Here is a 115,343-nt window from a genome sequence, read left to right as displayed (position 1 = left end):
CCGTCGGCATCGGATGGGCTTACCTGTGCGAGGTCAGCGGACACGCACCAATGCGCGCACAAGGCGGGGGGCCAGACGGACTGTGGCCGGCAAGAAAAAAGCTGCGGCTAAGAAATAGGGCTTGGGAGTTTTTGATGCCTCCCTGTCACAGTTTGATCTCCCTTTTTGACTGTCAATTCCTTCACATGATTCAGGTTTAAGTTATGGCTCCATCCCCCAAACGTTCTGGCCCTCGCAAACAAAAGCGCAATGTCCCTAGCGGCGTGGCCCACATCCAATCCACTTTTAACAACACGATTATCTCGATTACAGACACCAACGGGGAGGTCATTTCTTGGGCCTCTGCCGGTTCCAGTGGCTTTAAGGGGGCCAAAAAAGGAACTCCCTTTGCGGCTCAAACTGCTGCCGATAGTGCGGCCCGGCGGGCGATTGATCAAGGAATGCGGCAGATTGAGGTAATGGTCAGCGGCCCAGGTTCGGGACGGGAAACCGCTATTCGCGCCCTCCAAGGTTCAGGCCTGGAAATCACCTTGATTCGGGATGTCACCCCCATTCCCCACAACGGTTGCCGGCCCCCCAAACGGCGGCGAGTTTAGAGCTAACAGCAGGAGAATTTGGCTCAATGTCTTATCAGATTGAATGTGTAGAAACTCGGGTTAATCCCGACTCCAGCCACTATGGTCGCTTTATCCTTCAACCCTTAGAACGGGGGCAGGGGATGACAGTTGGGAATGCCTTACGGCGCATCCTCTTATCGAGTTTGGTGGGAACGGCAGTAACGGCGGTACGAATTGCGGGTGTCACCCATGAATTTATGACCATTCCGGGGGTACGGGAAGATGTCATGGATATCCTCCTGCAGATGAAGCAGCTTGTTTTGCGCAGCTATACCAACGAATCTCAAATTGGTCGTCTCCATATCCAAGGGCCTGCGACCGTAACGGCCGATGATATTCAACTGTCTTCCGATGTCGAGGTGATTAATCCAGGCCACTACATTGCCACCTTAATGCCGGAAGCTACCTTGGAAATGGAATTTAAGATTGAGCGGGGGACTGGCTATCGGAGCATTGATCGCAGTCGAGACGATCGCTTAGCTCTCGACTATTTGCAACTAGATGCGGTGTTTATGCCTGTACAGAAGGTGAACTACACCGTTGATGATATTCGGGTTGGTGGGCCTGGGGAGGATGATCGACCCTTCAAGGATCGTTTGACCCTGGAAATTTGGACGAATGGCAGTATCAGCCCCCAAGAAGCATTGAGCCAATCGGCAAGCATTTTGGTGGAATTATTTAATCCCCTCAAGGAAGCTCCCCTCCATACGGCGGAACTCACCCGTGGGGATGACAATGATGAAGCCGGTCAAATCCAAATTGAAAGTTTGAATTTATCGGTGCGGGCCTACAACTGCTTGAAGCGGGCCCAAATTAATTCGGTGGCCGATCTCCTGGAATATTCCCAGGAAGACTTGCTTGAAATTAAGAACTTTGGGCAAAAGTCAGCGGAAGAAGTCATCGAAGCTTTGCAAAAGCATTTGGGGATTACTTTACCGCCCCAGAAACCAGCCCGTAATTAATGAAGTCGTGGAGGTACTGTTATGCGTCACCGTTGTCGTGTCCCCCAATTAAGTTTGCCTGCGGATCAGCGTAAGGCCCTGTTGCGGAGTTTGACCACCGAGTTAATTCGTCATGGTCGGATCACCACCACCAAAGTTCGGGCCAAGGCCGTCCAGGCTCATGCGGACAAAATGATCACCCTGGCTAAGGATGGATCACTAGCAGCGCGGCGGCAGGCCTTGGGATACATTTTTGACAAGAACTTAGTCCATTCCCTCTTTGCCCAGGCCCCTGAACGCTATGGCCAACGACCTGGTGGTTATACCCGGATTATCCGCACCGTCCGTCGGCGGGGTGATAATGCGGAAATGGCTGTGATTGAGTTAGTTTAACGAGCAACTATCATGGCAGGCCTGGTCGGAGATACACAACAGCGAATCGCCTTGGTTATTCAGTACCTGGGGACTCACTATCATGGCTGGCAATGGCAACCCCGACAACGGAGCATCCAGTCCGAAATTGAGTCGGCTATTAGTGGAGTGCTTGGTGAACCGGTTCGTTTACACGGGGCCGGTCGCACTGATACTGGGGTACACGCCGCTGCCCAAGTGGCCCATTTTGATACCAATGCTGTAATTCCTGCCCATCGCTGGCCAGCCATCCTCAATGGTCGGTTACCCAAGGACATTTTAGTTCGGGGGGCAGTGGCGGTTCCTTTGGCCTGGCACGCCCGGTTTTCCGCCATCTGGCGGCGCTATCGTTACACTCTCTATACTGATCCTTGTCCAAACCTGTTTATTGCTCCCTTAGCCTGGCATTACTACCATCACAGCTTAGATGTAGAGCAGATGCAGGCTGCCCTAGTCCCCCTCTTAGGGCAGCAGAACTTGGCCGCTTTTGAACGGGCTGGATCAAGTCGTCCCCATACTTGGGTGGAAGTTCAAGAAGTCTCCTGTCAACGGCGGGGGGCAGTGGTAGAAATTGAAGTCCAGGCCAGTGGCTTTCTTTACGGGATGATGCGGCTGTTGGTTGGCCTGCTGGTACAGGTTGGCTCTGGGCAGTGTTCTAGTTTGGACTTTACCCGGATTTGGCAGCAAAATTGTCGCAATGAAGTAAAGTATTCGGCTCCGGCCAAGGGGCTTTGCCTATTGCGGGTTGGCTATCCAGATTTTCCTCTGTCCCAGGAGGTGTGGTTTGATACCTTGCCTCGCTGGTGTCTATCCCCGGCTGATTCAGATTTGTCCATTGCTTGATCCCTTGCTTGATCACTGCCTAATCACCATGAGAATAATCCTATGACCACAACGAATCTAAATAAAACCTATTTACCCCCTGTCACGGAACTCGATCCCCAATGGTACGTCATTGATGCGGCCGATCAGCGGTTAGGGCGTTTGGCGACCGAAGCAGCCCGCGTGTTACGGGGAAAAAATAAACCCACCTATACCCCCCACATGGACGCAGGTGACTTTTTAGTGATTATCAACGCGGAGAAAGTGGCGGTTACGGGGAAAAAACGGAGCCAAAAAGTCTATCGCCGCCATTCGGGTCGGCCCGGCGGGATGAAAACGGAGACCTTTACCCAACTCCAGGCCCGGATTCCTGAGCGGATTATTGAGCAAGCGATCAAAGGGATGCTGCCCAAAAATTCCTTGGGACGGAAACTGTTCACTAAGCTGAAAGTCTATGCTGGCCCCAATCATCCCCACGCGGCCCAAAAGCCAGAAACCCTAACCATTTCTACGATCCCAGGAGTGTAATTCCATGCAAATTGCCGAATCTAAGCGCGCTGTTTATCTTGGTACGGGCCGGCGGAAGTCTTCGATTGCCAGGGTGCGTCTTGTCCCCGGTACGGGTCAACTGATCATCAATGATCGCCCTGGTGAGCAGTATCTCAATTTCAACCCTGGTTATATTGCCCTCGCCAAAGCTCCCTTAGAAACCTTGGGCCTGGAAAGTAGCTACGATATTTTGGTCAATGCCCACGGCGGTGGTTTAACCGGCCAGGCCGACTCCATTCGCTTAGGTGTTGCCCGGGCCTTATGCCAGTTGGATGGGGAAAATCGTAAACCCCTGAAAGTAGAAGGCTATCTGACTCGGGATCCACGGGCTAAGGAACGGAAAAAATATGGGTTGCGCAAAGCCCGCAAAGCCCCGCAATATTCCAAACGTTAATTTGGCAATTCGCAGCCTTTTAAAAATCAGCCAATCTTTTCTTGAAGCACATCGGAGCCTAACTATGCCCAAAGCAAATATTCATCCTGAGTGGTATCCCGAAGCCAAAGTTTACTGCAACGGCGAACTCGTCATGACCGTTGGCTCAACCAAACCGGAACTCCATGTGGATGTCTGGTCAGGGAATCATCCCTTCTTTACTGGAACTCAGAAAATTCTCGATGCTGAAGGTCGGGTCGAGCGATTCCGCCGGAAATATAGTCGGGAAGGGGCGGTCAAGGGCAATCGGCCGACCAAAGCCAAAGCGAGTAAAGACAAAAAATAAGCCTTGCCAAAAACCTAAATTCCACTGTGGCCATCTTTAGGGATGAATTTGTTCGAGAATTCCCCGGAGGCGGTCATAGTCTTCTTTGAGGAGAGTATTTAAGTTACGGCCGGCTTGGATTAACCAGGCCTGGTCATAGTTTTGCTGCTGATACATTTGCCGTAAAGTGGCCGCGATGACTGCATCCACTGGGCCGCCCCCGAAATGCAGAATTGTCCGTAAAAAGAGGGGATTTTGGGCAAACGGGCTGAGTTCCAAGCTAGTGCAGGGATAGACGGCTTGGTGGATCTGGGGGGGTTGAGGTGGGAGATGCTGATAAGTTTGTCCATTGCCTTGAAAGCCCATAATTGCCGTCCGAAATTCAGCTTTGATCATCGCAAAAATTTGGGGCTGCTCTAGGCGCAATTGCTGGAGGCTAAGTCCCAAGGCCTGGGCCCGATGAATAGAGTCCATCGGAGCAGCAGCAGCATAACAGACAATGGCATAAACCGCTTGCCCGCTCAGTTCATCAATGGTCTTAACCCAACTGCCTAGGGCTGGTAAAACCGGAAAATCTAAATTTGGACTCTCTAGACATTGGGCCGTAAACTCAGCTGTACTGGTAGCAATCACCTCCGCAAAGGGGGATATGGGTGTATCCTTTTTTTTCAAGTTCATGGATGAGTTGCCATACCAAGGTATTTAGGGAAGATCAGGGCACTGGCCATTATAGTGTTACTCAGATTTTTTCAAGAGAATATGAGGTTCAAAAGGATTGCTCATAAAATATTTCCCACCCCATCTCTGCCTAGTCCTAAATGAGCCATGTCCACTATCTAGATTAACCGTCAGTAAACCTGTTTATTGAACAAAGCCCAGGTAGCATTTCTCTTTGTTGCCTCGTCTCACATATCTAAGTTCTCAGTTAATAGTTCTATTCCTTAAGGTAATTTATGCTTGCCGCCAATCCATTCTGTTAAGCTGTGGCGGTCGGCGGAGTTAAATTTCGGACTAAACTAGAGGAAGCTGTTAAAGGTCATTGCCTATTGCATAACTGATGGGCATCCTCAGCTTTCCTAGGGTCTCTCTAGGGTTAAGGTTTAACATTACCTATGGGTTGATGGGTATGGCCCTAGGCTATAAGCATCCCGATAGTTCTTGGCAATCTTGTTAGGGCAAATGTTGTGGACAGTTATCGCCCTCTGTTCCAGTTGGCTGATGTGCGACCGTTGATTCAGTCTCTGGCGTGGGTTATGCGGGTTGGCGTGATCGGTGTGATGCTGGCCTGGGGACAGTCAATTCTTGTATTCGGGGCAGAGCGGGTTGTTGTCAGTTACTTCATTCTTGAACGCTCCATTAGCTTGTCAGAGTTAACCCACTATGCTGAAACTGGAAAGACCTCTAGACGTTTACGAGCCTATTTAGACGCTTTGGCCCCTCATCAACGGGAACAGCTACGCACAGCATTACAAGAACGATTAATCTTGGAGCCTGTGGCAGTGGCCCAGTTACTCTATTCACCCTTGGGTGAGGCAATGTTGGATCAGGTCAGTACGGTGGTTCAGTCAGAATCGCGCCAGGCCAATGCCCAAGCGTTACGCGCTGCCCTGATTCTCGCCGCTACAGATCCCCAAGGACTTTCGGCCTTGAGCTTAATTCGTCACTATCCAGCTAAAGCAATGCGGGTAGATTTAACCAAGGGCTTAGAAATTCTGAAAACCTTTCAATTGCTAGTGCGGCAGAGTCAATCTGTTTTGGCTAGCGTCCGTGAACAAAGCCGGGCTGAGGCGGCTAACCAGGCCCCGATTTCGCCCCAATCCATGCAGGCCTTAACGGAACCGGGGCCTTGGCGTGTCCAGATTCTTTCTTGGGCCGTTACTGATAATTCCTCAATCCGATTGGCGCGCACAGGCCAACCCCGCACCCTCAATGTAGAGATCTATCTACCCACGCCGCCCCCACCCACCCCGATTCCCCTGGTGGTGATTTCCCACGGTTTAGGTGCCGATCGCTATAGTTATGCCTATTTGGGGGAACATTTGGCCTCCCATGGTTTGGCGGTGGCAGCCATTGAACATCCGGGTAGCTCAATGCAACAGTTATTGTCCTTTTCAGGGGGGGACTCGGACAGTCTGCGGGCTGGGCAGGAATTTATTGATCGTCCCTTGGATATTTCATTTATTTTGAATCAGTTAAGCCAATATCCCGCCTATTTACGGCCTTGGCCAGGACGTGTCAACCCCCAAGAAGTACTAGTGATTGGGCAATCCTTTGGTGGATATACGGCCTTAAGATTGGCAGGCGCAGCCTTAAATCGAGCCAAACTGAAGCAAAACTGTCCACCCTCCCTTAGTGTCTCCCTGAATGTCTCACTCCTCCTCCAATGCCAGGCCCTGTCCCTTCCTCCAGATACGGGTACCTTGACTGACCCTCGCGTCAAGGCCGTTTTGGCCATCAACCCCATCAGTAGCAAGATTTTTGGCCCGGCTGGATTAGCGGCGGTACGCGTTCCCGTGATGATAGTTGCTGGGAGTGCCGATACCATTGCCCCAGCCCTAGCCGAACAGGTACTTCCCTTTACTTGGCTCAAGACTCCCCACCGCTATCTGGTCTTGATGGATGAGGCGACCCATTTTTCTACCATTGGCCAATCCCGATCTGATACTGCAGGGATGCCGATCCCAATAGCTCTAATTGGCCCGACTCCACGACAATCGCGATATTATTTACGGGCGTTGAGTTTAGCCTTTGTGAATACCTATCTTCACCAGGATCGATCGATGGAGGTCTATCTGAGTGCGGCGGCGGCCCAGGCCTTGAGTCAACCTCCCTTAACCATTCACATTACCCAGGCCTGGAATGCGACAGCCCTCAACTCTGCGTTGCAAAACCTAGATCAACCTGTTTCACCCCCTCCTGTTATGCTGGCCCACTAGAGCTTATGGTTTTCATGCGCACCATTGCCGAAATTAACGCCAAAATCCAAGCTGGCACAGCGACGGTTTGGACAGTCGATCAGGTGAAAGCCCAGGCCAAGGAGTTGGGGATTCCTGAAATTGCCAAACAGGTGGATGTGGTAACCACCGGCACCTTTGAAGCGATGGAAGCATCAGGGGGGATGATCAACCTGGGGCCAACGGATCCGCCGATTAAGCTTCGGCAATGCTGGTTAGATGGGGTTCCGGCCTATACGGGGTTTGGGGCTGTGGATTTGTACATTGGGGCAGCCAAGGCGGTGGAATCTCCCCTCGAAACAGACACGGAAGAACGGGGCGGGGGGCAGGTCATTGCCAATCTCATTGCCGGGAAGCCAGTCCAACTGCGGGCGACGGGACAAGTGACGGACTGTTATCCACGGGCCAGCTTTGAAACCACAATTACCAAAGACACCATCAACCAGTTTTATCTCTATAATCCCCGAAATCTTTATCAGAACTTTATTGTTGGGGTTAATGGCGGGGAACGTCTGCTCCATACCTATCTGGGTCCTTTACAACCCCAATTGGGTAATGCTGTTTATGCCCATCCGGGGGCTTCGGCTCCGTTGTTGAATGATCCCCACCTGCGTTTAATTGGGATTGGGACGCGGATTTTTTTAGGCGGTGGGATTGGCTATGTGGCCTGGGAAGGGACGCAACATTTTCCCTTACAAAAACGCCTAGAAAATCAAACTCCCATTGGCCCAGCGGCGACTCTGGCTTTAATTGGTGATGCCAAAACCATGACGCCTGAATGGGTGCGGGGCTGCTATTTTAAGCATTATGGCTCCTCTTTAATGTTAGGAGTGGGAATTCCCCTGCCAGTTTTGGATGAACGGGTTATTTATCACTGTGCGGTACAAGATGAGGATGTGGTGGCCCCGGTGGTGGATTTTTCGATTCCGCGTCGAGTCCGTCCCACCTTTGGCCTGGTCAGCTATGCACAACTCAAGTCTGGGAAGATCAAAATTGAAGGAAAAACCGTCCGTACTGCGCCGTTAAGTAGTATTTATCTCGGTCGGCAAGTTGCCAAAGAACTCCAGGCCTGGATCCAAGCGGGAAAATTTTTATTAACCGAACCCGTTGCCCCCTTGGCTATGGATCGGGCCTTTCTTCCCCAAAACCTCTGGGAAAGCTAGATAGCCAAACGGAAATTTAAGGAGCTGTTTGTGCAGACGGCTTTCCGGGGGATAATCAAAGGGAATGGCTGTTCACCGCCAAATGCCTGATGACTCAAGCCCGTGATGGTACTGTCAAGCCATAATTTCTAGAGGAGTCAAAATCTGGCCATTATTCTATTAATTGTTGTGGTTTCTGATGATTGTTCAAGAGGATTTTCGCGATTTGGGCTGTGGAGAATGTTTGCACGGGGCGGATCTGGGCTTTGACTTTACCATGGCCTTCCAACCGATTGTGAATATTCAAACCCAGAGCATTTTTGCCTACGAAGCCCTTGTGCGCGGCCTCCATCAAGAACCAGCCGGGATGATTTTAGAGAAAATTAATCAAACCAATCGCTATCGCTTCGACCAGGCCTGTCGGGTCAAGGCCATCAAGCTGGCATCAGAGTTAGAAATGCCCTGCTACTTGAGCATTAACTTTCTGCCCAATGCCGTGTATCGCCCAGAGTTATGTATTCGGACAACATTAGCCGCTGCTGATGAATATGGGTTTCCCATTGACCAAATTATTTTTGAAATTACAGAAGGGGAACGGGTTGATGACCAGGCCCATTTACGGGAAATCATTGAATACTATCAAAAACGGGGCTTTAAGACAGCCATTGATGACTTTGGGGCCGGCTATTCGGGTCTCAACTTGTTAGCAGAGTTTCAAACAGATTTTCTCAAGTTGGATATGGCCCTCATTCGCCACATTGAAACGGATCCAATTCGCCAGGCTATTGTTAAAGGAATTTTGCACGTTTGCCGGGATTTAGGAATTACCCCGATTGCCGAAGGAATTGAAACCGCCGCCGAACTAACCTCGATCCAGGAGATGGGCATTGAACTGGTGCAGGGCTATTACTTTGCCAAACCCGCCTTTGAAGCCTTAGGCCAACCAGAGTGGGGTTCTGCTCTATCTCCAAGAACGTAAAATCATTTCAAAATATATCATTCCTAAAAATTTAGATTTACAATTATTGACGGTATCCTAGTTTGATCTAGCCCGATACAGGAACAAATCCTTATACCTGATTTGAAACGGTCTTCATTCATAGTTGAGATAAAGACTCCCATAGCGGGGATAAATCAAATCATGGATAGAAATGAGATGGAAAGAGCGAATTGGAAACTGCTTCGGGAATACAAAGATGCTCAAGGAAATGTTCATCTAGAGTATCGAGATGCACAAGGAAAAGTTCGTGCTTATAAAATGGGCTATATGGATAATCAGCTGATTGAGGAAGAATGGCAAAATCATCGCGAAAAACAGGCCGATAGAAATATCTCAAAAGGAGTTTTGATGGGGATTATTGTGGCTTGTGTGGGAGGTTTGGTCGCTGGTACTGTTTACATGATGACTCGTCCCAACGTTCCTCAGCCTGCTGCTGTCATTGTTCCTAACTATGCCAAGTCTCCTCTGTCTTCTGCGCCACAAACCCAGGTTAATGAGAAGCCCAACGTTACCATTGTGAACATTCCCCAGCCCCCCGGCACACCATCAGCCACCAATAATATGAACCAGCCTGTTACCGCCCCCAAGCCAGCGACTGCTAATCCCAGTTCTGTTGCGGCTAAACCCTTGGTTGCCACTGCACCAGCTAACGAAACCGCCCTCACCCCCAGCCAAATTAATAACACTCTCAAAAATGCGGCGATCAAGCAATTACAAGCGTCTTTCCCGAATAATCAGTTAGTGGTTGAGGTCAAAGACACAAATATCACGGTCTCTGGGACGACGCAAACCGCGGCACAATTACAACAAATTCAACCCACGCTGTCGTCTATTCAGGGCATTGGCAAAATCACAGTTACTGCCACCGTTAAAGATAATTAGGCTAGCAAAGATAATTTGTAATGTGATTAAAGGCTGAAAACACCTCTGCTATCGGGATACTAATTTTTTTATCTCATAGTCGTTAATAGTTTGCGAAGTTGACTTTAGTCTTAAAAATCGGATCAAGTCGTGCCTAAGAGTACCCACCAACAGGCCCCGGCAATCAGGCCAATGCCCAACTGATGGGGCCAAAGAAGGTTCCAGGATTGACGGGCAATTTTTTGACTCAACCAGAGACTCACCCCCAGGCCAAACAGAAGCGTTACCCCTTGTAAAAAGGCAATCACCGCTGGATGCGCGACGAGGATCGGCAAATTGTAGCTATTGAAACCCATCGTTGCGGCTGTCACAGGTAAAAGTTTGCCGCCTTCTCCCAGGCCCCAAGGTAGGTAATGGGCTAAATTTCCGGCCCAGACCAAAGGTAAATAGCCATAGGCCAACTCCAACCAAGACCGGGGTTTTAGTTTTGGAGCCAAAAGCCAAGTGATGCCATAGGCGAGGAGGGGAATCAGGGCCGCAATCAGTAAAACAACCACAGAAGCCAGGCCATGAAACCAGAATTGCTCCAAATGCCAGTTAAAGCCACTCAACCGTTCTAAATCCGGTAAATGATGGAGAAAAATACCGCCCAACAGCAACAATAACAGGGCAATTTCGGCATGGCGGGGCGTATGAGTTGTCCAGAGTTCAATGCCGGGGGGGCGCAAATTTAAGGCTACAGACCGATGGGGACAGGCCTGGAGACAAGTCATACATAAAACACAATCGCGGTTATCTACTAATTGGGCTGGATGGGAATAGAGGGGACAGCCATTCGTTTCTAACCCTTCCCCCAGAGCAGGGCCGCCTTTATAGCATTGGTAGGTTGTACATTCTGCGCCACAAGTCCCCTGCTGGGCCCGGAGTTCCGTCATAGAAAGCTTGGCAAATAGGCCATTCATCCCCCCAATCGGGCAGAGATAGCGACACCAAAATCGCCGTTCAAAGCGCAAGGAGCCAATCACAGCCCCGCCCGTAATTAGGAGTAAAAGCCAACTGGACAGAGCGGCCGTATTCGGTAGATCCCAGAGTTCTTCCCATAAAAAAATGAGGGCAAACAGGCCAAATAAAAACCAAGCCCCATATTTTTCGGCGGTTTGTCTTGGCCATTTTTGTAAGGTGCGGGGAAAGAGCCAGAGAGAGAGTTTTTGGGTCAGTTCGCCATAAATCATGAATGGACAAACAGCGCACCACAGCCGCCCAACAAAGGGAAAGCCAATCAGGATCAATGGCCACCACCAACACCAAAACAAATTCAGAGCAAAATTTTGATTCCGAGTTTGCGGTCCCCAAAAGAGAATGGCTACCACGGCCGCAAACACCCAGGTTGTGATCCCATAGTTGATCCAGTTGGGCCATGCGGGACTCCTCAGGAAACTCCGTAACCAGGGATAGGCATTGAGTAAATTGACTCGAAAGCGGCGTTTTTTTCCCTCAGCGGCCCAGAATACTTCCTCGGTTAACTCCCCTTCAATGCCGCGTTGGTTGATGGCTCGCTCCACCAGGCCGGCCAGTTCTCTTAAATTTCCGGGAAAGTCATAGCTTTGTAAGCGGCGGAGGGCTTCTGGGGTGAGGGAAACTCTTTGGCAACAGCGGGCCCGACAAATCAGGCTGATGTAATAGTCCACATGGGCTTCAATATCGGCCTTGCGGACGCGTAAGGGAGGTACTTTAATCGTGGTGGAGATGACCTTTTCCAAACGAGTATCTGCTTTTTCGGCAATTAAAATAATCCGGGCCTGGTTGCGACTCAAGGCAATTTCAGGGCTAGACTCCGTTGACCCAACTGGTTGATAGGTATTCGTTTTTAAGAGATTGAGAATCGCTGGCCATAGGGGCGGAGGTAAATCTTGAATATTGTTGAGGATGATGGTTCCCGTTCCCACCCAGGCCAAGAGTCCTGGTTTTCCCCCAGATCGGCCAAAAAGTTCTGCTCCACTCAGTTGCAGTTTGTCACAGGCAATTTTGATGAGGGGTTGTCGCCGTTGCCGGGAGCCGAAGTGGATCAGTGCCGCCATGTTATCTTTTTCCAGGCCCGGTTCGCCAAAAATCAGCACATTCTCCTGGCCTTGGGCTGCGGTTTTAAGCTGTTGCCGGAGTTGGACTGCATACCGACTTTTGCCAATAATCCCGCGCTTGGCCTGGGGAACAATGTAGGGGCGGAGAATGTGTTGGCGTTCCTGCTCTAGGCTGAGTTGATTGGTGAGAGTTGTCACCGCTGCGGCTAGTTGCTGGGAGAGGGCCTGGGACAGTTCCGGGTGCTGGTTAATCAGTTCGGTTAGTTTTTCCTGTGGTAATAACCAGAGTTCAGCATCGGTTAGGGCGGTAATTGGGTTGGTAATCGGTTGCTGGAGGAGAAGTTCGGCCCAAAATAAAACTGCGCCCGGAAAGAGGATTTCAGTTTGTCCCAGGCCTGTCCCGGTTTGACTTTCTAACTCACCCGTAATTAACAAAAATAATCCCAGTGGCCTGGTGTTGGGAGGAGTAAGGCGTTGATCAGCACCCAGAAAAACTAATTCTAAGTGAGTCGCAATGGTTTCTTGCAAGGAATTACTGAGGGCAGCAAACAGTGGTTGTGATTGGAGCCAAGCCAAAGCAGTATCAGGAGTCATGGCAAATCCAGACCAAGGGTATCTCCATTATCCCAGTCCGTAAGGGTGACGTACTCTCTCCTCCCAGGGGGATCTGCTGGTTGTTTGTGGCAGGGGTTCAGATTAGAGATGCATCGTTCTTAGAACAAGGAACGTTGATTAACCAGGCCAGGATTTTCCTATGGCTGCTTTTTTGAAGATTTAGCATTCTGGCAGCCAGTTTTCGGTTAAGACCTGTTCTAAAGGGTATGGACACACCTCTGGAAATCGGGCAACCTTGATCCCAGTTTGTGCCGCAGCTTGAGACCAGGCCCGTTGATAACTCGCGGCAAGTTGTAGGGCTGGAAAACTTTTTAAGCTCGGACTGTCCTCAATCGCCAATTCAATCTGAGTCCGGGCATCCGTAATCGAGTCTAACCAACTATCGGAGCGGCACTGGTTGATATTGCCATCTAAGCAAATGGAGCAAAAGACGAGTGAGTTGACTGGCAATTCCCCGTCGTTCACTTTTCCCCAAGCTTTCAACCTCGTCAATCAAATTTGAGACATCAATTTCCTGCCAACGCTGCTCCCTTAATAACTGGACTGTTTGGTTAATCCATGGACTAAAATCTGTTAGATATTGCTCGCTCATGTTCACGCTAATTGTTATTTGAGGGTGCTAATCCAGGCCTGGACATCTGCAAGTGCATTGAAATCAAAGATAGCTTCAGCCAGGGATTCAAGCTGGGCCTGGGATAGAGATTGAATTTGGGATTCTAAAGTTGTGGGTATAGGGCCAAAACGACGTTTTAACACTCGCATCAAAATTGCTAACTCCCCTTCTTGTCGTCCTTCTTCAACTCCTTCAGCCTTGACCTCTTGATAAAAGCGGGTATTTTTCAGTTCTGTCCTGGTAAATCCAAGCATTTCTCTTACCTCATCCCGACTTAGATTTGTGAACTTATACACCATGATTGTAGTCAGTAACTCGATGATGGCGGGTTGGGCCTGGGCTTTTTGGGCAAGCTGACGGGCAAATGTTGGGGCTTTATCCGAAGATGTAATTGTCAGTTTCATCAAGTTTAAGGGCAATGAGTCCGTTTCCCCCAATTCATCTAAATAAATCCGATGAACTTTTCCACTCTGAAGTAATGCCTGATATAAACTAGTGTCCCGTTGCTCGGCCAGGCGATTGGGATAAATGACGGCGGCTTGCCAATCTTGCAGGGTGGTTCGGTAGCGATACAAGTGAATAAACAGTTCACTAAAAAAACGCTCATAAAACTGTTCATCTTTCTGAAACTGAACTTCTAAGAAATAAACGATACTTGGCTCGGAGTCTGTAGAGGGGAGCAAAATACCATCAAGTTCAAAGGCCGTTTCTTTTAGGGTTACTGAGATAAATTGATAATTTTTGGCGTGATTAGGGGCAACACCCATCAGTTCAAAAAGGCAAGTGGGAAATTGCTGAAGTATTTGGTAGTAAATAGAGTCACGGCGCATGAATGGATTGATCGAAAACTATCAATTTGAGTCATTAGGGGCTGGCAAGGGAAATTGTTCACCCGCTAAATAGGCTTCAAAGTTCTGGGCAAAATATCGCCAGGAGGTCATGTCTTCGGTATCAAGTTTCTGGGGCGGGGCCTGGGTGAACAAGGGTAATCGGGTTTGAATTTGCTCTTGAATCAGGCGCGGTAACTGATCAAATTGCATGACCTTGCGACCACTGGCACTATAAATCATCTGGCCAGGCCAGGCCCCCATCTTCATCCACGGCAACCACGGCCCAATCCGGCTCCAGGCCAAGAGCAATTTCTCAATGCAGGGCGGGTCAGGGTTCAAAATCTCAGCTGTTGGTACGGTCAGCTTAAAAAGTTCTACCGCTTGATACAGGGCCTGGGGGCTATAGTCCTGAAATTTGGGATCATCCGCTAGGGAATTGGGATAGTTAGGAAATAGATCAAAAATAAACGTCGTGGTTTCCGGTGTGACGAGAGCGGGGAAATCATGGCGAAACCGGCCTTGCACTGGACTATTAGCCACATGAACAACGGTAACTGTCTCATCTGTCCAGGGATTATGCCAACGATGCAGCAATTCACCGGATTTGGGATCAAGGTAAAAGAGTAATTCCCGTGAGGTAAAGTCCCACCCCCCCTCAGGATGTGCTAAACACCGGGCCGCACTCATGCCGACAATATCGAATAAATGCTGCTTCTTTTCCCCAGGGACAAGACTGTAGATCGCCCCTTGCCAAACAATAAACGCGGTTTCTTCCGTTAAGCTGGCCCGTACCCGGACAAAATCCCGCGCTGGAAATTCATGCCAAATCGCCTCACCTGCTGGAACTTGACTGAAATCAGGGAGACTCATTAACCCTACTGGATGAGAGGAATAACTTAACCTGAAATGACTTTAGCTGCCGCTACCACACCCGCCCCTGGAACAAAGGACTCATAGCCCAATTCCCGTAACGAAGCTTCCAGGCCAGCAATCGCCGCCAAAATATCTCGGTCACAGACAAAACCCAAATGCCCAATCCGAAACACTTGCCCCTTGAGGTGATCCTGCCCGCCCGCTAAGACAATATCAAAGCGTTTTTTCATAATCGAGCGAATTTTCTCGGCATCAATCCCTTTTGGAGCCACCGCTGTAATGGCTGGACTGGCTGAATCATCCGGGGCATAGAGGTCTAAATTCAAGGCTTTAATCGCGGCTCGCATGGCCTGGGTCAGTCGGGCATGACGGGCAAAAATATTCTCTAATCCCTCGGCTTTCATGATTTCCAGAGCTACATCTAAGGCAAAGAACAGATTGATCGCGGGTGTGTAGGGTGTGGTGTTTTTAGCCGCATCTTTGCGATATTTGCCCAAATCCAAATAAAACTTGGGTAATTTTGCGGTTGTGTAGGCTTCCCAGGCCTTGGCACTGACCGAAACAAACCCTAACCCTGGCGGCATCATGTAACCTTTTTGGGAACCCGACCCGACCACATCCAGGCCCCAGGCATCTACGGGTACTGATACGGCCCCAAGACTGGTGACAGCATCGACAATAATCAGCGCGCCATGGGCTTTGACATGGTGATTAATGGCTTCGAGATCGTTGAGCACCCCCGTAGAAGTCTCGCTGTGGGTAATGACAACAGCTTTGATGGTTTTAGCGGTATCAGCCTCGAGAGCCGCTTTGAAATCATCGGGATTGAGGGGCGTTCCCCAAGGAGATTTGACTTCCTGCACATCCAGACCATAGGCCAAGGCCACTTCTGCCCAGCGTTCCCCAAATTTCCCATTGGAGCCGACTAAGACTCGATCCCCTGGACTGAGGAAATTGATCAGCCCGGCTTCCATTGCTCCGGTACCACTGGAGGCCAAAATCAGAACATCATTTTCTGTTTGATGCAGCCACTTCAGGCCTTGGGTAACGCGGGCAAAAATCTGGCTAAATTCTCCACTGCGATGGCCCATCGGATGAGTACCTAGGGCGCGTAGAACAGATTCCGGCACCGGAGTCGGGCCTGGGATCATGAGCATGGATTTATCTTTCATTCAACTCAAACCTAAGCGCAATCGCAGTAGAGATAGATTTTGATTCTAGAACATCAACCTAAGCTGACCAATGGGCGGCTACATATTCAGCCAAATCCAGCACCCGTTGGCTATAGCCCCATTCGTTGTCATACCAGGCCACCACCTTAACCATGTTGCCACCCATGACCATCGTTAAGGAGGCATCTAAAATCGAGGAGGCCGGATGCCCACGATAATCACTAGAAACCAATTCCAAATCGCTGTAGTGGATGATCCCTTTCATGTTGGTTTCAGCGGCCTGTTTCAGAGTTTCATTCACCTGCTCAGCTAAGGTAGGAGTTTCCACTTCCGCGACAAAGTCCACCACCGAAACATTGGGAGTTGGCACCCGTAGCGCAATCCCGTTGAGTTTGCCTTGTAACTCGGGGATCACCAGGCCGACTGCTTTAGCTGCCCCAGTTGAAGTGGGGACAATGTTCATCGCTGCCGCCCGGGCCCGCCGTAAATCCCGGTGACTGGCATCCAATAACCGCTGATCCCCGGTGTAGCTGTGGGTGGTGGTCATCATCCCCTGTTTGATTTTGAACCGTTCATGGAGGACTTTCACAATCGGAGCTAAACAGTTGGTCGTGCAACTGGCATTACTGAGGATGGTTTCGTTGGGATCATAATCAGTATGATTCACGCCGACAACATACATCGGCACATTGCCTTTACCGGGAGCCGTAATTAGGACTTTTTTGGCTCCCGCGTTGACGTGCTTACTTGCCCCATCGCGGCTGACAAATACCCCAGTGGATTCAATAATCAGATCAATATCCCATTCTTTCCAGGGCAAGTTTTCGGGGTTACGATCCGAGACGCATTTCACCGTTTCGCCGTCAGCATAGATACAATTATCATCAGCACTGATCTCGACATCATTAAACGTACCCAACATTGAGTCGTAACGCAGCAAGTGAGCATTAGTCCGGGGATCAGACGTATCGTTAATGGCAACAATATTAAGTTTGCTATTCGCTTTCCGTTGTAGCCAGCAGCGCATAAAGTTACGCCCGATCCGGCCAAAACCATTAATTGCGACTCTAACCACCTGATTCCTTCCTCGTATCAAAAACTACGTCAAAAAAATTTGGTTGCAAAACCCCATTCCAGGAATGCCCTAGATCATATCCTAAGGGGGAACGGCAACTTTTGATCCGTGTCTGTAGTTTCTGTGACCAGATTAACGGCCGGCTCCAACTAATTGGGAAGAATCCACTTTTTCCTCGATGGGGGCATGAAGAGCTTGTTCCAGGGGAGCGCAACCAAATCGTGATTCCAGAATCGCCATCACCTCCCGGCCAAAGTCGTTGGGGTTCCGTTTCCAGGCCTGGAGACAGACTTCTCCAAAGACTGATCCCAAGGGTTCCGGATTCCAGAGGAGTTTTTTCGCTACCCAAGGTAAGTGAATCGCCAGGGGATCATAGCCCGGTTTGAGAATATTTTTCTTGAAGGCGTATTCTTCCAGATGGGTGTGGGGTTGCAGGCCAATGAAGAAAATCGCTGGTTCAACCTTGTCCGCACCAAAAATCTCTTCCAAAGCTCGGTGATAAGCCACAGTCTGGGCAATGGTCTCGGGCCGCTCATCAATCACATTAAAGGAGTAATTTACAGAAACCAAATCATTAAAACCGGCCGCTTTTAAGTCCCGACAGTTTTCTAGTACCGTCCGCAGGTTGTAACCCATCCGCATTTTCCGCACGAGTTCTTGGGAGCCGCTGGTAATCCCGATTTCAAAGTAATTCATCCCCGTTTGCACCATCAGCTCACAGAGACGGGGAGTGAGATTATCGGCCCGAATATAGGCCGCCCAGTGAATATCTTTCATGCCCGCCGCCAAGATTTTTTCCAGGAGTTCTTCCACATCAGGAATAAACTTGCGGGCTGGGATAAATTGCGCGTCCGTAAACCAAAAATTCCGCATTCCCTTGGCATAAAGTTGCTGCATCTCCGCCACCACTTCATCGGCCGGGTTGATTCGGACTTGTTTCCCTTCAACGACGGTATAAACGCAATAGCAACAGTTATGGGGACAGCCGCGCTTGGTTTGCACGCCTATATAGAAGTCATCTTCTTGGAAGTAATACTCAAATTCGGGCCAAATCTGGCTGATGTAGGGATAATCACAGGCGGTTTTCTCAATCGGGGTTGGCCATTCATGGATCAAGCGATCCCGTGGCGCACTTTCTCCGACTACATAACAGCGTTCTTGACGAAACTCTTTACCCTGCAATAAATTCGTTAACAGGCTTTCCCCTTCGCCGACTGAAATAATTGTGCCTTGGGGTAAACTTTTGCCCAGTTGTTGATAAAAAACACTGACCGCCCCACCACCGACAACGGTTTTGATTTCGGGATGATATTTTTTTGCCCGTTTTAGGCCTTGTTTAATCAAACTCAGATTTCGCCACAGTTCCAATAAATAGGTTGAGGCCATCCGCAAGCCCCCCCAGGCCCCGCGCAGTTTAATCAGGGGATTTTTGGCGTAGTAAAACTCAAAGGCATTTTGTAAGGGATTACCGCCACGGCCGCCCACGGGTGCATAGATTTGAATATCCCGCCAGGAAAAAACCAGTACCGTTGGCTGAAAATGATCAATACATTCATTCAATGCGACACGAAAGTCCAAGGGTGGCACTGTCCCCAAATCAAAAATCCGCTGCTCAACCCCTGGCAGTTGCTTGTGAATGTGATCCGCAAGATAAACAACACCAATGGGGAAAATGGGGTTACAGGGCAGTCGGACATACAAAACTCGGTCTGATTTGGGGTTGTCCATGACTAAAAGCCTATAGTGAGAGAAATAAAAATACTTCACACTTCTTTATTTTCTAGCACAATGCTCTCAGACTCAGGCCTGGGGATCAGGATTAGAGATGATCTGCCTAAGTTGTAGTTGACTTTACAATCAGCATTTTTTAGGAGTGTTAGCCTCTAAGGGTCGTTAGTCGCGCTCGCGTGTAGTGATCTCCTCCATGTCTCAGGTCTTTGATCCCGTCCCCAGCGAACACCCCGACCGGATTCTTTGCTGCTATGTCAATGTCAGTAGCAAAATGCAGATCGCCCGGATTACCAACATTCCCAATTGGTATTTTGAGCGGGTTGTCTTCCCAGGCCAGCGGCTAGTGTTTGAGGCTATGCAGGCGGCCCAGCTAGAAATTCATTCTGGGATGATGGCCAGTGCGATTTTATCCGACACGATCCCCTGCCAACGCCTGGTTATCCAAGAGGGGGGAGAACAGTTCTTTACTACCGATCCCTATGCCCAACAACGGATTGAAGAATTTAATGAGGGTCGTTCTCCCGTACCCAGCCTCAGTGGCGAGCGTGACAGCTAGGAAGACTTAGATATATTTTACTTGCTGTAACTAATTTGGTGATTGATTTTGGGCTGCTTTTGCCTCCGACCAGTTTTTTGCCAGAGTAATCAAGTCTGAGGGCAACATCACAATTGTCGTCGTGTTATTTTCTGCGCCAATTTCTGTTAGCATTTGTAGCCGTCTCAACTCTAAAGCCGCCGGGTTTTCCATAATGTTACGAGAGGCTTCCGATAGTTTGATGGAGGCTTCCTGTTCGGCAGTGGCTTTAATTAAACGGGCCCGTTTTTCCCGGAAAGCCTCCGCTTCTTTGGCCATAGCCCGCTGCATTCCTAGAGGAATTTCTACATCCTTCATTTCCACCCGCTCAATCTCAATTCCCCAGGGTTCTGTAATTTCATCAACAATTTCTTGAACTTTCTGATTGATCCGATCTCGATTTTGTAAAACATCATCCAAATTGTTCTGCCCGACCACATTCCGCAGGGTTGTCATAGCCACCTGATACACGGCCATTTGATAATTTTCGACCCGGTTAATGGCTTTATCCCCTCGCAAAATCCGATAATACAAAACCGCATTGACTTTGATGGTGACACTATCGGCAGTGACCGTTTCTTGAGGCTCGATATCTACCGTTTTTGTGCGGACATCTAATTGCACCTTTTGATCCATAAGTGGCACAATCCAATACAGGCCAGGCCCCCTGACCCCTTGTAATCGCCCCAACCGAAAAATGACTCCCCGTTGATATTCCCGATCCAACTTAATCCCGCTACTGGCAAAGATGAACAGGGCAATTAAAATCGTGATGACTGGGCCGCCCATAGAAACCCTACCCTAAACAATGAGAGTTACTTTTATTGTCCTCCTCTTCTCCTCGGTTTGCATAAACTCTTGATTTCTTGTCACTGAGTCTAGTTGTGGATGCTGTCAATAGTTATCTGATCGGCTGGATACAATTCAATGTAACCCCTAACCATCGTTCCCAAAGCAATGAACCCAAACCCCTTATACTCAAGGATGGCAAGCTGTTTAACCTGAACAATTTTTCCTATGGTGACTTCAACTCCCTCAACCCAAAAATCTATTCTGCGCTATGGCGTGGTTGGGGCCAGACGGTTTAGTAATTACTTTTGGGCTGTCGTTGTCGCCATTGGGGGCCTGGGCTTTTTTTTGGCGGGGCTATCGAGCTACTTACATCAAAACCTTTTACCCATCGGCAATCCGCTGGAACTAGTGTTTATTCCCCAGGGGATCGCAATTGGCTTTTATGGCGTAGCGGCATTGCTCCTTTCCACCTATCTGTGGTTAACCATTGCTTGGGATGTGGGTGGTGGTTACAACGAGTTCAATAAGGAGACGGGTCAAGTCAAGGTGTTTCGCTACGGCTTTCCGGGGAAAAATCGCATCATTGAAATTTCTTGCCGGATGAGTGATGTCCAGGCCTTGCGGATCATTATTCGGGAGGGGTTCAATCCCAAGCGGGCTTTGTATTTACGCATTAAAGGACGAGGGGAAATTCCCTTAACCCGTGTTGGCCAACCCCTACCCCTAGCGGATTTAGAAAATCAAGGGGCTGAAATTGCTAGTTTTCTCGGTGTCCCCATGGAAGGACTGTAGCTCTAAGACATAGGGGTTAGGATGGATTTCACCCGCTCGGCATCAATGAAGCTAATTGGGTGCTGGGAAACCTGTTCCAACATCATGACTAAATTCTCTGGGCGTAGTAGCGTGCCGTCATGGCGACAACTGCCTAAATAGTGAATCTTAATCTTGGCCTGGGATGCGGTCTATGACTAATTTGTGAAGCGAGAATAAGGACATTTTGCTATCGAAGGCGAGGTGTGAAGACAAAAGGTAAAATTTATTATCAAAACCAAGGGAGCAGAACCGTTACAGTATTTTAGATTTTTGGGTTCCAAAATATGTGGTACCGTCGGACAGTAACGCTTGCTAGAATTTTCAGTTAAAACTTGTTTGACTTCCTGCTTGATCAACTGCCATGAAAACTCAGATTCCTCCCCTAGAAAATGGCGACCGGATGAACCGCTATGAGTTTGAGGCGCGAGCTAATATCCCGGCAGCCCCCAAAAAACTGGAATTAATTAATGGAGTGGTATTCATGGCCGCAGCGTTACGATATCGTTCCCATGGTTTACCCCATAGCTACATTATCGGTTGGTTGGCTCTTTATGCAGCGAATACGCCCGGCATTGAATTGGCCGATAATGCCACGATTCGTTTAGATGCAGATAACGAACCCCAACCCGATGCACTGCTTCGTATTGAAACAGAGTCCGGCGGACAATCACACATTAGCAAAGACGATTATATTGAGGGCGCACCAGAGTTAATTGTTGAAATTGCGGGATCGACATTTTCCTACGATTTACATGACAAACTAGAAGTCTATCGCCGCCATGGAGTTAAGGAATATATTGTTTGGCGGGTTTATGATCACCAGATTGATTGGCTTTATTTGCAGGAAGGACGGTATGTTTCCTTGCTCCCTAATGAACGTGGACTAATTGAGAGTAAAACATTTCCAGGCCTGGTCTTGGCCCTCGCATCCATGCTTGAGCACAATTTGCTTGATGTTTTGGCAAGACAGCAGGAACAATTGAAGTGTGATCGATATGTTGAGTTTTGCCAGAAATTACAAAATCAAAAATCCTAAAGGTGTGCCATTATTTCGATTACTATTCATAAAAGTAGTGTATTAAAAACTAGTAAGAATAAAGTAATTGGCCTGGGGGCAATGCTGAATTGGGATTAAGGGGATTGTGTTTTTTATCGTTGAGCAGGAGGGGTATAAATGACTGTTGCGCTGGAGTCGAAAACCTGGACAGATGCAGAATTTATGGACTTGCCCAGTGATGGCCATCGTTATGAGTTGGTGAACGGGGAGGTGGTGGATATGGGTAATTCGGGGATGGAGCATGGCTATTTTGCTTCTATTTTGTTGGCAGAATTAACAATCTTTGTACGTAAAAATAAGTTAGGGGCAATTTGTGACTCTAGCACGGCTTTTACACTAAAAAATGGTAATAAACGATCCCCTGACATTGGCTTTATTGGTCGGGAGCGTCTAAGGGGGTTGAGTCGCCCCTTAAGGGGATTTTTTGAGGGTGCGCCGGATCTGGTTGTGGAGATTCTATCGCCTGGAAATACGGTCGAAGAAATGCACCAAAAAATCGTCGAGTATTTTGCCAATGGGACGCGTCTATTGTGGAAAGTTGATCCAAGTGAGCGATCTATTTTGGTTTATCACAGTTCTGAGCCAGATCAGTTGTTAGGCATGGGTGATTCCTTGGATGGAGAAGATATTGTTCCAGGTTTTTCCATGGCTGTAAATGAATTGTTCGAGGCCTGGGATTTTTAATCTAAACCAGAATCATTCTTACTCGCTCTGCCTTTTGTAATGAGATAGGTATTCCCGCAACAGTTTCTAACATCATCACTAAATGCTCTGGCCGTAAAAGTGTGCCATCATTGCGACAACTGCCCACATAGCGCATCTTGGCTTGAGAGTTAGTTTCTAATAATTCAATTTCAAATAATCGCTCTCGTAAATTCACCTGTTTCTTTTTACCTGATTTTGTTTTGGTTTCATGGGGAAACTCAGGTGCATTCAGAATTTCCTCAACCCAGTCTTTCCAGGCCCCGCTTTCTTCCCCTTCACAATTCACGGTTAAAACATATTCAGCTTGATCTAAAATTTGCGTGGCAGAGGGAGCAGATAGGGGAATTTCCTGCACATCATAAAGTGGTAAATCGGTTGGGAGTTGGGCCGCTAATCGGGCCTGAAATTCAACCGAATCACAAGTTTGCCACAATTCAAAATCCACAATTTCACCCGTACTTGTCATTCCCAACGGTAAGGCATTGGCCGGGGCAATTCGGGGCGAAGGATGAAACCCATTGGTAAAGGAAATCGGTAAGCTGGCCCGGCGTAAGGCCCGATCAAATAAGCGCAACAAATCCAAATGACTGATGAGGGCTAAATCCCCCAATTTGCCAAACCACACCCGTAAACGTTGAATCCGCTCACCGTGGGCCTGGGGCTGTCCTTGGAATTCGGGAATCGGTAACGGTGGCACAACGACATTATGGCCAAACTCAGAGCCACACACGCCGCAACTGTAACAGGCATCAAAGGAGCAATCCGGCACAACTACGGCTTCGAGAGCTTTTTTCAAGTCAGTTTTTAACCAGCGTTTGCTCACCCCCGTATCAATGTGATCCCAAGGCAAGGGCGCATTGAGATTCCAATCAGCCAGGATTTCTTTGGTCGTCTTGGCCTGGGATTCATCGGGTTGTGATTCAAAAATATTCCATTCTCCGGCAGCCACTTTCCGGTATTCCCAACTTAATCCGGCTTGATCAATCGCATCTGTCCAGGCCCCGTAAGCTCGCTCCACACTTTCCCACCAGGAATCTTCCCGTGCCCCCAATTCCCAGGCCTTGGCAATCACCTGACCCAATCGCCGATCGCCGCGCCCGACAAAATCCTCCATCGCCGAGATTCTGACATCGGTAAAGTTCACTTTCAAGCCCCGGATCGTCCGCAATTCGGCCCGGAGTAACTCCTGTTTGCGCGTAAATTCTTCCGTTGAAACCGAATGCCATTGAAAAGGAGTGTGAGGTTTGGGTGTGAAGTTAGAAATCGTGACATTAAAACTCATCGCTTTGCGGCCCTTTTGCCAACATTCTGACTTCAGCCAGCGAATCATCTCAGCAATGCCCAAGACATCGGCATCAAGTTCCCCCGGCAGGCCAATCATGAAATAAAGTTTGACCTTATCCCAACCCTGTTCATAGGCTGTTTTTACACCGCGCAGGAGTTCCTCATTGGTCAGGCCCTTGTTGATAATGTCCCGCAAACGCTGGGTTCCGGCCTCTGGGGCAAAGGTAATGCTGCCTTGACGGGTTCCGCCGAGAATATGGGCAATGTTTTCATCGAAGCGATCCACCCGCTGACTGGGTAATGAGAGGGAAATATTTTCATCCTTGAGCCGGTTTTTAATTTCCAGGCCCACCGCTGGCAAGGCTAAATAATCAGAACAACTCAGAGACAGTAAGGAAAACTCGTTATAGCCCGTAGCCCGCATCCCTTTTTCAATCGTTTCAATCACCTGATCCGGATCCACATCACGGGCCGGTCGCGTTAACATTCCCGGCTGGCAAAACCGACATCCCCGCGTACAACCTCGGCGAATTTCCACCGTCAACCGATCATGCACCGTCTCAACAAAAGGGACTAAACCAATGGAAAACTCCGGCCTGGGGGTGGCCACACGGCGAAGAATTTTTTCGGGGACATCCTCACGGCATCGAACAACCGCACCAGACTCAGTTCGCTGATAAAACCGTGGGACATAGACCCCTGGCACTTGGGCTAGGTTCAGGAGTAATTCCACCCGATTTAACCCCGCTGCTTTGCCTTGAGCCACCACCTCGCCAATTTCCGGCAAAACCTCTTCCCCATCCCCCAGGGCAAAAAAGTCAAAAAAGTCGGCATAGGGTTCGGGGTTCGATGTGGCGGTTTGTCCCCCGGCAAAAATCAAGGGAATTTCGGTAATGGAAGCCGTTTGACGTTCCGCCCATGTCAAGGGAATCTGGGCTAAATCCAGCATTTCCAGGATGTTAGTCGCGCCCAATTCATAGCTGAGGCTAAACCCCAAAATGTCAAATTCCCCTAAAAATCGCCGCGATTCCACTGCAAATAAGGGCGTATCTGTTTCCCGTAACTTGGCGGCTAAATCTCCCCCCGGTAAATAGGCCCGATCACAGAGTTGTTGGGCTTGAGCATTGAGGATGTTGTAGAGAATAATATGGCCCAGGTTCGAGGCTCCGACTTCATAGACTTCTGGATAGGTCAAGGCCCAGCGCACCGTGGCCGAGTTCCATGCTTTATGAACCGCTCCTAATTCTTTGCCTAAATACCGGCCTGGTTTGGCAATGTCTGCGGTTAATAAGGATTCGACTGCTACGGCCATAGTTTTTTGATCCAAATTTCAAGGACGGCTGCGTACGATCTCGCAATCTCCACTCTAGCCCAGGCCCCGCTGGCAAATCAGTAATATCCAGCCGATGATTAAGCATGAAGCCTTTCGGTTATGACCCATGGAGCTAAAAATTTGCCCCGAACAGCCTGCGGATATTCCCCAAGTGCAGAGAGTCAATGAATTAGCCTTTGGTCGCGGGTCTGAAGCAGAACTAGTTAACAAACTCCGGGGCCTGGTTGGGACGTACTCATTTGTGGCGGTGGTTCAGGGGCAAGTGGTGGGCCATGTCTTTTTCAGTCCCGTCAGAATTTTAGGGCAGTCTCCAGAGCATCTCTCCCTGCTTGGCCTGGCTCCAGTGGCGGTTCTCCCCGATTGGCAACGGAAGGGTATTGGCCAGCGTTTAATTTCTCAAAGTTTAGAGTCGCTCAAGTTAGCAGGAGTTGCGGCTATTGTTGTCCTCGGTGATCCGAACTACTACCAACGTTTTGGATTTGTCACAAGTCAGTTCCATCGCCTGGCCTGTGAGTTCGATGTGCCTGATGAGTACTTTATGGTATTAGAGTTAAATTTAGGCTGTCTCAGAGATTCTCAAGGCACGATTCAATATCTCCCTGCATTTCAAGAGCTTGAATGACACATCAGTGCATAATTGGCTTTTGAGACCTAGACTTAATGATCAGGTTGCTCGGTCTTGTTGGTGAACCCCTGCATCTTGAAGAATTTTCCGGTGTTCATCCAAATCGAATAAAGTAAGAGAAGCACAAAAGTAAAAAGAGACAACCCAGAAATGACAAAACTGGAAAAAGTGATCCCCCTAGATGGGCGGGATCTGCATTTGACAATTGGCTGTTTTGCACCCCAGGCCGATGGTGCTGTCTTAGTTCGTTCCGGGAATACCGCTGTCTTAGTCACCGCAACCCAGGCCGGAACACGAGATGGCATTGATTTCTTACCCTTAACGGTCGATTACGAAGAACGCCTCTATGCAGCCGGTCGGATTCCGGGAGGTTTTTTACGGCGAGAAGGCCGGCCTCCGGAAAAGGCTATTTTGACAGGTCGGTTAATTGATCGCCCCATGCGGCCCCTATTTCCCAGTTGGCTCCGGACGGATATTCAAATTGTTGCCACCACGGTTTCGATGGATGAACAGGTTCCCCCCGATGTTTTGGCTGTAACAGGAGCTTCCATTGCTGTTCTTTTAGGGCAAATTCCCTTTAATGGGCCGATGGCGGCGGTGCGGGTTGGCCTGGTCGGCGATGACTTTATTATTAATCCGACTTACGCCGAAATTGAAGCGGGTGATCTGGACTTAGTCGTGGCTGGCACCGATGCGGGTGTGGTCATGGTGGAAGCTGGAGCGAATCAACTGCCGGAACAAGATGTCATCGAAGCCATTGACTTTGGCTATGAAGTGGTTCGCGACCTCATCCAGGCCCAGCGAGATTTATTGGCCGAGCTAGGAATTCCCCTGATTGAAGTGGCAGCCCCAACCCTCGACCCCACCCTGCAAGATTTCATCTACCAAAAAGCCGCAGGCCCCATTCAAGAAGTTCTCCAACGCTTTGAACCCAAAACAATCCGGGATGCTGCCCTCGATGAAGTCCAGGCCGCGATTGGACAAGATATTAACGCCCTCGATGAAACCGATCCAGTCTATACCGCTGCTACTGCCTCACCCAAAGCCCTGCCCACCCTGTTTAAGAGTGTCACCAAAAAACTGATGCGCCAACAGATTATCGAAAAAGGCGTGCGGGTTGATGGTCGCAAACTGGATGAAGTTCGCCCGATTAGTTGTGATGTCGGGGTTTTGCCGACTCGGGTTCATGGCACCGGCCTGTTTAATCGGGGTCTGACTCAAGTCATGTCGGTGGTGACCTTGGGGACTCCCGGTGATGCCCAGGAAATGGACGATCTCCACCCTGATGAAGAAAAACGGTATCTCCACCACTACAATTTTCCGCCCTACTCAGTCGGTGAAGCTCGCCCAATGCGCTCTCCAGGCCGGCGGGAGATTGGGCACGGAGCCTTGGCGGAGCGGGCCTTAATTCCTGTTTTACCCCCCCAACAAGAATTTCCCTATGTAATCCGGGTGGTCTCAGAAGTGCTTTCGTCTGATGGTTCGACTTCGATGGGGTCTGTCTGTGGTTCAACCTTAGCCTTGATGGATGCAGGCGTTCCCATTCTCAAACCCGTCAGTGGCGCGGCGATGGGACTGATTAAAGAAGGGGAAGAAGTCCGCATTCTCACGGATATTCAGGGAATTGAAGATTTCCTTGGGGATATGGACTTCAAAGTAGCTGGAACGGAAACCGGGATTACGGCCCTGCAAATGGACATGAAAATTACGGGTTTACCCCTCGATGTGATTACCCAGGCCATCCAACAAGCCCGCCCAGCCCGTCTCCACATCTTGGAAAAAATGCTGGCCTGTTTACCTACTAGCCGCAGTCATCTCTCTCCTTTTGCCCCGCGCCTGATCTCCTTCAAAATTGAACCGGAGTTGATTGGTCTCGTCATCGGGCCGGGCGGAAAGATGATCAAAAGCATCACCGAGGAAACCGGAGCCAAGGTGGATATTCAGGATGATGGCACGGTCACGGTTTCCGCCATTGATGAAGACAAAGCCAAACGGGCCCGCAGCATCATCCAAGGCCTAACCCGCAAAATCAACACGGGCGATGTCTTCCTCGGCAAAGTCACTCGCGTCATTCCGATTGGGGCCTTTGTTGAATTTCTGCCCAATAAAGAAGGGATGATTCATATTTCCCAATTGGCCGAATACCGAGTTGGCAAAGTGGAAGATGAAGTGAACGTTGGGGATGAAGTCATCGTCAAAATTCGCGAAATTGATCCACGCGGTCGGGTTAACCTAACGCGCTTAGGCATCCATCCCGATGAAGCGGTGGCGGCCCGAACAGTGGTTGCTGAATAAAACTCAAGGGAGAATACTCTAAATAGTCGAGTGGGCCATCAGGGAGAGCCGCAGTCCGTTGGTAACAAATCTATCCCTGCTGCACTAAGCTGCCTGGAACTCTAGATTGCCCCCTCGCTGACAGCATCTTTACAGTCAATCTCTACAGGCTTACGCAGATTGTTCTGAATCATGATGATTTTGGCACTCTGCCAGCAAGCGGCCTGTGAACGAACCCCAATCTATCGCGTTATGCAGACTGTTCTGAGAGAGTAGAAATCTTAAAAAGACTGCCCATAAAGCATTTTCTGACTTGTCCCAATAAGCGCCCTAAATAGTAACGCCATAGGTAAAAACGCCGCTCTATGAAATCTTCCAATGGGTAACCCTAGATTCAGCACATTCATATTCACCCGATCTACTTTTCCCAGGCCATAGGGGTAGAATTTAAGCTCTCCGTGTAGGTTGCAAAGATTTACTAAGAAAAAGGTTACAAATCGCCAGCATTTGTGTAGTTTTCTATACTAAGCTTAGGCAAACAGGTCTGATTAGGGGGCAGGTTTAGATGGGGATCACGGATCTCTCTCAGAATCTTTTTCCTCTATTGCTAAGCTTTGTTTTCCTCGGCTTTGGTGCATCATTTTTCGGCAAGAATATAGCTTCTTCTTCAGAGGGCTTATTGTACCGTGAAGGTGTGGCCATCGCTATCTCCGTATTCTCGATTGACAGGCAATGCTTCTATGACAATTACGGTCAGTTCTGTGCGTCCTACGTGGGCCCCTGAGACTCAAAATCGTTACGCTTGGCCGGTTCGTAAATATGATCCCCAGTCCCTCAATCGTTACTACGGATTCCGTCCTTGGCTAACCTTTGGTCGCCTCTTCCGCATCATTGCCTTGTTCACCCTTTTTTGGTGCAAACTTCGCTGGGATGAGTGGTTTAATCAAACGGAAGAAAATTTGCCAATCCGGGCGATGCAATTGCGGCAACTCTTAATTAAGCTCGGGCCCACTTTTATTAAGGTTGGTCAGGCCCTCTCCACCCGCCCAGATCTGATTAACCGGAATTATCTAGACGAATTAACTTTACTCCAAGACAAACTTCCGCCATTCTCCAACGACATGGCTCGAGCCATCATTGAGCGGGAGCTCAGTTTGTCCTTAGCCGAAGCCTATGCCGAATTTTCCATCGACCCAGTGGCCGCCGCCAGTTTAGGGCAGGTGTATCGGGCCAAGCTCCATACCGGGGAAGATGTTGCGGTCAAAGTCCAACGCCCCAACCTCCTGCCTGTCCTCACCAAAGATTTATACCTACTCCGACTATTGGTGAACTGGTTTGGGCCGTTTCTACCCCTGAATTTAGGCCATGACCTCCGGGACATTGTCGATGAATTTGGCCGCAAGCTTTTTGAAGAAATTGACTACATTAACGAAGGCCATAATGCCGAAACTTTTGCCCGGAATTTCCGTGATGACCCAACGGTGAAAGTCCCCAAAATTTACTGGCGCTACACAACCCAACGAGTGTTAACCCTGGAGTGGATCAATGGCCTGAAGCTCTCTCAAACTCAATGTATTGTTGATGCCGGAGCAGACCCAGATCAACTCATTCGGGTTGGGGTTATTTCAGGTTTACGGCAACTGCTAGAATTTGGTTTTTTCCATGCGGATCCCCATCCTGGAAACCTGTTTGCCCTGGCCGATGGCCGGATGGCCTACATTGACTTTGGCATGATGGATCAACTGGAGGAGGCGACCAAGGAAAGTCTTGTGGACGCGGTGGTGCATCTAGTCAATAAAGATTATGCTCAGTTAGCCCAGGATTTTATTAAACTCGGATTTCTCAGTCCAGAAACAGACATTAATCCGATTATTCCCGCCTTAGAAGATGTTTTAGGCAGTATAGTCGGCTCCAGTGTGAGTGATTTTAATTTCAAAACTATTACGGATCGCTTTTCCGAGCTGATGTTTGAGTATCCGTTCCGAGTGCCGGCCAAGTTTGCCTTGATTATTCGCTCACTAGTGACTCAGGAAGGGATTGCCCTCTGCTTAAATTCTGATTTTCGGATTGTGGATGTGAGCTATCCCTACATTGCCCGGCGATTGTTACGGGGTGAGTCTCCTCAGTTGCGGCGGCGATTGTTGGATGTTTTATTTAAGGATGGCAGACTCCAATGGCAACGCTTAGAAAACCTGATCACCATTGCCCGCACAGATACCCATTTTGATATGGTCCCCACTGCCACGATGGGGCTGCAATTTCTAATGTCAGAAGAGGGTAAATATCTCCGGCGGCAAATTGTGTTGGCTCTGACGGAAGATGATCGGCTCCATACCGAGGAAGTTCAGCGACTCTGGAACTTAGTCAAAGCTGATTTACCGCCTTTTTCCTTGATGGATGTGGCCTTGGGAGCTTTAACCGGGGCAATGGCTGGAAACCGGCTTGAATCAGGTGTACCTGTGGCTAGTTAGGACGTTTGAATCGGATGCTTCAGTTTTCCAAGGCGATCCTGGTTGGACTCGGCCTGGTAAGTGGGGTACTGATGCTCAGTCCAGTGGTGATGGCCGATAATGAGGTCAGGGGATTAATTGAGTCTGTTGATCGGCATAGCTAATCTTTCGTTTCTCAAGGTATTAAATTTTTTGTTACTTCTGTAAGTGACTATGACGATGGGTTGCAGAGTTTTGCGCATCTCCGGCCTGGCTTGCGGGTTGAGGTTCAATTCGACTAGCGGAACTCAAACCATGAGGTGATTGAAGTAGAAGGGGAGGATAAGTAAAAAGACAGAGAGGTAAGGCTCTAAAATGGCTGTGGCAGAAACAGTTTTCGGTATATTGAGATCATCATTGCATCCACTCCAGATTAGAGAGGAAGTCAGTCGGGTAATGAGTCAATCCCTTGGTTAGTAACTCTCTGATTAACTTAATTGTGCCACCGATTGCGGGGGGGGTAATTGGCTACTTCACCAACGATTTAGCCATTTCCATGTTGTTTAAGCCCTATCGGCCAGTTAAAATTGGGGACTATCAACTTCCCTTTACCCCAGGCCTGATTCCGCGTAATCAAGAACGTCTGGCCCGCCGGATTGCTGATGCTATTTTAGGCTCTTTGTTAACCCCAGAGGAATTAGAGAATCTGGCCCGGCGGCTCCTGCAAACTGAACGGGTTAAAGCGGCAATTTTTTGGTTATTAGAACTGACCTTAGAGCAAGTCAAAAGCCAAACCGAACAGCGTTCAGCCCAAGTTTTAGCTAATATTCTCCGAGACTTATTTGGACAAAGTTTACCCCGTTTAGTCAAGGCCTGGGCCCGGCGCAATGATTTTTTAGAGACTCAATTAAACCAAATTTTTGACCAAGTTCTAGTGGAGTTGCAATTTAGTGAGGACCAGGCCGGGAAGTTAGCCGATTGGCTCTTGCAAGTGGTCTTACCCCCAGATCGATTACGGATTGCCCTGATTGATTTTTTAACGGATCGCAACATCGAAATTTTAGATGAACGGTTACGGGAAAAAACCAGTGGCACCTATTGGATATTAGCTAATCTCTTTGGGGCCAGGAATACACTGGTTCGCTTGCGGGACTATTGTGTTCATGAACGAGAGGAATGTAACCAGCGGTTAGGGGATCTAATTATTGCCTTGGGAATTCGAGAACGCTTGTTGGAATCGCTACAAAACATTACTTTACAGAGTTTACCGATTGCGACAACCCGCCAATTACGAGTCTTGTTCCAACACAGTGTGCGGGACTATATCCAACGGCAAGGCTTGCAATTTGTGCAGGGATTTAGTCAAACCGTGGATTGGGATCACATGGCATTAACGATTCTCAATCGCCTCAAAAGTTCAACAACCTTGACCCAATCTTTGGCTGTCGTTAGCGAAGATTTAGCCTTGGTTTTGGAACGCTATTTAGAACGGGATTTAGAAATGATCGTAGAAAAAGCCATCCCGATTTTGGATTTAGACACGGTGATTATGGAACGGGTGAAGGCCACCTCGCCGGAAAACTTAGAAGCCGCCATTCAAGGCATTGTTAAAACCGAACTCCAGGCTATTGTCAACTTAGGAGGCGTGTTAGGCTTTCTGATTGGGTTGGGGCAAACACTATTTCTGGCCTGGCAGGGTTAATCAGGTATTGAGTCCCCTCAAATTCGCCAGGCCTCTAGGAGTCGCGAGAAGTAAAATTGAGTCTTCGTCATGGCATTCCGCTCAATCCGCCAACCTAGACTGGTGAGTATCTTGACAATTTCTGACTCCCGATGGAGGTAGGCGCGAGTGGCTTTGCTAGGGCCGGGAAAAAACTCACCAATTTTTTTGAGAATGGTATAGGCGGTGGTTTTTGGGGCAAAGCTGAGGATTAAACGATGGCTGGCGAGACTAGTAAGATGGGCAATCATGGCCTGGGCCTTATCTTCGGGATAGTGGATCAACACATCCAGGCAGATCACCGTGTGGTACTCACCCCGCAAGGTTTCTAAATCTGAAACTGAGAAAATTAAATTATCGGTGCGCTCTAGAGTAGCCGCCGCCCGTTCTTTGGCTTCCGTGACCATTTTTTCGGATAGATCACTGGCATAGATTCTCGCTCCGGTAGCTGCTAAGGGAATGGTTAAACTGCCAACACCACAGCCCGCATCACAGATTAACTTGCCAGCCATATTGGTATCGGCCTTCATCCAGCTAATCACGGTGTCAATGGTTTGTTGATGGCCGGTACGAATATCCGCCTGGACTTTGTTGACTTCCCCATCACCATAGATCCGCCGCCAGCGATCAAAGCCAACGGTGTTAAAGTAATTCTGCACAATGGTCTTGTCGTCAGTCTGTTCAGGGGTTGGAGGCTTGATAGGGGTCATAGGGGCCTGGGCTAGGGAAAAATTAGCAATCGTCCGCACTTTATTTTAAGGGCCTGGGGAGAAAGAGGGGCAGGGGTGACATGGCCGATTCCCGTCAACATTTTTTTGTTTATGGCACATTAAAGCCTGGTTATCGGGGCTTTCATCAGTTTTGCCAGGCCCATAATCCCCACATCCAACCGGCTCAAACCTCTGGACGGATTTATCATCTCCCCCAGGCTGGCTATCCTGCCATGACGAAGGAGTCCGGCCGGGTAAGGGGTATCCTCCTAATTTTTGAAAATGTTCCGGGCCTGATGGCAACCCTTGATGATTATGAAGGCTATAATCCCCAAGCCGCCCCAGACCAAAATCATTATCAACGGATCTGGCAACGGGTATGGAGCTTGAGTGGGGCAGATTTAGGCGGGGCCTGGGTCTATGTCATGGGACTCGAACGGGTCAAACGAGAGCATGGGCAGTGGTTACCCAATGGAGAATGGCCGAAGATCTAGCCCGTTGGGGGTAATGAGTGGAGTTGGGCCGCAGCCAATTATGACCACAGGCAACTTATAATCAAACTCTTAAATAAATCTCTAGTGCTTATGATCAATATTCCCGATCCGGCCTGGGTAGCGGTTGGGGCTGTCCCTGGGGCTTTATGCCGTTATTACCTCAGTCTTTGGGCGTTGAAACAGTGGGGGGGAAACTTTCCCTGGGGAACCTTGATGGTTAATGTTTCTGGCGCGTTTTTAATTGGATTCGTAGCGATGTGGCCTTGGGCATCCTCCTTACCCCCTGGGATGAAGTTGATGATCCTAACGGGATTTTTGGGAGCCTATACCACCTTCTCCACCTATGCCTTAGATACGGTTAACTTGGGACGAAATCGGGTGGGACAGAAAAATTGGCTCTATGGCATTGGGAGTCCTTTGGCTGGCCTGGGGGCTGGGGAATTGGGAGTCCTGCTGGGGCAGCATTGGTTTTGACTCGGGCCAATCACAACACTGCGGGACAATCCTTAACTCCCTCTAGGCCAAAATTGTATCCTCAGATTCTCAGGTAGGGCCTGGAGTACACTAGAACTGTAACAACGGTAAAGAATCCGTTACCATAGCCGTATTCTCTACTTTGCCGGACGAGAGGTTTCAGCAATACATGGGCAAAATTGTTGGCATTGACTTAGGGACAACAAACTCCGTGGTTGCGGTCATGGAAGGGGGAAAGCCCATCGTCATTGCTAATGCTGAAGGGTCTCGGACAACCCCATCTGTAGTCGGTTTTGGCAAAGAGGGAGAGCAGTTGGTGGGGCAATTAGCTCGCCGCCAGGCCGTGTTAAATCCCCAAAATACCTTCTATGCGGTGAAGCGGTTTATCGGCCGCCAGTATAGTGAACTCAACGAAGATTCTAAGCGCGTCCCCTACACGATTCGCCGTGATGAAAATGGCAACATTCGCTGTAAATGCCCACGGCTTCAAAAAGAATTTGCGGCCGAAGAAATCTCAGCCATTGTCCTCCGAAAGTTGGTGGAAGATGCCAGCCGCTATCTGGGGCAAGCCGTCACCGATGCGGTGATTACAGTCCCCGCCTATTTTAATGACTCCCAACGTCAGGCCACCCGCGATGCTGGGCGAATTGCTGGCTTAAATGTGCGGCGGATTATTAATGAACCGACAGCGGCATCTTTAGCCTATGGCCTGGATCGGCAACAGGAACAAACAGTTTTAGTCTTCGACTTGGGCGGTGGTACCTTTGATGTCTCGATTTTGGATGTCGGGGACGGGGTGTTTGAAGTTAAGGCCACCAGTGGCGATACCCAACTCGGCGGGAATGACTTTGATCAGTTAATTGTGGACTGGTTAGCCAAAGCATTCCTGAAAGAAGAAAACATTGATTTACGCCGCGACCGCCAGGCCCTGCAACGGCTAACCGAAGCTGCTGAAAAAGCCAAAATGGAGCTTTCTGGACTGTTAGAAACGAACATCAGCCTCCCCTTTGTCACGGCCACCGCCGACGGCCCCAAACATATTGAAGTCAACCTCAGCCGCAGTGAATTTGAGAATCTGAGCCAAGAGCTTTTAGAACGGTTGCGCTATCCGGTGGAACAGGCCCTCAGAGATGCCCGCTTACGTCCGAACCAAATTGATGAAGTGGTTTTGGTGGGGGGCGCGACCCGGATGCCCATGGTGCAAAATCTGGTGCGGCAGTTAATTGATCTCGAACCCAATCAAAACGTGAACCCGGATGAAGTTGTTGCCGTTGGGGCCGCCATCCAGGCCGGGATATTAGCCGGAGAAACCAAGGATATTTTGCTCTTAGATGTGACACCACTATCCCTGGGCCTGGAAACCATCGGCGGCGTGATGAAAAAGCTGATTCCCCGCAACACCACCATCCCCGTCCGCCGTTCGGATATTTTTTCCACTGCTGAAAATAACCAAAGCCAAGTGGAAATTCATGTCCTCCAAGGGGAACGGGACTTAGCCGAAAATAATAAATCTCTGGGCCGGTTTAAGCTCACTGGGATTCCCCCCGCCCCCCGCGGTATTCCCCAAATCCAAGTCTCCTTTGATCTGGATGCCAATGGCCTGCTCCAAGTCACGGCTCTAGATCGCTATTCTGGCCGAGAGCAAAGTATTTCCATTCAAGGTGCTTCGACCCTTTCAGAAGATGAAATTGACCGAATGCTCAAAGATGCCGAGAGCCAGGCCGAAGCTGACCGCAACCGCCGGGAACAAATTGAAAAACGGAACCGGACTCAAGACTTAATCACCAAAGCGGAACGCCAACTCCGGGAAGCCTCCCAACTGTTAGGATTTCAGTTTGCGGCTGCCCAACGCCGTCAGGTAGAGGCCTTAATCCGGGAACTGCAAGCCAGCGTCCAGGCCAGTGATGAGCGACAAATAGACCTGAAATTTGCAGCCCTCCAAGAAGCCCTCTACGAATTTGCCCAAGCCGTCCGCCAGGCCCAGGAAGACATAGACGAGGAAGATGATCTCTTCAAAATGCCGAATATTGGAGAAGCGGTCTCGAAAGGGATGGATGTGGTGCGGGGCAGGGTTCCAGCCAATTCCGGTAGTCGCGGCTATAACGATGAGTGGGAAACAACCCCCAGCAGTGGCACCAGACGGCGGAATGGTCGCACCACAGAGGCTCCGGCCTGGGATTCCTGGGATGATGACGATGATTGGTAGAACCTAACACCATGCAAAACTTTCGTGATTACTACCAACTCTTAGGCGTAGATCGGGCTGCTTCGGGGGATGAAATCAAAAAAGCCTATCGCCGCCAGGCCCGGCTCTACCATCCTGATCTGAATCCGGGAGATCTTAACGCCGAGGAAATGTTCAAAGCCATTGGGGAAGCCTATCAAGTCCTCAGTGATCCAGCCAAACGGGATCAGTATGACCGCTATGGGGCCCACTGGCAACAACCGGGATTTAATAGCCGCCAACGGGAGCGCAATCGCAGCGCCACAGTCCGCAGTAATGGGGTTGGCCGGGCGGCGGTGGCTGAAGGGATTGAGATTGAAGACTTTGATGATTTTCAAGACTTTTTAGACCAACTCCTAGGCCGGCGCGGCAAAACCACCTATACCACTCGCCGGAGTCCTACTGCCGCAGAACGCAGAACAGGTCCAGAGGATCCTTTTCGGCCGGGAGTGACGAAAAATACCTATAGTCCCAGGCCCCTGCGCCGTGATGCCGAAGCCTCTTTGGAAGTGCCCCTCGAAAAAGCCTACCAAGGGGGGCGGGAGCGAATTCGTCTCGGAGATGGCCGCTCCTTAGAAGTCACCTTACCGCCGGGGATGATCACGGGGCAACGGATTCGACTCCGCAATCAAGGTACAGGGGGTGGAGATCTCTACCTCAGAATTGAAATTCTCCCCCACAATCTCTTTCGTCTTGACGGAATTGATGTCATTTGCCAGTTACCCGTGACTCCCAGTGAAGCGGTTTTAGGGGGGCAAATCGAAGCTCCAACCTTAGATGGCTGGGTCAAGCTTTCCGTACCTCCAGGAGTTCGCTCTGGCCAACGGCTCCGTTTAGCCGGCAAAGGCTATCTCACCGAAGCGGGAGAACGGGGCGATCAGTTGGTGGAAATACGGATTGAAGTCCCACGGGATATTTCCCAGGCCGAGCTAGACCTCTATCGCCAACTGCGCCAAATGGAAACCTACAACCCCCGCGACCAATTGTTATAGGACTGGGGCCAACTCAAAACCGATGGGAAGGGGCTGTGACTGGGCTAGGATTTGAGAAAGGCCGATTGAAGCAATCTTGCGGGAGGGGCTAATGCCGAAATTGGTGCTGTTTTGTTGCTTTCCTTAGCTCATGTATGGAATTATCTTTAACCCAGGCCGGGCGCACAACCCTCAATGACAAACTCTCCCAACGGTTTATTAAGTTAGACCCTGGTGGCTACTTCATTATTTACGTTGATGCTGAAAATGCCCTGATTGTGGCCAAACATTACACCAACATCGTTAATGACAAGGGCCTAGCCTTAGATCCGGATACAGGCTTACCGATTCCCACCCGTGGCAAAAATGTCCGGGAACCCGCCCATGTGTTTCAAGGTCGGACTGCCAAGGAACTCTGTATTGAGATTTTTGAAACCCCCGATCCTTGCTTAGTCACTTGCTTAGATCACGCAGCCTACTTGGGGCGAGAGTTTCAACGGGCTGAGCATTGTCTGGATTTAGGTCTTTCCTATGTGCAGGATTAACGGATGAAGCAACGATGGCAACGGCGATGGCTCTGGGGACTGGGCCTGCTACTGAGTGTTTGTAGTGTCTTGGGCTGGGGGCTGGGGGCCTGGAGTCAAGGGGCAGATCCAGCCCAACCAAGCTTAGGTAGGTTGCGTTTGGGGGCTGAGTTATACGTCCAACGGTGCGGCAGTTGTCATTTACCAGTTCCAGCCCAAACCCTATCGACCGATACTTGGCGTGTCCTGATTCAAGACATCAACCACTACGGCATTCAACTCCAACCCCTGCCTAAATTAGACTTCAATTTAATTTGGCCCTATTTACGCACCTATTCCCGCCCGATTCGGACTGGGGAAACAGTTCCCTATCGCCTGAGACAATCTCGCTTCTTTCGCGTCTTGCACCCAGGGGTAGAGTTGAGTCAGCCCATTGGCCTGGGTAGCTGTAAAAGCTGCCATCCCGCCGCCCAGCAGTTGGACTACATCACCTTAGTGCCCAATTGGCAGCAATTTTCAACACCCACTGCGCCATAATTTCCAGAGAAGCCCAATGTCGGGGATATCCGTTCAACCGGCCCTCATCTGCCCAGGCCAGCCCGACTTTTGTAAACTAAGAGCAACTAACTCTCTTTTGCCTATGTCCGCTGGCACGGTTGAGACCCAACTGCAACAAGTCCGTCATCTTTTGGTTTTGGAAGATGCTCAGGGGCGGCGGCCAATTCTCCTCGAAGCGGCAACCTACACCATCGGCCGAGATCCGACTAATTCAATTGTTGTTGCCTCCAAACTGGTCTCCCGCCAACACGCCATCTTACTGCGGGTCACAGCCCCCGATTCGGCTAACTATTTGTTTCGGATGGTAGATGGGGACTTACAAGGTAAACGGAGTACCAATGGGATTTTAATCAATGGTCAGCGGCAATTTTCCCACGACTTGCAAGATGGAGATATGATTTCTTTCGCTGGAGATGTGAAAGCCCGCTACTTTGCCTTCCAAAATATGACCGATGAGGAGTTTAATGGCTTTTGGGAAAACTCGGATATTTTGGGATTTATTTCTAAAGCAAGTAACCCCTATTCAACCTTGGTACCCTCGGCAACAGCGGCGGAGTTGGCTGAGTTTAGTGAGGCGGCCTTAGTCCGTTTAGCCTCCTATCCTGAACTGACTCCTAATCCAATTGTTGAAATTGATCTAAAGGGGAGCATTACCTATGCCAACCCCGCAGCGGTGATGGAATTTAAGAATATCCAGGCCTTAGGAATGCAACACCCGATTTTAATTGGTTTACAGGAGTTAGCCACCCGAGTCGGCAAGCACCGGGAAAAGGTCAATATCCGTGAAGTGGAAATTGGCGATCGCATCTATGAACAGTCCATTCATTACATCTATGAAAGTGAGTTGATTCGTACCTATGTGACGGATATTACTGATCGCAAACGGGCCGAAGAACAACTCCGGCAGCAGGCCCAACGGGAAGCGGTGATTAACCGGATTATCCAGGCCATGCGGACAACGATGGTCGTGACAGAAGTATTACAAATCACCGCAGATTTACTCTTAGAAGCTCTCGGGGCCAGCTATTGCTTAATCAGCCCCCACCAGACGGAAACATTCATCATCGCCCAGGCCAGGCATTTGACAGCAACCCCGCCCCCAGAGTTGAGGAGATTAAATCAGGATAGTTATCAGCAGTTTCTTGAGCCATTACAGTTGGGGCAACAGGTGCTACTTTGGTCAGATCAACCAGAAATTTCTACAGATTTCAGGCCTTATTTTGATTCCCTCTGTTTACATACGCTGTTGATTACACCACTCATTTATCTCAATCGCTACCTTGGTAATATTACCCTGATTCAAACCCAAGCTAATTCTCGGCTGTCTCAATGTTTAGTCCCTGAGAAATTTGCCCAAGATGATCGCCCCAGTTGGACAACAGAAGATCTGAGCTTGGTTAAAATCATTGCGGATCAATGTGCCTTGGCCATTCATCAAGCCCTGTTATATCAGCAGGTACAGGAACTCAATGCCGATTTGGAGCAGCAGGTGACGGAACGGACGGCGGAACTGTTACAAAAAATGCAGGAATTGGAGCAACTGAATGCCCTCAAGGATGACTTTTTAAGTACGGTTTCCCATGAATTGCGCACGCCGATGGCCAATATCAAAATGGCTATTCATATGCTGCGGCAATTTCCCCTAGAGAAACGACAAGCCCGCTATTTAGAGATTCTGGCGAATGAATGTACTCGGGAAACAGATTTAATTAACGACCTGCTCGATTTACAACGCCTAGAAGCCCGGCCCGGCCCGGTGAGTCAGGAGCGTATTGACTTAAAAGAATGGCTCCCCCTTGTCATCGAACCCTTTCGGAGTCGAATGCAGCAACGCCAGCAACAGCTAATGTTTTCTTGTCCTCCCAATTTACCTCCCCTCGTCACAAATCGTCATGGCTTGGAGCGGGTTTTAGCAGAGTTGTTAAATAATGCCTGCAAATATACGCCGGATCAGGGTGAAATTGGCCTGGGAGTGGCCGTTCAGGATTTAGTTTTAGAGCCGCAATCCGGCCCCGCAAGTCTCAAACTGTGGGTCACCAATCAATCGGAAATTCCCACAAGCGAGTTACCGCGAATCTTTGATAAGTTTTATCGAGTACCGAACGCCGATCCTTGGAAACAAGGTGGGACTGGCCTGGGGTTAGCCTTGGTGAAAAAGTTAGTCGAGCAACTCAATGGTCAGATTACCGTAACCAGTGAACAGGGCATCACAACATTTTCAATTGAGCTACCCTGCCAACCTTAAATTGCCTCCCAGGCCCCTGGCTTTCCGATTTAATTACTCATCATCATGGGCAAAGCGATTATAGAGAAAGTCCAGAGCATAATTTCGGAGGCGATAAAATTCTGGATCCTCCATAATCCGTTCTCGTTGCCGAGGTCTGGGAAAAGGAATGGTTAAAATTTCACCAATTTGGGCTGCTGGGCCGTTAGTCATCATCACGAGGCGATCCGCCAAGAACAACGCTTCATCAATGTCGTGGGTAATCATCAACACCGTACAGCGATGATCATTCCAAATTTTCAGCAATTCTTCTTGCAGTTCTTCTTTGGTAATCGCATCCAACGCCCCAAAGGGTTCATCCAAAATCAACACTTCCGGCCGAATCGCCAAAGCCCGAGCAATGGAAACCCGTTGTTTCATCCCTCCAGAGAGTTGGGGTGGACATTTATCGGCGGCATCGGTTAAGCCAACCAGGGCCAAGTGTTCCCGCGCAATGGCCATTTTTTCCGGCCGGGATTTACGGGGATAGACGGAATCAACAGCCAAATAGATATTCTCTAGAGCACTTAACCAAGGTAAGAGGGCATAGTTCTGAAACACCACCATTCGATCCGGGCCAGGCCCCGTGATAGGGGTATTCCGTAAACTGACATAGCCACTACTGGGGGTCGCAAATCCAGACACCATATTCAAGAGGGTTGTTTTCCCACAGCCGGAATGGCCAATTAGGCAAATAAATTCTCCCGCCGCAACGGTCAAGTTCACATCTTGCAAAACTGGATAGGGGCCTTTGGGGGTGGGATAGACCTTGGCAACGTTTTCTAGAACTAAGAACTCATCAGGGGCCTGGGTGGGCAGTCGCAACGACGCAGAGTTGGGAGATTGAGTATTCAGCATTATAAATTTTCCTATAGCAAATAATATCACTAAGCAGCCAGTGCTTGAGGGGCATTTAGGGGAACTTCGGCAATATAAATCTCATGCTTAATGTCCACGCCATTCAGGTAGCCAATTGGGTCATCGGCATTAAAGACTGTGCCATCAAAGAGTTGAATCGGGCCGGTGCGGTATTTAATATCCATCAAGCCGAGTTCTCGGGCCGCTGTACTAAAGACACTCACCCGACAGACCCGCTCCAGAATTTCTACCCAATTGCGCGGAAACGGCACATCCCCCCAGCGGGCCATTTGGGCCATCATCCACAGGTGTTCCGTCCGACTGGGCCGGTTGACCCCATCGCCATAGAACAGATGATGCACGGCCTGGTCAGAATCATCCATTCCTAACTCTAGGTACTCAGGATCAGTTCCGACATATTGCTTCTGGCTGAGGATTTGGCGAATTTCCTCGCTGTGGTTGGGGTCGGCACAATATTGACAGGCATCCAGCAGGGCTTTGACCAAGGCAATGTGGGTATTGGGATAGGCCATGGCCCAGTCTTCTCGCACGCCTAAAACTTTCCCCGGATGGCCTGGATAGATATCTAAATCTCCGGCAACCGTAAACCCAATGCCCTCTAACTCGGCCCGGCGATTCCAGGGATCCCCCACGCAATAACCATCGATGGTTTTAGACCGCAGACTCGCTACCATCTGGGCCGGGGGAATGGTTTGCAAAGTGACATCGTGATCCGGATGAATGCCTTCGGCCGCCAACCAATAGCGCAACAGCAAATTGTGCATCGAAGAGGGGTGAACCATGCCCAAGGTGTGCCGTTGATCTGCCGATTGGAGCAGGTATTGATGGAAATCCTTCAGGGTTTTAATCCCCTGTTCGGCAAACCGTTTACACAGCGTAATGCCATTACCATTGCGGGTTAAGGTCAAAGCACTAACAACCGGCAGGGGTTGATTATTTTCCCCACCCACTGTTAACCAAACTGGCATTCCCCCCGGCATTTGGGCCGCATCAAGATAGCCCCGACTCATGCCATCCGTAATCCCTCGCCAACTGGTTTCCCGCACCAAGGACACTTCATCCAGGCCATGTTTAGCAAAAAAGCCTTTTTCTTGGGCCACAGCAATGGGAGCACAGGCCGTTAACGGCAAGAAACCTAGTTCAAGATTGATTTTTTCCAATCCATGCCGGGCAATGGCGGGTTTGCGGCGGGCCTGGAGTTGTTTGACCCGTTTTTGTTGATTGAGAAAATAGATCACCTCACTGCGGAGGCTGTAATAACTGGGATGATCCACCACCTCCAGCCGCTTGCGGGGCCTGGGAATATCTACTTCCAGAATGCCGCCGATCTTGGAACCCGGCCCATTGGTGAGCATAACAATCCGATCTGAGAGCAACACCGCCTCATCGACATCATGGGTGACCATAACGGCCGTGACTTGGCTTTCTTCACAAATCCGCATTAATTGCTCTTGCAAATTCCCCCTTGTCAAGGCATCCAATGCGCCAAAGGGTTCATCCAGGAGTAATAATTTCGGGCGAATCGCTAAGGCTCGGGCAATGGCCACCCGTTGTTTCATGCCACCGGATAACTGGCCTGGGGGTTTATCGGCCGCATGACGTAAGCCCACCAAGTCAATATGTTGCTCGACAATCTGTTTACGCTCACCTTTGGGGATGTGGGGTAAGACTTCCTCAACAGCCAACGCAATGTTTTCCCGCACTGTTAACCAAGGCAGTAGCGAATAATTTTGAAACACCACCATCCGGTCGGGGCCGGGTTGATTGATTCGCTGACCTTCTAAGGTGACGATCCCATCGCTGGGCAAATCCAGGCCAGCAATCATATTCAGCAACGTTGATTTACCACAACCAGAGTGACCAATCAGGGAAATAAACTCACCCTTTTTAATCTGCAGATCAATTCCTTTGAGCGCAAGGTATTGCCCGCCATTCGTGAGATTAAACACCTTTTCGACTTGATCAACTGCAACAAAAACACCCATAACTTCACCTCATCCTGTTAGAAATTATTCAAGAATTGCTGGTTATCGTCATTTTGCTGAGGAATCAAACACCAAAGTAGTTAAAACGAGTTTGAGTAGACGTTTTGAATGTCTCAGTTTTGACAGAAATGACGATAGGTTCCCTTAGTTCCCAGGCGCAATTTTGGTTTGAATGAAGGCGACTAAGCGATCCAAGGCCAACCCCACCGCACCGATATAGACCACTGCCACAATGATTTCAGTAACGTAGTTTTGTTGATAGGCATCCCAAATAAAGAAACCAATTCCGGCTACACCGGACATAACAATTTCAGCGGCAATAATTGCCAACCAGGCCAGGCCAATGGCAATCCGTAAGCCCGTGAAAATATAGGGCAAGGCTGAGGGGATAAGAATCTTGAGAAAGAATTTTTGTTTGGAAATCTTGAGGACACGAGCCACATTTTTATAATCTTGGGGAATTTCGCGGACACCCACGGCTGTGTTAATTAAAATTGGCCAAATCGAGGTAATGAAAATCACGAAGATCGCTGCTGGTTCATTTTGACGTAACGCGGCTAAGGCAATCGGAACCCACGCTAAAGGCGCAACCATCCGTAAAAACTGGAAAATTGGATCAAGAGCTTTGTTAACATTTGGACTTGTGCCAACAACAATACCCAAGGTAATGCCAACAATCGCGGCCAAGAAATAGCCTTGGGCCACCCGGGTCAGACTAATAAAGGTTTGCCGCGCCAGGCCTTGATCCAAATCACTGTTGTAGTAAAAAGGATGAAAAATTAAATACCGACTGCGCTCATTGGCCAACACCTCAATGGGGCCGGGCAAAGCCAGTATCTTTGTCCAAGAGAGAATTTGCCAGGCGGCTAAAAACCCGAATAGACCAATCAACGGTAAACCAATATTTCCACCCTGCTTTTGCCAGAACTTGGCTAACCCCTTCGGTAATCCGGATGAATTCTTGGAACGATCTAGACTAACTGCCATAAATACATACCTTTTATTCTAGGTTGAGTCATAAAATCAAGAAATAACGTGAGGAGTGATGAGCAAACAGTTGTAGTTGGGAGACATCTAAAAGAATTGAAAAGAGGGGTTAAGCCGCCTTAATCTTGAGGCTGTCAAGATATTTTTGCGGATTCGCAGGATCAAACTCTACCCCGTCAAAGAATTTCTCCACCCCACGAGAATCGGTTGTTGGAATATCACTGGCTGGCAGACCCAACTCTTTTGCAGCTTCTCGCCATAGATCCGAACGATTCACCTGATCAATCAGGGCTTGGGCCGTGGCTAAGTCTTTAATCGTCTCTTTATGGAAACCCCAGCGAATGCTTTCAGTTAGGAACCAAAGATCATGACTCTTATAGGGGAAAGAAATACTGTTGCCATTGGGGTCTTTCCAGTACATCACCGCCATTTTGGGATCATTGATTTTCGGCTGGCCATCGCCCATGTCGTACTGCCCTTTATAAGGAGCCAACAACACATCCACAGGCGCATTAAAGTATTGCCGCTGAGAAACAATTTTGACCAATTCATCCCGATTGGCAAAATCATCACACCACTGTTGAGCTTCCATGACCGCTTTTAAAAGGGCTTTGGTGGCATTAGGATTTTTCTCCACCCAGTCAGATCGAATCGCCAGATATTCTTCCGGGTGATAGGGCCAAACCTGCGCCGTTAAGGCCCCAATAAAGCCAATATCTTCCTTAACAATCCGGTAGGGCCAGGGATCCCCGGTACTAAAGGCATCCATTGTCCCATTCTGCATCCCCTTGACAGTCTCAGCTGGGGGAACCGTTAGCAATTCAATATCTTTGTCGGGATCAATCCCATTGGCTGCCAACCAGTAACGAATCCAGAAATCCTGATTGGCCTTGGGAAAGGTGAACGCTGCCTTAAATTTCCGCCCCAGGCCAGTTTTAATGTAGTTCGGGTCTTTAATGTTGAGGTGAACTCCTTTTCCTTTTTGGGCACCAGAAATTGCAATCCCATTCCCCTGAGTATTGAGCTTGAGCAGCAGCGCCATCGGCACTTTTTGATTGTTGGTGGTAATCGCCCCTTCATTGAGCAAGTAAGGCATCGGCATTTGCCATTGACCGCCATCTGTTCCCCCGGCCGCTGCCCCAATCACGACATTATCCCGAGCACTAGCCCAGTTGGCTTGCTTGGAGACCTCGGCATTGGGTAAGCCATGTTTGGCAAAAAAGCCTTTTTCCTTGGCAATGATGAGCGGGGCCGACTCGACAATTGGTAAATAACCGAGTTTAATGGTGTCCACTTCAACTCCCGCCGCAGTTGGAGTCGCTGGACTTGGAGAAGCACTCGGAGTTTCTGGGGCGGTGGCACATCCCTTCAAAACCAAGGCTCCAACGGCTGTAGAAGTAGCAGTCAATAAAAAATTGCGACGCGAGACTCTATTCATAAGTCACCCTTATAAAAGAAAGAAGATAAGTTGCTCTATCCCAAGCCATGAAGATGACCCAGGCAACATTTGTTAACTGTGCTTAGACAAAATCCGCGCTGGCTCGATTAAGGTCTAAACAGTGAACGGAAAACCCATAGTATTGTTTATAGATTACTTCAGTTACAAAGACAATACTAAATGAGATAGGCCATCAATAGATCTATTAATCAAATTCATATGCTCGACTTATGCCTCCATTTAGATGCCTAGATAATTTTTTTCTTATGTTTTAAATCAGAAACTCCGAACGAGAAGATCGTGATAGTCCCTAGGGCGTGTCATTTACCGGCTCTTTTTTTTAGCTCCAGCACTATGTTGATGAGTCCGCACAATCGTGGCATCAATCCTCGCATACTCATTATCCGCCTCGTCAGCTAACAGCTTAAAGATTCGTTCCCCAACCGCTGAACGAGACCATCGAGTAAAGCGGGTATGAACCACACGAATCTCAGAGCGTAGCGTCTCATTCCAGTATTACCTTGATACAGTAACGTCTTGACTCAATCATCCACTTTTTGATGCTTTTGTTAATTCTGCTAATTGGTGACACGCCCTATGAGTCTCGGCGATTCAGGGGATTTAAGGTTTCCCCCAGGCCCTCCCCCAGTAACGATAAGCCCACCACTAACAACGTCATGGCCAGGCCTGGAAACAAGGTTGTCCACCAAATACCGACCGATAACCCATCCAAGGCCTGGCGTAAATCCTGCCCCCATTCTGGCACTTGCGGCGGTAAACCTAATCCCAAAAATCCCAGGCCAGCTAAGGTTAAGATCGCATCGGCGGCATTGAGGGTAAACAACACGGGAATACTGGGCAACACATTGAGAAATAAATACCGACTCAGAATCCGGCTGGTGCTGGCTCCCATGGCCTGGGCCGCTTCGATAAAGACTTCAGTTTTGAGGCTAATGGTTTGATTTCTGACCACTCGATAATACTGGGGAATATAGGCCACACTTAAGGCCACCGCCGCATTCACTACGCCTTTTCCGACCACAAAGGCAACAGTAACTGCCAATAACAGGCCTGGGAGGGTATAAATCGTATCCATAACAAACAACAACGCCGTATCAAGTCGCCCACCCAAATAACCACTCACCAGGCCAAGGGGAACCCCAATCACTAAGCTAAATAGGGTGGCCACAACAACAACTTGTAACGCGGCCTGGGTGCCAAAGAGAGTGCGCGAAAAAACATCATAGCCCTGGCGATTCGTTCCCCACCAATGTTGACTCGAAGGCGGTTGATGGACTGGGAAATCTAAAAATTCTTGCGGGTTGGCGATCCATCCCCAGGCCTGGAAGAGGGGGCAGAACAGGGCAATCAAAATATACAAAATCGTAATCCCCAGGCCCAGGGCAAATAAAACCTGACTTAAATTGCAGGATTGACGTAATTTCACAATCTAAACATCTCCCCCAAAGTGGTTGATCATTTCCGATCCAGCGCGGTGATTAGCTTTTGTGATTATGAGCCACAGTGATCACCACAGTTCCTTTCTTGTGGCCTTGTTCCACATATCGCTGAGCTGCGGCAATCTCTGCCAATGGATAACACCGATCGATGACTGCTTTTAATTTCCCGGACTCAATTAACTCCTTCAGAAAAATCAGGTCTGCTTGACGCTCAATTGCCACTCCACCAATGACTTTTTTACTACTTGTCATGGAAACCCATAGCCCTCGCAGGATTGAGACCGGATCAAAATGAACTGCCCTGAGATAAATTCCATTGGGTTTCAGTGAATCAAGACAGCCTGAAAATGGGCTTTTACCCACCGTATCAAAGACAATATCGTAGGTATTTTTGTTCTGAGTAAAGTCTTCTTGGCTATAGTCAATCACCTGATCCGCGCCTAGGGCTTTGACTAATTCTAAATTCGCTGTACTACAAACCCCAGTCACATTTGCACCAAAGGCTTTTGCCAGTTGGACAGCCGCCGTCCCCAAAGCTCCCGAGGCCCCATAGATTAAAACGTTTTGCCCACTCTGGATATTTCCCTTATCTCTCAAGAACGTCAAGGAAGTTGTGGCCCCAAACGGAATAGATGCTGCTTCTTCATCGGTCATATTGTTGGGTTTGATTGCAATCGCTCCAGCCTCATCCATACAAATATATTCAGCATTAGCCCCAAGCGTTATTCCGGCTCCCGCAAAAACCCGATCCCCCTTTTTAAACCGCGTCACATTTTTACCGATGGCTTCAATTTCTCCCGCTAACTCAGACCCCAAAATCGTATTATGTTTAGGCTTTCTCAGACCATAGAAAAATCGAACAGGGAATGGGTCAGCTTTGCGGATACGCACGTCAGCGGAGGTTACTGTTGTCGCAGAAATTTTGATTAGGACTTGTTTTTCCCTAGGAGTCGGCTTTTCTATTTCCTGGAGCTGCATCCCCTCTGCCCCGCCGTATTCTGTGCATACAATCGCTTTCATCAAGGTTCCTCAAAAGATTGTCTTAATCCGGCTCACAAGAATATTTTATTGAAGAATTATAAAAATTCAACATGGTCTTAACGACCTCAGCCGCCTTCGTATCTAAGCGATTCCAATCTACTTCTCCATCATCGTCAAATAACGTCCGATCCACCGCCACATCCCCCAACTGAAAATCCTGAATTGTCGGGCGATCCAAAACTGGGGTGTAAGATTCAAAACAAATTTGATAACACAGTTCCCAGAGGTTAATCTGGATAGGTTGAGTTTCACTAGGTGCATCTTTGGGGTTAAGGTACAGCCAATAGAGAATTTGCGGTTCAGTCTCGGCCGGGTCTTGATGGCCGGGGGGATTTTCGGGCCAAACTTCCACCGTTTCATAACTGCTTTTCCAGGCCGTGTCGGTTAGTTGTTGCCGCAGTTGATCCACCAAACGAATCAGGGCCGGTTGCACCAGTTGGGCTGCCAAATACCAGGGGTTATCGGTAATCGAGTCGGCCGCCGTCATAAATCCCCAACAGAGCTAGCCCTAACAGATTACACCAGGCCTGGGGATGATTGAGCTTATAAGGTAAAGCAATCTAATGACTTTTGATAGAGTTTCCAGCATCCTCATTGGTCATTCTCTGGTGAAAAGCTCAAACAGTAATGAACCAACTCATTCTTCTGGATGGCTTGCTAATGGGGCAGGCTGTTTAGTTGCAGTGTTAATTTTCCCATTTTCGTTTATACCTGCTGTCTGGTTAGCCTTTGCGATGGGGCCGATGGGCTGTGCCTTGCCTAATAATTGTTCTCAAGGAGAAAAGGCCCTGAAAGGAGTTGTTTCACTCGTTATTTTTGTTGGGGGTGGTTTGGGTGTGCCACTGGCAGCCGGAGCTTTAGCTAAGGGGGGAATAAAAACTATTCAAGTGAACGCTGTCAATCGTTTCAAATCCCAAGAAGATCAGGACAATTCTGATGACAAAAGCCCGAAGTTGTAAACCCAGTCTTCAGGAACGCTGATCAACAATTTAAGGCTTGGGTTGCCAGGTTTGCCCATAAAACGGAATGACAGTTTGCCAATGAGGACGTTGACCCGCAGAGTATTGGGCTTGAGCCAGTCCAGCAATTCCTGGGAGTAATCTAAGAATATCTGGCAGAGGAACCCGTTTGGGATGATAGGGTGAGTGACTCAGTAATTCCTCCCAGGCCCCGGTCGTGATTAACATATCTTCTTGCACAGTTTTGATCTTTGGACTGTTGGGATCAACCTGAAAAATTGCGCCATAAACATGATCCCGTTGGGCTGGAAAATCAATGGCTAAGGTTAATGGCTCCGTTAAGGTTTGCCCCACACTCCAGGCCCCGGCCGCTAGGGTAGAAATCCCGAATAAAGGTAATTGCAACTGTTGGGCTAAGGTTCTCGCCGTGACAACGCCTAAGCGCGTTCCGGTAAAACTGCCTGGCCCTCGACAGACCGCAATAAAGTCTAGATCCCGCCAGGCCTGGGTCGGAAAAAACTCTGCTAAACGGGAATGCAAATACACAGCCATTTCCCGGCCCAAGTCCCAACTTTGCCACCGCGACCCCCCTTGAGTGCCAATCAGTCCCAAACCCAACTCCGGCCCGGCCGTACACAAAATTAAGCCCTGTCCAGTTTCATTCATCAAAGTTGTCAGATTAAAACGCCGCTTTCCCAGGTTATGCCTGTCTAACTTCCATCTTCTCAGAGTTTAACAATTCCCAGATATCCCCAGGCACAAGTTATCCGCCACCAATATAGCGTTACTCATTTAGGGCTCTTATTGGGACAAGTCAGAAAATGCTTGATGGGCAGTCTTTTTAAGACTTCTACTCTCTCGGAACAGTCTGCGTAACGCTATAGACCTCGATTAAACATCCAATAGATTTCTAGCCATCAACCAGGGAAACAACAGTTGTATGATTGGGAAAAATCACCTTAGTGAATCTTGCGGAGACTGACATGGCTACTAAAACGACCAAAACCGCTAAACCTACCTATACATTTCGCGCCAGTTGGGCGGTACTGTTATTGATTATTAATTTTGTTGTGGCTGGCTACTACTTTGGTGTAATCAAATAATTCTCTTGACCCAGAAGATATCTCCAGGCCAAGCAGCGGTTTTTTACCCCCAAATCCATTGCTACGACACATGAAAAATAGGGCATTGGCTAGCCTGGGGATATCTGAGGCCGCAGGTCTAGGGAAATCAGTCGTTTTATTGATCAAAAAGTAAATCCTTGAGCACCGATCAGAGCCAGCTAATCACCTGTTTGTCAGGCATCAGTCATTATTAATCAGGTGAATTTACAGCAGGGATTTGGCCGGTTCACTTACCCACACTATAGGTTCTCTTAGCTGGGGCCTGGAAAGACGGATTAATCTCCAGTGGGCTTCATCCGTTCTTGGCCCTGAATTTACTCAAACCTGTCAGCGCCCCTTCAACTAACCCCAGGGATCCTCTATAGCGTTACTCATTTAAGACCCTTATTTGGGGCAAGTCAGGAAATGCTCTATGGGCAGTCCTTTTAAGATTTCTACTCTCTCAGAACAGTCTGCGTAACGCTATGGTCAGACATTGCTCCCCAGCGAAGACCCCCTGCATCCCCTCATCGGTAATGAGATTAGCCCCCCAGGAATAGACAAAGGTTTCTATACTGGCCATGTGCATAGGATGATTTTGGATTGTGAAGCTAGCTAAACCCCATTACCCTCTCTAAACGTCTTCTGGAGGCCGTTCCATGCCCGATCCCCAGTATCCTCCCATCCCATCTCCCCCGCCCCGGATGCCCGCCCCACCCCCCCCTGCCCGGCCGCCAATGCCAGCAATGCCAAATCAAACCTTACCCTTACCCGCCCCCCCGCCAAGGATGCCTGCTGCTGCGGCCGCCCCACCTGTTTCCACGCCCCAGTCCAGAGTTCAAGGCCCAGGCGCACTCCCACCCAATGCCACTCGCCGAATTAACGGCCCCACAATGGAGCAACTGGTGCGGGAAGCCTATGAAAATGGCTATTCAGATGTGCATTTGGGGGTCGGCGAGTCACCACGGTTTCGGGAGCGGGGTCGGATGATCACCACGAATCACCCCGTTACGGATAAGGAGATATTTAACTACTGGCTGAACGAGATTCTCACCCCGCCCCAAATTGAGCAGTTTTGGAGTCGCCTGGAATACGATGGGGCTTACCAATATGAAGGCATGGCTCGGGTGCGGATTAATGTTTTCATTGCCCTGAAAGGCCCGGCGATGGTTTTGCGACTGATTCCTCTGAAAATTTTGACCATGGAACAGTTGGGGTTGCCGACGGTTTTCCAAGACCTCTGTCACTATCACAAGGGCTTGATTTTAGTCACGGGGCCGACGGGGTCTGGGAAATCGACAACTTTGGCCGCGATGGTGGACTACATCAACTCGGAAATGCCGAAGCATATTATCTCCATTGAAGACCCGATTGAGTTTGTCCACCAAAGTAAACGTTCTTTGATTCGTCAGCGGGAAGTGGGGATTCATACCCTGGAGTTTGATAATGCTCTCAAGGCTTCGTTACGGGAAGACCCCGATATCATCCTGATTGGGGAAATGCGGGATCGGGAAACGGTGAATACGGCCCTCAAGGCTGCCCAAACGGGTCACTTAGTTTTTGGCACGTTGCACACGAACAGCGCGGTGAAAACCATTGAACGGATTCTTAACCTTTACAAACCAGAAGAACAGGGGCCAATGCGGATGCAGGTTGCCGAATCCTTGGTGGGGGTCATTGCCCAAGGCCTGGTGCGAACGACCGATGGAAAGCGGGCGGCGATCCATGAAATTATGATCAACACCGATGCCATCAAGGACTATATTCTACGGGGAGACGTAGAAGAAATTGAGGCGATTATTCCCCAGTGTGCCTATGACGGGATGTGTACTTTTAATATGTGTCTTTACGACCTCTATGAAGCGGGTCGAATTGATGAGGAAACAGCCCTAGAAAATTCCCCGAAACCCAACGAAATGGCCCAAATTCTGCGGGGTCGAATCTGATCGATGGGGGGGGGGCACCAACAAACACAATCCTGGTTATTCAAGGGCGTTGCGCTATTCACCCCAGCCTTTGATCTGGTCTATGGCCTAGCTGTGAGCAAGCAGGGGCGCTGGCATCATCATCTCTGCTCAGTTCTCCAAGGGCTACTAGACTTACCTGAGCCACCCCTTTTCTTGTGTCCAGCTTATACAGCGACTGTTGATTTCTGGGTGGATTTACCCACTCAACAATTATCCGTCGTCGCTGAGGCTCATCCCCTTGTTTGGTCGCAGCGATTCCTCTTGGATGTGTTGTTTGAGCATCCAGCGATGATCCAACTGCCGTGGCAGCGGTTAGCCAGCTCTAGCCTCAGTCATGATCTGCGTTCGATTGAGAGCTATCGTCCCCGCTTTCCACAACTTTGGCAGCATCATAATTTAGTCCATGGCCTGGAGTCCCCTAGCATTACGGTCAGTTCGCCGCCAATCTTGTTTGAGAATCCAGTCAGTTATACCTTACGCCTCTATGTATCTGGGCACTCTATAGCCACGGCCCAAACTCTGAAAACACTGCACGGACTATTACCTCAGTGTCTAGCGGCTCCCTATACCTTAAAAATTGTGGATGTGACCCGACAACCAGAATTAGCGGAGAGCGATCAAGTCACCGCAACACCAACGTTAGTGCGTGTCTCCCCACCCCCTTTACGCCGCTTAGTTGGTAAGTTAGATGACTTAGCGACATTACAATGGCTACTTGAGGATCCGCCCCTACTCTATTGAGTGTCATCTATCGCCATTGATCTGGACTAACCACACTAATGCACTTTCACCTAAGCTCTGGGTCATTTCTGCAGAGATAAAGAGAGGTTAAAAGTTTAGCCCTAAACCCCACTAGAGGAGCCATGTTGGCTGACCTGTGGAGTATATAGGCTGGGAAAACGTTTTTGGAAGCGATCAATTTTCGGGATTTCCACCGCAACAACATAGAAGTTGGTGGGGTGATGGGCGACAAAGTCTTGATGATAATCTTCGGCTGGATAGAAATCATTCAAGGGCTGGACATCTGTGACAACAGGTTGATAGAACACCTTGGCTTGATTAAGTTGATCAATGTAGGCCTGGGCGATTTTTTGCTGTTCCGCATTGGTAAAGAAAACTGCCGAGCGGTACTGTGTGCCAACATCAAAACCCTGCTGATTTAATTGAGTTGGATCGTGGGCAACCGTGAAAAATATCTTCAGTAATTCCCCGTAGGACACCTGGGATGGATCGTAGGTGATTTGGATTGATTCAGCGTGTCCTGTTCCCCCATGACTGACCTGTTTATAAGTGGCGGTTTCTGCGCTCCCACCGGCGTAACCCGAAACAACATTGGAAACCCCTTTAACGTGCTCAAATAAAGCTTCCATCCCCCAAAAACAACCACCGGCAAACACAGCTGTCTGCTGACTGGGCATCGCTGCGGGGGAAAGCATAGAGGCATCAATGACGGGATCGGGGACTGTGGAGCGGATGTCAGCTAGTTTAGGAGGGGAAAGGCGGACAATGACAAATCCGACTAAGACCACAGCCGTAACGCTCAAGGTTGCAATCAATGCGCGATAGATGGGGGTGGGGAGGGAGCGAAGCTTAAGAGTGAGCATCAGATTTTGCCAGGTGTAGCACTAGGAACATCATAACGATTCGTTCCATGGATCAGGGCTATCCCCATGGAAAACAGCGTCCTCCAGGCCGGGGCAGAATAATATAAACATGACAAACAAGAATGTAGCTAAGTTATTAATTTCCCTAGGGATGACCCTCAATGAGAACAAGAAGATTTATTTAGCGTCTGGCGGTCGTGGAAACTTAGCTCCCTGTAATTGTGCCCCATCTAAATTTGCTCGCGAGATGTCGGCTCCACTTAAATCGGCCTGGGTAAAGTTGACATCAATTAAGTTTGCGCCAGAGAGGTTAGCTTGGTTTAATTTGGCCCTAGTAAAGTTGGCATTGACACCGTTGACTAAAACCATGCGGGCATTTTGCAGTCGGGCTGCGGTTAAGTTGGCATTAACGAGGGTGGCTAAATAGAGGTTCGCTCGCTGAAGATTAGCGTTTTCGAGATTGGCAGCAAAAAAGTTAACCCCTGCCAAATAGGCATTTTCGAGATTAGCCTGGCTCAGGTTAGCCCGAAATAAATTAACCCCCATCAAATTAGCCCCATTTAGATTGGCCTGGGAAAGATCAGCCCGATCCAGATTGCTATGGCGCAGGTCAGCCCCACTGAGATCACAACGGGGACATTGACGAGTTTCCAAGAGTTGGCGAACATGGGCCGGATTTTCACCCCAGGCCGGAGTGAGTCCCCCCATCAGCCAGAATCCGAGTCCCAAAAGGGTGGTTCTAAGCACGCGCTGCCCCTAAAAACGGGACATCCACCACTTGCCCCATGGTAGTTCCGGCCTCAACCTGTAACCCGACTCCCCCAGCTTTGGTTTTGATGTAGCCCAGGCCAAAGGCTTTTGACTGATGATCAAGAGGATGATCCAAGGAGGTACAACTGGTTAAAACTCCCACTTTGGTTCCTTCCAGCCGCAATGGAGTGCCCGGTTCAACATCATCCGTCAAGGCCAGGCCCCACAACTGTTGCTTTACCCCTTGATAGGTATTCAGGCGGGCAATGGTTTCCTGGCCAATGTAGCAACCCTTATCCAAGGAAATGGTGTAGTCTAAACGAGCCTCCAAGGGATTGTAGTCCTCCGTCAATTCTGCATCCACCGCTGGCCGTCCCTGTAAAATTCGCAGATGTTCCCAATCTGTTTCGGAGAGTTCCATTAATTCAGGTTGGGCCAGCTTGATTTGGGCCATGACAGGGAGACGATATTCAATGGGTACTGTTAGGGTCAGGCCTGGAAGAGCTAAACCAGAGCCAAAACTAATCTCAACTGGACAGTCAGCAATATGATATTGACGATGATCCCCTAGTTGTTGTAGGTCAGATAAATCCAGGCCTAGGTTCCTAAAAATCTGCTCACAGTCCGTGCCCAGGAATCGCCAGCAGGAGGTTGTCGGGGTGATGTCTTGAAGTTCAACCTGATCTCCAAAGAAAATATACTTGTCTAGCCATTTTTGCAAAGGTTCCCGCCGTTGGGGTGAGACTAAGAGCAAAATATCATCAGACCGTACCCAGGCCGTGACCAAATCTAAGGTTCGAGCTGTTGAGGTCAAAATGACGGTATCACATCCCTGGCCGGGTTTGAGCAGATTCAGGTGATTGGAACTTTGATTATGGAGAAAACGCAACCGATCTGCACCACGCAGCAAAATTCGCCCCCAATGAGAACAGTCATAGCAAGCTGATGCTAGAGAATCGGTCTTCATCAATCATTAATTACAGTAGGATTGCTGATCTCAGTCAATTACATCATTGTAGGCGATGGACGTGTTAATTAAGAACGGAATATAGGCCGTATTTCTCAATTTCAGGACAATCAAACATTTAGTGCTCTAATCGTGCTCCAAGCGGAACTTAATGAGAAGCTGGCGAAACAATTCAAGTCAATGGGATAAATCAGAGGATCATGAGTGACGTTATGGGATTAACGTAGTTCCCTATGTCCCCCAACAAAACCCAATGGTAATTTGCATCGTTGCTCAGTAATTCGATTGCCACAAGGTTAACTGATATTATCTGACTAACCAAAGGCCTTCACAATCCGTGCTAGGGCAGTTTCAACATTTTCCCGACTATTAAAGGCCGAAATTCGGAAATAGCCTTCACCCGCAGCCCCAAAACCAGAACCCGGTGTTCCCACCACATGGCAGGTCGTTAACAATTGATCAAAAAACTCCCAACTCGATAGATCATTTGGGGTTTTCAGCCAGACGTAGGGGGCGTTTTCACCGCCATAGACCGCAAATCCTGCCAGGCCAAGTTTTTCTCGAATCAGACAGGCATTTTCCATGTAGAAATTCACCAGGCCCCGCGTTTGGGATTGTCCTTCTGGGGAGTAAACCGCCTCAGCCCCCCGCTGAATGATGTAGGACACCCCATTAAATTTTGTCGATTGCCGCCGTGACCAGAGACTCCAGAGTTGAACCGTTTCCCCAGTGGATGTCGTCACTTCTAAAGTTTTGGGGACAACGCTGAGAGCGCAACGGGTGCCGGTAAAGCCTGCATTTTTAGAAAACGAGCGAAACTCAATGGCACAGGTGCGGGCCCCCGGAATTTCATAGATCGAATGGGGAATGGTCGGATCCGTAATAAAGGATTCATAAGCGGCATCAAAAAAGATGATCGATCCATGTTTGTTGGCATAGTTTACCCAGGCCTGGAGATGAGCTTTGCTGGCAACGGCTCCGGTGGGGTTATTGGGAAAACAGAGATAGATTAAATCCACTTTTTGACTCGGAATCGTAGCCGTAAAGTCGTTCTCGGCTGTAATCGGTAAATAGACCAGACCTTCATATTCCCCTTTTTCATTGGCGGCTCCCGTATGCCCGGCCATGACATTGGTATCCACATAGACGGGATAGACCGGATCCGTGACCGCAATCCTGTTGGTATTCCCAAAAATATCGAGAATATTCCCGTTATCGCATTTGGAGCCATCGGAAATAAAAATCTCACTAGCCTCAATATCACAACCGCGGGCCTGGAAATCATGGGTAGCAATTTTTTCTCTTAGCCACGCATAACCCTGTTCTGGGCCATAGCCGCGAAAACTCTCCCGTTGCCCCATTTCTTCAGTGGCTTTAATAATGGCGGTGCGACAGGCTTCGGGGAGGGGTTCGGTGACATCACCAATGCCTAAGCGGATGATTGGGGCATCGGGGTTTAGCTGGCTAAAGGCATTCACCCGGCGGGCAATTTCCGGGAATAAGTAACCCGCTTTCAGTTTGAGGTAGTTTTCGTTAATGGCAACCATTGAGCCTTGTCACCCTGGAAAAATTGATGTATTTGCTCAGTCTAACCTGTCATTCAGGCCGGGTGAACGCTAATCTTTGCGATTGGACACCTTCTAATTCTTGGTTTCCAGGTTCGTTAAAATGAAGAAAATGAGTCCTGAATGCTGAGAAAACTTGCCCGAATTATTGTGATATGAATGAGTCAGAAAATTGGCCAGATTGGTGAACAGGTCTTATCCCAGTGGCTAATAGCCCAGGCCTGGCAAATCCTGGCTCAAAATTGGCATTGTTCCTGGGGGGAATTGGATCTCATTGCTCAAACACCAGCGGGAGTAGTCGCATTTATTGAAGTCAAAACACGCCAGAGCCAAAGCCTTGATCAGGGTGGACTCATGGCCATTACGCCCGCTAAGCAACGTAAAATTATTCATACAGCCCAACTATTTTTAGAACAGTATCCTGACTACGCTGCATTACCCTGTCGTTTTGATGTGGCATTAGTTCAATATCAATCCATAACAAACGCTCAAAATTTTTATCTGCCATTACCCACACCCGGCCTGGAATTCCTCGGACAACGAGGGCCCTATCGCTTTTTTCTCTTAGATTACTTAACGGATGCCTTCACCCCTTAGAATGGATGCACCCTTTCTTTTGACTCGGATATGAATGGTCAAACCCATGCCGAATTATTAGATTTAGATCAAGTTCAAGGGATACTGAATCGCTCTCGGGCCTCTATTTATCGCTACATTAATACCGATAGTCAGTTGTTAAATTGCCCGTTTGATCCCCAACGGCTTAACCCAGAAATCCGCCGCAGTCGTCGCCAACCCTTATTGTTCCATCCCAATGAAGTCGCTCGTTTTGCTAAAGAAGTTCTCAAGTACAAAACAGTCAATGTGGAATTTAAGGCTGTGCCTCCAGATCAGACTCAGGCACTCTTGACGGCAATCTTGACAGAACTCCAGGCCATTCGCCAACTATTAGAAACCCAATCCCCACCTTAAAACTTTCAAAACGTTGACCCCGGCAAAACAGATCCCGCTAGAATTACGGCTAACCCAGCATCTGCGAAATCACCGCCATGTCAATTTAGATGGAGGTGGACTAGACATACACCAACTGCGTCACACTTCATCCAGCAAAAATCTAGAGTCAGGGACAAGGAGCGAGTGCATATAGACAAACCATCCAAGACTCATTAACCTTTCAAGCTGCTTATTTGCCGACCATTTTTTGATCACTGATGTCCTTTATAAAATGCCTAACGACCAGAACATCCATCATTTCAAAATAGTTGCCCCACTGAAACCGTAAAGGCCAATGTGGCTGGCTGCCTTTTTGACGAATTTCCCGCTTTTTACTAGGGTAGGGGGGTGTGATGTGGGGATGGTGTGGCGGAGTCCCTTGCGGATGTCTAATTCTTCTCAACCGGGTGAAAACAATTCCCCGAACCTCAGGCGGCGATCCAGACTTGTGGCCTGGCGGCGGCCCATTTTCGTGGGCCTAGGGTTAACGGTAGTCACACTGGGGGGATTAGGTTGGCGGGCCTGGATTTACATCAATACCGAACTCTCACCCCAAATCGCGCATCGGATGACATCCATTTTGCAGCGGCCGGTCGAACTCGGGGCTGTGGAGCGGGTGAGTTTAACCAGTATTCGCTTTGGCCCCTCAGCAATTCCGGCCCAACCAGGTACAGCTACAAAGGGCGGGGATCGAGATAATGCTACGGTGACAGGGATTGAAGTTGGTTTTAATCTCTGGGAAGTCTTGATCAGCCGCGACCTGAACCTTGACTTGACCCTGGAACGCCCTCTCCTCCAAGTGTTCCAAGAAGCTGATGGCAGTTGGATTGATACTAAAATTGCCCCCATTGAAACCCCCAAGCTCTTTCGCACCCAAACCATTACGGTACGAGTGACAGATGCCCAGGCCATTGCCATTCCCTATCAGCAAGCTCCCATTCGCATCACTCAAATCGCTGGAGCCATCCATGCTACTCAACTGGAGGCAGAACCGAACATTAATCTGTCCCTCAAGGGGAATTTAGCCAACCAAGGTCAATGGCGACTCCGGGGCAACTGGGATCAAGCCAGTCAGCAGGGGGATGCGAATCTCCAGGCCACAGATATTGCCCTGGCGGGTTTTAATCCCTTTCTGCCCCCCAGGTTTCGCATTCAACAGGGACAGTTCAGTGCCAATCTCGCTACTAGTCTTCCTCTGTTGGAAAATGCTTGGCCCAAGGTAAATGGCTGGGTACGGGTGAAGGGCCTGGCAGTTAAGGGAAAAAATCTCCCCCAAGATCTCAAAAACCTGGATGGAGATCTGCAGTTCCAAGGGCAAACCCTAACGGTTAAAAGCCTCAGTGGTACGGTTGGTCGGATCAATTGGCAAGCCCAGGGAACAGTCAACCCCCAGGCCGGTTGGAATCTCCAGGCCAAGGTGGCCCCCTTAGATTTAGGGCAAACGGCCCAAGATTGGCAGTTCAACTTACCCGTGGCAGTGCGTGGCCAGGTGGCCATTCCTCAAATTCAGATTAGGGGTTCTCTGAATAATCCCCAAATTCGCGGTGAACTTCGCAACCAAGGAACAATTCAGGTTGATCAGGTGGGAATCCGCCAAATCCAGGCCCCCTTTCAGGCTAATTTGCGGCAATTTCAAGTCCGTAATCTGCGGATTATCCCCCAAGCTGGCGGTGAATTACGGGGGGATGCCACGCTCCGAGCCAATGGCCAACTGCAAGCTAATCTTCGCCTCAATCAAGTTCCTGCTGATGACCTTTTCCAGGCCTATGGTGGGCAATCTCAAATTGAACTGGGGCGAGTGTCGGCACGATTAGCGGCAACTGGAACCTTGGCCGATTTCAACTCCCTCCAGGCCAAGCTCGATTTCCAAGCCCCCGAAGCCACCTATCCCACCTATGGCACCGCCTTTATTCCCCCCCAAGGTGCGGTCATGCCAATTTTGACCACTCAACTGATAGGCGGGGTTGTCACAGGTCGCGGCCAGATTCGAGATAATCGCTGGCAGTTAGCCCTCAATAGCCAGGGCATTCCCATCCGGCCCTTTTTCCCAGATTTCTCTGGCACTGTCCGGGGTGAGGTGGAGTTGGCCGGGCAATTGGATGCGCTCAACCCGCAAAAGACCCTAGTCATCGCCGCCCTGGAAGTTTTAGATAGTCCATTGGGAGACCGAGCTACGGCAAACTTGGCCTGGGATGGTCAACGGATTCGAGTCAACCAGGCCACCGCCGCTGGAATCAATGCCCAAGGAATTATCAACGCTCAAATTCAACCCCAACTCAACCTCACGGGCCTAGACCTCCAAATTGCCGGCCGAAACCTGGGTCTGAGAGAACTAGCCAACTTGGGCCTGGTACAGCAGCAACTTCAGGGACTCCCTCTCGCCTTTTCCTTAGGGGGCCAGGCCAACATTCAAGGACGACTCACCGGAACCTTAGAGAACCTCCAACTCCAGGCCAACCTGGGTACCCATAACCTAGCTGTTAATCAAATTAAACTGGCTCCCCAACTCTCTGGACACCTGGCCTATCAGACCCAATCTGGCCTGCGCTTTAACCTTGCGGGCGGATCGGATCGAATTGACCTCAACCTGGCTCCTAATTTTTGGCCCAATAGCTTCCTGATTCAACGGGGCCAGGCCAAGGCTACGGGACAACGGCAAGGCAATACTCTTAATGTCAACCTAGCCGAATTTCCCCTCGAACTCCTGAACATTAATCTCCTCCCAGCACCCCGCCCAAGTTTAATATCTGGCCAGGTGGGTGGAAAATTTGCCCTTAATTTGCAGAATTACAGCCTAGTCGGACAAGTGAATGTCGCCCGGCCTGGCCTGGCCAACTGGCGGGGGGATCAACTCACCGCAAATCTGAATTACAGCAATGGCACGGCCCGGCTTCAACAGGGGCAACTGCGCAAAGGCAATAGTCTCTACACGCTCCAGGCCCAAATCAGCCAACTTTGGCAGCAACCAGAACTCAGGGGGCAATTGAGTGTCACCAATGGAGAACTCGCCGACCTAGTGGATCTCAACAACATCCTGGGCCTGGGCCATCTCACTCCTCCCACCTTTGCCACTGCTGCCGCTGTTCAACCTGCCCCTGTAGGCGATATCGAGGCCCCCCTCTTAGTCCAAATCCGCCGCCTCACGGAAATCCAAACCCTCCAAGCCCAAGCTGCGGCAACTCCGCCCCCCCCTCTTCCTCAACTCAGTGAACTCAAGGGCCAATTTAATGCCCAACTAAACCTGACCGCCTCGGCCCGCAAGGGGATAGATTTAGGATTTGCTGTGGAAGGGGAAGATTGGCAATGGGGGCAATATCCGATCAGTCGCTTTACTACCAGTGGGCGGTTACTGAATCAAGATATTCTGCTCCAGAACCTAGAACTCCAATCCCAGGGGGGTATCATCACCGCCCGTGGACAACTGGGAGCCAACAGCAACTCCGCCAGTTTGCGGATTCAAAACTTTCCCATCACGACCCTCCGCAGCCTCGTCGCCTTCCCAAACCTAGATCTCACGGGCAATCTCAATGCCACCGCGACCCTCGCGGGTTCTCCTCGGCAGCCCCAAGTGCGCGGCCAACTCACCCTCGACCAGGCCCAACTGAATGAGACCCCGATTACCGCCGCGGCCATGACCTTCAACTACAGCCAAGGACGAGCCAACTTCAACGGACAAGCCCAGATTGATAGCCCCGAGCCAATGATTATCAGCGGCAGTATTCCCTATCGGCTGCCATTTGTCACGGCTCATTCAGGAGGAGATGAGGAAATTAATGTCACCGTCAAGGTCAAGGATGCGGGCCTGGGATTCATCAACGCCCTTACGGATCAGGTTAACTGGGGTGGGGGTGGCGGTGAAGTTAATGTGCTTGTCCGAGGCACCCTTGCCCAACCCATTGTCCGGGGGCAAATTAATCTAGAGGATGCCACCTTCACAAGCCCTGCCCTCAAAGGGCCCTTAACCAACGTGACTGGGGAAATTCGTTTCAATGATGACCGTCTCCGGGTTGTGGGCTTACAAGGCCTGTTCAACGCTGGCCAAATTCAACTCTCTGGTTCTCTCCCCCTCGTGAGACCCTTCGCCGGTACAGACACCGATCGAGCCAATCCCCTAACCTTAGAACTCCGCAAAATTCAAGTCCGGGCCGCTGATATTTTTGCTGGTGAAGTGAGTGGCGATTTAATTGTCACAGATACTCTTCGTAGCCCTGATATTGGTGGCTTTCTCCAGCTAAGTCAGGGGCAATTCTATTTAACGGATGCCCTGGCCAGCGGTAATGGAGCCACCAACTTACAAGCTAATTTACCGCCGGGTTTTGACCCAGTTGTTTTTAATGATCTCCAACTCCAACTTGGGGAGAATTTCCAGATCTTGCGATCCCCAGTTCTCAACTTCATCGGGCAGGGTGAACTGAGCTTAAGCGGCCCGGTCAACAACCTGCAACCCCAGGGCCAAATTCAACTTGTCCAGGGACGTTTGAACTTATTTACAAGCCTATTCCGCCTGACCCCAGGCCAACCCAATCTTGTGACATTTAATCCAGGGGATGGGTTAGACCCCTCCTTAGATTTGAACCTACAAACCACTGTTCAAGAAGTTTCCAATCCTGGCATCATTAACTTCGGCCAACTGGGCGGCGGCAATGTCACGACTCTCGGTAGCTTAACTCCAGTGCGGATTCGGGCTCAGATTTCCGGGCGAGCTAGTCAACTGGCCACTAACTTCCGGGGTGTTGTCCAACTCTCCAGTACCCCTGGCCGCTCGGATACGGAAATTCTCTCCCTCTTGGGGGGTGGTTTTAATCCCAATAACCAGGCCGCAAATCAACTCGCCTTGGTCAATATTGCTAGTGCGGCGGTTTTGAATAATATCCAGGCCAATATTGATGACTTTTTAAGTAATCGAACCACCTTCCGCCTATTTCCAGCCCTGGTGCCTCCGTCTAATAATCGGGACAGTCGCAACAACTCAGCAGTGTTAGCCTTAGGGGCCGAAGTGGGCTATCAAGTCACGGATAATGTCACGATCTCGGCGGTGCAACTCCTGACAGTTCCCCAGGATCCGACTCGGCTCAATATCGGCTATCAGCTCACGGATCGGATTCGCTTGAGCACCCAAATTGGCCTGGATGGGAACTCGGTTGGCCTGATTGAGTTTCGGACTCGCTTCTAGGGCTGAGGTGAAGGACTAAGTAGGGGTGTGGGCTGGAGGGCTGGGGTCGTTGGTGGGGACTGGGGCATAGGGGTGATGGCGGGTTCTGGGGGAATAGTGGGCGCAGGTTCAGGATTGGGGGTCGCTAAACTTGGGGTGGGACTCGGAACTGGACTGGCCACAGGGGTTGGGGTCGGCTTGGGTGCTCCTCCTCCGAGGCCCAAGAGTTCAGGAATAGTGACAAAGCTGTAGCCCTTAGCCTTGAGTTTGCTGATAATTGTTGGCAAGGCTTTAATGGTGGCCTGGCGATCTCCACCCCCATCATGGAGCAAAATGATCCCGCCGGGCTTGGCCTGGGACAGGACGCGCTTAATAATGTCTTCGGAAGTAATTTTAGCCGCAGAATCATGGGGATCCACAGACCACATCAAAGTGGTGTAGTTTTTTTTGGCTGCATAGGCAACCAGGCCATTATTTAAGATGCCACCGGGGGGGCGAAACAGGCGGGTTTGGGCTTTTGTAGTTTTAGCAATTAAAAAAGAGGTATTTTCAATCTCCTTAATTGCAACCTCTTCAGTGACAGGCTTGTAGGTGTGATTCCAAGTGTGATTCCCAACTGCGTGACCAGTCTTCACCACTTGCTTAGCGACCTCAGGATAGCGTTGGAGGTGGGCCCCAATCCAGAAAAATGTAGCCTTAACATCATGCTTAGCTAAAATCTCTAAAACATCTGTAGTACTTTTACCCCAGGGGCCATCATCAAAGGTTAAGGCAATTACTTTTTGTCCTGCTGGTACCTTAACCTGAGCCACAGTTTTCCCCCGAAATTGACTTGGCCCTAAGAATGAGAGAGTAGCGGCAGGGGTTTGACCGGCTTGTACCAGGCCTGGCAGAGGTTGGGGTGATTGGATTGAAGGGAATATTGGCCAGCCCAGGCTACTCCCCAACACTAGGCAGAAACCGAGAACGCCAATGAGCCAAAACCGCAAATGTCGGGGCATAAGGACACAATCCTGGTAAACAAGATGGAATGATATTTTGGTGATGTTAACCCAATCGTTTTGAAAACCCAACCTGCTAACTGATCCCAAGTCGTCAACTACCCTAACCGAAAACAGTGGTCTCGTAGATCTCCCCGGCCGGTTGCAAGTCCATTCAATTAGCTATCAGGTTTGTATCCGAGTTTGTATCATTATGGCTTAGTTGATATATCCCGGTTTTCTTCTTGTTATGCTGATCTCAGCCCGATGACCCGGGCCCATTTTTCCCCGTTCTTGCCCCCTCAATGCACTTAATTATTTTTCACGATTAATGATTTCTTTAGGATTACGGAATGGAGACCCGCCAGGCTGATTACATCCACTTTTTACACGTTGCCATTCATGTTACGGATTTAACAAAGGCAAGTGAATTTTATGGGGGAATCTTACAACTGCCCCTAGCTCCCCGCAACCTGAGTTTCCCCGGCCTCTGGTATCAAGTTGGCCCAAATCAGATTCATGTAATTGTCAGCGAAAGTCGAGACCCCCCCCCCTCAGATCACCGTTGGGGGCGGAATCCTCATTTAGCCTTAGGAGTCCAGGATTTAGAGGCAATCAAAGAGAGGCTCCAAGCTGCTGGCTATCGGTTCCAGGCCAGTAATTCCGGGCGAGCGGCCATTTTTGTCCAAGATGCAGATCAAAACATTATTGAACTTAGTCAGATGGGATAGGCGGAAGGATGGCAGATCAAACCGAGCTATATGGACGCATCGCTGAGTTAGAGGCCCAAGTTGCTCGTCACCAGAGCCAAATTCAGGAACTCCAAAGTCTCTTAAATCTTCGTAAAACTGCGGCTAACTCGTCCAAACCGGCAGCACCTGTGCCTGAGACACTGCCACCCATTCTCCCCCCAACAGGAACCCGCCCCCGTCCCCCAAGGAAGCCCTTACCTCAACCCGCATCTAAAGCTGGAGGAGACTGGCTGCAAAACTGGGAATTTTGGTTGAATCGGTTTGGGATTGGCCTCTTATTACTGGGGATTATTTTTCTCTTCAAGTACGCGCTGGATCAAGGCTGGCTGACGGCTTATTTACTGGTCGCGGTTGGCTTCCTGATTGGGGCAGGACTTTTGGGCCTGGGTTGGCGACTCCGGCCGCAGCGACGCGCCTTTAGTCAAATTTTGGCGGGCGGAGGATTAGCCACATTTTACATCACCAGTTTTGCGGCATTTCAGGTTCTCAAGGTGTTTTCCTATCCCGTTGCCTTTGGGATCATGTTGGCGGTGACAGTTGCGGCGTTTTGGCTCTCTCTGGGGGAACAACAAGCGGTTTTTTCCGTACTCGGAGCCACTGGGGGCCTGGCAACACCCTTTCTGCTCTTCCAGGACAGTGGCAGCGTCATTGGCTTAAGTGTTTATACGTTGCTGATATTGGCGGGGAGTCTAGCGGTCTATCGCCGCCAGGCCTGGCTATCTCTCTACGGTACGACCTTTTTCCTCGGTAGCTTGGTGTTTCTGATCGCCATTTTTGGGGCGGCTCGGATGGGAGATGATGGGGATACCAATTTAGAAAAGGTAGTCGTCCAGGTCGGCATTTTGGGCTTGAGCTTGGGCTATGGCTTAGTCCCCTTCACCTTGGCAAATTTGACAAAACCGGGCCCCTGCCTAGAAATTATTGGGGTAATCAATCCGTTTATTGGCCTGGGCTTAACGGCTGGTCTCTGGAATTGGTCGGAGGGCTTAACAGGCTGGGTCGCTTTGGGATTAGCAATCATTTATGGCCTGGGGGGTCTTCAAGGGGCTGGCTGGCGGGGGACTCTCTGGCTAACAGCGGCTTTGCTGGCCGTAACGGCGATTTTGGTGCACCTTGTTGTGCGGGAAATTGTCTTCATTCCCCTTACGGGTGAGGCGATCCTGTTGCTGTGGTTAGGACGAAAATATCAATCGCAGCCACTCACCATTCTCGGGCATATTTTCTGGGGGATTTTGGGAGCAGCTTTGTTAGGGCGACTGTTGATCTTGCCAGCCCAGGCCCCGCCCTTTCTCAATACCCGCGCCCTTGTTGATGAGACTATCCTCGCTGCTGGTATTGGGGTGGCCTGGCAGTTACCCAAATCAGGACGTTGGCCCTATGGGGTAGTTGCCTATAGTGGACTGTTGATCTTGATTCAGCGAGAGGTATCCGGCATTGCTCCAGGCCTGGTGACGGTCTGTTGGGGACTTTGTGGGATTGGCTTACTTGTTTTGGGACTGCGCCGAGATAGTCATCTGGCCCGAATTATTGGCCTTCTTACCCTTGGCTTAACAATCCTGAAGCTATTTTTCTTTGATTTAATTGGCGTTGAAGCCATTTGGCGGGTGCTGCTGTTTATGGGCTTTGGTGTTATGTTTTTACTCTTGAGCTATTATTTTCGCAGTCTTTGGCGACCATTACCCCCCTCAGGGGATCAGTCAGAAGACTCATAGGGCCATGATTTGGCATCGGGCTGATTGAGCGTCCACTATGGCGTAAGTTCCTAGCCCACCACACCTTAATATTTTTAATTAATATTTAATTTCCGTAGGATGGCTGGGGGGGATGCCTTCAATCGTGATCAACCCCTCCAAAACGGCCTTAACCACCGGAACTGCCACCGTTGACCCGTAAGCATCATCCCCTTTGGGATCATCCACAACCGTAAGTACAACATAGCGGGGGGCATTTAAGGGAAAAACGCCGATGAAGCTGGTGATCCGCTGGTTCGTATAAGTCCCATTGATTGCTTTTTGGGCCGTGCCCGTCTTTCCGCCAATCCGGTAGCCTGGAATCTTCACCCCTTTCCCCGTGCCACTGTTCACCACTTCCCCCAGCATGGCCAAAACTGCTTGGGCCGTACTGGGCGCAAACACTTGTCGAGGGGGGGGGATATTCGGCTTTTGCAGCAGTTGGCGATCCTGGCGGTAAATCCCAGAAATCACATGGGGCGTGACTAAGTTTCCGCCGTTGGCAATGGCTGCGGTAAGTTGGGCCAGTTTAAGAGGGGTGAGGGAAAATCCTTGGCCAAAGGCAGTGGTGGCGGGTTCAATGGGGTAGCTGACAAACTGTTCCCGAGGCTTAAGCTGGCCTGGGGTTTCAAAGGGTAAATCACTCCCCATCTTGGCTTCCAGGCCCAGACGTTGCAAATAATCATAGTAATCACGGGCCCGAATTCGGTTCATCATGTGTACCATGGCGACATTACTGGAGTAGCTGAGGATTTGGCTAATCGCTAAAGCCCCCCGGCCACCATTGGTCGTAAAGTCATTGTTTTGAATTGGCCACCCGCCCACCTGAATTCGCCCTTCATCGGGGAGTACAGTTGTGGGGGTAATCGCCTTAAGCTGTAAAGCGATCGCAACATTAATCGGCTTGAAGGTCGAACCCGGCTCATAGAGGTCTGCTACCGCCCAGTTGCGGAAAAACGCTGGATTGGCCTGGTAATACTGGGTGGGATTAAAGGCCGGTTCCGTGGCTAACGCTAACAAGCTCCCATCCTGGACGGACATGACAATCACGGTTCCCCGCTGGGCATTAAACTTCCGCATTTGTTGGCGCAGGGCATTACGGGCCACCCGTTGCAACCGTGAGTCTATGGTTAAACCTAAATGCTGCTCTTGGTTTAGGGTTTGGGGATCGCTGGGGGCTAAATCAGGGAGCCATAGGCCTGAACCGTCCATCGAAAGCAGACGTTGGCTGGGAGGCGGTTGCAAGAGCTTATTTTGACTAAATTCAATTCCCGCTTGTCCCTGATGTTCCCGATCCACATAGCCAATCACGCCAGAAAGTAGCTCCTGCTGGGGATAATGTCGCTCCCAAGTCAGATTCAATTCCAGGCCATCTAAACCTAGATCCCGAATTTGGCTGGCTACGGTTTCTGAAAGTTCATAGGCAACCGGAATACCACTGTCATCGGATTGAAGGGTTTTGGTTAAGGCCTCCGGTGGAACGTTCAGAATTGGGGCCAGGCCATCCACAACTTCTGGTAGGGGAACTTTGAACAAAAATGGGTGAGCAAAGAGAGTAAAGGTCTGCTGATCCATCGCCACAATATTGCCGTTGCGGTCTTGAATTGGCAAACGGGCATGGGTTGGGGGCGATTGGGTTCGTTGGCGTTTCCAGGCCACATTACGCAAGTTATCCCCTTCCAAGACCTGTAAATAAACTAAGCGGGCTATTACCCCCAGACCAGCCAAAAATAGGGCCATGACCACTAGGGTTAACCGCCAACGGGAAGGGGTAGGAGTTGAGGGCAAGAAATTAGCCATAGGTTCAATCCTAAGCCCTGGGACGATGACTGAGGCCAAGCATTGGGTTAATAGCTCACCGTCCGCTGAGAAGGTTCTGAGGCTGGGAGAGTCGCTTGGATTGGGGTTGGGACATCGGCCTGGGTTGGGCGGGGGATAAATAAAACTTGTTTGGGAGACTGGGGCACAAATCCGGCCGGTTGACGTTCAATCCGTTCCGCAACTTGGTAGCGTTGGGCCTGGTGGGCAATTTGGAGTTGGCGTTCTTGTTGCTCAAGCTCAGTCAGATTTTTGTAGGCTTGCCCCCATTGATGTTGATGAAAAGCAGCCAGGCCATAGATGGGTAACAAACTTGCCAAAACTAAGACCGCAGCCCCCCCTGTCCCCCACTGCAGAACCAACAAGGACTTTAACCACAATGGCCAGGCCGGGCTGGGAAAGAGCCGAATTTCAGTCAGGTGTTGCTGCCGCTGGCTAGGTCTTGGGCTGGAAAGGGATCCTAACTGGGATTGGCCAGATCGTGAAGGCAGTTGGGGGGGGGGAGCAAGGGCAGCAGACATAGATTCGACAAACTCCTCAATAAGCTCCAGTCAAGGACTAGAGGTTAAAACCAAATTCTAGAGTGTCATCCAGACTACCCCAGAGCAACAGACATCTTTAGCAACAACGGCTACCAAGTTTTTCTGGTTAACTCATGTTTAGGCTACGGATGGATCACACTCCCTAGGCTTAGAGATCGGAGGTAAGAGGGGTCAAGGTTGCCAAAGCCAGCCTCAAAAACCCAGGTTCTCTCTTCCCCGCCCCTAAACATATTGGCGAAAGCTAAATAATTAGGCTAAATGCCAAGATAACCAGTAAATTAGTTGCGATGCTACTCTTCATGCACAAAAGATGCAACCTTTCTGGCTGGGACTTTTTTCTTAATCGCCAAGACCTCGGAAACAGCGAAAGAGTCCCACTGCAAACTATAGCCTCACCCATTTAGGACTCTTATTGGGGCAAGTCAGGAAATACTTGATGGATAGTCTTTTTAAGATTTGTACTCTCTCAGAACAGTCTGCGTAACGCTATAGTCAAGGATGCTAAAACTTGCCCAGTGAACTTCTGGAGATGCCCATATTTATTTATTGGCGACCACAACATCAGCCAGCCAGCCCTGTTTAACCCGTGTAGCTCCAGCCCCCCATGGGTAACCGTTAATATCCATGCCGATCCATCCCTAGAATGGCCCACTCCCATCAGTCCAATCCATCCCAAGGCTTAGTTCTGGGAATCAGAGGCGAACTGATTTTACGGATGGCTAAACGTCTAGAACTCGACCCAGAGTTTACTAGTCCAGAAAGCCCATGAGTTGGGGAGAGTCATCAATGATATTGGAGGCAATCGGCCGGACACCCGCAGAAGTGTAGGTTTCTGAAATGTGGAGATCACTGGTGGTAATTGGGCGCATTCCCCACCAATTCATTACTTCCAGAATTTGGAAATCATCCACCGCAATTGGACGGATCCCCATAATGTTGATGGACTCAGCCACCCGTAAATTACTGGAGCCTATCGGCCGTAAGCCTGAGGAGTTAATCGTATCGACCACTTGCAGCTCACTACTAAAAATTGGGCGTGTCCCAGAAGACTGCATCGTATCTACCACTTGAAGGGGGCTGCTTTGAATTGGACGTAACCCCGCCACATTGACTGTTTGCCACACCGCAAAATCAGCAGATTCGGGCGCCGCGGCTAATGTCCCAGATTCGGTTGTGGTCAGAGAAACAAGTTGTCCAGAGGCTTCCGGCTTGGTGGTCGTTGCCCGACTGGTACGAGTTGTTTTCCGCACTGGGGTTTCGTCTTGGGGGATATCTTGGGGTGTTTCTGGGGTACTCATGGGGTTGCTCTTCAGAGGGATGCAGATCAGTGACTTTTAATAAGGTCATTATAAGGGTTGTGGTTCCCTCTCCCAGGCCCATTGATCCCACCCAGAATCAGGTCAGCCATGAGAATTTGTTATCAAGGGTATGGAAAAGTCTATAGAGCTTTTTCTGGGATAGTGCTTAGAAAACCCTGCGGTTAGTCACATCTCTTAACGCTTAAGTAACATTCTTTGAAGTTTGCGCTTGGGAATAAAGACAGGTTATGGCGCTGGGGTACACTAAGTTTCGGTTACTGGGCTTTGTCAGAGGTGGCCTCGATCGCAAGTCTGGCCTGGCGCAATCCCAACCGTTGATAATAAACTACCGATCTTGATCGTTTAGGAGCAGTTGCATCCATGGCTCATACCGTGAAGATTTATGACACCTGCATTGGCTGTACCCAATGTGTACGGGCCTGTCCCACCGATGTTTTGGAAATGGTTCCGTGGGATGGTTGCAAAGCAGGCCAAATTGCCTCTTCCCCTCGGACAGAAGACTGTGTTGGCTGCAAACGTTGTGAAACCGCTTGTCCGACTGATTTCTTAAGTATCCGGGTTTACTTAGGCGCAGAAACCACTCGCAGCATGGGCCTGGCCTACTAGTATTTTATTGCCAATATAAAAATGTGGGGTAGAGGGTCAGCCAATGTTGTTTCTCTACCTTTTTGGTGTGTTGATCTTCAATCTTCGGAGCTGTTCACCTCATCCTTAGCGAGTAAATTGTGCTGACGGGTGAGGAAATAGGCACTGATGGTTTTAGCATCGGCAATTTCCCCAGCATAAATGGCATCTTCCAAGGCCTCTGGGGACATCAACACCACTTCAATGTCTTCATCTTCATCCTGAGGTGGCGGTGTGGTTAGCTTTTCTAGCTTTTGGGCCAAAAATGCATAAATAATTTCATCAGAATATCCAGGGGCCACATAAAACTGTCCCAGGGTTTCCCAGGCCAAGGCTCTGTACCCGGTTTCTTCCTCTAGCTCGCGTTTAATGGTCACATCCGCAGGTTCATTGGGTTCAAGGGTTCCCGCTGGAAATTCCAAAAGCCGGCCTTGGGCTGCAAAGCGATACTGCCGGACAAGGACAAACTCTCCTGTATTCGTCACCGGAACGGCCACTGCTCCCCCTGGATGGGCAATATAACCCAGGTCTGCCACAACCCCATTGGGTAAACGATAGCGATTCACGGCAAAGGAAAACTTACGCGAGCGGCAGAAAAACTGGGGTTGGATGATTTCAGCGGGTTCGGGGGTGGGTCGGGTCATAAACGGCTCATGTCACCAGCAAAGGGGCATTGATTTCCCAAGCTTTTTTAGGAAATAAGCCCACTATAGGGGAAAGAGAGTCTTGCAAAGGATTAAGAACGTGTTAAGAAACTCTACAATAGCTTCTAGATATTAGAGATTAAACCGTAGATTCTAAGTTAGGGGTGTAGCTGATGGTTACAGATTGAAATGAGCTAATCTGTTTAGAGTCTTTTGTCCCAGACCAAAAACATCCCGCCAGTCGCCAAAGCTTAATTCCTTTGGTTTCTGCAAATGTGGTGTGGATCACAGCATGGCCAATTTCTGTGGGGGATACTCATAGTGGTTTGTTAGGGAAATACGCTGAGATTTATGATTCATCACTTTGGTAGTTGTTCCCATGTCCCTAGATACTTCCCTTGATTCAACTGCGGCCCTGATTAAAGCCTTTCAAGAAAATGGTTGCCCAAAGACACGCAATTCCCTCGTTCAACTCAACATGGGCCTGGTACGGAAAGAAGCTCACCGTTGGGTTCATTATTCCCAAGAAACCTTTGAAGACCTTGTCCAAGTTGGCACACTCGGCTTAATTCGGGCTGTGGAACGATTTGACCCCAATCATGGCTCTGCTTTTAGCACCTTTGCTATGGTTTATATCCGAGGTGAAATCCAACATTACCTACGGGATAAAAGCACCCATATTCGCGTCCCCCGCCGCTGGCAAACCCTCTATCGTCAAGGCAGTCGGCTGACTTCGGAATTACGGCAATACCTCGATCGGCAACCCACTAATCAAGAAATTGCCACGGGCCTCCAGATTGGTGTTGAAGAGTGGGAACAAATTAAGTTTGCCTATGTGAACTGCTTACCCTTGAGCTTGGATGCCCCTGTTAGTGAGGCAACGGAAGATAGTACCTCCTTGGGGGAAACCTTACCAGACCAGCATTACCGGAGTTTTCAACTGGCTCAAGAAGACCAAATCCGTCTCCAGCAATGTTTACAAAAGTTAGAAGCCCGTACCTGCGAGATTTTAGAATTTGTTTTTCTCCATGACCTCAGCCAAAAGGAAACCGCCGAATTATTGGGGATCAGTGCGGTCACGGTGTCGCGGCAAGTGAAAAAGGGCCTGGAGCATTTACGGCGGTTGATGGTTCATGAGAATGAGGCGGGTAATTAACGGGTGCGAATTATTTTCTTCGGAACACCAGATTTTGCTGTACCGACTTTAGCGGCCCTTTTGACTTCAAAACATCAGGTGCTTGGGGTCGTGACACAACCGGATAAACGGCGGGGGCGGGGCAGTGATTTAATCCCTTCACCAATTAAACAGTTGGCCTTAGACGCAAACCTCCCAATTTGGCAGCCCACCCGCATTAAGCAAGATAAAGAGGTGATTGAGGCAATCCAGGCCTGTGGGGCTGAGGTCTTTGTCGTGGTGGCCTATGGCCAGATTTTATCCCAGGAGATCCTCGATATTCCCAAATTAGGCTGTATCAACAACCATGCCTCCTTATTACCGCGCTATCGAGGAGCCGCCCCCATTCAATGGGCCTTGTATCACGGGGAACCGGAAACGGGGATTACGACTATGCTGATGGATGCTGGGATGGATACGGGGGCGATGCTGTTAACGGTTAAAGCACCGATCACCTTGGGGGATAATGCGGCAACGTTGGGGGAACGCCTGGCCGGCCTGGGGGCAGACTTACTTTTAGAAACCCTAGCCCAAGTCCCCAGTCTGACTCCGATTCCCCAGGATCCAACCCAGGCCACCTATGCCCCTCTGATTAAAAAGCCCGATTATGAACTGGCCTGGAACCGATCTGCCTTAGACCTTCACAATCAAGTGCGTGGCTTTTATCCTAACTGTCAAACCCAACTATTGAACCAGGCCATTAAAATTACTCGAACCCTACCCCTCATACCGGATGTGATGGCAGAGTTACCGGAGCAACTCCAGGCCTGGGTGAATCAATCTAAATCTGATCCGCAAGCCGTAGGAAATACAGGGGCGATTCTCAAGGGCCTGGGGCCGGTGGTTCAAACCGGGCAGGGACAATTACTGATCCAAGAGGTTCAACCCGCCGGAAAAAAACGCCAATCGGGGTGGGATTTTGCCAACGGACTCCGGTTAACAGTCGGCCAGGCCTGGGGCTGATGATGGCTGAAGATTTTTGGAGGTGAATTTCAACTTGCCCTGGTCACAGTCCACGACAATTTGCTCCCCAGGCCCGTAGGTTTCCGCCAAGATTTCCACGGCAATGGAGTTTTCCACTTCCCGCTGAATGGCACGTTTCAGGGGCCTGGCTCCATAGACTGGATCAAATCCCGCATCCACCAGGTGATCTAAGGCAGCATCGGTAAAACTGAGAGTAATTTTTTGTTCAGCTAGGAGTTTATGCACTCGTTTCAGTTGAATTTGGATGATTTGCCGTAATTCTTGGCGGTTGAGGGCATGGAACAAAATTAAATCATCTACCCGATTGAGAAACTCGGGCCGGAAATGTTTTTGCAGCACCCCCATCACCCGCCCCCGCATTTCCTCATAGCGAGTATCATCTCCGCCAATATCCAAAATGTGATCGCTGCCAATGTTGCTGGTCATGACAATCACAGTGTTGCAGAAATCAATCGTCCGCCCTTGGGAATCCGTAATTCGCCCGTCATCCAACACTTGCAACAGGACATTAAACACTTCGGGATGGGCTTTTTCCACCTCATCAAACAACACCACGGAATAGGGCCGCCGCCGGACAGCCTCAGTTAACTGCCCACCAGAGTCAAACCCGACATAGCCTGGGGGCGCACCAATCATCCGGGAAACGGCGTGTTTTTCCATGTACTCGGACATATCCAACCGCACCAAGGCCCCATCATCGTCAAAGAGACAATCAGCTAAGGCGCGGGCGAGTTCCGTTTTCCCCACCCCGGTTGGGCCCATGAATAGGAACGAACCAATCGGTCGGCCAGGATCCTTCATACCTGCACGGGCCCGGCGAATTGCTGCTGCCACTGCCGCCACGGCTTCTTCTTGTCCAATCACCCGCTGATGGAGAACCGACTCTAAATGGAGGAGTTTTTGACGTTCTGTTTCCAAGAGCTTTTGGAGGGGGATGCCTGTCCACTTGGCCACAATCGCAGCAATATCTGCATCAGTGACTTGATCTCGCAAAAAAGTACTGCTCTCGGCCTGGATGGCCTCTAACTTGGCTTCGACTTCCGCTAAGTCTCGTTGTACTTCAGCCAGTTTCCCATGTTGAAGTTGGGCCACCCTATTTAAGTCATATTTGCGCTCGGCCTGTTCAATTTGGAGCTTAATCTGATCCTGTTCTTCTTTAAGGGTATTGAGTCGCTCCAGTAATTGCTTTTCCCCCTGCCATTGGGCTTCCATCGCTTCTTTTTTCGGGGTGAGTTCAGCAATTTCCGCCGTAATTTTTTGCAGCCGTTCCCGTTCTGGGGCATAGGTTCCGGTGCGACTGCGAGGTTCTTCCTGCTCCAGAGAAAGCTTTTCGATTTCTAACTGCATCAGTCGCCGTTCAATGGTTTCCAACTCCCCCGGTTTGGAAGTAATTTCCATCTTTAACTTGGCAGCGGCTTCATCGACTAAATCAATGGCTTTATCTGGCAAAAATCGATCCGCAATATATCGATCCGACAGCGTAGCAGCAGCAACTAAAGCTGAGTCGGTAATTTGGACATTGTGGTGAATTTCATAACGCTGCTTAATACCGCGCAAAATGGAAATCGTATTTTCAACCGTAGGCTGCCCAATATAAACCTGTTGAAATCGCCGCTCGAGGGCTGGATCTTTTTCAATGGATTTGCGGTATTCATCCAGAGTCGAGGCCCCAATACAGCGCAACTCTCCGCGGGCTAGCATTGGTTTGAGTAAATTCCCGGCATCCATGTTGGAGTTTTGATTGGCCCCGGCCCCGACAACGGTATGAAGTTCATCAATAAAGAGGACAATTTGCCCATCAGAATGGGTAACTTCATGGAGCACTGCTTTCAGGCGATCTTCAAAATCCCCGCGAAACTTGGCCCCAGCCACCAAACTGCCCATATCGAGGGAAATTAACTGCCGATTTTTCAACGATTCTGGAACATCGCCGTTAATGATTCGTTGGGCCAGGCCCTCCGCAATGGCAGTTTTTCCCACCCCTGGCTCGCCAATCAAAACCGGATTATTTTTCATCCGCCGTGAAAGAACCTGGATCACCCGCCGAATTTCTTCATCCCGGCCAATGACTGGATCTAATTTGCCTTGGCGGGCCTGTTCCGTTAAATCGCGCCCATATTTACTCAGGGCTTCGTAGCGGTTTTCTGGGTTTTGATCGGAAACTTTTTGATTCCCGCGCACGGAGGTAATGGCCTGTTCCAGTTGATCCCGCTCAATCTTGGCCATCCGAAATAAGCTTTTGCCAATCCGCCGGTCTTCACTCAGGCCCAGGAGAATGTGCTCCACGGAGATAAAAGCATCATCCCGCGCATCCCGTTCCCGCTCTGCCAAATCCAAGAGGGCATCTAAGTGGCGGCCTAAGTAGAGTTCAGTGCCATTGGGGACGCGGGGTTGTTGTTTGGCAAAATCCACCAATCGCTGCAAAATAGCGGTTTCATCGGCCCCCGCTTTGGTCAAAATTGTATTGGCTAACCCAGCCTGTTCGACTAAGGCAATGGCCAGATGTTCAACTTCTAAATATTGATTGCGAAATTGCTTGGCGACATCCTGAGATTTGACAATGGCTTCCCAGGCCTTATCGGTAAATTTGGCTGGGTCAGTGGGTTGCATGGGAATGAGTCAAGGTCAAAAAGGTAAATAGGTGGCAAAATTATCTTGCAGGGATGATCCTAACGCAATTGCGTCCCCCCAGGCCGAGACAGGGCAATGAAGACCGACATCTTGGGAACAGGGAACAAATTTTCCAATCCTTCATCTATCGGGTTGGAGTGGTAGCCATTGAGAACCGCTGGTTATCCTAAAAACTGCTGCATGGAGAAGGTCAGTGAAGCAACTTTACGCGGTTGGGTGTTCCATCGCTTGCTTGTTCCTCTGGGGATTGAGCAGTTGTGCCTCGGAAAGTTCCCCACCCCCCCAGACCAGGAGCCAACCAACCGCGAATGTCTTGCTGAGTCCTGCAGATGTACCCGTGGTTACTGATGTGGAACGGGTGACGGTGGTGGAAGGCTTGGAACATCCCTGGGGCCTGGCCTGGTTACCCAATGGTGATGTTTTAATTACCGAGCGTCCAGGGCGTTTACGGTTGGTCAAACAGGGTCAATTAGTCCCTCAGCCAGTGGCCGGCCTGCCGGAAATTTTTGCCCAAGGTCAGGGGGGCCTGTTAGATGTGGCGGTGCATCCGGAATTTGCCCAGAATCGCTTGATCTACCTCACCTATGCCAGTGGTCAAAGGGAAGGGAATCAAACTCAAGTCTTACGGGCTGTTTTAGATGGTGACAAACTTGAAAATATCCAAGTGATTTTCCAGGCCAAACCAGCTAAACCCGGCACACAACATTTTGGCTCCCGCTTACTCTGGCTAACCGATGGAACCTTACTCGTCGCGATTGGAGATGGGGGAAATCCGCCTCTGAGCTTAAATGGAGAATTAATTCGGAACCAGGCCCAAAAGCTGAACAGTAGCCTCGGCAAAATCCATCGGATTCAGGATGATGGTGCGATCCTCCCCGATAACCCCTTTCGGAGTGACCCCCAGGCCCAACCCAGCTTGTGGAGTATTGGCCATCGCAATATCCAGGGGTTAGCCAAGGATCCGCTTACGGGGGCAATTTGGTCAACAGAACATGGCTCACGGGGTGGGGATGAACTGAACCTGATTCAACCTGGGAAAAATTATGGTTGGCCACTTGTGACCTGGAGTGAAGAATATACGGGCGGCGAAATTTCACCTTTACGGACAAAGCTTGGCCTGGTAGATCCAAAACTAGTCTGGACTCCGGCGATTGCGCCTTCTGGATTAGCTATTTATCGGGGTAGGAAGATTCCGGCCTGGGAGGGGCTGATTTTTGCTGGGGGCCTGGTTTCCCAAGATGTCCGCAAAATTGAGGTGGATCAACAGGGTCAGGTGATTGCTCAAGGCAGAATTTCGATCGGGGCCAGGGTGCGTGATGTCCGCCAAGGGCCAGATCAATTCCTCTATGTTTTGACGGATGAATCTCGGACAGGGCGGTTAATTCGGCTCCAACCACGTCAACCCTAAAATCAATCCGTCTGGCCCCTGGCACCCTGGCATAATAAGGTTGATTTCATAACGAATTTCTAAATTAAAGGTAGATGGCTATGTCTAGAGTGAGAGCTTGGATGATGGTGATGATTGGCCTGGTCGCAGCCCTCTTAGTCAGTTGTAGCGGCCCGACAACCACCGTGAAAATCCCCACCACCTACAGCAATACTCAGCTTGATCTGATCAGCAATTATTTAACTACGATTGAAGACAATTCGGTACGCCTGGGACAGCTTGAGGCAGGTATTACGGCTGGGGATTGGCAAACGGTGCGGACGGTGATGCGTGGCCCCCTGGGACAGATGATCTTGGATATGCGGAACCTGAATCGGAATTTGCTCACCAAAGATCAAAAGCCAGCCATTGAGACCACGCGAGGGATCGTGACGCATCTCCTAGCTCTAGACCAAGCTGCTATTGATGAGGATATTCCTGCTGCCCAAAAAGCCTTCAAAGCAGTCAAACAGGACTATGAAGACTATCTCAAGTTGGTTCCCCAGGTCTAAGGAGTGGTGCGTGTTGCGATTATTGGGGCGGGAATTGTTGGCTCGGCCATTGCCTATGAGTTAAGTCGGGTGCGGGGCCTGGAGGTAATTGTTCTCGAAAAAAATCCGGCGCATGAATGGGGGGCTACGGGCGCGGCTTTGGGGGTGTTACTAGGGGGATTGAGTCAAAAACGTTCTGGAAAACATCTGCAACTGCGCCAGGCCAGCCTCAAACGCTGGGATAGTCTCGTCTCAGAACTAGAAGCGATCACTGGACAACCCCTGCCCTACAATCGTCACGGAATTCTCGAGCTTTGTTTTGATCCCCAGGCCTGGACTAAGTGGCAAGGGATTCAACCGGATCGCCAAGCCCAAGGATTTCCCCTCGTGTTGTGGTCGGTGGCAGAAGTCCAAGCCCGTTATCCAGAGGTGGCAATAGAGGGCCTGGTAAGAGGAGTTTTTTCGGCTCAGGATCGGCAAATAGCCCCAATTCCGGTCACTCAAGAGCTCCGTCAGGCTGCTCAACAACAAGGCGCACAGTTCTATTTCCAGGCCCAACTAGATCCCCTTGTTGCAACATCTGGTCGGGTTATGCAATTGAGTTGGCAAAACCAGGTCGATCAACAGAGTCAAGAGATTGATGTATTGGTCATTGCGGCAGGCCTGGGTTCAACTTCCTTAACAGCGGCACTCTCGGAAAAGATCCAGTTACAACCTGTCCTTGGCCAGGCCATTCATTATCGTTGTATAACTCCGATCACCCAAAATTGGCCGGTGATCCAAGGTCAGGACATTCACTTAGTACCGGTTTTGAGTAGTTTTCAGGCCAGCCCGGAGTTTTGGGTCGGGGCAACAGTCGAGTTCCCTGCGGATACCTTAGCTCCCGAACAGCTCGATCCGACTCGACTATTACACTTGCAAGCCCAGGCCCTAGAGATGTTTCCCTTTTTAGCTCAGGCAGAAGTGATTACCACTTGGTCAGGAATGCGGCCGCGACCCGTCAATCGTCCCGCCCCAATTATTGAACCTCTAGCTAACTATGAAAATGTTTATCTAGCAACAGGTCATTACCGCAATGGAATTTTATTAGCACCCATTACCGCTCAACTTATTGCTACTGAAATAACCCAAATTCTTCAACCGTAAGGATGATTCTCAAGGGAAATGACTATACCCTAGAGTCCATGATGGCTTGATACTGCTATGAATTCATCAATTGTTTCAAGATGCAAAAGTATTGATCGTGACAGTAATTAGTATGGACGAAGAATTTTTTACGGATACAAATACCTCTATCAAACAGATTATTTTTGCCCAGCATGGTATGACTGATCACAATAAATTAACGGGACATTTGGCCCGTCGTGTTGCCCCGCCTCAGTCATTAATTATTGCGCCAAATCTTGGTTACTTCTCTACCCTGTTTGCTATTGCCCCGTTGATTAATCGAGTTGAGACAAACGCAAAGGACGTTCTGGGACGCTTTCCCCATGTTCCTGTCCGGCTAATAGCAGTTTCCTTGGGTGGGATCATTTGGACTGAAGTCTTATCTCGACATCCAGAATGGTGGCCCCGTTTTGAGTCAATCATATTTTTAGGGGTTCCTGTTGGTGGAGCAGACCTCGCTAGAATTTTTGATCCCTTTAGTTGGGGACTTGGTATTGCCAAAGAACTCGGTAAAAATCGGCGGCCGCTTGCCGAAAAAATAACAGATCAGATTCCTACTCTAGCCGTGATCGGAAATACAACCGGCGGCGGGGATGGCACAATTCCGATTGAATCTGCGAAGTTAAAGTATGCTCATGTTGTTTGCTTAGAGGGCGTTAGTCACCCCAATTTAAGAACGAATCCATCGGTTGCAAATTGTATCCGAGACTTTTGGGCCCAACCACGCCAAGTCCTACCTGCTCCACCCAGAACACTAATCACTGATCTTATTGACCATTTTCGAGCCGTACCAGGAATTACAGATGCCGATGCACGAGATTTTCCCAGAGCAACCACTGTGCATACATTTTCTGATGGCACAACAATCCGTACTTGGGTTAATGTCGTGGGTGTGCATCATGTGTTTATTGCTAACCCTGCTGGGGCCTGTGAATATTCAGGATTTGTAGGTTGGGTTCATACCAATGATTTGAAACACGCAATCACTAGCATCATAGAAACTAGGTGATGCATTAACCTTATCTACTACCCCCCCCAGAAAAATTAAATAGCTACTCCTACCTTGGCCTGGCGACTAAACTCCAATCGCTCTGTATCCCCAACTGTCACCTGAATTGTATCGCCATCGTGATAGTCACCCCGCAAGATTCCCTTAGCAATTTGAGTTTCCAATTGTTGTTGAATGGCTCTCTTGAGGGGACGCGCTCCGTACACTGGGTCATAGCCAACTTCAGCTAGGAAATCAAGAGCCTCAGGGGTTAGGTTAAGAGACATTTTCCGGTCTTGGAGGCGAGTTTCTAAACGCTGGACTTGAATTTTGATAATCTCCCGTAACTGTGCTTTCTTGAGGCTGTGGAAAATAATAAATTCATCCACCCGATTGAGGAACTCCGGCCGGAAATGAGTTCGCATCGCCTCCATCACCCGTTCCCGCATTTCCCCATAGCGTGAGTCATCGCCAGCCACATCCAAAATATATTGGGAGCCGATATTACTGGTCATGATCAGGATAGTATTTTTAAAGTCAACTGTCCGGCCTTGAGCATCCGTGACGCGACCATCATCCAGGATTTGCAGGAACACGTTAAAGACATCCGGGTGGGCTTTTTCAATCTCATCAAATAGGACTACGGCATAGGGGCGGCGGCGAATTGCTTCTGTTAACTGGCCTCCTTCGTCATAGCCGACATAACCAGGGGGTGCACCAATCAACCGAGAAACGGCGTGTTTTTCCATGTACTCGGACATGTCAATCCGCACCATTGCTTCTTCCGTATCAAACAGATAGGCAGCAAGGGCTTTGGCCAGTTCCGTTTTACCCACACCGGTTGGCCCAAGGAAAATAAAGCTGGCAATGGGCCGATTCGGATCCGACAGACCGGCCCGCGACCGTTGAATTGCATCGGCAACTGCTGTCACGGCTTCATCTTGGCCCACGACCCGTTGATGGAGTTCTGCTTCTAAATTCAGGAGCTTTTGCATTTCCGATTCAACGAGTTTGCTGATCGGAATCCCTGTCCACTTGGAGATAATTTCAGCAATATCGCTCTCGGTCACTTCATCCCGTAATAAAGATTGACCACCAGTTTGGGATTGACTCAGCTTCCCTTCCGTTTCATCTAATTTCTTGTGGAGTTCTGTCATTTTGCCATATTTCAGTTCGGCCGCCCGGTTGAGATCATAATTGCGCTCGGCCTGTTGAATTTCGATGTTGAGTTTATCAATTTCCTCTTTGATGGATTGAAGTTGATCAATCACCTGCTTCTCGCCTTGCCATTGGGCATTGAGCCGGGCCTGGTCTTCCTTGAGATTGGCAAGTTCTTTTTCTAGCCGTTCCAAGCGTTCCCGTGAGGCCGCTGAAGCTTCTTTTTGCAAGGATAACCGCTCCATTTCCATTTGGAGAATTTTGCGATCAATTTCATCCAGTTCTTCCGGTTTGGAGGTAATTTCCATTTTTAGCTTGGCGGCGGCTTCATCCACCAAATCAATCGCTTTATCGGGTAAAAACCGATCGGAAATATAGCGCGTTGAGAGAGTCGCAGCAGCAACTAAGGCACTATCGGAAATTGTCACCCCGTGGTGGACTTCATAGCGTTCTTTCAGCCCCCGCAAAATCGAAATGGTGTCTTCAATGCTCGGTTGATCGACATAAACCTGTTGAAACCGCCGTTCGAGAGCGGCATCTTTTTCAATATATTTGCGGTATTCATCGAGGGTTGTGGCGCCAATACAGCGCAATTCACCGCGGGCCAACATCGGTTTGAGTAGATTGCCAGCATCCATGGATCCCTGGGTTGCCCCGGCCCCAACGACGGTGTGGATTTCGTCAATAAAGAGAATAATTTGCCCGTTGGATTCCGTCACTTCTTTGAGGACGGCTTTTAATCGCTCTTCAAATTCGCCCCGATACTTAGCTCCGGCAATCAGCGCGCCTAAATCCAAGGTAATGAGTTGACGATCTCGTAAGGATTCCGGCACATCACGGGCAATAATCCGCTGAGCCAGGCCCTCAGCAATGGCCGTTTTACCCACCCCTGGTTCCCCAATTAAGACAGGATTATTTTTGGTGCGGCGGGATAGAATTTGGATCGTGCGGCGAATTTCATCATCCCGGCCAATCACGGGGTCTAGTTTGCCTTGGCGAGCCAAAAGCGTTAAATCACGGCCATATTTTTCCAGAGAGGCGTATTTTCCTTCTGGGTTTTGATCGGTGACTTTTTGACTACCCCGAATTTGCTGGATCGTGTCTTTCAGTTTTTTCTCATCCAGGCCCACCTCTTGCAACAAGGCCTTGCCAAAGCGAGTATCTTGGGCATAAGCGAGAACTAAATGCTCAATGGAAATAAATTCATCGCCAAATTGTTTCCGGAAATTATCGGCTTGATCCAGTAATTTATCTAAACTGCTGCCGAGATAGACGGAACTGGCGGGGGTGCTGAGCTTGGCCTGGCGATTGATAAATTCTTCGGTGCGGTCGCGCAGGCGTTGGACATTGGCTCCGGCTTTGGAAAAAATGCTACTGGCCAGGCCATCTTCTTCTAAAAGAGCGGCCATCAAATGTTCAGATTCGATTTGTTGATGCTGGGCCTGTTTAACAAGGTCGGGAGTGCGGGCGAGGGCTTGCCAGGCCTTTTCGGTAAATTGATTGGGATTGTTGGGCTGCATAGGTGGTTAGCTCGTAATGGCGTGAGGAATTGAATATGAGGTTTCAATAGTTTTTCTGTCTAATGTCATTGTAAAAAAAGCGGGGCCTGGGGCTTAATACGGTCTTTACCCAATTTCAGACGGGATTCCCCAAAACTCAGGCTTCCCGGTGGTGGGTATTTCCTGGACTATTTTGGCCAAGCTCCTGCCCAATCATGATGGATCCTGACAAAAAAGGGCCAGCCAGTACAAGACCGACTAACCCCAATTAAACTGTTTTAAAAAACTAGAAAGCTAGTAATTGACTAACCTTAGTAGCTCCGAGAATAGTTATTCCGGCGATTTCCACCACCGCCGCCACCAAAGGAACCACCCCGCTCTTCCCGAGGCCGAGCTTTGTTAACTTTCAGACTACGACCCATCCACTCAGCACCGTCTAAAGCAGAAATAGCAGCATCTTCTTCGGCATCGGCATTCATTTCCACAAAGCCAAAACCACGCATCCGGCCAGTTTCACGATCGGTCGGCAGTTGTACCCGTTTGACACCACCATATTCAGCAAAGACAGAGGTTAAGTCAGATTCTGTAACATCGTAGGAAAGATTTCCAACGTAAATAGACATAATTTTCTCCAAAATTTAGGAAGTTGATTGAGAGAATTTGAAATTTCGGAGAGAAGTCTGCCCGTGCAAACGCAAAAACCAGCGGTACTGAAAACAAACACTGCAACCGAATACTTTAATCTCGATTTATAGTCTAACACTATCCTCATATTGAGCAACCACTTTCCGGTAAAAATGCTTGATTTATGTACATTTATGAAGTAACAGCTTGCTGGTTGTGTATTAAGGAGAAGTGGGGTAATAAATGCGCAAAAACAAGTCGGTATAAGCAAATTTAGATACCTAAAAATATGCCAGAAAGCCTGAAAACCCGTTAGTTCATCCCACAACTCACTTAACTTTTGTTTATAATAGAGTTAGCGACAAAAAATATTGCATTTGCGCTGAACGTTAAATTGTCCTAGGGATCGTCTAAATTATCCATAGGTTTTTTGGAAGTGCATTGTCAAGGATTGCCTGTGTTAAGTTCTCCCGCTCCGGCCACCTCTGAACCAATCCGCTCCCTTGATGGGGCCATTGAACGCTGCCAGGCCCTAGGAATGCGCTTAAGTCGGCAACGGCGGGCGATTTTAGAACTGCTCTGGGACTGTCAAGAACATCTTTCGGCCCGGCAAATCTATGATCGGCTCAATCGGCAGGGGAAGGATATTGGCCACACCTCGGTTTATCAAAATCTCGAAGCACTCTCCGAGCAGGGCATTATTGAGTGTGTAGAGCGGGCTGATGGGCGATTGTACGGCAATATTAGCGATACCCACAGCCATGTCAATTGCCTAGATACGGACAAAATCCTTGATGTTCATGTGCAACTCCCACCAGACCTCCTCGCTACTATTGAGGCCGAAACGGGAGTTAAAATCACCAATTACCGGATTGATTTTTACGGTTACGAGTTAGCCAGTTAGATCACAGTTGCCTCTCTCAAGGCTTAATTAATTCAACGGCATCACGATCATCGGTAGCTTGGAGCCAAACTTTGACCGCTTCTTCCCGTGCTGTGGGTAAGGTTTTGCCGATAAAGTCTGGGTGGATGGGTAATTCCCGATGGCCCCGATCCACCAACACCAGCAGCCAAGTTAACTGGGGTCGCCCATAATCGTGAACGGCATTTAAGGCAGCCCGAATCGTCCGGCCACTAAAAATCACATCATCAACCAGGATGACTAATTTACCGGATAAATCTACAGGAATTTGGGTGCGTTGGGGGGTGCGGGGGCCAATCCGATCTAAATCATCTCGGTAAAAGGTAATATCCAGTTCTCCCACGGGCAGGGTTATGCTTTCTAATTGGGCGATTTGACGGGCTAACTGGTGGGCTAAGGGAATTCCGCGAGTATGAATCCCCAAGAGCACGACATCCCCCAAGCGTCCCTTGGCTTTCTCAATTATTTGGCAGGCCAAGCGGGTTAATGTGCGGCGGAGATCATCAGCACCAAGGATTTCAATCGTTTCGGTTGCCATTGGAGAGGGCCTGGAGAAGGGGTCTTAATTTGTTTTAGGTGATTTTAGGCTAGTTTGGTTAGCGAATTATCCTTTTTGATACAGGGTGATCTCGCCAACATCTACAGCGGCAGAAAGGCTGAGAATCCAAGCAATGGCCGAGATTAGATCTGCAATGGGAATGGGAACTTGAGCCTGAAATCTTCCGGCGGCAATATCTTCTAGGACTTCTGGGGTGGCGATGTTGCCTGGATTAATAACTGTGATGCCAATGTTCTCGGACGCTAAAGCAATTCGTAGGGCCTGGGCCGCTCCCCTTAAGCCAAACTTGGAGGCGGTGTTAGCAACTTCAATCGTGGCACAGTGATCCAGGCCCGATAAGGCACCCATAAAGATGGCCCTGGGGTGATGGGACTGCCTAAGATTGGGGATAAGCTGCTTCGTTAACTCAATGGGGGCAATGGTATTGACTGCAATAACATAACGGGTTTCGGCATCAGGGCTATGGATGAAATCGTATTGAGTCGTAAAGGCCTGTTGCTCCCAGGTGCCCCCCATAAATAACAGTGCATCAACGGGGGTATTACCGATCTCCGCAACAACGGATGTGATCCCTGTAGCTGTGGAGATATCCCCTTGAATCCATCGGCCAAGAGTGGACTGACTTCTGGAGATGCAAACAACATCATCTCCCTGCTGGACAAAATATTCTGCCACGGCTGCACCAATGCCCCGACTGGCTCCAACCACAAGAATTTTTCGCTTTGCCGAAGATGCATCCATAGAGTCTTATATCCCTGACTAAACAAGTGTGCTGAAGATGTTTATTTCCCTCAATGAGTTGATTTCAAAACTCTTGCATTTGTTTATGTAAATTTACAATTGAAGATACTAAAGCCAGACTGGGTAACGATTTGTATGATTCCGTAATTGTACGGATGTTGTTTAGATTGTAGCCACCAATACTAGAAGTTAATGAGGGGATCGTTGATCGAGATCACAAGTTTTTCTGATACTGATCACCTTTGGATAACGATTTTGCTTTACTCTGGCCTCCCTGTTGTGAGTAATGTTGATTTAATAACCATCAAGGTATTTAAGAAGTATTTCTCCTTGGTAACTATCTTTTCGGTCTTGGCCAATGTTAGGAAGGTTCACTACTCATGAAAAAGTTAGCCCCTGTTACGGTGTACTACATTCGGAAGCTTTTGCGGAAAGAACAAGGCAACTTGAAATGTATCGTTGTGGATGGGGCTTGTTTGGCGGCTAATCCGGAGGCTGATCTTAATGCAGTTCTGGAAAGCTTATACCTGGATGCAGAAGAGATTGCGGAGGAAGTGCTCCATCTAGAAACACTGGTAATGTCCCATCAGATGATTGGCGAAAACGGGCCTGCTGGACAGTTACAAAAAGTTGAAGCAGAAATCTTTTGGATTTTGGGACTTAAGAGAATTGCCCTGAGTTCTGAGCAATCCGGGCCTGGGACAAGGGTGGGTCTAGGTATGGCGGCCTTTAGCTATTAAGAGTCTTTGGGGGATAATGCAGAGGTTGTTTGGTTATTGGTTGACTCCATGGCCGTTTCACCCCCAACTGCTGAAGAACTCTATCACCAGGCCCAGACTGCCTTTGAACGGGGGCTTTATCGGGAATCTATTCAAACCTTGACCCAGGCCATGGCCTTAGTAGAACCCAATACAGCTTTGGAGGGAGAAATTAAAACTTGGCTGGTGACGGCCTATGAAGCAGCGGGTGAGAATCAACGGGCCCGAGAACTTTGTCAGCAACTTCAGCAACATCCCCATCGGGAAACCCGTAAACAAAACCGCAGACTCATGGGGATTTTATCGGCCCCCCGCCTGAGACGACATTCGGAGTGGCTAACAGAAATCCCGGATTTGACCCAAGTGAGTGAAAAACGGGAAAAGACCTATGCCCGCTATGAATCTAGCTCAAAGGTAGCCCCGCCGAAACCCGTTGATTTGAGTCCCGATCCCTATCAAGATGTTCAGCCAGATTTGGGATTTGTCTGGGTTGTGTTGGGGGGATTGCTGTTAGGAATTGGAGCCTGGGCCTGGTGGGGGTGATTGGAGATTAGCAAACTTTAGAAGGAAACACAGGTTTGTTGATCAACTCGGATGACGGATTCTTGTTGAAACTTGATTTTGTAGGTGGTGCGGATAGCCTCAATGGCCTGGTGGTTAAGGTCATTAACGGGGTGGAAAATGATCAGAATTTGAGCTTCTTCTTGAATAACGTCAGTTCGGGATAAGCAACTTAGAGAGCAATAGCTGGTTTCTTGGGTTGATGAGCATAGGCAATCAGTCCACAGATGAGATTCACACAGAAATTAAGGGGGCTTCGATGTCGAGAGTGCTCTATCTGTGAGATGTTTTTAAGCTGGTCAATAATCGATTCAATAATGGCTCGTTTTCGGGCTAGAAGTTTATCCATCAGAGCCATCAGATAGTTTTCCTACGGACGAGCAAAGCTCTACATATTGCGTCGAGGCTTGGCAAAAAATTGAATGTTAAACCGCTCGAATAGCTCTTGGGCTAACGGTTTTGAAACATACCCTCTATCCGCAAACACCTTACCATAGACCAAAGGTCGTGCGTAGCACACGGAACGGAGTAGCTCTGGGACTGGTTGACGGTCATCGGTATTTCCTGGTGTAACGTGGATATTTAACAATTCACCTTGGTCATTGACTACTAGGTGAAGCTTAAAGCCATAAAACCAATCCACGGAGGTTTTGCCTCTAGCTGCGATTCCCTGGAAAACTCGATGGCTCGGGATACGGCGATTATGGCAGACTCTCAAACTGGTGGCATCGATAAAGCTAATCCCCGTGCAGGCTCCAAACAAGGTTTTGAGGTACACACACAGTGGAATGATTAACCCTGGCATCCATTCCACAAAACGGTGGTAGCTCGGACGTTTTGGAAATGCATCTGCCCAATAAACACAAACATAGTCGAGATAAAAATGCTTGAAACTACGGTAATGACTTTGATGGAAAGCAATCACAATCGTCATCTGTTCGCTCAATGTCAAGCTACGGAGACGGTTTCGCTGTTTTATTTGACCCGGAAGTTGCTGATTGCGCCAGGTAAGAATAAAGACTTTACAAAAATCATCCACAGAGCAAAATAGGGCTTCTAGGCTAGACATATCGAGAGATGGGGTATGGTTTTTGCTTAGTTTACCTGTCTCTCTTTCTTCTAATGCCCTGCTTGCCTACTTTACAGCCACTTCCTTATCCCGAACTCAGGTTAATTAGGTATCATATCTCCTGAAACAGTTATGAGATAAGCCTTTTAAGGCACATTTTTTCCCTTTTGAGCACCATATACGTCATAAATGCTCAGTTTTGATGGCTAAGCCATCAACAATGGAGTCATAAATCTTCAAAATCCTAAGTTTTAAACTCAGATAGGAGTCAGGTAGTCCATCTGAGAGCAACTTTGCTTACTTTAGTGAACCTTTTTACAGCCTTCCGGTTGAAAAAATTCTCTGAGGTCTAAACTTTTTGGAATTTTCGTGGGCTAGAATCGTTTACAGACAGGCATTTCAGGAGATGTGATACCTAATTACTAGGATTGTTGCCATACCCCAATCATGTGAGGTGAGGGGCTGTAAGTAAATAAAATCATTGTTTTATGAATTGGAGCTGGCAAGACTTAATGCTGAACCCCTTACTCTAAAGTAATTACTTTAACGTCATATAACGCTTGAGACATAAAATTCTTACAAGATTTACTCGCTACTCTCTTGACGGCCCATTACCCAAGATATACCTGTCGTTTTTACTTCTGAAAGTTGAATTGGACTAAGCCCTGCTGATACCAAAAACTCCTTCAGCTCAGACGAAGTGCGATAGTATGGAGACCACTCCAAAATATGTTTAATCAGTAATCGGTCAGGATGCTCAGGACTGATATTGGTTAGTAGTACGGTTCCTTGCTCTGCCAGTTGTGTGGCGATCCATTGCAAGATCAAAATCAATTGCTCATCAGTCAAATAGTCAAGCAAGCCGAAACTATAGATAAATTTTTGCGGTGGCAAGGTTAATTTTTCTTGTCCTTTTGCTAATAGTAATACGTCATTTTGGATCAGAGTTATACTACCTGCACAGCCCAGCTTTTCTGCTACTTGCCTAGTTTTATGCAGAGCGACCAAGTCTTGATCAATCAGGGTTACATGAAGCGAAGGTATTTTGGGCAGCACGTCGAGCAACTCAAATGCAGTACCACTGCCCAGACTAAGGATTGATGTAGAAGGTTGTTGGCTATAGTGTTGTAAGAGTTGGGCAAGGTGTTGCCGCCCCTGCTGTCGGCTTTGGCAAAAGTGTGTTGACAGAAACCAACCGTCAATAAATGGACCAAGCCAACCATCCCCTTCTGCTTCATTGGCATAGATGAGTTGGTTGGTTTCGTAGCCATCGATCAAGCCACGGGGACGAGTATGGCAATAGGCGATAGATGCGCTCTGCATCATCACAGGAAACAGTTCCCTGAACACATAGTCGCCGATGCCTGATTCTAGTTGGTCTAAGTCTCGAAAGGCTAACAAATTACTCCAAGCCGAATCGATTAAAGCCTCTCCTTGACTATGATGGCTGAGAGCGTTCATGAGCTGGTTACAGGCATCATTAGTCTGAGTTTGCGCTTGAATGCTCGTGACCTGCCGTTGCTTAATTTGCTGCTCAAGCTGGGTCATGGTTTGCTTAAATTGTTCTACTGCATCAACAAGGATGAGTGGAATCTGTCGTTCGCTGATGTTTCCAATGCGCGTTGGGCGCTGGCTTTGGTCATGTCTCTGAGAAAGCTGCTCTGAGACATTGCGTAACCGTTGGGACAGTGTTACGGCTAAGGATTGATAAAAGCGAGATGAAAAGCCAGGTAGAGAATTGAGCAAAGAACGCAGAGACAATTCTTCAATGACGTCCACTTCCACCTCAGAGGCGGCGGTGACAGAGGCACTCGCTCCAGTTTGCTCCAGCAAGGACATCTCACCAAAAACAGCACCCGCACCCAATTGGCTAAGAGCAATACCCTGTCCTTGATATTCACGTTCTACTTGAACATAACCCCGACGTAGGATAAAAAGATTGCGGACAGAATGTCCTTCCACAATAATATTTTCTCCAGTGGCAAACAATTTTCTTATCGCGATTGACTCAAGGGCTTGCCAATCGCCGCTCGTGAGGTACGCTAAGGTTTCGCTTTTCATGACGAAGTATGGGTAGAGGACTTGATAGGCTCAGAGCGCGTAGTAAGGGCACTTTCCATCGTCTCCCAAGTTTTTGTTCCTACAGAGGTCGCTAAATTTGCCATACCTGGTACATAACGCTGCGCTTCTGAAAAAATGGAAAAGATCGGACGCATTAAGGGAACAACCCAAGTCCATTCTGATGCAGGGATTTCGAGGGAATCTGCAAACTGATCTCCCAACAAAGAACGAGATAAGGTTGCCGCAACGTCGTCAAACCAAGGAGCACCTGCTAACTCCGTCGGAAGAGGCATCGTCCGTAGAGCTTGTACAAGCAACCGTGAGTCTTCATTAGGAAAACCTTCTTGGGTCAGTAATAATTGTAAGAGACTCTCAGCTTGGGTTTCTGATGTACACAAAAATTCTGGATCCACGCCAGAGATGTAGCCGGAATAGGCCCAAAGGAGCAAAACACCTTCTACTTCCGTTTGGGTAAAGATCACGCCTAGATCCCTTAATCCTTTAATAACTCCCAAAGAGAGTAAAATAAGCGTAACCGCCATATGGCATTGGTTAACGGGTATTCCCATCTCTTCACGATGCCACTGTCCCGAACTCTGCAACAGACGGCGTACCTGAGCATGCATTAATCGAACCTTCACATTCAGCTTGAAGCCCTCACTAAACCTACGTAATCCACCTGATTGGCAGGTCAGCCGTACAAAGCGACTGGTCTCTGCCAATCGTCGAGGAGCGCGATCCACAAAGTTGCCTGTAAAGACTAAGGGTTTTGTTCCTGCCGGAGAAGCATACATAAGAGGAAGAGAATATAAGCTTAGTACTGGAGCAACGAGCAAGGAAAGTCTTTGAATAGTTTGGCTACCTATCTCAATTCGCTCCCAGTCTACCCATAGCGGGAGGCTCTCCAACTGATCAAAGAGTGCTTTTAGTGCATCTGGGGCATCTGGTGTGGAATCTCTGCCGTCGTTCAATAAGCTATTGAGCGTTCTAACTGCTTTACCAGAAGAAAGCTTTGCTAAAGCTAAAACCGCTTCATCGGCAAGAGGATCTCCTCTAAAAAGAAACTCTTTACATCGTATCGCCTGCGAACCATATTCTTCTAAGGCCTCATCAAAGCGGTAGTAAGGATGCTTGGACGTCATAGGGAGGCAAATAAAATAAGGTCAATAATATCAGAACTCGTGTCTGTCACTACGGGGTGTAATTAAAAAATGAAAGTCAAGGCTCAGAAACTTTTGGTTTTTCCGATCAATCTTCCTAATTTAACGTCAGTTCGGGTTAAGCAAAATGCATGAAAATTAGACCAGATAAGGAGTTAGAGCGATTCAAGCTAGGCAGAACTACGCAGATTTCACACGAAAATAGCCCAAATCAGTGGTACGCCCGAAAAGAAAGCTCATTTTTAATTTTTTGACTCGGCTCAGATTTGAGAAAAGTCAGAATTGATAAAGCTTTTGAGGAATTCCTTATCCCGAACTCAGGTTGAATAATATTGCCCGTTGAGTCTTGATACTGTCCAGCCGCCGGAATCACAGTAAAGCCACTTTTGAAGCGGGGCGCAACCTCAGTGTCTAAAAAACCTTTGAACTTGGCTGGGGTAATCAGACTACCATTGGGGCGAGAGAGGCCAAAAAATAGCTCGGTGCGTTGCCAGGCCAGGCCTGGGTGCTGTTGAAGACATCCAAAACAGTTCTGATTTGTTTCTGATCGGGTTAGGGGAGTTTCCCCGGCCTGGGTGGGAGCAATAAAACTCAAAATAATCAAATAAATGGTGGTGACGCTCAGGTGTTTGTAATTCATAACAGGATGAACGCTTAAGCATAATGTCCTTGTAAATGTTCCAGCCAAAAGTCAAGTAATCGCTCAATGCAAAACAAACATAATCCCAAATCTGACTCACTAATAGTTGCAGGACGACGACAGGCCTGGTCTTGATGATGGGCTGATTCATTGCCAAGAACGCGGAGAACGTGCATATAACTGGTCATCCACTCCGCAACGCCAATATCTTTTAAGTAGCCAATTTTGCGATATAAGCTAACTCTTAGGAGGTCATATTCCAATTCTTGGAGGAGATCATCCACCATCAGTTCTGTAAACCGTCTAGCAGCAACACCTAATTCAAAGGACTTACTGTTTTCATTCAATACAAAGCGTTTGAGTGTGATCAGGGTCTCATGGGCTGAAGGATGGGCCAGGGGCAGTGCTTGCTCAATTTTGCCTTGAATATCTTGACGAATCCCGATCATCAGTTGCCCTTTGGGAATGATGATATTGACCCAATTTAAGGTTTTATTGATTGCCTCATCCAGTCGGTGCGCTGATCTGGCTCCATAGGCAATAAAAAGAATCCGCTGTAAATGTTCAGAATGCTCTAAAAATTTGATCGCACATTTGAGTAAACAGTTGGTGACTTGTTCATGATTGATCTGTTGATGACCTGTGCCCAACATCGGTAAAGCTAGGCTTCTGATCTTAACGTTCCGTAATTCTAAGATGGCAAGAACTGTGAATAGATTTTCAAATACCTCCGAGATGGAAAAGCCTGTGCCAATAAATTCCAAACATAAAATTCCCGCGAAAATTGGATGACTCAGGGCCTGGGATACCCAACAGCCAAAGGCCTGTTTTAATTGCATGTAGGGGGTGCGAGCCAAGTTATCAACGTTGATATTCAGCTTGTCATAAAGCGCACCAATGACACTCCCGCTTGTCGGAGCATAACTGTTAGCAAAGGCTGAGACAACCAGTAAATCAATCGGCTCCCTTAAGGCGGTAATATCTCCTCGATATAGCTCGAAACTGCGATAGCTCCACTTGGTTTCAACTTCAACAATATTGAGTCGCTCTAAGGACATTTGTTTAGGAAAGCATTCCTTAGAAATTATAAGGGCTAACTTTTTTGGTTGGAGATTGATCCCTTCAGAGTAGTTTCTCGTTAGTTGGATTTAAAGGGCTTTAGACCTTAGCGGAACATACTACTGACTGAGCTATCTTCATGAACTCGCCAAATGGTTTCCCCGACAATACTAGCGACAGACAGAACTCGTAATTGTTCAAAATAGCTAGATTCGGCGACAGGAATGGTATTGGTGACAATCACCTCTTCAAAAACACCGCTGGAGAGACGCTCAATGGCCGGCGGTGAAAAAATGGCATGGGTGGCACAGGCATAGACAGCTTTGGCCCCAACCTTTCGCAGTAGGCGCGCCCCCTCGACAATCGTCCCGGCCGTATCAATCATGTCATCCACCAAGACCGCTGTTTTCCCTGCCACATCCCCGACTACATTCATCACTTCCGCAACATTGTGGGCCTGGCGGCGTTTATCAATAATGGCGAGGGGGGCATCATCGAGTTTGTTCGCAAAGGCGCGGGCTCGGGCGACACCGCCAACATCTGGGGACACCACGACCAAATCCGAAAAGTCTTTACTACGCAGATAATTCAACAGAATGGGAGAGCCATAGACATGATCCACAGGAATATCAAAGTAGCCTTGAATTTGGGCTGAGTGGAGATCCATGGCCAAAACCCGGCTGGCCCCGGCCTGGGTAATCAAGTTTGCGACTAACTTGGCTGTAATGGATTCCCGGCCTGCGGTTTTGCGATCGGCTCGGGCATAGCCATAGTAGGGAATCACCGCCGTCACTTGCCGCGCTGAGGCCCGCCGACAGGCATCAATCATGATCAAGAGTTCCATCAAGTGATCATTAACGGGTTGGCAGGTGGGTTGAATCAGATAAACATCACAGCCCCGGATAGATTCTTGGATTTGGATGTAAAGCTCTCCATCCGCAAACCGCTTGCGTACCATTGGCCCTAGGTCAATACCAAGGTAATGGGCAATTTCTTGGGCAAGGGGGGGATTAGCAGAACCAGAGAAAAGCTTAAGACGACTGTGATCAGTTAGATAGGTGGTTGGGGCCGGCAAGGGCAGGGGAAGGGTTGCTGGGCGTATCACCACAAGTCCTCAAGAAAATGCCTTACCAGCTATCCTAGCATCCTCTTTTCGGCCTGGGAACGGCGATCATTCGTTGACTCTAGGATTTGGGCTAATGCCGTTAGGAGTTGTTGATTTTCGGCATGAGTGCGGACAGCTACACGAAAATACCCATTCCCTAATTCTGGAAAACTCAGGCAATCCCGAATTAAAATTCGCGCCCTTTCTAACAGTTGGGTTTGCAGTGTCAGGACGGAGCCGGAGTAATGCACCAAGATAAAATTCGCCGCGCTGGGATAGGGAACCAGGCCTGGTATCCTGATTAATCCTTGATAAAGACTCTCTCGGGCATCCGGTAACCAGGCCCAGGTTTGTCTTTGAAACTGCCGATCCTCTAGACCCACTTCTGCGGCGACCAGGGCCAAGCTATTGACAGTCCAGGGATCTCGCCACCGTTGCCATTGGCTTAATCGGGATGGTTGGCCAACAGCATAGCCAATCCGCAGGCCGGGTAAGGCATAGAACTTAGTCAAAGAGCGCAAAACGACCAAATTGGGGAATTCTTGTACCCAAGGAATCAGGCTTTGAGTTGTCTGCGGAGAGCAGAAATCCATGAAAGCTTCATCCACAACCACCAGGCCCCAGGTTCGCCCTCGTAACAGTGCTAACAAATCTGATTGCTGCCAAAGTTGCCCTGTGGGATTATGGGGGTTGTTCAGAATTAGCCCGGTCAGTTCTGGGGGAAATAAGGATGATAAAGATAGTTTTGGTGGCTGCCAACGTTGCCAAGGAATTGGATAAGATGCCACGCCAAAAGCCTCTAAGGCCCGGTAATAGTCCGCGAATGCTGGTGTTAGCAGGCCCACGGGTTGAAACGGCTCTAAATCTCGGGCCGCCCAAGTGAGCAGTTCCGCCGCCCCATTCCCGACTAATAGCCAATCTGGATCAAGTTGATGAACACGACTAAGGGCCTGGCGCAGTCTCAAGCAATCTGGGTCGGGATAGTGCTGAATTAGATCGAATGACTCTTTCAGGGCGGGCCGCACCGACTCCGGCATCCCCAACGGATTGATACTGGCTGAAAAATCAAGAATCTCCGCTGAATCACAACCGGCTAAAGTTGCTGCCCAACGGAGATTTCCACCATGGCGCGGTGGTAAGTTCAAGGGGAAATTTATTTCTTTTTACCAGGGGTTGGGGCCGGGGGCGCAGGGGGAGAGACTTTTTCTTTGAACAATTTGCCAGCCGAAAAAGCTGGAACTTTAGTGGCCGGAATTTCCATTTTTTCACCCGTTTTGGGATTGCGTCCTTCCCGTGCTTTGCGCTCCCGGGGTTCAAAGGCCCCAAAGCCAACCAGGGTTACTTTATCGCCATCGGCTACGGCATCCATAATCACATCAACGGCGGCCGAGATGACAACTTCCGCCTGTTTTTTTGTGACATTTGCCTTATCTGCAACTGCATCAACTAACTCGGCCTTGTTCATAGACTTCTCCAATTAAATGTTAAGGGGGTCTGAAGCAACTCTGGTCAGCCGTGGAACATTTTCGGGGCTGAATAATCCAATGCCTCATTCTAGAACAGAAAAATAGCATCTGGATCGGGAAAACCATTAACTTATATGGATTTCAGCCCTTTTTTATCCAGATTTTGCCCCCAAACCCGCATTCTTTCGTTACAAAGCCGCTTTAACGCCTATCAACTAAGGATTCTGGCAGGACAGAGAATATTCAAATTCCCCTATGTTCCCTGGATATAGATGGGTTTTACTGTTACCTGCTGGTGGATATTAATCAGGACGGAAACTTATTGATAGTAGAGAATATTTCCCCCTATACTCTTAAAAAGTGAGCCGGGGCCTGGAAAATCATTAAACTTTTTTCAGGATTACGGAGCATGAAATTATTTAAGATAAGTTATAAAGATCGAATCAGTTATTTTTGAAAGTCTAGTCTGGGAGAACGTTGCGCCAATGTTTAACTCGAGTGCGGTTACTGGAAATACAGGTTTCGGCAACCGGATATTCCGTTACGAAGTTGTCGGCCTCCGCCAAAGCAGTGAAAGCGATAAATCCGATTATGCAATTCGGCGCAGTGGCAGTGTTTTTTATAACGTCCCCTATGCCCGCATGAATCAGTTCATGCAAGAAATCTCCCGCTTAGGGGGCAAGATCATCAGTATTCTGCCCATCACTGCGGAAACTGCTGCCCAGGCCACTGTCTCTCCCGTCACCCCCATCGTTGAAGCCGCCACACCTGCCCCAGAACCTACCGCCAAAAAAGCAAAAGCGGATGTTCCCGTCAACACCTATCGCCCCAATAATCCGCTCATCAGCAAGGTCATCTCAAGCGAAGAACTGGTGCGGGAAGGGGGAGAAGGGACGGTCAAGCACATTATGTTTGATCTCGAAGGCAGTGAACTCACCTATGTGGAAGGCCAAAGCATTGGGATTATCCCGGCCGGTACGGATGATAAAGGCAAACCCCACAAACTCCGCCTTTACTCCATTGCCTCCACTCGTCACGGGGATCGGGTTGATGATAAAACCATTTCCCTCTGTGTTCGCCAATTAGAGTACAAGAATAAGGAAACAGGCGAGAAGGTTTATGGAGTCTGTTCCTCCTACCTGAATAAACTCCAACCCGGAGATGAGGTGAAAGTCACGGGGCCTGTGGGCAAAGAAATGCTCCTGCCTGATGATCCGACTGCGACGATCATCATGATGGGAACTGGGACGGGGATTGCCCCATTCCGAGCTTATCTTTGGCGGATGTTTAAAGAAAATAACCCAGATTATCAATTCAAGGGCTTGGCCTGGTTATTCTTTGGTGTAGCCTATACTCCCAACATCCTCTACAAAGAAGAGTTAGAGGAAATTCAAGCGAAATACCCCGATAATTTCCGCCTCACCTATGCCATCAGCCGAGAACAGAAAACAGCAGACGGGGGTAAAATGTACATCCAAGGCCGGATTGCCGAACACGCGGACGAACTCTGGAATCTGATTCAACAGAAAAATACCCACGTCTATATGTGTGGTCTCAAGGGGATGGAACCAGGAATTGATGAAGCCATGACCCAAGCCGCAGCTAAAAATGGGGTGGATTGGACTGACTTCCTAAAAGGTACCCTCAAAAAAGAAGGACGTTGGCACGTTGAAACCTACTAGGGCCTGGGACTCAAACTCAAGCTCGTCTAATTACTAACCCCGCAGTAATGGTGGGAGATTCTGAGATGTCATGATCTCAGGGCTTTCCTACCATTTTTCTTGAAATCACAACCTAAAAACCTAAAAATATTGTTTTACAGATGATGAAGACCAGCCAAAATCTGCCATTTACCCCTAAGATAGAGCGTTATTAGGGCGGTGTTTATCTTGACACTGGGACAATTTTAAGTTTAAGTAACGGTGAATTTGTTTACAGATCAAAGTTATACGCCACAACCAATCAGCAATGACGGTGGTAGGGAGCTAGGAATAATTCGTGGAAAATGCAGCCAAAATCAAAGTAATTGGAGTCGGTGGTGGTGGTGGAAATGCCGTAAACCGGATGATTAGTAGCCAGGTTGCCGGTGTCGAATTTTGGTCTGTTAATACCGATGCCCAGGCCCTGTCCCAATCCTTAGCCCATCAATGTTTACAACTGGGCAATAAGCTGACCCGTGGCCTGGGAGCCGGGGGGAATCCTTCCATTGGACAAAAAGCAGCTGAAGAATCTCGAGAAGACCTAGCCAATGCCCTCAAAGATGCCGATCTAATCTTTATTACCTGTGGCATGGGAGGGGGAACTGGGACTGGAGCAGCGCCTGTAGTGGCCGAAGTGGCCAAAGAGCAGGGAGCCTTAACCGTAGCAGTGGTGACACGTCCTTTTACGTTTGAGGGTCGCCGCCGGGGTCAACAGGCTGAAGAAGGAATCGAAGCTCTCCAAAGTCGCGTTGATACTTTAATTGTCATTCCCAACGATAAGATTCTCTCGGTGATCTCGGAGCAAACCACCGTCCAAGAAGCATTTCAAGTGGCCGATGATGTTTTACGGCAAGGGGTACAGGGTATTTCAGACATTATTAACCTGCCCGGCCTGATTAATGTGGACTTTGCCGATGTCCGAGCGGTGATGGCCGATGCGGGTTCCGCCATGATGGGTATTGGGGTTGCCTCGGGTAAGTCTCGGGCCAGGGAAGCTGCCATTACGGCCATTTCCTCGCCGCTCTTGGAATCCTCTATCGAAGGAGCCAGAGGAATTGTCCTCAACGTCCGGGGTGGGGTTGACTTGACACTCCATGAGGTCAATGCCGCTGCTGAAGTAATCTATGAAGTGGTGGATGTAGATGCCAATATTATCTTTGGGGCAGTTGTCGATGATTCCCTCCAAGGGGAAATTAAGGTAACGGTGATTGCGACGGGGTTTTCGGGGGGGATTGAGCCCAAAACTATCAATAAGCAAAAAAATATCCGTCCCATTTCCGCAACGGTGACTAACCCATCTCCCCCCAATATTTCCCTGTCAGCTACAGATACCAACAAGCCTAAGCTAGACATTCCTGATTTCCTCCAAAAACGCCGTTCCCAGCCCTGAGGGCATAAATCCGGTAGTCTAGGAAATACCATGGAAAAATCCATGGCAACCGCTTGAGTTCACTACTGTTTGATTGGGTCAGATCACCCATGCCTCTTTCTACATCTGTGTTGCAGGAACTCCTCCAGGCCCAGCCCCACTTGCGGCCGCAGATGTACTTCAAGTCCTCCTTGACGGCCCTCTCCCACGCGATGGAAGACCAGGTGTTAGCGGGGCAGGACGCGCCAGTAATCATTGCTAGCTTTCAGCGAGAACGATTCTATCGCCAAGAAGCTCATCGGTATTTGCGCATTGCCAGTAAATCGGATCAAGTTTATGTCCTAGCCGCTCCGGAAACCGAGTTTACTAATTGTTCTGATCATTATGAAACTGTTGCCTTTGATCCTGCTGATGCCCTTAGTCAAGAATGGCATTTGGTGGCTCTTAGTCGGGATTATGCCGCTTGTTTAATCTGTCGGGAAATCCCTCTCTCGCCCCAGGCCCTCGCGGATACCCAGCAACTCCACCTCGACCAGGCCCGCCGCTTTGAAGGGATTTGGACTTTTGAGCGTCAAACGACTGCTGTTGCGGCCCAAATTCTCTTAGAGCGGATCCAGCACTATTGCCCCCATCTGAAAAAGAAGCTGAAACAAGGGTTAGCGCGGGTGGGGGATCATCTGACCCAGAGCAGTCATGGCAGCGATCCAGCTCCCTTTGCGGATCGTCTAGTCACCTATCTCCAGGCCGGCCAGTACAAGCAGAATAAGGCCTATAAACAAATTTCGATTCAAGAACGCAAAGAACGCCTGATTAACTCCATTACGGCTGCGATTCGCTGTTCTCTGGATCCAGAGCAGATCCTCGCAGTTGCAGTGACGGAATTGGGCCGGGCCGTGGGCTGTCAACGCTGCTTAATTTACCGCTGTAAAGCCAGTGATTTAAGTACCCGTTTGTACCACGAATATATCCTCTCCTCCGCTAGCTCCCTGCGTGCCCATACCTGGCCCCTACAACAAAATCCCCTGTTTCAAACGTTAGTCAGTAGCCAGCGTCCTGTGACCGTGGAGTCCGTTCCTAGCGATCCCCGTCTGCTAGAGCGTAGCCAATACCATGACCTGCTCCAATCCCATCAGATTCAAGCCCTACTCTTAGCTCCAGTCCTGTACCAAGGGCGGTTGTTGGGGGTGGTGGAATTACATCGGCAGGAGAGCAGGGCCTGGGCGGAAACAGATGTCGATTTGGTGGAAGCCATCGCAACTCAGGTGGGTGTGGCTCTGATTCAAGCGGAATCCTACGCCGACTTGGAAGACCTCAACAGCCAATTAGAAGCCCTTGACCGAACCCGCAGTAATTTAATTGCCATTACCGGCCATGAACTGCGAACCCCTCTATCTACCATTCAAGTGTGCCTAGAAAGTTTGGCCAGTGAGCCGGATATGCCCCTAGAATTGCGCCAGGTCATGCTCTCTACCGCCTTGAACGATGCGGAACGGATGCGGAAACTCATCCAGGATTTTCTCACCCTCTCCCAATTGGAAAGTGGCCGCGTTCAGTGGCATCCTGAGCCGATTCCGATGCAGGAAATTGTTGATTTGGCGTTGACCAGTTTGCGCACCCCCAAAGAAGAACTCCCAGAGATTGTCACGGTCTTGCCGGAGGAGTTGCCCCTTGTCCGAGCCGATGGGGAATGGTTGGTGGAGGTGCTCTCGAAGCTTTTAGATAATGCCTGTAAGTTTACAGAACAAACGGGGGAAATTCGGATTGCTGCCCAGCCCCAGGCCCCAGGAATGTTGGAAATTACGGTCACGGATACGGGGCGTGGGATTGAACCGGATCGCTTGGAGGCAGTTTTTGATCGCTTTTATCAGGAGGAGGGAGCTTTAAGACGTTCAGCCGGGGGAACAGGCCTGGGTCTCGCTATTTGTCGGCAAGTGATTACGAACCTCGGCGGGACAATTTGGGCGGAATCAGCCGGACGGGATCAAGGGAGTTCCTTTCATTTCACGATTCCGATTGCTGACTTTACCAACACTTCCACGGCCTCTTAGGGTAGGTGCTTGTTTAAACCTCGACTAGACAGGGACTCCTCAGGATTGCCGGGAGGTCGCGAATCAGTCAATATGCCCGGAATCAAGCTGACTCAGTGGGTTGGGTAGCGTGGTGATGATCAACGTCAAATGTCCGAATTGAGGCTAAAACTCGGCACTACCTGGAAAGCGAGGAAAGGGAATCACATCCCGAATATTATCCATCCCGGTCATAAACTGCACCAATCGCTCAAAGCCCAGGCCAAAGCCCGCGTGCGGCACAGTTCCATAGCGGCGTAAATCTAAGTACCACCAATAGGTTTGTGGGTCTAACCCCTGGGCCTGGATGCGTTGGGTGAGAATGTCGAGGCGTTCTTCCCGTTGAGAACCACCAATAATCTCTCCAATCTTGGGCGCAAGAATATCCATCGCCCGCACGGTTTGTCCATCCTCACTAAGGCGCATATAAAAGGCTTTAATCTTAGCGGGATAGTCCGTGACAATGACTGGCTTTTTGAAATAGTCCTCGGCTAAATATCGCTCATGTTCCGATTGCAAATCCAGGCCCCACTCGACCGGAAACTCAAACACCCGCCCACATTTCTCTAAGAGTGCCACCGCTTCCGTATAGGTAATCCGGGCAAATTCATTGTTGATAATTTGGTCAGCCGTCTCTAACACGGTCTTGTCAATCCGGTCTTGGAAAAACTGCATATCCTCTGGGCAATGGTCAAGCACATAGCGAAAAATAAACTTGAGAAAATCCTCTGCTAAGTCCATATCCCCGTCCAGATCACAAAAGGCCATCTCCGGCTCCACCATCCAAAATTCGGCTAAATGGCGGGAGGTATTGGAGTTTTCAGCCCGAAAGGTTGGCCCAAAGGTATAGACATTACTAAAGGCCATCGCCATAATTTCGGCTTCCAACTGCCCACTAACGGTGAGATAGGCTGGCCGTTCAAAAAAATCTTGACTAAAATCTATATTTCCACTGGGGAGCTTGGGCAGGTTTTGTAAATTGAGGCTGGTGACCGCAAACATTTCCCCGGCCCCTTCACAATCACTGGCGGTAATGATCGGTGTATGGACCCAGAGAAACCCCCGCGCTTGGAAAAACTGATGAATCGCCGTTGCACAGGCATTTCTAACCCGAAACATGGCCCCCAAGGTATTGGTGCGTCCGCGTAAATGCCCCAAGGTGCGAAGAAACTCAAAGCTGTGGCGTTTTTTCTGGAGGGGATAGGTAGTCGGATCTGCTTCACCCCACAGTGTCAGGGCCTGGGCCTGGAGTTCAATGCGTTGGTTCTTCCCTTGAGATGCGACTAGTACCCCTTCACAGGACACCGCAGCCCCGGTATTAACTTGTTTGATGAGAGCTTCATAGTTCGGAAGGGTCGGGGTTAGCACCACTTGTAGGCCAGATAAAGAAGAGCCATCGTTAACTTCCAGAAAGGCAAAGTCTTTTAACTCTCGCTTCGTCCGCACCCAGCCCTCTACGCAGACAGCATCTCCAGGTTGGCCAATGGCTAAAAGGGATTTAATCCGAGACATAGGGTGTTCATATTCCAAGGGCTACTCTTCAATTTTAGGGCATCAGAACAATATTTTCTGGACAAGAGATTCTGCCAATGGTTAAACAAGTAGCTGCCTATGAACAATGAGCATCGTCACGAGCCTTATGAAGGGGGTGTGAATAAAACCGGCCAGAGATTTGAACTTATGGGGCTTGGGTAGGTGAGTTTTCCAGGCCGGGCTGCGGTTGCTGAGAATGGATATAGAGTCCTATCCCTGTCACTAGGGCTAACACAACCACAACAGCCGCCACAGTTCGCTGTAAACCTAGCCGTTGGGCCGGATCCAAGCCATGTTCGTGAACCGTTGCCTTCAAGGTGTTGCTCTCTGGGGCAGCTTTTTCTGTCACCAACTGTCCCGTAGTTTCCCCAACCAGACTACCCGGCTCAGAATTTTTGATCGGGCCTGCCACCAAAGGCTGAAACTCAACATCCTTGGTGCGTTTATTTAATTCCTGAGCCAGTTGTTCCCCGGAAAACTCTGTACCAACCAAGGTTTCTTTCGGACTAAGGGTTTGGGATTTGATGCTTTGGTAGGCGATGGATTCCAAATAGCTACTAAACTCATTTTCAGCCATGGCCACAGTCAAATAAGCTGCCTTAATTTTCCGCCCAAATAGAATCGTATCCCCATGATTTAATTGCTCACTCAGACAGCGCTTACCATTAATGAATGTGCCATTGGTGCTAGGTTTACCATCGGCATTGCCATCTACTAGGCGATAACGGTATTGATTCGTGCCAGGAACTGGAACCCGGAGCAAGATGGCATGTTGTCGGGATACGGTGTCAAAGTCTAAAACAATGGCGTTGGTTAAATCTCGACCCACGGAATAGGCAGCCGCTTCTAGGGCAATGGCCTGGCGACCTTGCAAACCATTAATAATCAGAACATGGCGTTCGTCTTGATCTTTATTCATTGATGCTTCTTCCCCGCAATGTCCAGGCCAGAATCTATAAAGTCCCCTGGCAGCTAACCTCATTACCCCTACTCTCGGCTATGAAAATAGGGCATGGCGGTGATCTTGATCACTGAGTTAATAATTGTTACCAGGTTGAGGGAGAAATTGCCCCCCTAGACCGAACATAAGGAACGTGAATAAGCACAAAGAATTGCTATCAAGCAGGGTACTTCAGGGTAGGATAACATTCAATAGTTTTCTATTTGGCTGACTAGCCCCTGCCCTCCTAAGCCGACCTTGATGTTGCCAGTGGTCTGGCTCGATTCACCCTGTTAATTCCAGACTCATCAGGATGATCACTTTATCATCTCTGGTTGTGAAAACAGTCCTGGCTTCAGTCATCACAAAATAGCCCAGTGAGCTACCACAATGTTTGGTAATGAACAACGAGCCTTTGCCCAACTCTCGCCACGGGATCAGGCTGTTTTCAAGAAAATTAAATCCTATTCTCAATTAACTCTCAAGACAGAGCAGTTAGAGTTTTTTCTTGAGTTACTGCAAGTCGATCCCCATCAAGTTATTCTCAAATATCTCGCTCGGGAAGTAGATGCCCAAACTGCGTTTAATCTCACTCTTTGGATGATTGATCAGGAGATTGTTACCCTAGACTGGCTCTATGACATGATCTATCAAATTTCCACTCACCCAATTCAAATTAATTTGGATATTCGAGATCTCTACCCCAGCGGGAAAAGAATGGAATTGATGGATTTTTCCATGATTTTGGGACAAACAGAACTGTTCCTAAAGTCTATTCGATTTGAGGAGTTAAATCTTAAAAAATTCATCCAAGGCCTGGAACCCTCCGTGGCAGTTAGTTTACAGACTTGGTTACTAAGTTATGGCAAAATTACGGCTGTTGAACTGACCTACTTGGAAGATATTCTCAGCCGGATGAAGCAAAAGCAAACAGAAACGCCAGCACCAGAGCCAGAACCCCTCATCGCGGCCGAAGCAGCAGTTCAGTCTGCCTTGGAGCCGACTAATCCATTTCAAGAAAAAACCTTAGAGGATGTTTTTATTGAGTTAAACCTGCAACAAGGGGGCAGTGAAACGGAAATTGTTCCCCGTGTGCTTGACCGAATTATTTTCCGGAAAATTCGAGATGCTGAAACGGGTAAAGATCGGGTCATTTATCGGCCAACCTTTCAAGTCATTCGCTATGTTTCTGATGGCACTCATCATCAAGAGCTACCGATGCCTGTCAAAAGCGCCAAGGCCTGGCCACCAGGAATATATCTCATCCAGAACGATAAAGACTACATTCAACTCATGCGCTTACCGGGCAATGATTTTTATGAAGTTTTTCCTGAAGGACCAGATCCCTTCCTACGGGCCATGACCATTGAGCGGATGGTGAAGGAGGGACAGGGAAAGTAGGCCACCCCAGTTATATCTGCCGGAATGGACGATTTCAAGCCCTAGAATAGGAAAGGATTAATTTTTGTCACGACACTGAACTAAGACAGGTCTTTTTTTACATTTTGGAGATTGATGTGACTACTAATTTGCCCGAGGATCAGTCCCCCGACAGCCTAGAGCCTGCTGTGGATAGTCCCGCTCCCCAACCTCCCCCCCCAGATAGTTATGTGAAGTTGGCCATGCGGAATATGGTGAAAAAATCTGGAACATCCCTGAAGCACTTTGCCCTAACAACCATTGGCTTATTGGGTGTTTTGATTGGCCTGGCCTATTTGACGCGCTAATGAATATCCGTTCAATTTCGCCGCGGGTAGAACTCTGTCTGCAAGTTGGGGACACCCTCAATGTTGAGCCAGAAATTATTAACTCAGACCAATGGCAGGCCTGGTTTCAGCGATGGTCAGAGTTGTTGATGCCTGAGTCTGGAGACTATGAGTTAACCCTGCGGCTGACGGATGATGCTGAAATTCAGGCCTTAAATACCCAGTATCGCAAGATTGATCGACCAACTGATGTATTAGCTTTTGCTGCTTCAGAGGTAGAATTCCCTGTCTTTGATGAGCCAACCGAACCGGTCTATCTCGGGGATATTGTTATTTCTCTGACAACCGCAACCCAGCAAGCCCAGGCCCAGGGCCATGAATTATTAACCGAACTGGCCTGGTTAGCCTCCCACGGCTTTTTACACCTTCTGGGCTGGGATCATCCTGATGCAGACAGTTTGACCACCATGATTAGCGAACAAAAAAAGTGTCTTGAGGGTATCGGCTTAGGGTTGGGGCCTGGTTCAGAGTTTTGAAATTTAACCCATAAAAAATAGCCACTCCCGTAAGAATGACTATTGCCAAGATAATTTAGTTCAGCTTGCCTGTAACCCGAACCTGACTTAAGGAACCCAGGCCCTGGAGTTAAACCCTCTTACTTTTTGGTAATCCGCGGGGGTTCCCGGAAGAAAATTGCAAAGAAGAATAAGCCAATGATGCAGGCAAAAATAAAGACGTAAGCAATGCTTTCCATAGTTAAACTCGCTGGTGAGGATTAAATAGGTTCTTTGCGGCGGGTGCTGACATCTCCCAGTTTTTGGTAGAAGCCCCATTCCACTTGTTCGGCAGAAAGTTCTGGATCAATCCCGGAGAAGACATCCCGGAACAGTGTCCGTGCTCCATGCCAAATGTGACCAAAGAAAAAGAGCAACGCAAAGACCGCATGACCGAAGGTAAACCAACCCCGCGGACTGGTGCGGAAAATCCCATCAGAGTTGAGGGTTTCTTGGTCAAATTCAAAGGCCTCACCCAACTGGGCCCGGCGAGCGGCTTTTTTCACCGTGTTGGCATCACTGAAGGTTTGTCCACTCAATGCACCACCGTAGTAGCTAACCGTGACACCTTGCTGCTCAAAGCTATATTTTGACTCAGCCCGTCGGAAAGGAATGTCAGCTTTAACCACGCCATCTTTATCGGTCAAAATCACCGGGAAGTTTTCAAAGAAGTTCGGCATCCGGCGGACATAGAGTTCTTCACCCGCTTTGTTACGGAAGACAGGATGACCATCCCAACCCCGCGCAATGCCATCGCCACTATTCATGGCTCCAACCCGGAACAGACCCCCTTTGGCAGGGTTATTCCCGATGTAGTCATAGAAGGCTAACTTTTCGGGAATGGCAGACCAGGCCTGGGCTTCCGTTGCCCCATTGGCCAAAGAGGTTTGCACCCGGCGGTTAATTTCCTGTTGGAAGTAAGAGCTATCCCACTGGTAGCGAGTCGGCCCAAACAGTTCAATCGGCGTTGCGGCACTGCCATACCACATGGTTCCCGCGACGACAAAGGCCGCAAAGAAGACGGCGGCAATACTACTCGAGAGAACGGTTTCAATATTCCCCATCCGCAAGGCTTTGTAGAGGCGTTGGGGCGGGCGGACAATCAAGTGGAATAACCCAGCAATAATCCCAACAATCCCGGCGGCAATGTGGTGGGCAACAATTCCCCCTGGATTAAAGGGGTTAAAGCCTTCAGGCCCCCAGGCCGGGGCAACGGGTTGAATACTTCCGGTCAAACCGTAGGGATCCGAAACCCACATCCCAGGCCCGAACAATCCTGTTAAGTGAAAAGCACCAAAGCTGAAACAGAGTAAACCAGACAAAAACAAGTGAATCCCAAACATTTTTGGCAAGTCGAGGGCTGGCTCTCCCGTGCGAGGGTCGCGGAAGAGTTCCAAATCCCAATAGACCCAGTGCCAACAAGCCGCCAGGAACAGCAAGCCCGAAAGGACAATATGGGCAATAGCAACCCCTTCATAGCTCCAGAAACCAGGGTTAAGGCCGGTTTCGCCCGTAATACTCCAACCTGCCCAAGATCCAGACACACCCAAACGAGTCATGAAGGGCAGAACAAACATCCCTTGCCGCCACATGGGGTTGAGGATAGGATCACTTGGATCAAAAATGGCTAATTCGTATAAAGCCATCGAGCCGGCCCAACCTGCAACGAGGGCTGTATGCATCAGGTGGGTGGCAATTAACCGGCCTGGATCATTGATCAGCACCGTATGAACGCGATACCAGGGTAGTCCCATTGACTACAGGCCTCCTATACAAAACTTAAGGGTTTGCATGATGAATTTTTATTATCTACCAGCAATTTTCAGCAATCAAGACTCATTCGGGACTGCTATCACAGGTCAGACGCAACAGGCCGGGCCGGAGCTATCCAATCCACTCATCGCTCTTGAAACAAGAGGTACGGGGAACTGTGCATTTGCTCTAACGCTGAGTTAGCTGTCAACCTAACCGCAATATAGCCAATACCCAAGGAGTTTTCTGCCAGAATGAGAATGTATAAAGAAGTGTAACTAGCATTAGACCCTATGGCAAGTACGATTGAGGATGTCCGTGTGACCAATATTACGTTTGTTAAAGAAGGCAAAGAAGTTGTCGCCGCTACTGGGGCAAATCTGCGTTTACGAGCCTTAGAAGCGGGGATCGATCTTTACACTTTGAAAGGTAAGTTAATGAATTGTAATGGTTATGGACAATGTGGGACTTGCATTGTGGAAATTGTCGAGGGCATGGAAAATCTCTCGGAGCGTACCCCGGTGGAAAACCGCAAGCTCAAGAAAAAACCAGAGTCCTTTCGTCTTGCTTGTCAAACCAAAGTGAATGGCCCGGTGACTGTCAAAACCAAGCCCTAGAAGTGTTACCGTATTTAGCAGGTCTGGGTTGATGCCTAGTATTTTGTGGAAATTAAAGTTACTCAGGGAGGTTTTTGGCAATGGAAGTTAATGATTTAGGCCTGGTTGCGACTGCCTTGTTCGTCCTCGTACCGACAGTGTTTTTGATTATTCTCTTTGTGCAAACCGAGGCCCAGCAAAAAAACTAGGGATTTTCAGAGTCCTAACCTGAGTCCTCTAGGTATGATCATGCTTGGAAAATCTGGTTTAACCCTCTGGGTATCTCATAAAAATAAATTTAGGTTAAATTCCCTTTGCTTTGGAGTTGATTCACTCTTACTTCACTGAGGCTAAGGGATATTTTTAGGCCCGTTCTCCGCAAGGGCTGGATATTAAACCTCTAATTATTTATTGGGTTTGGGGCGGGTAAATTCGGACATTGGCGCAAAGGATTTTACTGGAATATCTTTGAGGGCCTGGGACATAAACTCCCGCCAAATCGGAGCCATCATCCCCCCACCTGTCGCTCCCTTGCCCAGTGGCGCATAGTTATCGTTTCCGGCCCAAACAGCGGTTGCTAATTGCGGTACATACCCGACAAACCAAATATCCCGTTCCGAGGAGGTTGTGCCAGTTTTGCCGGCCGCAGGTCGTCCAATCGCCGCCCCTGTCCCTGTTCCGCTAGTAATGACGCTTTGCATGGCATTGTTGAGGGCAGCGGCGGCCCAAGGGTCAAGGACTAATTTGGGACGGGGGGTATTGTCAAGGAGGAGATGGCCGGTATTGTCAGTAATTTGGACAATAGATGTCGTTTCCGACTGCCAGCCGTTATTGGCAAATGTGGCATAGGCACTGGTAATTTCTAGGGGGGTTAAGTCCACCGCCCCAAGGGGTAAGGAAATCACGGGGAGCATGGGGCTTCTAATTCCCAGAATTCGACAGGTTTCAATGACTTTATTGATCCCCACCTGTTGCCCTAAAACAACCGCGGGAATGTTGCGCGAAGAAGCCAGAGCGGCACGAATAGACATGGAACCAGAGAAGCTCCGATCATAATTTTGGGGGCTGTAAACTTCACCGCCATCCCGATAGGTGACTGGAGAATCGGTAATGGAAGAGTCTGGGGTATAACGGCCACTGGCAAAGGCCTGGTAATAGACAAAGGGCTTAAAGGCAGAACCCGGTTGGCGCATGGCCTGGGTGGCACGATTAAACTGACTTTTCTGATAATCTACCCCACCAACAACTGCCTTAATGTAGTGGGTGCGGGGATCGACCGCCACTAAAGCCATTTGCTCGGCCCGAACTCCGGCTAGGCGTTTAGCTGCATTTTTAACCACTTTTTCGGCGATTTCTTGGGTTTTGAGGTCAAAAGTTGTTTGGACGCGCATTCCTCCCTTAATCACCGCTTCTCGCCCAAACCGCTGGCTGAGTTCCTGCATCACAGTGTCGGTAATGTAGGGGCTGCGGCTACCGCTAAAGGAGGTGATTTCTCCAAGCTGAATGTTTTGGTTCCGGGCTACGGCTGCCTCTTGAGGGGTAATCCAGCCCAACTCCTGCATCCGCTCTAAGACCAATCCCTGACGCTGTTTGGCGGTTTTAAAATCTATAAAGGGACTAAAAGCTTCTGGGGCCTGGATAATGCCCGCCATCATGGCCGCTTCAGCAAGGGTTAAGTCAGCCGCAGGTTTGTTGAAATAGCTACGGGCGGCTGTTTGTACCCCGTAAGTATTATGCCCCCAATAGACTTGGTTCAGGTACATCTCCAGAATCTGTTGCTTATCAAATATTTGCTCAAGGCGCAGAGCTAAAACGGCTTCGGAAACCTTCCGCCCCAGGGCCCGTTCTGGGGTTAAGAAGAGGTTTTTAACGAGCTGCATCGTTAGGGTTGATCCCCCTTCCATGGTTCGCCCAGCGGTTAAGTTCGTCACTAACGCCCGCCCAATCCCAACCGGGTTAATGCCATGATGTTGATAAAAATGACTATCCTCAAAGGCAATCACAGCCCGAATCAGATGTGGAGAAATTTCATTGAGGGGGACGACTTCCCGATTCTCTTCATCATGCAGGCTCAGGAGTAATGTCCCGTTAACATCGTAAATGTGGGTTGTTTCGCTGGGAATATAGCCGCGCAGACTCCGGACATCGGGTAAGTTCCGAAAGCTAATGGCCAGGCCGAGTAAACCTCCAGCTACCACTGCGCTACCGACCATGGCCACCAGTAATGCGGTTTGTCCTGCCACCTGGAGAACCGATTTAGAAAACCCGCTCAGGGCAGGCCTGGTTTGGCTTTTGGGACTAATGGTATTGGTTGGCACGTCGACTGACCCAATCAAAGATAATCTAGAAGGTCGGGATAAGGAATAGCTGGGGTGTTCCAGGCCGGTCGGAGCCTGTCACTTTATCCGGTTGGTGATTCCGCCTACTCTGGTAGCATAACATTTGCGATTTATCCCCTTAATTGCCCCTAATGTACTTAAATTATTACGCTCGCAATATAATAACTCCTTGTCCTGTTGCTATTGTATTTCCTACTTGTGTGATGACTCATGCTTAATCTAGCCAGGCCTGATGTGTTAAGTCGCTTACAACGGGGAGTGAGTGAGGTTTTCCCCCATAATCCAGATTCTCAAAAATCCGCTGAAAACCTTTGGCAATGGATACAGGAGATTAATCGTCCTCTCCGGGTTAAGTTGGGGATTGATCCGACTGGGGCAGAGGTGCATTTGGGCCACAGTATTGTTTTGCGTAAACTGCGGGCGTTTCAGGATGCGGGTCACACGGCGGTCTTGATTATGGGAAATTTTACGGCCCAGATTGGGGATCCAACGGGTAAGTCGGAGGTGCGTCCCCAGTTGTCAGCAGGGCAAGTTGCCGCTAATGTAGCCAGTTACTTGGATCAAGTTCGGCCCATTTTGGATTTTGCCACCCCCGGTCGTTTGGAGATTTGCTACAACGCCACTTGGCTCGAATCCCTCAACCTGAGCAAAATTGGTCAGCTTTTAGCCACAATGACGGTTGGACAGATGTTAGCGAAGGAAGGATTTGCCGAACGGTATCACCAAGGGCAACCTGTCTATCTCCATGAGTTTCTTTATCCATTGATGCAGGGCTATGACTCGGTGGCGATTCAAAGTGATCTGGAACTGGGGGGGACGGATCAAAAGTTTAATATTGCCGTGGGGCGAGATCTCCAACGACATTTTCACTTGCCGCCACAGTTTGGCCTGTTGATGCCGATTTTGCCGGGTACAGATGGGGTGCAGAAAATGTCAAAGTCCCTGGGAAACTATGTTGGCCTGGGGGAAGATGCTGTTTCGATGTATTCCAAGCTAGAAAAAGTTCCGGATGCAGTCATTGATCAATATTTTGAGCTATTGACCAATTTGCCCCTAGAGCAACTCCCCAATGATCCACGCCAAAAACAAAAATTATTGGCCAAAGAAATCGTGACTCAGTACCATGGAGCAGAGATTGCCAATCAAACCCAGGCCGAGCTAGAGGCCATTGTCCTCTCTGGAGTGAGTCAAAATCGTGAGTTAATTCCTGAGTTTTCCTTAGGAGCGATTAGCTTACCGGCCAAGTTCTTCTATATCTTGGGCTTAATTCCAATCTGTGGGAGTAGCAGTGAAGCTCGCCGTCAAATTCAAGGGGGAGGCGTTCGCTTAGACGGAGAGAAGATCACCAATGTGGATTGGCAGATCCAGGCCATTGAGGACCTACTGGGCAAAGTTGTGCAAGTGGGCAAGAAAAAGTTTATCCGGTTTACCCCTTAATCTCCCAGACTTTTACAAACCCGGCCCCATTGGCCATTGTCCAGTTGCAGTAAATGCGGTCTCAACCTTGCCAACGCCTCAGTTCCATGTTTGACGAATTGCCAAAACCACGGTAACTTGATGTGGAAAGTCGGATTTAAGGGCTAAGCATTGGAGTCATGGGCATTCAAATTGAAAACGTCTCCAAGCAGTTTGGGAGTTTCCAGGCTGTGCAGCAGGTGGACTTAACCATTGGCAGTGGCTCACTCGTAGCGCTGTTGGGGCCGTCGGGGTCTGGCAAATCCACTCTGTTGCGCTTGATTGCGGGCCTAGAAACTCCTGATACGGGCCGAATTTTACTGACGGGTAAGGATGCGACTCATCAAAGTGTGCAGGATCGCAATATTGGTTTTGTCTTCCAGCATTACGCTCTCTTTAAGCACATGAATGTCCGTAAAAATATTGCTTTTGGCCTGGAACTACGCAAAACCCCCAAGGCAAAGATTGATGCCCGTGTGGATGAATTATTGGAATTAGTCCAACTGGGAGGCCTGGGTAATCGCTATCCGTCCCAACTTTCCGGCGGGCAACGGCAGCGGGTCGCTTTGGCTAGGGCATTGGCCGTGGAGCCAGAAGTCTTACTCTTGGATGAACCCTTTGGAGCCTTGGATGCCAAGGTGCGGAAAGATCTCCGGGCCTGGTTGCGGCGGTTACACGATGAAGTCCATGTCACCACTGTATTTGTCACCCACGACCAAGAAGAAGCGATGGAAGTGGCGGATGAAATTGTGGTGATGAATCAGGGCAAAGTGGAGCAAGTCGGTTCTCCGGCGGAAATTTACGATCACCCAGCCAGTCCGTTTGTGATGAGTTTTATTGGCCCGGTCAATGTCTTACCCAGTTCCTCAGGAATATTTAAGCACCAGGCCGAGGCTCCTCAATGTGATATTTTCCTCCGTCCCCATGACATTCTCATTTCAACATCCCCCAATGGGATAACGGCTCCAGCACGGGTTAGTCGAATTATTCATTTGGGATGGGAAATTCAGGTGGAGTTAACGTTGGATGATGGCCAGGTGTTAACGGCTCATTTATCTCGGGAAAACTATGATCAACTGCAACTGAAACCCCAGCAAAAGGTTCATGTTTCGCCGAAAGAGTCTAAGGCATTTCCCCTCTATTACTCAATTTAGAGTTTGATACACCTAGGATCGATCCTGGGTTGATCAGCCAGAATCATAGCAGCCGTAAACATATCTAAAAATGCTCGGCAATAGTGAAAATAGAGGACATTTCAAGCGGACTTAGCTGCTCCCGATCCCGACACACCCAAAGTGCTCCCAGAATGGAGGATAACCCCGCTCAGTTTGCTGACGATTCACCCCAGGCCCCAAACCATCAGCCTGATCATCAGAGTTGTTCGCTCAAAAGAGTTAAATACAACTGGGCGGCTGATGCACTGCTCCAATAACTGCTGGATCGGTTCTCTTTATTCATCTCGCCATTAAAAAATTAGGCAGCAGGAAACTCGGCCTGGAGTGCATCGTCATAATCATCAGCCAGGTTAGCCACAATGGTAATTCCCCGCGCAATTTCTCCCGGCCCAATTTCAGCCAACGTCCGACTGGTGAGAATCATCACTTGGTGCTCGAAAATGGCAAAGCGGGCCTCTAGGGTCGTTAACCAGTTGAGTTCTAAGAGTTTTTCGTACAGGCCAGGAGGATTTGCGACTGGTAAATTCAGTACAGGTGACCAAGTGGTGATTGTACTATCGGCCCCAATCCCCGTGAGTTGAACAAAAACAGTCGCGCTGCCGTAGGTAAATTTCCAAATCGAACTGTCGTCTGAGTGATTGACGAGGGGATTGCCCGATTGATCCAGGCCAGAAATAACGGCTTCAATAATTTCAATCGGATTTAAGCCCAACTCTAGACTAGCCTCAGAGTCAGGAGCTAAAGTCGGGGCTATGGGGTCTAAGGTCATAGGAGAGCGTTATCCAAAGTCATCATTCACTAGCTTATCGGGGCCTGGAGAATCCCCTCTCAAGATTTTGAAAAAGTTCAGATTTGCTGAGAGATATCCGCGCCGTTGAATTTAGCCAAATGGAAAAATAAGCACTAGAGTAGAGGTCGGGAGAAGCGATCAGAATCATAAATTCCAGTTGAAACCCTAGATAAATACTTATGTTGGCCTGTGTTTGGAGTGCGTCACTGTTGGGAATTGAAGCCTTGCGGGTCGGGGTCGAGGTGGATGTTTCCGGGGGATTACCGGGCATTGTGGTGGTGGGTTTACCGGATGCGGCCGTGCAGGAAGCTAGAGAACGGGTCAAGGCGGCAATTCGGAATGCTGGGTTTGCTTTTCCGATGCGGCGAATTGTTGTTAACTTAAGTCCAGCAGATTTAAAAAAAGAAGGGCCCAGTTTTGATTTGCCGATTAGTATTGGCATTTTGGCAGCGGCGCAACAGGTGAGTGGGGAGTTATTGGGGGATCATCTGTTTCTGGGAGAGCTATCTCTGGATGGGGCATTACGGCCAGTTGCCGGGGTTTTACCCATTGCGGCCACGGCACAAGAGTTAGGGATTACCGGCCTGGTTTTACCAGCGGCGAATGTCAACGAGGCTGCAGTCGTTGCGGGCTTAAAAGTCTATGGCTTTAATCATCTGAGTGAAGTTGCCAATTTTCTCAATGATCCGAGTCAATACCAGGCCCCGTTGTTCACCCATCCAGCCGAAGCTCCCAGCCAACTAATTCCCACCAGTCATTTAGATTTACAGGATGTCAAAGGTCAGAGCCATGCCCGCAGAGCCTTAGAAATTGCCGCTGCTGGAGGTCATAATTTGGTTTTTGTTGGCCCGCCAGGGAGTGGGAAAACCATGTTGGCGAGACGTTTACCGGGAATTTTACCCCCCTTGAGTTTTGACGAAGCCCTAGAAGTGACTAAAATTCACTCGGTCGCGGGCTTAATTAAAGAACGGGGCACATTGATTAAAGATCGGCCCTTTCGCAGTCCCCATCATTCCGCCTCTGGCCCAGCCCTAGTGGGGGGAGGGAGCTATCCCAGGCC

The 115,343-nt window shown here is 49.2% G+C and carries 104 protein-coding genes and 3 pseudogenes (2 of these 107 cut by a window edge); 58 read left to right on the top strand and 49 right to left on the bottom strand.

The window, feature by feature from the left end:
• From rpsM to rpmE, 8 genes are all read left to right on the top strand, one after another.
• Positions 1-118 carry the 3' end of a 30S ribosomal protein S13 gene (gene rpsM, locus SYN6312_RS15055; RefSeq protein ID WP_015125758.1) on the top strand. It extends 263 nt beyond the left edge of the window, so only the last 118 of its 381 coding nucleotides appear in the window; its start codon lies off the left edge, out of view; the stop codon is at positions 116-118.
• A gap of 85 nt (positions 119-203) precedes the next feature.
• Positions 204-596, top strand: coding sequence for a 30S ribosomal protein S11 (gene rpsK / locus SYN6312_RS15050; protein ID WP_015125757.1), 393 nt, complete (start codon positions 204-206; stop codon positions 594-596).
• 26 nt (positions 597-622) lie between these two features.
• Positions 623-1,579, top strand: coding sequence for a DNA-directed RNA polymerase subunit alpha (locus SYN6312_RS15045; RefSeq protein WP_015125756.1), 957 nt, complete (start codon positions 623-625; stop codon positions 1,577-1,579).
• Between the two features lie 21 nt (positions 1,580-1,600).
• A complete protein-coding gene (gene rplQ, locus SYN6312_RS15040; RefSeq protein WP_015125755.1) occupies positions 1,601-1,951 on the top strand; it encodes a 50S ribosomal protein L17 in 351 nt (116 codons plus the stop codon).
• Positions 1,952-1,963: 12 nt separating this feature from the next.
• The gene (gene truA, locus SYN6312_RS15035; RefSeq protein ID WP_015125754.1) at positions 1,964-2,812 is read left to right on the top strand and encodes a tRNA pseudouridine(38-40) synthase TruA; all 849 of its coding nucleotides are present in this window, start codon (positions 1,964-1,966) and stop codon (positions 2,810-2,812) included.
• A gap of 42 nt (positions 2,813-2,854) precedes the next feature.
• Complete coding sequence (gene rplM, locus SYN6312_RS15030) at positions 2,855-3,319, top strand: 50S ribosomal protein L13 (protein WP_015125753.1); 465 nt, start codon at positions 2,855-2,857, stop codon at positions 3,317-3,319.
• Between the two features lie 4 nt (positions 3,320-3,323).
• Positions 3,324-3,734 carry a 30S ribosomal protein S9 gene (gene rpsI / locus SYN6312_RS15025; protein WP_015125752.1) on the top strand — a complete coding sequence of 137 codons (411 nt, stop codon included), beginning with the start codon at positions 3,324-3,326 and terminating at the stop codon, positions 3,732-3,734.
• 64 nt (positions 3,735-3,798) lie between these two features.
• Positions 3,799-4,059 carry a 50S ribosomal protein L31 gene (gene rpmE, locus SYN6312_RS15020; RefSeq protein ID WP_015125751.1) on the top strand — a complete coding sequence of 87 codons (261 nt, stop codon included), beginning with the start codon at positions 3,799-3,801 and terminating at the stop codon, positions 4,057-4,059.
• A 36-nt stretch (positions 4,060-4,095) separates the two neighbouring features.
• On the opposite strand, the gene SYN6312_RS15015 is transcribed toward rpmE, so the two are convergent.
• Positions 4,096-4,716, bottom strand: coding sequence for a hypothetical protein (locus tag SYN6312_RS15015; RefSeq protein ID WP_015125750.1), 621 nt, complete (start codon positions 4,714-4,716; stop codon positions 4,096-4,098).
• 506 nt (positions 4,717-5,222) lie between these two features.
• On the opposite strand from SYN6312_RS15015, the gene SYN6312_RS15010 reads away from it, so the two are divergent.
• From SYN6312_RS15010 to SYN6312_RS14995, 4 genes are all read left to right on the top strand, one after another.
• Positions 5,223-6,974 (top strand): alpha/beta hydrolase, encoded by a 1,752-nt coding sequence (locus tag SYN6312_RS15010; RefSeq protein WP_015125749.1) that lies wholly within the window; start codon positions 5,223-5,225, stop codon positions 6,972-6,974.
• A gap of 14 nt (positions 6,975-6,988) precedes the next feature.
• Positions 6,989-8,155 (top strand): homocysteine biosynthesis protein, encoded by a 1,167-nt coding sequence (locus SYN6312_RS15005; RefSeq protein ID WP_015125748.1) that lies wholly within the window; start codon positions 6,989-6,991, stop codon positions 8,153-8,155.
• Between the two features lie 178 nt (positions 8,156-8,333).
• A complete protein-coding gene (locus SYN6312_RS15000; protein WP_015125747.1) occupies positions 8,334-9,113 on the top strand; it encodes an EAL domain-containing protein in 780 nt (259 codons plus the stop codon).
• A 177-nt stretch (positions 9,114-9,290) separates the two neighbouring features.
• Positions 9,291-10,016: a hypothetical protein gene (locus tag SYN6312_RS14995; RefSeq protein ID WP_015125746.1), complete on the top strand. Its 726-nt coding sequence runs from the start codon at positions 9,291-9,293 to the stop codon at positions 10,014-10,016.
• 122 nt (positions 10,017-10,138) lie between these two features.
• Here SYN6312_RS14995 and SYN6312_RS14990 read toward each other — a convergent pair whose 3' ends face one another.
• The 7 genes and pseudogenes from SYN6312_RS14990 to SYN6312_RS14960 all read right to left on the bottom strand — a co-directional run bounded on the left by SYN6312_RS14990 (position 10,139) and on the right by SYN6312_RS14960 (position 18,979).
• Positions 10,139-12,667 carry a sigma 54-interacting transcriptional regulator gene (locus SYN6312_RS14990; RefSeq protein ID WP_015125745.1) on the bottom strand — a complete coding sequence of 843 codons (2,529 nt, stop codon included), beginning with the start codon at positions 12,665-12,667 and terminating at the stop codon, positions 10,139-10,141.
• A 180-nt stretch (positions 12,668-12,847) separates the two neighbouring features.
• Positions 12,848-13,280 (bottom strand): annotated as a pseudogene (locus tag SYN6312_RS14985) (DUF29 domain-containing protein).
• A gap of 14 nt (positions 13,281-13,294) precedes the next feature.
• Positions 13,295-14,131: an Rpn family recombination-promoting nuclease/putative transposase gene (locus SYN6312_RS14980; RefSeq protein WP_015125744.1), complete on the bottom strand. Its 837-nt coding sequence runs from the start codon at positions 14,129-14,131 to the stop codon at positions 13,295-13,297.
• 21 nt (positions 14,132-14,152) lie between these two features.
• Positions 14,153-15,001, bottom strand: coding sequence for a DUF1838 domain-containing protein (locus SYN6312_RS14975; RefSeq protein ID WP_015125743.1), 849 nt, complete (start codon positions 14,999-15,001; stop codon positions 14,153-14,155).
• Positions 15,002-15,027: 26 nt separating this feature from the next.
• Complete coding sequence (locus SYN6312_RS14970; RefSeq protein ID WP_015125742.1) at positions 15,028-16,176, bottom strand: alanine--glyoxylate aminotransferase family protein; 1,149 nt, start codon at positions 16,174-16,176, stop codon at positions 15,028-15,030.
• Positions 16,177-16,234: 58 nt separating this feature from the next.
• On the bottom strand, positions 16,235-17,251 hold the full coding sequence (locus SYN6312_RS14965; RefSeq protein ID WP_015125741.1) for a type I glyceraldehyde-3-phosphate dehydrogenase: 1,017 nt from the start codon (positions 17,249-17,251) through the stop codon (positions 16,235-16,237).
• Between the two features lie 132 nt (positions 17,252-17,383).
• On the bottom strand, positions 17,384-18,979 hold the full coding sequence (locus SYN6312_RS14960) for a photosystem II high light acclimation radical SAM protein (RefSeq protein WP_015125740.1): 1,596 nt from the start codon (positions 18,977-18,979) through the stop codon (positions 17,384-17,386).
• 196 nt (positions 18,980-19,175) lie between these two features.
• Between SYN6312_RS14960 and SYN6312_RS14955 the strand changes: the two genes are divergently transcribed.
• Positions 19,176-19,538, top strand: a complete 363-nt coding sequence (locus SYN6312_RS14955; protein WP_015125739.1) for a DUF1830 domain-containing protein — start codon at positions 19,176-19,178, stop codon at positions 19,536-19,538.
• Positions 19,539-19,568: 30 nt separating this feature from the next.
• Here SYN6312_RS14955 and SYN6312_RS14950 read toward each other — a convergent pair whose 3' ends face one another.
• Entirely contained in the window at positions 19,569-20,345 is a 777-nt protein-coding gene (locus SYN6312_RS14950; protein ID WP_015125738.1) for a slipin family protein, read from the bottom strand.
• Between the two features lie 228 nt (positions 20,346-20,573).
• Here SYN6312_RS14950 and SYN6312_RS14945 point away from each other — a divergent pair, with 228 nt between their 5' ends.
• The 3 genes from SYN6312_RS14945 to SYN6312_RS14935 all read left to right on the top strand — a co-directional run bounded on the left by SYN6312_RS14945 (position 20,574) and on the right by SYN6312_RS14935 (position 22,902).
• Positions 20,574-21,140, top strand: coding sequence for a photosystem I assembly protein Ycf4 (locus SYN6312_RS14945; protein WP_015125737.1), 567 nt, complete (start codon positions 20,574-20,576; stop codon positions 21,138-21,140).
• Positions 21,141-21,522: 382 nt separating this feature from the next.
• Positions 21,523-22,197 (top strand): Uma2 family endonuclease, encoded by a 675-nt coding sequence (locus tag SYN6312_RS14940; RefSeq protein ID WP_015125736.1) that lies wholly within the window; start codon positions 21,523-21,525, stop codon positions 22,195-22,197.
• Between the two features lie 138 nt (positions 22,198-22,335).
• Positions 22,336-22,902 (top strand): Uma2 family endonuclease, encoded by a 567-nt coding sequence (locus SYN6312_RS14935; protein WP_015125735.1) that lies wholly within the window; start codon positions 22,336-22,338, stop codon positions 22,900-22,902.
• A 1-nt stretch (position 22,903) separates the two neighbouring features.
• On the opposite strand, the gene SYN6312_RS14930 is transcribed toward SYN6312_RS14935, so the two are convergent.
• Positions 22,904-25,519: a TIGR03960 family B12-binding radical SAM protein gene (locus tag SYN6312_RS14930; RefSeq protein WP_015125734.1), complete on the bottom strand. Its 2,616-nt coding sequence runs from the start codon at positions 25,517-25,519 to the stop codon at positions 22,904-22,906.
• 127 nt (positions 25,520-25,646) lie between these two features.
• Between SYN6312_RS14930 and SYN6312_RS14925 the strand changes: the two genes are divergently transcribed.
• The 5 genes from SYN6312_RS14925 (at position 25,647) to SYN6312_RS14910 (ending at position 32,570) form a co-directional block, all read left to right on the top strand.
• The gene (locus SYN6312_RS14925) at positions 25,647-26,162 is read left to right on the top strand and encodes a GNAT family N-acetyltransferase (protein WP_015125733.1); all 516 of its coding nucleotides are present in this window, start codon (positions 25,647-25,649) and stop codon (positions 26,160-26,162) included.
• A 153-nt stretch (positions 26,163-26,315) separates the two neighbouring features.
• Positions 26,316-28,460, top strand: a complete 2,145-nt coding sequence (locus tag SYN6312_RS14920; protein ID WP_015125732.1) for a polyribonucleotide nucleotidyltransferase — start codon at positions 26,316-26,318, stop codon at positions 28,458-28,460.
• 719 nt (positions 28,461-29,179) lie between these two features.
• On the top strand, positions 29,180-30,910 hold the full coding sequence (locus tag SYN6312_RS14915; RefSeq protein ID WP_015125731.1) for an AarF/ABC1/UbiB kinase family protein: 1,731 nt from the start codon (positions 29,180-29,182) through the stop codon (positions 30,908-30,910).
• A 14-nt stretch (positions 30,911-30,924) separates the two neighbouring features.
• Positions 30,925-31,053: a hypothetical protein gene (locus tag SYN6312_RS20790; protein WP_256377480.1), complete on the top strand. Its 129-nt coding sequence runs from the start codon at positions 30,925-30,927 to the stop codon at positions 31,051-31,053.
• A 284-nt stretch (positions 31,054-31,337) separates the two neighbouring features.
• Positions 31,338-32,570 (top strand): DUF445 domain-containing protein, encoded by a 1,233-nt coding sequence (locus tag SYN6312_RS14910; protein WP_015125730.1) that lies wholly within the window; start codon positions 31,338-31,340, stop codon positions 32,568-32,570.
• Positions 32,571-32,587: 17 nt separating this feature from the next.
• Here SYN6312_RS14910 and bchM read toward each other — a convergent pair whose 3' ends face one another.
• Positions 32,588-33,298, bottom strand: a complete 711-nt coding sequence (gene bchM, locus SYN6312_RS14905; RefSeq protein WP_015125729.1) for a magnesium protoporphyrin IX methyltransferase — start codon at positions 33,296-33,298, stop codon at positions 32,588-32,590.
• 80 nt (positions 33,299-33,378) lie between these two features.
• On the opposite strand from bchM, the gene SYN6312_RS14900 reads away from it, so the two are divergent.
• From SYN6312_RS14900 to SYN6312_RS14870, 7 genes are all read left to right on the top strand, one after another.
• Positions 33,379-33,792, top strand: coding sequence for a gamma-glutamylcyclotransferase (locus tag SYN6312_RS14900; protein ID WP_015125728.1), 414 nt, complete (start codon positions 33,379-33,381; stop codon positions 33,790-33,792).
• Between the two features lie 90 nt (positions 33,793-33,882).
• A complete protein-coding gene (gene crcB / locus SYN6312_RS14895; protein ID WP_015125727.1) occupies positions 33,883-34,266 on the top strand; it encodes a fluoride efflux transporter CrcB in 384 nt (127 codons plus the stop codon).
• A 169-nt stretch (positions 34,267-34,435) separates the two neighbouring features.
• Positions 34,436-36,472, top strand: a complete 2,037-nt coding sequence (gene dnaK, locus SYN6312_RS14890) for a molecular chaperone DnaK (RefSeq protein WP_015125726.1) — start codon at positions 34,436-34,438, stop codon at positions 36,470-36,472.
• Between the two features lie 11 nt (positions 36,473-36,483).
• Positions 36,484-37,482, top strand: a complete 999-nt coding sequence (locus SYN6312_RS14885) for a DnaJ C-terminal domain-containing protein (RefSeq protein WP_015125725.1) — start codon at positions 36,484-36,486, stop codon at positions 37,480-37,482.
• A 134-nt stretch (positions 37,483-37,616) separates the two neighbouring features.
• On the top strand, positions 37,617-38,006 hold the full coding sequence (locus tag SYN6312_RS14880) for a DUF4346 domain-containing protein (protein WP_015125724.1): 390 nt from the start codon (positions 37,617-37,619) through the stop codon (positions 38,004-38,006).
• A gap of 3 nt (positions 38,007-38,009) precedes the next feature.
• Complete coding sequence (locus SYN6312_RS14875) at positions 38,010-38,522, top strand: diheme cytochrome C (RefSeq protein ID WP_015125723.1); 513 nt, start codon at positions 38,010-38,012, stop codon at positions 38,520-38,522.
• Positions 38,523-38,625: 103 nt separating this feature from the next.
• The gene (locus SYN6312_RS14870; protein WP_015125722.1) at positions 38,626-40,788 is read left to right on the top strand and encodes an ATP-binding protein; all 2,163 of its coding nucleotides are present in this window, start codon (positions 38,626-38,628) and stop codon (positions 40,786-40,788) included.
• Positions 40,789-40,821: 33 nt separating this feature from the next.
• Here the strand turns inward: SYN6312_RS14870 and SYN6312_RS14865 are convergent, their stop codons facing one another.
• From SYN6312_RS14865 to SYN6312_RS14835, 8 genes and pseudogenes are all read right to left on the bottom strand, one after another.
• A complete protein-coding gene (locus tag SYN6312_RS14865) occupies positions 40,822-41,664 on the bottom strand; it encodes a nitrate ABC transporter ATP-binding protein (protein WP_015125721.1) in 843 nt (280 codons plus the stop codon).
• A gap of 29 nt (positions 41,665-41,693) precedes the next feature.
• The gene (locus SYN6312_RS14860) at positions 41,694-43,670 is read right to left on the bottom strand and encodes a nitrate ABC transporter ATP-binding protein (RefSeq protein ID WP_015125720.1); all 1,977 of its coding nucleotides are present in this window, start codon (positions 43,668-43,670) and stop codon (positions 41,694-41,696) included.
• 144 nt (positions 43,671-43,814) lie between these two features.
• Positions 43,815-44,657 carry a nitrate ABC transporter permease gene (gene ntrB / locus SYN6312_RS14855; protein WP_015125719.1) on the bottom strand — a complete coding sequence of 281 codons (843 nt, stop codon included), beginning with the start codon at positions 44,655-44,657 and terminating at the stop codon, positions 43,815-43,817.
• Between the two features lie 109 nt (positions 44,658-44,766).
• A complete protein-coding gene (locus tag SYN6312_RS14850; protein WP_015125718.1) occupies positions 44,767-46,095 on the bottom strand; it encodes a CmpA/NrtA family ABC transporter substrate-binding protein in 1,329 nt (442 codons plus the stop codon).
• 333 nt (positions 46,096-46,428) lie between these two features.
• Positions 46,429-46,572: pseudogene (locus SYN6312_RS20235) on the bottom strand (transposase); the annotation flags it as partial.
• 118 nt (positions 46,573-46,690) lie between these two features.
• Positions 46,691-47,542, bottom strand: coding sequence for an ABC transporter permease (locus SYN6312_RS14845; protein WP_015125717.1), 852 nt, complete (start codon positions 47,540-47,542; stop codon positions 46,691-46,693).
• 52 nt (positions 47,543-47,594) lie between these two features.
• Positions 47,595-48,575 carry an NAD(P)-dependent alcohol dehydrogenase gene (locus SYN6312_RS14840; RefSeq protein WP_015125716.1) on the bottom strand — a complete coding sequence of 327 codons (981 nt, stop codon included), beginning with the start codon at positions 48,573-48,575 and terminating at the stop codon, positions 47,595-47,597.
• Positions 48,576-48,597: 22 nt separating this feature from the next.
• The gene (locus tag SYN6312_RS14835) at positions 48,598-49,083 is read right to left on the bottom strand and encodes a hypothetical protein (protein ID WP_015125715.1); all 486 of its coding nucleotides are present in this window, start codon (positions 49,081-49,083) and stop codon (positions 48,598-48,600) included.
• A 76-nt stretch (positions 49,084-49,159) separates the two neighbouring features.
• Here SYN6312_RS14835 and SYN6312_RS18470 point away from each other — a divergent pair, with 76 nt between their 5' ends.
• Positions 49,160-49,555 carry a hypothetical protein gene (locus tag SYN6312_RS18470; protein WP_015125714.1) on the top strand — a complete coding sequence of 132 codons (396 nt, stop codon included), beginning with the start codon at positions 49,160-49,162 and terminating at the stop codon, positions 49,553-49,555.
• Positions 49,556-49,585: 30 nt separating this feature from the next.
• Here SYN6312_RS18470 and tsaB read toward each other — a convergent pair whose 3' ends face one another.
• Positions 49,586-50,221: a tRNA (adenosine(37)-N6)-threonylcarbamoyltransferase complex dimerization subunit type 1 TsaB gene (gene tsaB / locus SYN6312_RS14825; protein ID WP_015125713.1), complete on the bottom strand. Its 636-nt coding sequence runs from the start codon at positions 50,219-50,221 to the stop codon at positions 49,586-49,588.
• 317 nt (positions 50,222-50,538) lie between these two features.
• Here tsaB and psaX point away from each other — a divergent pair, with 317 nt between their 5' ends.
• The 3 genes from psaX to SYN6312_RS14810 all read left to right on the top strand — a co-directional run bounded on the left by psaX (position 50,539) and on the right by SYN6312_RS14810 (position 53,366).
• The gene (gene psaX, locus SYN6312_RS14820) at positions 50,539-50,658 is read left to right on the top strand and encodes a photosystem I protein PsaX (RefSeq protein ID WP_015125712.1); all 120 of its coding nucleotides are present in this window, start codon (positions 50,539-50,541) and stop codon (positions 50,656-50,658) included.
• A gap of 659 nt (positions 50,659-51,317) precedes the next feature.
• Positions 51,318-52,604 (top strand): type IV pilus twitching motility protein PilT, encoded by a 1,287-nt coding sequence (locus SYN6312_RS14815; protein WP_015125711.1) that lies wholly within the window; start codon positions 51,318-51,320, stop codon positions 52,602-52,604.
• Between the two features lie 93 nt (positions 52,605-52,697).
• The gene (locus SYN6312_RS14810; RefSeq protein ID WP_253276370.1) at positions 52,698-53,366 is read left to right on the top strand and encodes a circadian clock KaiB family protein; all 669 of its coding nucleotides are present in this window, start codon (positions 52,698-52,700) and stop codon (positions 53,364-53,366) included.
• Between the two features lie 101 nt (positions 53,367-53,467).
• On the opposite strand, the gene msrA is transcribed toward SYN6312_RS14810, so the two are convergent.
• The 4 genes from msrA to SYN6312_RS14790 form a co-directional block, all read right to left on the bottom strand.
• Positions 53,468-54,229 carry a peptide-methionine (S)-S-oxide reductase MsrA gene (gene msrA / locus SYN6312_RS14805; protein ID WP_015125709.1) on the bottom strand — a complete coding sequence of 254 codons (762 nt, stop codon included), beginning with the start codon at positions 54,227-54,229 and terminating at the stop codon, positions 53,468-53,470.
• A gap of 177 nt (positions 54,230-54,406) precedes the next feature.
• Positions 54,407-54,976, bottom strand: a complete 570-nt coding sequence (locus SYN6312_RS14800) for a pentapeptide repeat-containing protein (RefSeq protein ID WP_253276369.1) — start codon at positions 54,974-54,976, stop codon at positions 54,407-54,409.
• On the bottom strand, positions 54,969-55,946 hold the full coding sequence (locus tag SYN6312_RS14795) for a folate-binding protein YgfZ (protein WP_015125707.1): 978 nt from the start codon (positions 55,944-55,946) through the stop codon (positions 54,969-54,971). The genes SYN6312_RS14800 and SYN6312_RS14795 overlap by 8 nt, the downstream gene beginning before the upstream one ends.
• 314 nt (positions 55,947-56,260) lie before the next feature.
• Positions 56,261-57,493, bottom strand: coding sequence for an LL-diaminopimelate aminotransferase (locus SYN6312_RS14790; RefSeq protein WP_015125706.1), 1,233 nt, complete (start codon positions 57,491-57,493; stop codon positions 56,261-56,263).
• Between the two features lie 177 nt (positions 57,494-57,670).
• Between SYN6312_RS14790 and SYN6312_RS14785 the strand changes: the two genes are divergently transcribed.
• From SYN6312_RS14785 to SYN6312_RS14775, 3 genes are all read left to right on the top strand, one after another.
• Positions 57,671-58,108 carry a YraN family protein gene (locus tag SYN6312_RS14785; protein WP_015125705.1) on the top strand — a complete coding sequence of 146 codons (438 nt, stop codon included), beginning with the start codon at positions 57,671-57,673 and terminating at the stop codon, positions 58,106-58,108.
• A 30-nt stretch (positions 58,109-58,138) separates the two neighbouring features.
• On the top strand, positions 58,139-58,483 hold the full coding sequence (locus SYN6312_RS14780) for a hypothetical protein (RefSeq protein ID WP_015125704.1): 345 nt from the start codon (positions 58,139-58,141) through the stop codon (positions 58,481-58,483).
• A 406-nt stretch (positions 58,484-58,889) separates the two neighbouring features.
• Positions 58,890-63,677 (top strand): translocation/assembly module TamB domain-containing protein, encoded by a 4,788-nt coding sequence (locus tag SYN6312_RS14775; RefSeq protein WP_172636061.1) that lies wholly within the window; start codon positions 58,890-58,892, stop codon positions 63,675-63,677.
• Here SYN6312_RS14775 and SYN6312_RS20840 read toward each other — a convergent pair.
• The gene (locus SYN6312_RS20840; protein WP_015125702.1) at positions 63,674-64,657 is read right to left on the bottom strand and encodes a polysaccharide deacetylase family protein; all 984 of its coding nucleotides are present in this window, start codon (positions 64,655-64,657) and stop codon (positions 63,674-63,676) included. The genes SYN6312_RS14775 and SYN6312_RS20840 overlap by 4 nt on opposite strands.
• A 332-nt stretch (positions 64,658-64,989) precedes the next feature.
• Here SYN6312_RS20840 and SYN6312_RS14765 point away from each other — a divergent pair, with 332 nt between their 5' ends.
• Positions 64,990-65,367, top strand: coding sequence for a VOC family protein (locus tag SYN6312_RS14765; protein ID WP_015125701.1), 378 nt, complete (start codon positions 64,990-64,992; stop codon positions 65,365-65,367).
• 8 nt (positions 65,368-65,375) lie between these two features.
• A complete protein-coding gene (locus SYN6312_RS14760; protein WP_015125700.1) occupies positions 65,376-67,100 on the top strand; it encodes a DUF2339 domain-containing protein in 1,725 nt (574 codons plus the stop codon).
• 78 nt (positions 67,101-67,178) lie between these two features.
• Here the strand turns inward: SYN6312_RS14760 and SYN6312_RS14755 are convergent, their stop codons facing one another.
• The 3 genes from SYN6312_RS14755 to SYN6312_RS18460 form a co-directional block, all read right to left on the bottom strand.
• On the bottom strand, positions 67,179-68,918 hold the full coding sequence (locus SYN6312_RS14755; RefSeq protein WP_015125699.1) for a penicillin-binding protein 2: 1,740 nt from the start codon (positions 68,916-68,918) through the stop codon (positions 67,179-67,181).
• 47 nt (positions 68,919-68,965) lie between these two features.
• Positions 68,966-69,457, bottom strand: a complete 492-nt coding sequence (locus SYN6312_RS18465; RefSeq protein ID WP_015125698.1) for a hypothetical protein — start codon at positions 69,455-69,457, stop codon at positions 68,966-68,968.
• Between the two features lie 770 nt (positions 69,458-70,227).
• The gene (locus SYN6312_RS18460) at positions 70,228-70,776 is read right to left on the bottom strand and encodes a hypothetical protein (RefSeq protein WP_015125697.1); all 549 of its coding nucleotides are present in this window, start codon (positions 70,774-70,776) and stop codon (positions 70,228-70,230) included.
• A 381-nt stretch (positions 70,777-71,157) separates the two neighbouring features.
• On the opposite strand from SYN6312_RS18460, the gene psaC reads away from it, so the two are divergent.
• Positions 71,158-71,403 carry a photosystem I iron-sulfur center protein PsaC gene (gene psaC / locus SYN6312_RS14740; RefSeq protein ID WP_011056855.1) on the top strand — a complete coding sequence of 82 codons (246 nt, stop codon included), beginning with the start codon at positions 71,158-71,160 and terminating at the stop codon, positions 71,401-71,403.
• Between the two features lie 77 nt (positions 71,404-71,480).
• Here the strand turns inward: psaC and SYN6312_RS14735 are convergent, their stop codons facing one another.
• Entirely contained in the window at positions 71,481-72,065 is a 585-nt protein-coding gene (locus tag SYN6312_RS14735) for an NUDIX hydrolase (RefSeq protein ID WP_015125696.1), read from the bottom strand.
• A gap of 379 nt (positions 72,066-72,444) precedes the next feature.
• Between SYN6312_RS14735 and SYN6312_RS14730 the strand changes: the two genes are divergently transcribed.
• Positions 72,445-73,221 carry an RNA polymerase sigma factor SigF gene (locus SYN6312_RS14730; protein WP_015125695.1) on the top strand — a complete coding sequence of 259 codons (777 nt, stop codon included), beginning with the start codon at positions 72,445-72,447 and terminating at the stop codon, positions 73,219-73,221.
• A gap of 3 nt (positions 73,222-73,224) precedes the next feature.
• The gene (fmt, locus tag SYN6312_RS14725) at positions 73,225-74,202 is read left to right on the top strand and encodes a methionyl-tRNA formyltransferase (protein WP_015125694.1); all 978 of its coding nucleotides are present in this window, start codon (positions 73,225-73,227) and stop codon (positions 74,200-74,202) included.
• On the opposite strand, the gene clpB (SYN6312_RS14720) is transcribed toward fmt, so the two are convergent.
• Positions 74,176-76,833, bottom strand: a complete 2,658-nt coding sequence (gene clpB / locus SYN6312_RS14720) for an ATP-dependent chaperone ClpB (protein ID WP_015125693.1) — start codon at positions 76,831-76,833, stop codon at positions 74,176-74,178. The two genes, fmt and clpB (SYN6312_RS14720), sit on opposite strands and share 27 nt — an antisense overlap.
• A 214-nt stretch (positions 76,834-77,047) precedes the next feature.
• Here clpB (SYN6312_RS14720) and SYN6312_RS14715 point away from each other — a divergent pair, with 214 nt between their 5' ends.
• The 4 genes from SYN6312_RS14715 to SYN6312_RS14700 all read left to right on the top strand — a co-directional run bounded on the left by SYN6312_RS14715 (position 77,048) and on the right by SYN6312_RS14700 (position 80,947).
• Positions 77,048-78,262: a PQQ-dependent sugar dehydrogenase gene (locus tag SYN6312_RS14715; RefSeq protein ID WP_015125692.1), complete on the top strand. Its 1,215-nt coding sequence runs from the start codon at positions 77,048-77,050 to the stop codon at positions 78,260-78,262.
• 80 nt (positions 78,263-78,342) lie between these two features.
• Positions 78,343-78,792: a photosystem II protein PsbQ gene (gene psbQ / locus SYN6312_RS14710; protein ID WP_015125691.1), complete on the top strand. Its 450-nt coding sequence runs from the start codon at positions 78,343-78,345 to the stop codon at positions 78,790-78,792.
• Between the two features lie 3 nt (positions 78,793-78,795).
• Complete coding sequence (locus SYN6312_RS14705; RefSeq protein WP_015125690.1) at positions 78,796-79,917, top strand: FAD-binding oxidoreductase; 1,122 nt, start codon at positions 78,796-78,798, stop codon at positions 79,915-79,917.
• Positions 79,918-80,014: 97 nt separating this feature from the next.
• A complete protein-coding gene (locus SYN6312_RS14700; RefSeq protein ID WP_253276367.1) occupies positions 80,015-80,947 on the top strand; it encodes a lysophospholipase in 933 nt (310 codons plus the stop codon).
• 35 nt (positions 80,948-80,982) lie between these two features.
• On the opposite strand, the gene clpB (SYN6312_RS14695) is transcribed toward SYN6312_RS14700, so the two are convergent.
• Positions 80,983-83,604 carry an ATP-dependent chaperone ClpB gene (gene clpB / locus SYN6312_RS14695; protein ID WP_015125688.1) on the bottom strand — a complete coding sequence of 874 codons (2,622 nt, stop codon included), beginning with the start codon at positions 83,602-83,604 and terminating at the stop codon, positions 80,983-80,985.
• Positions 83,605-83,894: 290 nt separating this feature from the next.
• Entirely contained in the window at positions 83,895-84,206 is a 312-nt protein-coding gene (locus SYN6312_RS14690; protein ID WP_015125687.1) for an RNA-binding protein, read from the bottom strand.
• Between the two features lie 458 nt (positions 84,207-84,664).
• On the opposite strand from SYN6312_RS14690, the gene SYN6312_RS14685 reads away from it, so the two are divergent.
• On the top strand, positions 84,665-85,111 hold the full coding sequence (locus SYN6312_RS14685) for a Fur family transcriptional regulator (protein WP_015125686.1): 447 nt from the start codon (positions 84,665-84,667) through the stop codon (positions 85,109-85,111).
• Positions 85,112-85,127: 16 nt separating this feature from the next.
• Here the strand turns inward: SYN6312_RS14685 and pyrR are convergent, their stop codons facing one another.
• On the bottom strand, positions 85,128-85,667 hold the full coding sequence (gene pyrR, locus SYN6312_RS14680) for a bifunctional pyr operon transcriptional regulator/uracil phosphoribosyltransferase PyrR (protein ID WP_015125685.1): 540 nt from the start codon (positions 85,665-85,667) through the stop codon (positions 85,128-85,130).
• A 66-nt stretch (positions 85,668-85,733) separates the two neighbouring features.
• Positions 85,734-86,429 carry an SDR family oxidoreductase gene (locus SYN6312_RS14675; protein ID WP_015125684.1) on the bottom strand — a complete coding sequence of 232 codons (696 nt, stop codon included), beginning with the start codon at positions 86,427-86,429 and terminating at the stop codon, positions 85,734-85,736.
• A gap of 380 nt (positions 86,430-86,809) precedes the next feature.
• Between SYN6312_RS14675 and SYN6312_RS14670 the strand changes: the two genes are divergently transcribed.
• Together SYN6312_RS14670 and SYN6312_RS14665 are read left to right on the top strand one after the other, a co-directional pair.
• Positions 86,810-87,169, top strand: a complete 360-nt coding sequence (locus SYN6312_RS14670; RefSeq protein ID WP_015125683.1) for a hypothetical protein — start codon at positions 86,810-86,812, stop codon at positions 87,167-87,169.
• Positions 87,170-87,217: 48 nt separating this feature from the next.
• On the top strand, positions 87,218-87,730 hold the full coding sequence (locus SYN6312_RS14665) for a hypothetical protein (protein ID WP_015125682.1): 513 nt from the start codon (positions 87,218-87,220) through the stop codon (positions 87,728-87,730).
• 17 nt (positions 87,731-87,747) lie between these two features.
• Here the strand turns inward: SYN6312_RS14665 and SYN6312_RS21075 are convergent, their stop codons facing one another.
• From SYN6312_RS21075 to SYN6312_RS14625, 9 genes and pseudogenes are all read right to left on the bottom strand, one after another.
• Positions 87,748-87,870, bottom strand: a complete 123-nt coding sequence (locus SYN6312_RS21075; protein WP_371257406.1) for a DUF3574 domain-containing protein — start codon at positions 87,868-87,870, stop codon at positions 87,748-87,750.
• A 50-nt stretch (positions 87,871-87,920) separates the two neighbouring features.
• A pseudogene (locus SYN6312_RS14660) lies at positions 87,921-88,682 on the bottom strand (IS982 family transposase).
• Positions 88,683-89,402: 720 nt separating this feature from the next.
• Entirely contained in the window at positions 89,403-90,878 is a 1,476-nt protein-coding gene (locus SYN6312_RS14655; RefSeq protein WP_015125680.1) for a cyclic nucleotide-binding domain-containing protein, read from the bottom strand.
• Positions 90,875-92,020: an oxygenase MpaB family protein gene (locus SYN6312_RS14650; RefSeq protein ID WP_015125679.1), complete on the bottom strand. Its 1,146-nt coding sequence runs from the start codon at positions 92,018-92,020 to the stop codon at positions 90,875-90,877. Before SYN6312_RS14650 ends, SYN6312_RS14655 begins: the two co-directional genes overlap by 4 nt.
• Before the next feature lie 229 nt (positions 92,021-92,249).
• Complete coding sequence (locus tag SYN6312_RS18455; protein ID WP_015125678.1) at positions 92,250-92,678, bottom strand: DUF3574 domain-containing protein; 429 nt, start codon at positions 92,676-92,678, stop codon at positions 92,250-92,252.
• Between the two features lie 14 nt (positions 92,679-92,692).
• Positions 92,693-93,736: a DUF4145 domain-containing protein gene (locus SYN6312_RS14640; RefSeq protein WP_015125677.1), complete on the bottom strand. Its 1,044-nt coding sequence runs from the start codon at positions 93,734-93,736 to the stop codon at positions 92,693-92,695.
• A gap of 107 nt (positions 93,737-93,843) precedes the next feature.
• Positions 93,844-94,842, bottom strand: coding sequence for a ribose-phosphate pyrophosphokinase (locus tag SYN6312_RS14635; RefSeq protein ID WP_015125676.1), 999 nt, complete (start codon positions 94,840-94,842; stop codon positions 93,844-93,846).
• A gap of 29 nt (positions 94,843-94,871) precedes the next feature.
• Entirely contained in the window at positions 94,872-95,987 is a 1,116-nt protein-coding gene (gene cobD, locus SYN6312_RS14630) for a threonine-phosphate decarboxylase CobD (protein WP_015125675.1), read from the bottom strand.
• Between the two features lie 8 nt (positions 95,988-95,995).
• Complete coding sequence (locus SYN6312_RS14625) at positions 95,996-96,307, bottom strand: HU family DNA-binding protein (RefSeq protein ID WP_015125674.1); 312 nt, start codon at positions 96,305-96,307, stop codon at positions 95,996-95,998.
• A 486-nt stretch (positions 96,308-96,793) separates the two neighbouring features.
• Between SYN6312_RS14625 and petH the strand changes: the two genes are divergently transcribed.
• The 3 genes from petH (at position 96,794) to SYN6312_RS14610 (ending at position 101,425) form a co-directional block, all read left to right on the top strand.
• The gene (petH, locus tag SYN6312_RS14620) at positions 96,794-97,990 is read left to right on the top strand and encodes a ferredoxin--NADP reductase (RefSeq protein WP_015125673.1); all 1,197 of its coding nucleotides are present in this window, start codon (positions 96,794-96,796) and stop codon (positions 97,988-97,990) included.
• Between the two features lie 316 nt (positions 97,991-98,306).
• Positions 98,307-99,398 (top strand): cell division protein FtsZ, encoded by a 1,092-nt coding sequence (ftsZ, locus tag SYN6312_RS14615; RefSeq protein ID WP_015125672.1) that lies wholly within the window; start codon positions 98,307-98,309, stop codon positions 99,396-99,398.
• 89 nt (positions 99,399-99,487) lie between these two features.
• Positions 99,488-101,425 (top strand): DICT sensory domain-containing protein, encoded by a 1,938-nt coding sequence (locus tag SYN6312_RS14610; protein WP_015125671.1) that lies wholly within the window; start codon positions 99,488-99,490, stop codon positions 101,423-101,425.
• Between the two features lie 144 nt (positions 101,426-101,569).
• Here SYN6312_RS14610 and asnS read toward each other — a convergent pair whose 3' ends face one another.
• Both asnS and SYN6312_RS14600 read right to left on the bottom strand, forming a co-directional pair.
• On the bottom strand, positions 101,570-102,955 hold the full coding sequence (gene asnS / locus SYN6312_RS14605; RefSeq protein ID WP_041430884.1) for an asparagine--tRNA ligase: 1,386 nt from the start codon (positions 102,953-102,955) through the stop codon (positions 101,570-101,572).
• A gap of 166 nt (positions 102,956-103,121) precedes the next feature.
• A complete protein-coding gene (locus SYN6312_RS14600) occupies positions 103,122-103,895 on the bottom strand; it encodes an FHA domain-containing protein (RefSeq protein ID WP_015125669.1) in 774 nt (257 codons plus the stop codon).
• A gap of 411 nt (positions 103,896-104,306) precedes the next feature.
• Here SYN6312_RS14600 and SYN6312_RS14595 point away from each other — a divergent pair, with 411 nt between their 5' ends.
• The 3 genes from SYN6312_RS14595 (at position 104,307) to ybeY (ending at position 106,158) form a co-directional block, all read left to right on the top strand.
• Complete coding sequence (locus SYN6312_RS14595) at positions 104,307-105,317, top strand: hypothetical protein (RefSeq protein WP_015125668.1); 1,011 nt, start codon at positions 104,307-104,309, stop codon at positions 105,315-105,317.
• 167 nt (positions 105,318-105,484) lie between these two features.
• On the top strand, positions 105,485-105,643 hold the full coding sequence (locus SYN6312_RS14590) for a DUF3285 domain-containing protein (protein WP_156805062.1): 159 nt from the start codon (positions 105,485-105,487) through the stop codon (positions 105,641-105,643).
• Positions 105,643-106,158: an rRNA maturation RNase YbeY gene (gene ybeY, locus SYN6312_RS14585; protein WP_015125666.1), complete on the top strand. Its 516-nt coding sequence runs from the start codon at positions 105,643-105,645 to the stop codon at positions 106,156-106,158. Before SYN6312_RS14590 ends, ybeY begins: the two co-directional genes overlap by 1 nt.
• A gap of 119 nt (positions 106,159-106,277) precedes the next feature.
• On the opposite strand, the gene SYN6312_RS19130 is transcribed toward ybeY, so the two are convergent.
• Both SYN6312_RS19130 and psbB read right to left on the bottom strand, forming a co-directional pair.
• Positions 106,278-106,376 carry a photosystem II reaction center protein T gene (locus tag SYN6312_RS19130; protein WP_015125665.1) on the bottom strand — a complete coding sequence of 33 codons (99 nt, stop codon included), beginning with the start codon at positions 106,374-106,376 and terminating at the stop codon, positions 106,278-106,280.
• Positions 106,377-106,397: 21 nt separating this feature from the next.
• Complete coding sequence (gene psbB, locus SYN6312_RS14580; RefSeq protein WP_015125664.1) at positions 106,398-107,930, bottom strand: photosystem II chlorophyll-binding protein CP47; 1,533 nt, start codon at positions 107,928-107,930, stop codon at positions 106,398-106,400.
• Positions 107,931-108,221: 291 nt separating this feature from the next.
• On the opposite strand from psbB, the gene SYN6312_RS14575 reads away from it, so the two are divergent.
• Positions 108,222-108,545, top strand: coding sequence for a 2Fe-2S iron-sulfur cluster-binding protein (locus tag SYN6312_RS14575; protein ID WP_015125663.1), 324 nt, complete (start codon positions 108,222-108,224; stop codon positions 108,543-108,545).
• Positions 108,546-108,625: 80 nt separating this feature from the next.
• Entirely contained in the window at positions 108,626-108,733 is a 108-nt protein-coding gene (gene psbM / locus SYN6312_RS14570) for a photosystem II reaction center protein PsbM (protein WP_015125662.1), read from the top strand.
• 195 nt (positions 108,734-108,928) lie between these two features.
• Here the strand turns inward: psbM and SYN6312_RS14565 are convergent, their stop codons facing one another.
• On the bottom strand, positions 108,929-110,842 hold the full coding sequence (locus SYN6312_RS14565) for a transglycosylase domain-containing protein (RefSeq protein WP_015125661.1): 1,914 nt from the start codon (positions 110,840-110,842) through the stop codon (positions 108,929-108,931).
• 231 nt (positions 110,843-111,073) lie between these two features.
• Here SYN6312_RS14565 and tyrS point away from each other — a divergent pair, with 231 nt between their 5' ends.
• Both tyrS and SYN6312_RS14555 read left to right on the top strand, forming a co-directional pair.
• A complete protein-coding gene (gene tyrS / locus SYN6312_RS14560) occupies positions 111,074-112,300 on the top strand; it encodes a tyrosine--tRNA ligase (protein WP_015125660.1) in 1,227 nt (408 codons plus the stop codon).
• Between the two features lie 158 nt (positions 112,301-112,458).
• The gene (locus SYN6312_RS14555) at positions 112,459-113,472 is read left to right on the top strand and encodes a sulfate/molybdate ABC transporter ATP-binding protein (RefSeq protein ID WP_015125659.1); all 1,014 of its coding nucleotides are present in this window, start codon (positions 112,459-112,461) and stop codon (positions 113,470-113,472) included.
• A 319-nt stretch (positions 113,473-113,791) separates the two neighbouring features.
• On the opposite strand, the gene SYN6312_RS14550 is transcribed toward SYN6312_RS14555, so the two are convergent.
• Positions 113,792-114,262, bottom strand: a complete 471-nt coding sequence (locus SYN6312_RS14550; RefSeq protein ID WP_015125658.1) for a YbjN domain-containing protein — start codon at positions 114,260-114,262, stop codon at positions 113,792-113,794.
• A 200-nt stretch (positions 114,263-114,462) separates the two neighbouring features.
• Between SYN6312_RS14550 and SYN6312_RS14545 the strand changes: the two genes are divergently transcribed.
• On the top strand, positions 114,463-115,343 hold the 5' portion of the coding sequence (locus SYN6312_RS14545) for a YifB family Mg chelatase-like AAA ATPase (RefSeq protein ID WP_015125657.1). The gene runs 652 nt beyond the window's last position; 881 of the gene's 1,533 nt are visible here — the first part of the coding sequence; its start codon is at positions 114,463-114,465; the stop codon falls past the right edge of the window.

The organism is Synechococcus sp. PCC 6312 (assembly GCF_000316685.1).
GTDB lineage: Bacteria > Cyanobacteriota > Cyanobacteriia > Thermosynechococcales > Thermosynechococcaceae > Pseudocalidococcus.
This window is presented reverse-complemented; position numbering and strand designations above follow the sequence as displayed.

Bases quoted from the DNA above. Each gene is read 5' to 3' on its own strand.
- SYN6312_RS14690 (WP_015125687.1), bottom strand. From the start codon at position 84,206: ATGTCTATTTACGTTGGAAATCTTTCCTACGATGTTACAGAATCTGAC.
- SYN6312_RS14555 (WP_015125659.1), top strand. From the start codon at position 112,459: ATGGGCATTCAAATTGAAAACGTCTCCAAGCAGTTTGGGAGTTTCCAG.
- SYN6312_RS14925 (WP_015125733.1), top strand. From the start codon at position 25,647: ATGGAGCTAAAAATTTGCCCCGAACAGCCTGCGGATATTCCCCAAGTG.
- SYN6312_RS14595 (WP_015125668.1), top strand. From the start codon at position 104,307: ATGTTTGGTAATGAACAACGAGCCTTTGCCCAACTCTCGCCACGGGAT.
- ntrB (WP_015125719.1), bottom strand. From the start codon at position 44,657: ATGGCAGTTAGTCTAGATCGTTCCAAGAATTCATCCGGATTACCGAAG.
- SYN6312_RS15015 (WP_015125750.1), bottom strand. From the start codon at position 4,716: ATGAACTTGAAAAAAAAGGATACACCCATATCCCCCTTTGCGGAGGTG.
- bchM (WP_015125729.1), bottom strand. From the start codon at position 33,298: ATGACCCCTATCAAGCCTCCAACCCCTGAACAGACTGACGACAAGACC.
- psbB (WP_015125664.1), bottom strand. From the start codon at position 107,930: ATGGGACTACCCTGGTATCGCGTTCATACGGTGCTGATCAATGATCCA.
- SYN6312_RS14625 (WP_015125674.1), bottom strand. From the start codon at position 96,307: ATGAACAAGGCCGAGTTAGTTGATGCAGTTGCAGATAAGGCAAATGTC.
- rpmE (WP_015125751.1), top strand. From the start codon at position 3,799: ATGCCCAAAGCAAATATTCATCCTGAGTGGTATCCCGAAGCCAAAGTT.
- SYN6312_RS14990 (WP_015125745.1), bottom strand. From the start codon at position 12,667: ATGACTCCTGATACTGCTTTGGCTTGGCTCCAATCACAACCACTGTTT.
- psbQ (WP_015125691.1), top strand. From the start codon at position 78,343: ATGTCTAGAGTGAGAGCTTGGATGATGGTGATGATTGGCCTGGTCGCA.
- SYN6312_RS14760 (WP_015125700.1), top strand. From the start codon at position 65,376: ATGGCAGATCAAACCGAGCTATATGGACGCATCGCTGAGTTAGAGGCC.
- dnaK (WP_015125726.1), top strand. From the start codon at position 34,436: ATGGGCAAAATTGTTGGCATTGACTTAGGGACAACAAACTCCGTGGTT.
- SYN6312_RS14670 (WP_015125683.1), top strand. From the start codon at position 86,810: ATGAAAAAGTTAGCCCCTGTTACGGTGTACTACATTCGGAAGCTTTTG.
- SYN6312_RS15005 (WP_015125748.1), top strand. From the start codon at position 6,989: ATGCGCACCATTGCCGAAATTAACGCCAAAATCCAAGCTGGCACAGCG.
- SYN6312_RS14550 (WP_015125658.1), bottom strand. From the start codon at position 114,262: ATGACCTTAGACCCCATAGCCCCGACTTTAGCTCCTGACTCTGAGGCT.
- SYN6312_RS14650 (WP_015125679.1), bottom strand. From the start codon at position 92,020: ATGACGTCCAAGCATCCTTACTACCGCTTTGATGAGGCCTTAGAAGAA.
- SYN6312_RS14980 (WP_015125744.1), bottom strand. From the start codon at position 14,131: ATGCGCCGTGACTCTATTTACTACCAAATACTTCAGCAATTTCCCACT.
- rplM (WP_015125753.1), top strand. From the start codon at position 2,855: ATGACCACAACGAATCTAAATAAAACCTATTTACCCCCTGTCACGGAA.
- SYN6312_RS18455 (WP_015125678.1), bottom strand. From the start codon at position 92,678: ATGAATTACAAACACCTGAGCGTCACCACCATTTATTTGATTATTTTG.
- SYN6312_RS14850 (WP_015125718.1), bottom strand. From the start codon at position 46,095: ATGAATAGAGTCTCGCGTCGCAATTTTTTATTGACTGCTACTTCTACA.
- tyrS (WP_015125660.1), top strand. From the start codon at position 111,074: ATGCTTAATCTAGCCAGGCCTGATGTGTTAAGTCGCTTACAACGGGGA.
- SYN6312_RS14610 (WP_015125671.1), top strand. From the start codon at position 99,488: ATGCCTCTTTCTACATCTGTGTTGCAGGAACTCCTCCAGGCCCAGCCC.
- SYN6312_RS14775 (WP_172636061.1), top strand. From the start codon at position 58,890: ATGTCTAATTCTTCTCAACCGGGTGAAAACAATTCCCCGAACCTCAGG.
- SYN6312_RS14920 (WP_015125732.1), top strand. From the start codon at position 26,316: ATGACAAAACTGGAAAAAGTGATCCCCCTAGATGGGCGGGATCTGCAT.
- SYN6312_RS14995 (WP_015125746.1), top strand. From the start codon at position 9,291: ATGGAAAGAGCGAATTGGAAACTGCTTCGGGAATACAAAGATGCTCAA.
- SYN6312_RS14955 (WP_015125739.1), top strand. From the start codon at position 19,176: ATGTCTCAGGTCTTTGATCCCGTCCCCAGCGAACACCCCGACCGGATT.
- SYN6312_RS14575 (WP_015125663.1), top strand. From the start codon at position 108,222: ATGGCAAGTACGATTGAGGATGTCCGTGTGACCAATATTACGTTTGTT.
- SYN6312_RS14840 (WP_015125716.1), bottom strand. From the start codon at position 48,575: ATGAAAGCGATTGTATGCACAGAATACGGCGGGGCAGAGGGGATGCAG.
- clpB (WP_015125688.1), bottom strand. From the start codon at position 83,604: ATGCAGCCCAACAATCCCAATCAATTTACCGAAAAGGCCTGGCAAGCC.
- SYN6312_RS14885 (WP_015125725.1), top strand. From the start codon at position 36,484: ATGCAAAACTTTCGTGATTACTACCAACTCTTAGGCGTAGATCGGGCT.
- rpsI (WP_015125752.1), top strand. From the start codon at position 3,324: ATGCAAATTGCCGAATCTAAGCGCGCTGTTTATCTTGGTACGGGCCGG.
- SYN6312_RS14675 (WP_015125684.1), bottom strand. From the start codon at position 86,429: ATGGATGCATCTTCGGCAAAGCGAAAAATTCTTGTGGTTGGAGCCAGT.
- msrA (WP_015125709.1), bottom strand. From the start codon at position 54,229: ATGCTCACTCTTAAGCTTCGCTCCCTCCCCACCCCCATCTATCGCGCA.
- SYN6312_RS14835 (WP_015125715.1), bottom strand. From the start codon at position 49,083: ATGACGGCGGCCGACTCGATTACCGATAACCCCTGGTATTTGGCAGCC.
- SYN6312_RS14875 (WP_015125723.1), top strand. From the start codon at position 38,010: ATGAAGCAACGATGGCAACGGCGATGGCTCTGGGGACTGGGCCTGCTA.
- SYN6312_RS15000 (WP_015125747.1), top strand. From the start codon at position 8,334: ATGATTGTTCAAGAGGATTTTCGCGATTTGGGCTGTGGAGAATGTTTG.
- SYN6312_RS14900 (WP_015125728.1), top strand. From the start codon at position 33,379: ATGGCCGATTCCCGTCAACATTTTTTTGTTTATGGCACATTAAAGCCT.
- SYN6312_RS18470 (WP_015125714.1), top strand. From the start codon at position 49,160: ATGACTTTTGATAGAGTTTCCAGCATCCTCATTGGTCATTCTCTGGTG.
- ybeY (WP_015125666.1), top strand. From the start codon at position 105,643: ATGAATATCCGTTCAATTTCGCCGCGGGTAGAACTCTGTCTGCAAGTT.
- SYN6312_RS14790 (WP_015125706.1), bottom strand. From the start codon at position 57,493: ATGGTTGCCATTAACGAAAACTACCTCAAACTGAAAGCGGGTTACTTA.
- SYN6312_RS14640 (WP_015125677.1), bottom strand. From the start codon at position 93,736: ATGTCCTTAGAGCGACTCAATATTGTTGAAGTTGAAACCAAGTGGAGC.
- psaC (WP_011056855.1), top strand. From the start codon at position 71,158: ATGGCTCATACCGTGAAGATTTATGACACCTGCATTGGCTGTACCCAA.
- SYN6312_RS14915 (WP_015125731.1), top strand. From the start codon at position 29,180: ATGACAATTACGGTCAGTTCTGTGCGTCCTACGTGGGCCCCTGAGACT.
- SYN6312_RS14735 (WP_015125696.1), bottom strand. From the start codon at position 72,065: ATGACCCGACCCACCCCCGAACCCGCTGAAATCATCCAACCCCAGTTT.
- SYN6312_RS14975 (WP_015125743.1), bottom strand. From the start codon at position 15,001: ATGAGTCTCCCTGATTTCAGTCAAGTTCCAGCAGGTGAGGCGATTTGG.
- SYN6312_RS14655 (WP_015125680.1), bottom strand. From the start codon at position 90,878: ATGAAAAGCGAAACCTTAGCGTACCTCACGAGCGGCGATTGGCAAGCC.
- SYN6312_RS14755 (WP_015125699.1), bottom strand. From the start codon at position 68,918: ATGGCTAATTTCTTGCCCTCAACTCCTACCCCTTCCCGTTGGCGGTTA.
- SYN6312_RS14815 (WP_015125711.1), top strand. From the start codon at position 51,318: ATGCCCGATCCCCAGTATCCTCCCATCCCATCTCCCCCGCCCCGGATG.
- petH (WP_015125673.1), top strand. From the start codon at position 96,794: ATGTTTAACTCGAGTGCGGTTACTGGAAATACAGGTTTCGGCAACCGG.
- clpB (WP_015125693.1), bottom strand. From the start codon at position 76,833: ATGCAACCCACTGACCCAGCCAAATTTACCGATAAGGCCTGGGAAGCC.
- SYN6312_RS14935 (WP_015125735.1), top strand. From the start codon at position 22,336: ATGACTGTTGCGCTGGAGTCGAAAACCTGGACAGATGCAGAATTTATG.
- SYN6312_RS14860 (WP_015125720.1), bottom strand. From the start codon at position 43,670: ATGGGTGTTTTTGTTGCAGTTGATCAAGTCGAAAAGGTGTTTAATCTC.
- SYN6312_RS14765 (WP_015125701.1), top strand. From the start codon at position 64,990: ATGGAGACCCGCCAGGCTGATTACATCCACTTTTTACACGTTGCCATT.
- truA (WP_015125754.1), top strand. From the start codon at position 1,964: ATGGCAGGCCTGGTCGGAGATACACAACAGCGAATCGCCTTGGTTATT.
- asnS (WP_041430884.1), bottom strand. From the start codon at position 102,955: ATGTCTCGGATTAAATCCCTTTTAGCCATTGGCCAACCTGGAGATGCT.
- SYN6312_RS19130 (WP_015125665.1), bottom strand. From the start codon at position 106,376: ATGGAAAGCATTGCTTACGTCTTTATTTTTGCCTGCATCATTGGCTTA.
- SYN6312_RS14930 (WP_015125734.1), bottom strand. From the start codon at position 25,519: ATGGCCGTAGCAGTCGAATCCTTATTAACCGCAGACATTGCCAAACCA.
- psaX (WP_015125712.1), top strand. From the start codon at position 50,539: ATGGCTACTAAAACGACCAAAACCGCTAAACCTACCTATACATTTCGC.
- SYN6312_RS20790 (WP_256377480.1), top strand. From the start codon at position 30,925: ATGCTTCAGTTTTCCAAGGCGATCCTGGTTGGACTCGGCCTGGTAAGT.
- SYN6312_RS14950 (WP_015125738.1), bottom strand. From the start codon at position 20,345: ATGGGCGGCCCAGTCATCACGATTTTAATTGCCCTGTTCATCTTTGCC.
- SYN6312_RS14780 (WP_015125704.1), top strand. From the start codon at position 58,139: ATGAATGGTCAAACCCATGCCGAATTATTAGATTTAGATCAAGTTCAA.
- rpsK (WP_015125757.1), top strand. From the start codon at position 204: ATGGCTCCATCCCCCAAACGTTCTGGCCCTCGCAAACAAAAGCGCAAT.
- SYN6312_RS15045 (WP_015125756.1), top strand. From the start codon at position 623: ATGTCTTATCAGATTGAATGTGTAGAAACTCGGGTTAATCCCGACTCC.
- SYN6312_RS14945 (WP_015125737.1), top strand. From the start codon at position 20,574: ATGGTGACTTCAACTCCCTCAACCCAAAAATCTATTCTGCGCTATGGC.
- SYN6312_RS14960 (WP_015125740.1), bottom strand. From the start codon at position 18,979: ATGGACAACCCCAAATCAGACCGAGTTTTGTATGTCCGACTGCCCTGT.
- SYN6312_RS14865 (WP_015125721.1), bottom strand. From the start codon at position 41,664: ATGCTGAATACTCAATCTCCCAACTCTGCGTCGTTGCGACTGCCCACC.
- pyrR (WP_015125685.1), bottom strand. From the start codon at position 85,667: ATGGCAACCGAAACGATTGAAATCCTTGGTGCTGATGATCTCCGCCGC.
- crcB (WP_015125727.1), top strand. From the start codon at position 33,883: ATGATCAATATTCCCGATCCGGCCTGGGTAGCGGTTGGGGCTGTCCCT.
- SYN6312_RS14665 (WP_015125682.1), top strand. From the start codon at position 87,218: ATGGCCGTTTCACCCCCAACTGCTGAAGAACTCTATCACCAGGCCCAG.
- SYN6312_RS14785 (WP_015125705.1), top strand. From the start codon at position 57,671: ATGAGTCAGAAAATTGGCCAGATTGGTGAACAGGTCTTATCCCAGTGG.
- SYN6312_RS14870 (WP_015125722.1), top strand. From the start codon at position 38,626: ATGTCCGCTGGCACGGTTGAGACCCAACTGCAACAAGTCCGTCATCTT.
- SYN6312_RS14795 (WP_015125707.1), bottom strand. From the start codon at position 55,946: ATGAAGACCGATTCTCTAGCATCAGCTTGCTATGACTGTTCTCATTGG.
- SYN6312_RS18460 (WP_015125697.1), bottom strand. From the start codon at position 70,776: ATGAGTACCCCAGAAACACCCCAAGATATCCCCCAAGACGAAACCCCA.
- SYN6312_RS14730 (WP_015125695.1), top strand. From the start codon at position 72,445: ATGTCCCTAGATACTTCCCTTGATTCAACTGCGGCCCTGATTAAAGCC.
- tsaB (WP_015125713.1), bottom strand. From the start codon at position 50,221: ATGAATGAAACTGGACAGGGCTTAATTTTGTGTACGGCCGGGCCGGAG.
- SYN6312_RS18465 (WP_015125698.1), bottom strand. From the start codon at position 69,457: ATGTCTGCTGCCCTTGCTCCCCCCCCCCAACTGCCTTCACGATCTGGC.
- psbM (WP_015125662.1), top strand. From the start codon at position 108,626: ATGGAAGTTAATGATTTAGGCCTGGTTGCGACTGCCTTGTTCGTCCTC.
- SYN6312_RS14880 (WP_015125724.1), top strand. From the start codon at position 37,617: ATGGAATTATCTTTAACCCAGGCCGGGCGCACAACCCTCAATGACAAA.
- SYN6312_RS14600 (WP_015125669.1), bottom strand. From the start codon at position 103,895: ATGAATAAAGATCAAGACGAACGCCATGTTCTGATTATTAATGGTTTG.
- SYN6312_RS14940 (WP_015125736.1), top strand. From the start codon at position 21,523: ATGAAAACTCAGATTCCTCCCCTAGAAAATGGCGACCGGATGAACCGC.
- rplQ (WP_015125755.1), top strand. From the start codon at position 1,601: ATGCGTCACCGTTGTCGTGTCCCCCAATTAAGTTTGCCTGCGGATCAG.
- SYN6312_RS14970 (WP_015125742.1), bottom strand. From the start codon at position 16,176: ATGAAAGATAAATCCATGCTCATGATCCCAGGCCCGACTCCGGTGCCG.
- SYN6312_RS20840 (WP_015125702.1), bottom strand. From the start codon at position 64,657: ATGCCCCGACATTTGCGGTTTTGGCTCATTGGCGTTCTCGGTTTCTGC.